The 111,778-nt window shown below is 72.2% G+C and carries 102 protein-coding genes and 2 tRNA genes (1 of these 104 cut by a window edge); 37 read left to right on the forward strand and 67 right to left on the reverse strand.

Annotated elements, in window-relative coordinates; genetic code table 11:
- From mycP (ACZ51D_RS06105) to ACZ51D_RS06120, 4 genes are all read right to left on the reverse strand, one after another.
- On the reverse strand, positions 1–874 hold the 5' portion of the coding sequence (gene mycP / locus ACZ51D_RS06105) for a type VII secretion-associated serine protease mycosin (RefSeq protein WP_465661323.1). The gene continues 428 nt to the left of window position 1, outside the view; the window shows 874 of its 1,302 coding nt (coding positions 1–874); it begins with the start codon at positions 872–874; its stop codon lies beyond the left edge, outside the window.
- Positions 875–920: 46 nt separating this feature from the next.
- Positions 921–2,303: a type VII secretion-associated serine protease mycosin gene (gene mycP / locus ACZ51D_RS06110; protein WP_465661325.1), complete on the reverse strand. Its 1,383-nt coding sequence runs from the start codon at positions 2,301–2,303 to the stop codon at positions 921–923.
- A gap of 99 nt (positions 2,304–2,402) precedes the next feature.
- On the reverse strand, positions 2,403–4,052 hold the full coding sequence (locus ACZ51D_RS06115; protein ID WP_465661326.1) for a WXG100 family type VII secretion target: 1,650 nt from the start codon (positions 4,050–4,052) through the stop codon (positions 2,403–2,405).
- Between the two features lie 43 nt (positions 4,053–4,095).
- Complete coding sequence (locus ACZ51D_RS06120) at positions 4,096–4,557, reverse strand: hypothetical protein (protein ID WP_465661327.1); 462 nt, start codon at positions 4,555–4,557, stop codon at positions 4,096–4,098.
- 419 nt (positions 4,558–4,976) lie between these two features.
- Between ACZ51D_RS06120 and ACZ51D_RS06125 the strand changes: the two genes are divergently transcribed.
- A complete protein-coding gene (locus ACZ51D_RS06125; protein ID WP_465661328.1) occupies positions 4,977–6,893 on the forward strand; it encodes an FUSC family protein in 1,917 nt (638 codons plus the stop codon).
- 64 nt (positions 6,894–6,957) lie between these two features.
- On the opposite strand, the gene ACZ51D_RS06130 is transcribed toward ACZ51D_RS06125, so the two are convergent.
- The 7 genes from ACZ51D_RS06130 to rsmI form a co-directional block, all read right to left on the reverse strand.
- Positions 6,958–8,790: an ABC-F family ATP-binding cassette domain-containing protein gene (locus ACZ51D_RS06130; RefSeq protein WP_465616891.1), complete on the reverse strand. Its 1,833-nt coding sequence runs from the start codon at positions 8,788–8,790 to the stop codon at positions 6,958–6,960.
- A gap of 222 nt (positions 8,791–9,012) precedes the next feature.
- A complete protein-coding gene (locus tag ACZ51D_RS06135; RefSeq protein ID WP_465661330.1) occupies positions 9,013–9,930 on the reverse strand; it encodes a 4-(cytidine 5'-diphospho)-2-C-methyl-D-erythritol kinase in 918 nt (305 codons plus the stop codon).
- Entirely contained in the window at positions 9,927–10,829 is a 903-nt protein-coding gene (gene rsmA / locus ACZ51D_RS06140; protein WP_465616682.1) for a 16S rRNA (adenine(1518)-N(6)/adenine(1519)-N(6))-dimethyltransferase RsmA, read from the reverse strand. Before rsmA ends, ACZ51D_RS06135 begins: the two co-directional genes overlap by 4 nt.
- Positions 10,830–10,962: 133 nt before the next feature.
- Complete coding sequence (locus ACZ51D_RS06145) at positions 10,963–11,841, reverse strand: TatD family hydrolase (RefSeq protein WP_465616680.1); 879 nt, start codon at positions 11,839–11,841, stop codon at positions 10,963–10,965.
- A gap of 1 nt (position 11,842) precedes the next feature.
- Complete coding sequence (gene metG / locus ACZ51D_RS06150; RefSeq protein WP_465616678.1) at positions 11,843–13,465, reverse strand: methionine--tRNA ligase; 1,623 nt, start codon at positions 13,463–13,465, stop codon at positions 11,843–11,845.
- Between the two features lie 148 nt (positions 13,466–13,613).
- A complete protein-coding gene (locus tag ACZ51D_RS06155; protein WP_360494266.1) occupies positions 13,614–14,039 on the reverse strand; it encodes a hypothetical protein in 426 nt (141 codons plus the stop codon).
- A gap of 236 nt (positions 14,040–14,275) precedes the next feature.
- Entirely contained in the window at positions 14,276–15,145 is an 870-nt protein-coding gene (rsmI, locus tag ACZ51D_RS06160) for a 16S rRNA (cytidine(1402)-2'-O)-methyltransferase (RefSeq protein WP_465616676.1), read from the reverse strand.
- Positions 15,146–15,241: 96 nt separating this feature from the next.
- On the opposite strand from rsmI, the gene ACZ51D_RS06165 reads away from it, so the two are divergent.
- Complete coding sequence (locus tag ACZ51D_RS06165; protein ID WP_465616674.1) at positions 15,242–17,032, forward strand: dolichyl-phosphate-mannose--protein mannosyltransferase; 1,791 nt, start codon at positions 15,242–15,244, stop codon at positions 17,030–17,032.
- Between the two features lie 229 nt (positions 17,033–17,261).
- Entirely contained in the window at positions 17,262–19,025 is a 1,764-nt protein-coding gene (locus ACZ51D_RS06170; RefSeq protein WP_465616672.1) for a penicillin-binding transpeptidase domain-containing protein, read from the forward strand.
- Positions 19,026–19,057: 32 nt separating this feature from the next.
- Here ACZ51D_RS06170 and ACZ51D_RS06175 read toward each other — a convergent pair whose 3' ends face one another.
- The 4 genes from ACZ51D_RS06175 to ACZ51D_RS06190 all read right to left on the reverse strand — a co-directional run bounded on the left by ACZ51D_RS06175 (position 19,058) and on the right by ACZ51D_RS06190 (position 25,246).
- Positions 19,058–20,272 (reverse strand): glycosyltransferase family 87 protein, encoded by a 1,215-nt coding sequence (locus ACZ51D_RS06175; protein ID WP_465661332.1) that lies wholly within the window; start codon positions 20,270–20,272, stop codon positions 19,058–19,060.
- Between the two features lie 338 nt (positions 20,273–20,610).
- Positions 20,611–22,170 (reverse strand): amino acid permease, encoded by a 1,560-nt coding sequence (locus ACZ51D_RS06180; protein WP_465616668.1) that lies wholly within the window; start codon positions 22,168–22,170, stop codon positions 20,611–20,613.
- A gap of 179 nt (positions 22,171–22,349) precedes the next feature.
- The gene (locus ACZ51D_RS06185) at positions 22,350–23,858 is read right to left on the reverse strand and encodes a penicillin-binding transpeptidase domain-containing protein (RefSeq protein ID WP_465616666.1); all 1,509 of its coding nucleotides are present in this window, start codon (positions 23,856–23,858) and stop codon (positions 22,350–22,352) included.
- Complete coding sequence (locus tag ACZ51D_RS06190) at positions 23,858–25,246, reverse strand: FtsW/RodA/SpoVE family cell cycle protein (RefSeq protein WP_465661334.1); 1,389 nt, start codon at positions 25,244–25,246, stop codon at positions 23,858–23,860. Before ACZ51D_RS06190 ends, ACZ51D_RS06185 begins: the two co-directional genes overlap by 1 nt.
- 389 nt (positions 25,247–25,635) lie before the next feature.
- On the opposite strand from ACZ51D_RS06190, the gene ACZ51D_RS06195 reads away from it, so the two are divergent.
- Positions 25,636–26,967, forward strand: a complete 1,332-nt coding sequence (locus tag ACZ51D_RS06195; protein WP_465661335.1) for a VWA domain-containing protein — start codon at positions 25,636–25,638, stop codon at positions 26,965–26,967.
- Between the two features lie 2 nt (positions 26,968–26,969).
- Positions 26,970–27,833, forward strand: coding sequence for a peptidase (locus tag ACZ51D_RS06200; RefSeq protein ID WP_465661336.1), 864 nt, complete (start codon positions 26,970–26,972; stop codon positions 27,831–27,833).
- Positions 27,834–27,929: 96 nt separating this feature from the next.
- On the opposite strand, the gene ACZ51D_RS06205 is transcribed toward ACZ51D_RS06200, so the two are convergent.
- From ACZ51D_RS06205 to ACZ51D_RS06250, 10 genes are all read right to left on the reverse strand, one after another.
- Positions 27,930–29,549, reverse strand: a complete 1,620-nt coding sequence (locus ACZ51D_RS06205) for a DUF2079 domain-containing protein (protein WP_465661338.1) — start codon at positions 29,547–29,549, stop codon at positions 27,930–27,932.
- Positions 29,550–29,606: 57 nt separating this feature from the next.
- Positions 29,607–30,809 (reverse strand): glycosyltransferase 87 family protein, encoded by a 1,203-nt coding sequence (locus ACZ51D_RS06210; RefSeq protein ID WP_465661340.1) that lies wholly within the window; start codon positions 30,807–30,809, stop codon positions 29,607–29,609.
- Positions 30,810–31,161: 352 nt separating this feature from the next.
- A tRNA-Ala gene (locus ACZ51D_RS06215) sits at positions 31,162–31,235 on the reverse strand.
- A 79-nt stretch (positions 31,236–31,314) separates the two neighbouring features.
- Positions 31,315–32,307 carry a divisome protein SepX/GlpR gene (sepX, locus tag ACZ51D_RS06220; protein WP_465661341.1) on the reverse strand — a complete coding sequence of 331 codons (993 nt, stop codon included), beginning with the start codon at positions 32,305–32,307 and terminating at the stop codon, positions 31,315–31,317.
- Positions 32,308–32,457: 150 nt separating this feature from the next.
- Entirely contained in the window at positions 32,458–33,084 is a 627-nt protein-coding gene (locus tag ACZ51D_RS06225; protein WP_360494809.1) for a GNAT family N-acetyltransferase, read from the reverse strand.
- Positions 33,081–33,614: a MogA/MoaB family molybdenum cofactor biosynthesis protein gene (locus ACZ51D_RS06230; RefSeq protein ID WP_360494304.1), complete on the reverse strand. Its 534-nt coding sequence runs from the start codon at positions 33,612–33,614 to the stop codon at positions 33,081–33,083. The genes ACZ51D_RS06225 and ACZ51D_RS06230 overlap by 4 nt, the downstream gene beginning before the upstream one ends.
- Positions 33,611–34,051 (reverse strand): cyclic pyranopterin monophosphate synthase MoaC, encoded by a 441-nt coding sequence (gene moaC, locus ACZ51D_RS06235; protein ID WP_360494812.1) that lies wholly within the window; start codon positions 34,049–34,051, stop codon positions 33,611–33,613. Before moaC ends, ACZ51D_RS06230 begins: the two co-directional genes overlap by 4 nt.
- A gap of 127 nt (positions 34,052–34,178) precedes the next feature.
- Positions 34,179–35,516 carry a molybdotransferase-like divisome protein Glp gene (gene glp, locus ACZ51D_RS06240; protein ID WP_465661343.1) on the reverse strand — a complete coding sequence of 446 codons (1,338 nt, stop codon included), beginning with the start codon at positions 35,514–35,516 and terminating at the stop codon, positions 34,179–34,181.
- A gap of 22 nt (positions 35,517–35,538) precedes the next feature.
- Positions 35,539–36,459, reverse strand: a complete 921-nt coding sequence (gene galU, locus ACZ51D_RS06245; RefSeq protein WP_360494310.1) for a UTP--glucose-1-phosphate uridylyltransferase GalU — start codon at positions 36,457–36,459, stop codon at positions 35,539–35,541.
- 51 nt (positions 36,460–36,510) lie between these two features.
- Complete coding sequence (locus tag ACZ51D_RS06250; RefSeq protein ID WP_465661345.1) at positions 36,511–37,422, reverse strand: GGDEF domain-containing protein; 912 nt, start codon at positions 37,420–37,422, stop codon at positions 36,511–36,513.
- A 61-nt stretch (positions 37,423–37,483) separates the two neighbouring features.
- On the opposite strand from ACZ51D_RS06250, the gene ACZ51D_RS06255 reads away from it, so the two are divergent.
- The gene (locus tag ACZ51D_RS06255; RefSeq protein WP_465661346.1) at positions 37,484–38,059 is read left to right on the forward strand and encodes a 5-formyltetrahydrofolate cyclo-ligase; all 576 of its coding nucleotides are present in this window, start codon (positions 37,484–37,486) and stop codon (positions 38,057–38,059) included.
- Between the two features lie 71 nt (positions 38,060–38,130).
- Here ACZ51D_RS06255 and ACZ51D_RS06260 read toward each other — a convergent pair whose 3' ends face one another.
- Entirely contained in the window at positions 38,131–40,848 is a 2,718-nt protein-coding gene (locus ACZ51D_RS06260; RefSeq protein ID WP_465616646.1) for a penicillin acylase family protein, read from the reverse strand.
- A gap of 242 nt (positions 40,849–41,090) precedes the next feature.
- Between ACZ51D_RS06260 and ACZ51D_RS06265 the strand changes: the two genes are divergently transcribed.
- From ACZ51D_RS06265 to mscL, 5 genes are all read left to right on the forward strand, one after another.
- Positions 41,091–42,575, forward strand: a complete 1,485-nt coding sequence (locus ACZ51D_RS06265; RefSeq protein WP_465616644.1) for a potassium/proton antiporter — start codon at positions 41,091–41,093, stop codon at positions 42,573–42,575.
- Between the two features lie 372 nt (positions 42,576–42,947).
- The gene (locus tag ACZ51D_RS06270) at positions 42,948–44,336 is read left to right on the forward strand and encodes an MFS transporter (protein ID WP_465616642.1); all 1,389 of its coding nucleotides are present in this window, start codon (positions 42,948–42,950) and stop codon (positions 44,334–44,336) included.
- 138 nt (positions 44,337–44,474) lie between these two features.
- Positions 44,475–44,771: an FmdB family zinc ribbon protein gene (locus ACZ51D_RS06275; RefSeq protein ID WP_465616640.1), complete on the forward strand. Its 297-nt coding sequence runs from the start codon at positions 44,475–44,477 to the stop codon at positions 44,769–44,771.
- 305 nt (positions 44,772–45,076) lie between these two features.
- Positions 45,077–45,349 (forward strand): hypothetical protein, encoded by a 273-nt coding sequence (locus tag ACZ51D_RS06280; RefSeq protein ID WP_465616638.1) that lies wholly within the window; start codon positions 45,077–45,079, stop codon positions 45,347–45,349.
- Between the two features lie 30 nt (positions 45,350–45,379).
- The gene (mscL, locus tag ACZ51D_RS06285; RefSeq protein ID WP_465661347.1) at positions 45,380–45,799 is read left to right on the forward strand and encodes a large conductance mechanosensitive channel protein MscL; all 420 of its coding nucleotides are present in this window, start codon (positions 45,380–45,382) and stop codon (positions 45,797–45,799) included.
- A gap of 16 nt (positions 45,800–45,815) precedes the next feature.
- Here mscL and ACZ51D_RS06290 read toward each other — a convergent pair whose 3' ends face one another.
- Positions 45,816–46,115, reverse strand: a complete 300-nt coding sequence (locus ACZ51D_RS06290; RefSeq protein ID WP_465661349.1) for a hypothetical protein — start codon at positions 46,113–46,115, stop codon at positions 45,816–45,818.
- A 123-nt stretch (positions 46,116–46,238) separates the two neighbouring features.
- On the reverse strand, positions 46,239–47,210 hold the full coding sequence (locus ACZ51D_RS06295; RefSeq protein ID WP_360494337.1) for a sigma-70 family RNA polymerase sigma factor: 972 nt from the start codon (positions 47,208–47,210) through the stop codon (positions 46,239–46,241).
- Between the two features lie 425 nt (positions 47,211–47,635).
- On the opposite strand from ACZ51D_RS06295, the gene ACZ51D_RS06300 reads away from it, so the two are divergent.
- Both ACZ51D_RS06300 and ACZ51D_RS06305 read left to right on the forward strand, forming a co-directional pair.
- Positions 47,636–48,571 carry a phosphatase PAP2 family protein gene (locus ACZ51D_RS06300; protein ID WP_465616632.1) on the forward strand — a complete coding sequence of 312 codons (936 nt, stop codon included), beginning with the start codon at positions 47,636–47,638 and terminating at the stop codon, positions 48,569–48,571.
- A gap of 42 nt (positions 48,572–48,613) precedes the next feature.
- Complete coding sequence (locus ACZ51D_RS06305; protein WP_360494342.1) at positions 48,614–49,495, forward strand: carbon-nitrogen hydrolase family protein; 882 nt, start codon at positions 48,614–48,616, stop codon at positions 49,493–49,495.
- A 128-nt stretch (positions 49,496–49,623) separates the two neighbouring features.
- On the opposite strand, the gene ACZ51D_RS06310 is transcribed toward ACZ51D_RS06305, so the two are convergent.
- Positions 49,624–49,696, reverse strand: a tRNA-Arg gene (locus tag ACZ51D_RS06310).
- A 177-nt stretch (positions 49,697–49,873) separates the two neighbouring features.
- Between ACZ51D_RS06310 and ACZ51D_RS06315 the strand changes: the two genes are divergently transcribed.
- On the forward strand, positions 49,874–51,409 hold the full coding sequence (locus ACZ51D_RS06315; protein WP_465616629.1) for a glycosyltransferase family 39 protein: 1,536 nt from the start codon (positions 49,874–49,876) through the stop codon (positions 51,407–51,409).
- 143 nt (positions 51,410–51,552) lie between these two features.
- On the opposite strand, the gene ACZ51D_RS06320 is transcribed toward ACZ51D_RS06315, so the two are convergent.
- The gene (locus ACZ51D_RS06320; protein WP_465616627.1) at positions 51,553–53,994 is read right to left on the reverse strand and encodes a D-alanyl-D-alanine carboxypeptidase family protein; all 2,442 of its coding nucleotides are present in this window, start codon (positions 53,992–53,994) and stop codon (positions 51,553–51,555) included.
- Between the two features lie 298 nt (positions 53,995–54,292).
- Here ACZ51D_RS06320 and ACZ51D_RS06325 point away from each other — a divergent pair, with 298 nt between their 5' ends.
- From ACZ51D_RS06325 to ACZ51D_RS06335, 3 genes are all read left to right on the forward strand, one after another.
- A complete protein-coding gene (locus ACZ51D_RS06325; protein WP_360494350.1) occupies positions 54,293–55,057 on the forward strand; it encodes a GOLPH3/VPS74 family protein in 765 nt (254 codons plus the stop codon).
- Between the two features lie 549 nt (positions 55,058–55,606).
- Positions 55,607–56,470: a helix-turn-helix domain-containing protein gene (locus ACZ51D_RS06330; RefSeq protein WP_465616625.1), complete on the forward strand. Its 864-nt coding sequence runs from the start codon at positions 55,607–55,609 to the stop codon at positions 56,468–56,470.
- On the forward strand, positions 56,467–56,682 hold the full coding sequence (locus ACZ51D_RS06335) for a DUF397 domain-containing protein (RefSeq protein WP_465616623.1): 216 nt from the start codon (positions 56,467–56,469) through the stop codon (positions 56,680–56,682). Before ACZ51D_RS06330 ends, ACZ51D_RS06335 begins: the two co-directional genes overlap by 4 nt.
- Positions 56,683–56,715: 33 nt before the next feature.
- Here ACZ51D_RS06335 and ACZ51D_RS06340 read toward each other — a convergent pair whose 3' ends face one another.
- Positions 56,716–57,831, reverse strand: a complete 1,116-nt coding sequence (locus ACZ51D_RS06340; RefSeq protein WP_465616621.1) for an ADP-ribosylglycohydrolase family protein — start codon at positions 57,829–57,831, stop codon at positions 56,716–56,718.
- 139 nt (positions 57,832–57,970) lie between these two features.
- Positions 57,971–60,577, reverse strand: a complete 2,607-nt coding sequence (locus ACZ51D_RS06345; protein ID WP_465661351.1) for a bifunctional FO biosynthesis protein CofGH — start codon at positions 60,575–60,577, stop codon at positions 57,971–57,973.
- Positions 60,578–60,758: 181 nt separating this feature from the next.
- Here ACZ51D_RS06345 and ACZ51D_RS06350 point away from each other — a divergent pair, with 181 nt between their 5' ends.
- From ACZ51D_RS06350 to ACZ51D_RS06360, 3 genes are read left to right on the forward strand one after another with little or no spacing between them, the layout of a single operon-like run.
- Positions 60,759–62,012, forward strand: a complete 1,254-nt coding sequence (locus ACZ51D_RS06350) for a LolA family protein (RefSeq protein WP_465616617.1) — start codon at positions 60,759–60,761, stop codon at positions 62,010–62,012.
- A gap of 3 nt (positions 62,013–62,015) precedes the next feature.
- A complete protein-coding gene (locus ACZ51D_RS06355; protein WP_465661353.1) occupies positions 62,016–63,092 on the forward strand; it encodes an ABC transporter ATP-binding protein in 1,077 nt (358 codons plus the stop codon).
- Positions 63,079–63,987, forward strand: a complete 909-nt coding sequence (locus ACZ51D_RS06360; protein WP_465661355.1) for an ABC transporter permease — start codon at positions 63,079–63,081, stop codon at positions 63,985–63,987. Before ACZ51D_RS06355 ends, ACZ51D_RS06360 begins: the two co-directional genes overlap by 14 nt.
- 54 nt (positions 63,988–64,041) lie before the next feature.
- On the opposite strand, the gene rarD is transcribed toward ACZ51D_RS06360, so the two are convergent.
- Together rarD and ACZ51D_RS06370 are read right to left on the reverse strand one after the other, a co-directional pair.
- The gene (rarD, locus tag ACZ51D_RS06365) at positions 64,042–65,019 is read right to left on the reverse strand and encodes an EamA family transporter RarD (protein ID WP_360494374.1); all 978 of its coding nucleotides are present in this window, start codon (positions 65,017–65,019) and stop codon (positions 64,042–64,044) included.
- A gap of 138 nt (positions 65,020–65,157) precedes the next feature.
- Positions 65,158–66,012, reverse strand: a complete 855-nt coding sequence (locus ACZ51D_RS06370; protein WP_465661357.1) for an SDR family oxidoreductase — start codon at positions 66,010–66,012, stop codon at positions 65,158–65,160.
- A gap of 101 nt (positions 66,013–66,113) precedes the next feature.
- On the opposite strand from ACZ51D_RS06370, the gene ACZ51D_RS06375 reads away from it, so the two are divergent.
- Positions 66,114–66,509: a winged helix-turn-helix transcriptional regulator gene (locus ACZ51D_RS06375; RefSeq protein WP_465616607.1), complete on the forward strand. Its 396-nt coding sequence runs from the start codon at positions 66,114–66,116 to the stop codon at positions 66,507–66,509.
- 42 nt (positions 66,510–66,551) lie between these two features.
- Here ACZ51D_RS06375 and ACZ51D_RS06380 read toward each other — a convergent pair whose 3' ends face one another.
- A complete protein-coding gene (locus tag ACZ51D_RS06380; RefSeq protein WP_465616605.1) occupies positions 66,552–67,319 on the reverse strand; it encodes a TetR/AcrR family transcriptional regulator in 768 nt (255 codons plus the stop codon).
- A 182-nt stretch (positions 67,320–67,501) separates the two neighbouring features.
- Between ACZ51D_RS06380 and ACZ51D_RS06385 the strand changes: the two genes are divergently transcribed.
- Positions 67,502–67,696, forward strand: coding sequence for a DUF6011 domain-containing protein (locus ACZ51D_RS06385; protein ID WP_360494385.1), 195 nt, complete (start codon positions 67,502–67,504; stop codon positions 67,694–67,696).
- Here the strand turns inward: ACZ51D_RS06385 and ACZ51D_RS06390 are convergent.
- Entirely contained in the window at positions 67,693–69,663 is a 1,971-nt protein-coding gene (locus ACZ51D_RS06390) for a tetratricopeptide repeat protein (RefSeq protein WP_465661359.1), read from the reverse strand. The two genes, ACZ51D_RS06385 and ACZ51D_RS06390, sit on opposite strands and share 4 nt — an antisense overlap.
- Here ACZ51D_RS06390 and ACZ51D_RS06395 point away from each other — a divergent pair.
- The 4 genes from ACZ51D_RS06395 to ACZ51D_RS06410 all read left to right on the forward strand — a co-directional run bounded on the left by ACZ51D_RS06395 (position 69,652) and on the right by ACZ51D_RS06410 (position 72,148).
- Complete coding sequence (locus ACZ51D_RS06395; RefSeq protein ID WP_465616601.1) at positions 69,652–69,804, forward strand: hypothetical protein; 153 nt, start codon at positions 69,652–69,654, stop codon at positions 69,802–69,804. The two genes, ACZ51D_RS06390 and ACZ51D_RS06395, sit on opposite strands and share 12 nt — an antisense overlap.
- A 116-nt stretch (positions 69,805–69,920) precedes the next feature.
- On the forward strand, positions 69,921–70,433 hold the full coding sequence (locus ACZ51D_RS06400) for a hypothetical protein (protein ID WP_465661361.1): 513 nt from the start codon (positions 69,921–69,923) through the stop codon (positions 70,431–70,433).
- Positions 70,434–70,619: 186 nt separating this feature from the next.
- Positions 70,620–71,351, forward strand: a complete 732-nt coding sequence (locus ACZ51D_RS06405) for a DUF6215 domain-containing protein (RefSeq protein WP_465661363.1) — start codon at positions 70,620–70,622, stop codon at positions 71,349–71,351.
- Between the two features lie 125 nt (positions 71,352–71,476).
- Complete coding sequence (locus ACZ51D_RS06410; protein ID WP_465616595.1) at positions 71,477–72,148, forward strand: DsbA family oxidoreductase; 672 nt, start codon at positions 71,477–71,479, stop codon at positions 72,146–72,148.
- Between the two features lie 40 nt (positions 72,149–72,188).
- Here ACZ51D_RS06410 and ACZ51D_RS06415 read toward each other — a convergent pair whose 3' ends face one another.
- The 6 genes from ACZ51D_RS06415 to ACZ51D_RS06440 form a co-directional block, all read right to left on the reverse strand.
- Positions 72,189–72,854: a hypothetical protein gene (locus tag ACZ51D_RS06415; RefSeq protein ID WP_465661364.1), complete on the reverse strand. Its 666-nt coding sequence runs from the start codon at positions 72,852–72,854 to the stop codon at positions 72,189–72,191.
- Positions 72,851–73,219 (reverse strand): hypothetical protein, encoded by a 369-nt coding sequence (locus ACZ51D_RS06420; protein WP_465661366.1) that lies wholly within the window; start codon positions 73,217–73,219, stop codon positions 72,851–72,853. The genes ACZ51D_RS06415 and ACZ51D_RS06420 overlap by 4 nt, the downstream gene beginning before the upstream one ends.
- A 23-nt stretch (positions 73,220–73,242) precedes the next feature.
- The gene (locus ACZ51D_RS06425; protein WP_465661368.1) at positions 73,243–73,692 is read right to left on the reverse strand and encodes a hypothetical protein; all 450 of its coding nucleotides are present in this window, start codon (positions 73,690–73,692) and stop codon (positions 73,243–73,245) included.
- A 17-nt stretch (positions 73,693–73,709) separates the two neighbouring features.
- Positions 73,710–73,991, reverse strand: a complete 282-nt coding sequence (locus ACZ51D_RS06430; protein ID WP_360494411.1) for a hypothetical protein — start codon at positions 73,989–73,991, stop codon at positions 73,710–73,712.
- A gap of 105 nt (positions 73,992–74,096) precedes the next feature.
- Positions 74,097–74,342: a hypothetical protein gene (locus ACZ51D_RS06435; RefSeq protein WP_396287945.1), complete on the reverse strand. Its 246-nt coding sequence runs from the start codon at positions 74,340–74,342 to the stop codon at positions 74,097–74,099.
- Positions 74,343–74,353: 11 nt separating this feature from the next.
- A complete protein-coding gene (locus ACZ51D_RS06440; RefSeq protein ID WP_465616590.1) occupies positions 74,354–74,722 on the reverse strand; it encodes an ATP-binding protein in 369 nt (122 codons plus the stop codon).
- Between the two features lie 113 nt (positions 74,723–74,835).
- Between ACZ51D_RS06440 and ACZ51D_RS06445 the strand changes: the two genes are divergently transcribed.
- From ACZ51D_RS06445 to ACZ51D_RS06460, 4 genes are all read left to right on the forward strand, one after another.
- A complete protein-coding gene (locus ACZ51D_RS06445; protein WP_465661370.1) occupies positions 74,836–75,789 on the forward strand; it encodes a helix-turn-helix domain-containing protein in 954 nt (317 codons plus the stop codon).
- Positions 75,790–75,799: 10 nt separating this feature from the next.
- On the forward strand, positions 75,800–76,000 hold the full coding sequence (locus ACZ51D_RS06450) for a DUF397 domain-containing protein (protein ID WP_465661372.1): 201 nt from the start codon (positions 75,800–75,802) through the stop codon (positions 75,998–76,000).
- A gap of 26 nt (positions 76,001–76,026) precedes the next feature.
- A complete protein-coding gene (locus ACZ51D_RS06455; RefSeq protein WP_465661374.1) occupies positions 76,027–76,227 on the forward strand; it encodes a DUF397 domain-containing protein in 201 nt (66 codons plus the stop codon).
- A gap of 154 nt (positions 76,228–76,381) precedes the next feature.
- A complete protein-coding gene (locus ACZ51D_RS06460; RefSeq protein WP_465661376.1) occupies positions 76,382–76,861 on the forward strand; it encodes a hypothetical protein in 480 nt (159 codons plus the stop codon).
- Positions 76,862–76,868: 7 nt separating this feature from the next.
- Here the strand turns inward: ACZ51D_RS06460 and ACZ51D_RS06465 are convergent, their stop codons facing one another.
- Complete coding sequence (locus tag ACZ51D_RS06465) at positions 76,869–78,293, reverse strand: AfsR/SARP family transcriptional regulator (protein WP_465661378.1); 1,425 nt, start codon at positions 78,291–78,293, stop codon at positions 76,869–76,871.
- A 128-nt stretch (positions 78,294–78,421) separates the two neighbouring features.
- Between ACZ51D_RS06465 and ACZ51D_RS06470 the strand changes: the two genes are divergently transcribed.
- The gene (locus tag ACZ51D_RS06470; RefSeq protein WP_465661380.1) at positions 78,422–81,349 is read left to right on the forward strand and encodes an AfsR/SARP family transcriptional regulator; all 2,928 of its coding nucleotides are present in this window, start codon (positions 78,422–78,424) and stop codon (positions 81,347–81,349) included.
- 140 nt (positions 81,350–81,489) lie between these two features.
- Entirely contained in the window at positions 81,490–82,374 is an 885-nt protein-coding gene (locus ACZ51D_RS06475; RefSeq protein ID WP_465661382.1) for a CAP domain-containing protein, read from the forward strand.
- 74 nt (positions 82,375–82,448) lie between these two features.
- Here ACZ51D_RS06475 and ACZ51D_RS06480 read toward each other — a convergent pair whose 3' ends face one another.
- Entirely contained in the window at positions 82,449–82,661 is a 213-nt protein-coding gene (locus ACZ51D_RS06480) for a nucleotidyltransferase domain-containing protein (RefSeq protein ID WP_465616578.1), read from the reverse strand.
- 91 nt (positions 82,662–82,752) lie between these two features.
- Here ACZ51D_RS06480 and ACZ51D_RS06485 point away from each other — a divergent pair, with 91 nt between their 5' ends.
- On the forward strand, positions 82,753–83,283 hold the full coding sequence (locus ACZ51D_RS06485) for a GNAT family N-acetyltransferase (RefSeq protein WP_360494441.1): 531 nt from the start codon (positions 82,753–82,755) through the stop codon (positions 83,281–83,283).
- A 240-nt stretch (positions 83,284–83,523) separates the two neighbouring features.
- On the forward strand, positions 83,524–84,246 hold the full coding sequence (locus ACZ51D_RS06490; protein ID WP_360494444.1) for a hypothetical protein: 723 nt from the start codon (positions 83,524–83,526) through the stop codon (positions 84,244–84,246).
- A gap of 67 nt (positions 84,247–84,313) precedes the next feature.
- Here ACZ51D_RS06490 and ACZ51D_RS06495 read toward each other — a convergent pair whose 3' ends face one another.
- Positions 84,314–84,958, reverse strand: a complete 645-nt coding sequence (locus ACZ51D_RS06495; RefSeq protein WP_465661384.1) for a TetR/AcrR family transcriptional regulator — start codon at positions 84,956–84,958, stop codon at positions 84,314–84,316.
- Between the two features lie 528 nt (positions 84,959–85,486).
- On the opposite strand from ACZ51D_RS06495, the gene ACZ51D_RS06500 reads away from it, so the two are divergent.
- Both ACZ51D_RS06500 and ACZ51D_RS06505 read left to right on the forward strand, forming a co-directional pair.
- Positions 85,487–85,837: a DUF6542 domain-containing protein gene (locus ACZ51D_RS06500; protein ID WP_360494450.1), complete on the forward strand. Its 351-nt coding sequence runs from the start codon at positions 85,487–85,489 to the stop codon at positions 85,835–85,837.
- On the forward strand, positions 85,830–87,479 hold the full coding sequence (locus ACZ51D_RS06505) for an LCP family protein (RefSeq protein WP_465616573.1): 1,650 nt from the start codon (positions 85,830–85,832) through the stop codon (positions 87,477–87,479). The genes ACZ51D_RS06500 and ACZ51D_RS06505 overlap by 8 nt, the downstream gene beginning before the upstream one ends.
- 49 nt (positions 87,480–87,528) lie before the next feature.
- Here the strand turns inward: ACZ51D_RS06505 and ACZ51D_RS06510 are convergent, their stop codons facing one another.
- Genes ACZ51D_RS06510 through ACZ51D_RS06525 form a run of 4 tightly spaced genes read right to left on the reverse strand, consistent with a single transcriptional unit; the run spans position 87,529 to position 89,286 of the window.
- On the reverse strand, positions 87,529–88,011 hold the full coding sequence (locus ACZ51D_RS06510; protein WP_465616571.1) for a hypothetical protein: 483 nt from the start codon (positions 88,009–88,011) through the stop codon (positions 87,529–87,531).
- 13 nt (positions 88,012–88,024) lie between these two features.
- The gene (locus ACZ51D_RS06515) at positions 88,025–88,651 is read right to left on the reverse strand and encodes a hypothetical protein (RefSeq protein WP_465616569.1); all 627 of its coding nucleotides are present in this window, start codon (positions 88,649–88,651) and stop codon (positions 88,025–88,027) included.
- Positions 88,648–88,965, reverse strand: coding sequence for a hypothetical protein (locus ACZ51D_RS06520; protein WP_465661385.1), 318 nt, complete (start codon positions 88,963–88,965; stop codon positions 88,648–88,650). The genes ACZ51D_RS06515 and ACZ51D_RS06520 overlap by 4 nt, the downstream gene beginning before the upstream one ends.
- Before the next feature lie 24 nt (positions 88,966–88,989).
- Complete coding sequence (locus tag ACZ51D_RS06525) at positions 88,990–89,286, reverse strand: type VII secretion target (protein ID WP_360494465.1); 297 nt, start codon at positions 89,284–89,286, stop codon at positions 88,990–88,992.
- A 190-nt stretch (positions 89,287–89,476) separates the two neighbouring features.
- On the opposite strand from ACZ51D_RS06525, the gene ACZ51D_RS06530 reads away from it, so the two are divergent.
- Entirely contained in the window at positions 89,477–89,857 is a 381-nt protein-coding gene (locus tag ACZ51D_RS06530; RefSeq protein WP_465616564.1) for a VOC family protein, read from the forward strand.
- 83 nt (positions 89,858–89,940) lie between these two features.
- Here ACZ51D_RS06530 and ACZ51D_RS06535 read toward each other — a convergent pair whose 3' ends face one another.
- The 18 genes from ACZ51D_RS06535 to ACZ51D_RS06620 form a co-directional block, all read right to left on the reverse strand.
- Positions 89,941–91,005, reverse strand: coding sequence for a 2-oxoacid:ferredoxin oxidoreductase subunit beta (locus ACZ51D_RS06535; RefSeq protein ID WP_465661387.1), 1,065 nt, complete (start codon positions 91,003–91,005; stop codon positions 89,941–89,943).
- Complete coding sequence (locus ACZ51D_RS06540) at positions 91,002–92,999, reverse strand: 2-oxoacid:acceptor oxidoreductase subunit alpha (protein ID WP_465661389.1); 1,998 nt, start codon at positions 92,997–92,999, stop codon at positions 91,002–91,004. Before ACZ51D_RS06540 ends, ACZ51D_RS06535 begins: the two co-directional genes overlap by 4 nt.
- A 233-nt stretch (positions 93,000–93,232) precedes the next feature.
- Positions 93,233–93,895, reverse strand: coding sequence for a response regulator transcription factor (locus ACZ51D_RS06545; protein WP_360494474.1), 663 nt, complete (start codon positions 93,893–93,895; stop codon positions 93,233–93,235).
- 203 nt (positions 93,896–94,098) lie between these two features.
- Entirely contained in the window at positions 94,099–95,109 is a 1,011-nt protein-coding gene (locus ACZ51D_RS06550) for a polyprenyl synthetase family protein (protein ID WP_360494477.1), read from the reverse strand.
- 311 nt (positions 95,110–95,420) lie between these two features.
- Positions 95,421–97,058 carry an NADH-quinone oxidoreductase subunit NuoN gene (gene nuoN, locus ACZ51D_RS06555; protein WP_360494480.1) on the reverse strand — a complete coding sequence of 546 codons (1,638 nt, stop codon included), beginning with the start codon at positions 97,056–97,058 and terminating at the stop codon, positions 95,421–95,423.
- Positions 97,055–98,674, reverse strand: coding sequence for an NADH-quinone oxidoreductase subunit M (locus ACZ51D_RS06560; protein WP_360494483.1), 1,620 nt, complete (start codon positions 98,672–98,674; stop codon positions 97,055–97,057). The genes nuoN and ACZ51D_RS06560 overlap by 4 nt, the downstream gene beginning before the upstream one ends.
- A gap of 34 nt (positions 98,675–98,708) precedes the next feature.
- Complete coding sequence (nuoL, locus tag ACZ51D_RS06565) at positions 98,709–100,622, reverse strand: NADH-quinone oxidoreductase subunit L (RefSeq protein ID WP_360494486.1); 1,914 nt, start codon at positions 100,620–100,622, stop codon at positions 98,709–98,711.
- A gap of 14 nt (positions 100,623–100,636) precedes the next feature.
- Positions 100,637–100,936, reverse strand: a complete 300-nt coding sequence (gene nuoK / locus ACZ51D_RS06570) for an NADH-quinone oxidoreductase subunit NuoK (protein WP_030235394.1) — start codon at positions 100,934–100,936, stop codon at positions 100,637–100,639.
- Positions 100,933–101,865, reverse strand: a complete 933-nt coding sequence (locus ACZ51D_RS06575) for an NADH-quinone oxidoreductase subunit J (RefSeq protein ID WP_465661392.1) — start codon at positions 101,863–101,865, stop codon at positions 100,933–100,935. Before ACZ51D_RS06575 ends, nuoK begins: the two co-directional genes overlap by 4 nt.
- Positions 101,862–102,491 (reverse strand): NADH-quinone oxidoreductase subunit NuoI, encoded by a 630-nt coding sequence (nuoI, locus tag ACZ51D_RS06580; protein ID WP_360494492.1) that lies wholly within the window; start codon positions 102,489–102,491, stop codon positions 101,862–101,864. Before nuoI ends, ACZ51D_RS06575 begins: the two co-directional genes overlap by 4 nt.
- Positions 102,492–102,497: 6 nt before the next feature.
- Entirely contained in the window at positions 102,498–103,826 is a 1,329-nt protein-coding gene (gene nuoH, locus ACZ51D_RS06585; protein ID WP_360494495.1) for an NADH-quinone oxidoreductase subunit NuoH, read from the reverse strand.
- Complete coding sequence (locus ACZ51D_RS06590) at positions 103,823–106,408, reverse strand: NADH-quinone oxidoreductase subunit G (RefSeq protein WP_465661394.1); 2,586 nt, start codon at positions 106,406–106,408, stop codon at positions 103,823–103,825. Before ACZ51D_RS06590 ends, nuoH begins: the two co-directional genes overlap by 4 nt.
- Positions 106,405–107,766, reverse strand: a complete 1,362-nt coding sequence (gene nuoF / locus ACZ51D_RS06595) for an NADH-quinone oxidoreductase subunit NuoF (protein ID WP_360494498.1) — start codon at positions 107,764–107,766, stop codon at positions 106,405–106,407. The genes ACZ51D_RS06590 and nuoF overlap by 4 nt, the downstream gene beginning before the upstream one ends.
- Positions 107,766–108,626 (reverse strand): NADH-quinone oxidoreductase subunit NuoE, encoded by an 861-nt coding sequence (gene nuoE, locus ACZ51D_RS06600; RefSeq protein WP_465661396.1) that lies wholly within the window; start codon positions 108,624–108,626, stop codon positions 107,766–107,768. The genes nuoF and nuoE overlap by 1 nt, the downstream gene beginning before the upstream one ends.
- Positions 108,623–109,954 carry an NADH-quinone oxidoreductase subunit D gene (locus ACZ51D_RS06605; protein WP_465616551.1) on the reverse strand — a complete coding sequence of 444 codons (1,332 nt, stop codon included), beginning with the start codon at positions 109,952–109,954 and terminating at the stop codon, positions 108,623–108,625. Before ACZ51D_RS06605 ends, nuoE begins: the two co-directional genes overlap by 4 nt.
- A complete protein-coding gene (locus ACZ51D_RS06610) occupies positions 109,954–110,667 on the reverse strand; it encodes an NADH-quinone oxidoreductase subunit C (protein ID WP_465616549.1) in 714 nt (237 codons plus the stop codon). The genes ACZ51D_RS06605 and ACZ51D_RS06610 overlap by 1 nt, the downstream gene beginning before the upstream one ends.
- Positions 110,664–111,218, reverse strand: coding sequence for a NuoB/complex I 20 kDa subunit family protein (locus ACZ51D_RS06615; protein WP_360494507.1), 555 nt, complete (start codon positions 111,216–111,218; stop codon positions 110,664–110,666). Before ACZ51D_RS06615 ends, ACZ51D_RS06610 begins: the two co-directional genes overlap by 4 nt.
- 89 nt (positions 111,219–111,307) lie before the next feature.
- The gene (locus ACZ51D_RS06620; protein ID WP_030060100.1) at positions 111,308–111,667 is read right to left on the reverse strand and encodes an NADH-quinone oxidoreductase subunit A; all 360 of its coding nucleotides are present in this window, start codon (positions 111,665–111,667) and stop codon (positions 111,308–111,310) included.
- Between the last annotated feature and the right edge of the window lie 111 nt (positions 111,668–111,778).

Genomic DNA, 111,778 nt, shown 5'->3' on the forward strand with positions numbered 1-111,778 from the left:
CCCGCAAAATCTGATTCGCCGTCCAGTCCGGGTGCACCGACCACACCAGCGCCGCCGAGGCCGAAACCATGGCCGTCGCATCGGACGTGCCGTGCCCCTTGCAGTAGCCGGTCGCACCGGTACAGGACGCGATCATGTCCATACCGGGCGCGATGAGAGTGACCTGCGGGCCGTGCTCCGACTCGGCGGTAACTGTCCCGTTCCGATCGGCCGCACCTACTCCAACCACGTTGGGCAGCGCTCCCGGGTAGTCAATTGGATTCCCGGACTGCGCCTCGTTTCCGACGCTGGCGACCACAAGGGCGCCCTTGGCCCTCGCCCAGGCCAAGACCTTGTTCAGCTTCTCGACATCTTCAGGGGACACCAGAACCGCATTCGTCCCCTGCGAGATATTGATGACCTTGGCCCCCTGCTCGACCGCATAGGTGACAGCCTGTCCGATCTGCGCCATGAAGTCGGCCTCGAGTACCGATCCCTCGTCGCCATTCGCAATCTTAAGCGGCAAGATCTTGGCACCAGGGGCCAGGCCGTAGGCACCCTTCCCGCCGTTGGCTTTACCAGTCCCGGCAATGAGGCCGGCCATCTGCGTGCCATGCCCCTTTATGTAGGATCCGACTCCCCCTGAACTTCCACTGAAGTCCTTGCCCGGCAGAAACTTCCCCGCCAGATCCGGGTGATCCAGTTTGAAACCGCTGTCGATCACCGCAACGGTGACATTCTGCCCCGTTGTAACTTTCCACATCTCCGGGGCGTGCATGGCATCCAGATGCCATTGATCGGCTCGGATCGAGCCATCCGCAACGGCCGGCACCACCGCAACCCCCGCCACGCAGAAGCTCGCAATCCCAGCGGCCACAAGCCGCCGCACCCACATCCAGCGGCTCTCCACCCGGTCCCCCCACCACACAAGACGGCCTGAACTACTTCGCGTACGGGTTGTCCCCCGGAGGCACCGGCGGCTGATACGACGGCGGAACCGGCGGCATCGGCTGCTGCGCCGGCACCGTCGGCACCTGAACCCCGGGCTCCCCAGCCGACTTCCGCCGCCGCACCACCACGAACACCACCCCGGCCACCAACACCAACCCGGCCACCACAGCAGCCACGACCGGAAGCGCGCTGCCCGACCCGGACGACCCATCAGCCTTCGGCTGCGCCGACGGAGCGCCAACGGCCACGTCCGTCGGACTCGCAGCCGGGCTCGGCGCCGACGACACAGGAGCGGACACACTCGCCGAAGCCGACGGGGCGGCCGGAGGCACGGCCGTCGCAACGGGAATCGGCGACACATCCGCCGGACCGGGATCGCCCGGATCCGTCAACGCAATGCGCGGCCGCACCGCGCCGTATCCCGCACTGTCGGTACGATCCGCGCCGTTGGCCGGCTTACCGGCTGTCTTGATTAGGACCCGCAGGACCTGGTTCGCCGTCCAGGTCGGATGCACCGACCACACCAGCGCCGCCGAGGCGGAGACCAGGGCTGTCGAGTCCGACGTGCCGTGGCTTTTACAGTACCCAGTGGGGCCTGTGCAGGCCTCGATCATGTCCATACCGGGGGCCACAAGTGCAACCTGCGGTCCGCGTTCGGACTCGGAAGTCACCGTGCCGTTCCGGTCAGAGGCCCCCACTCCAACCACATTGGGAAGGGCACCCGGGTATTCGACGATATTCCCCTGCTCGGCAGAGTTTCCGACGCTGGCGACCACCAGCGATCCCTTCGCCCGAGCTCCCGCCAGGATTTTGTTGAGCTTCTCCACATCCGCCGAGGAAGTCGTGACGGCAGCGGTCCCTTGCGAAATGTTGATGACCTTGGCGCCCTGCTCGACCGCATACGTCACGGCCTGCCCGATCTGGTCCAGGAAGTCAGCCGAAATCACCGACCGCTCGGATCCGTTGGCGATCTTCAGAGGAAGGATCTTGGCGCCAGGGGCAAGGCCGTAGGCCCCTTTGCCACCATCCGATTTCCCGGTGCCCGCAATGAGGCTGGCCATCTGCGTGCCGTGGCCCTCGGCATAGGATCCGACACCACCCTGGCTTCCGCTGAAGTCCTTCCCCGGAAGGAACTGTCCGGCCAGATCCGGGTGGTCCAGCTTGAATCCGCTGTCGATCACCGCAACGGTGACGTTTTCCCCTTTTGAGACCTTCCACATCTCCGGGGCGTGCATGGCATCCAGATGCCATTGGTCATCACGGATCGGGCCATCGGCAACCGCCGGTGCTGCGACCGGGCCGACCACGACTCCCGCCGCCAGAAGCGCCGCAGCTGCCGCTCGCCAACGCATGCGCGTGTCCGTCCGCCCCATCACCACTCCTCGTCACTTTCTCCACCGACCGGGAAGCGTGCCCCGAACAAGCCTGCCCGGCCACTGGGAGAGCCCAGTGGCCGGGCAGTCGTTGCCGTCCTACTCAACCACGTCCGGGTTGCTGTGCGGCGTACCGCTCGTCCAGGTCTCTTCGTCCTCGTGAAGGTAGTCCGCGCGGTTGCGGCGGTCCCGTTCCTTCCGGCTACCGTGGCCCGCCGCGCCCGGGGCCATCATGCCGTTCTGCCCGGGCCGGGCACCGCCCTCGGCGGCTCCCGCTGCGGCGGCGCGGTTGCGCAGGCCCGTGCCGCCGGGGGTGAACTCTCCACCGGCGGTCGGTCCCTTGCGGCCGCCGACCGCGCCACCGGTGGTCGAGGCCAGGCCCCGGCCACGCGAGCTGCCGCCCGCACCGACGGCGCCGCCGTGGCCGCCTCCCATGCCGGGGTGCATGCCCATGCCGTTCGCACTGTTCTGTCCGCCGACCCGGCCGCCGCCCGGCCCCGCTTCGCGGGGGCCGAAGACCGTCCCGGAGGGAAGCCCCGGAGTCCCACTCTTGCCCGGAGTCTGGCCGGCCAACGGCGTGCGAGGGCTGACGCTGCCACCCTTGCCAGGGAGGTAGCCGGGGCCACCGCCCTTGGCCTGAACCGAACCGCCACCAGGCCCGACCGGGAAGCCGGGCATCGGACCCCCACCGGGGCCGTTGGGCCCGCCACCGGGGCCGTTGGGGCCGCTCGGGTAGGTCGGGGTGGTGGTCGGTCCGCCAGTCGGCAGGGGGCCACCGCCGGGGCCGGACGGGCCGGTCTGAGTCGGCGCGGTCGGCAGGCTGTCCAGGCCGGTGCCCGGACGGTTGACCGGGTCCGACGGGTGGGACGGCGGGATCGAGGAGCCCGGGTCCTGCGGCGCGGGCGGAACCTGGCCGCCACCATGCGGAGGGGTCGGGGGGGTGTGACCCGGGCCGGACGGACCAGTGGATCCCGATCCCGGGTTGTACGGGGTGACCGAGCCACTGCCATAACCACCGCCGGACGACCCATTGCCGCCGCCGACGCTTCCACCACTCGAACGGGGCATGCGACGCGATCCCCCGGAGCCGCCGGTACCACCGGAGCCTCCACCCACGGGGTAGTTCGAGGTGTCGTCCCGACTGTTCGAACCAGGCGTCCCCGGCAGCACCACGTCGGAGGGAATCCCGTTCAGGGTCGTCGTCGCCGCGGTGTACGCCTGTGCCAGCTTCTCCATCTGGAGAACGGCTTCCTGGTGCTCCTTGGCGATCGTCGCCTGGGCCTGCGCGGCCTGGGTCGCAGTGACCCAGTTCTTGTTGACGGAGTACATGTAGTCGTCAACGGACTGGCCGACGGCGAGTTGCACGCTCGACGGCATGTAGACCGTCTGCGAGTTGCGCTTGGCGACCGCGTCGATCTGCGTCTGCGGCGGCTCCGGCACGGCGACCTTGGCGGTGCTGAGCGCCTCACCGGCCTGGTGCATCGCGTCGCCGGCGGTCGCGGCGTGGTCGCCGATGATCTGTGCCGACTGTTGCAGGTTGCTTGCCCAGGTCTTGAAGTGCTCGGCGGCCGGGCCTTCCCAGGTGACCCCGCCGACATGCGCCTTGAGCGCCGCACTCAGCTCCTTCAGCACCCGTCCGGCCGCCTGCAGTTGGGTGCCGCGGCTCAGGACCGTCGTCGGGTCGGTGCTGTCCACCATCTTCCGCAGGTGGGCGTGATCGATGCTCTCGAAGTTCGTTCCGGCTGACACTACTTGCTCCCCGTCTCCCCGTAGGACTCTCCCCAGGCCGCCATCAGTACTTGATGTCGTTCGACCCCGACGTCGGCGCGGCGACATCCGTCTTCTTGGCGACCGCGTTCTGCGCGGCCGTCGTGTCGTCCTCGTTGGCCGCGTAGTTGCTTGCCGTCTTCGAAACCGCCGTCTGCATCGCTTGGATCTGGGCCGCAAAATCCTTGTGCAGCTGGACGAGCTGGGCGTGCACCTTCTCGTAGGCGGAGGTCAGCGCCGTGGCCTCCGCGAACTGCTCGCTGGCGAAGCTCTGTCCGGTGAGCTTCTGCTCTTGAAGCTTGTACGGAGCCGCCGCCGAGCCCTCCATGACCTGCAGCAGCGCATCGACCTTCTTCGCGAACTCGGTGAGCGTACCCAGCTCGACCTTGACGTTCTGCTTGCCGAAGGCGGCAACCAGGTCGTTGGCGTCGCCGTACGTCTGCGACTCACTGATGGTCGGGCCGTACATCTTCGGGTTGGCGGGCAATGTGTACGTTCCACCAGCGGCCGGCGGGCTGGTCCCGGCAGGGTTCGTCCCTGCGGGGTTCGTGCCCGTCCCCTGTCCGTCACCCTCTGCCACAGCAGTTCACCTCTCCCCCGTACGGCCGGCTGCCCGGGGCGTCCCGGGTGGTCCGTGCCGCAACACACCGTCAACTTCTGGGTCGTGCCGTCGTCGTACCGTTCTGGTCGGCGAACCGACCGCCCTGTGGGCGGTTTTCGCCTCCGTCATCGTAGCCACCACCCCTGTCGGACTGGCAGGGACCTTGGCCGGCCCGTACGCGATCGGTACGAACTTGACACGTACAGCCTGCCGTCCCGGCCGCTGGGTAGACTGAACCGGTACGCCCCATCTGCCGCGCAATGTCGCACAGCAGCGACTCAAGGCCGCAGGACGGACGTGTTCGCATGGGTTCTCCGAAGGCCGTTCCCTGGTGGGCTCGTGCCGCGCGGCCGGTGTGGTCGCCGTTGCCGTGGGTGTTGATGTCCCGGGCGGCGGTGGGTGTGGCGGTGCCGTTGGTGGTGGGCTTGTCGGTGCATCGGCTGGATCTGGGGGTGTTCGCGGCGCTCGGTGCGATGCACGCGACGATGAACGATCGGGTTGAGCCGTCGTGGCTGCGGGCGGGGCGGATCGGGGTCGCGGTGTCGGCTTCCGCGCTGGGCATGCTGGTCGGTACGGGTCTTCAGCGGGCCGATGCGGACGGCCTCGTTCTGGGGGCCGCGCTGACGTTGACCGGTTTCGTTTCCGGGGTTGTGAGTGCGACGGGTCCGCGTGGGTCGGCGGCGGGGTTGTTGCTGTTGGTGTCGGCCGCGTTGGGGAGCGGGATGCCGCTGCCGGGGCCGTGGTGGGCGGCGGCGCCGATGGTGTTGGTCGGTGCGGGGTTGGTGGTGTTGCTGGGGTTGCCGGTGGGGGTGCCGGGCCGGCCGGGGGCTGATCCGCGCAGTCGGGCGCTGGCTGCCGTGTACGAGGCGCTGGGCCGCACCTTGGCCGACGTGGGCACGTCGCGGGCGGCTGCCTCGCGCCAGGCGTTGACGGCCTGTCTGAACCAGCTGCAGGATCTCCTCCCTGGCGGGAGCCCTTCTGTCGCTCGCGGGTACGAGGCCGCTCTGGCGGTCACCGAGGCGGCGACTGGCCTGTTGTGGGCGCGGCGCCCGGTGCCGCCGGAGGTCGCCGGGGTGCCGGGTCGTCTGGCGGCTGCCGTGCGGCGGGGTGGCGGTGAGGTCGCGGTTCCCGGGTGGCGGCCGGATACGCCGGCCCGGCAGGCCTTGGACGTGGCTCTGCGGGCCGCTGCCGATTGGGTGGCCGGCCGTGACGCGCGGCTCGATGTCGCGCCCGCGCCCGTGCGCCGACAACTGCAGGTGCTGCGGGTGCGGCTGTTGTCGGGGGCGTCGGTCCGGTACGGGCTGCGTGTCGCGCTGTGTATCGCGGTCGGCTCGGCGGTGACGGCCAACTATCCGCTCAGCAAGGGCTACTGGGTGCCGATGACGATCGCTTTCGTCCTGAAGCCGGATCTCGGTTCGGTGTTTCTGCGGGCGGTGAGCCGTTCGGTGGGCACGGTGCTGGGGGTGGCGGTGGCGGCGGCGCTGCTGGTGTTGACCACCGAGGAGTGGGCGCTGACCGCTGTGGCCGTGCTGTGCGTGGCCCTGTTGCCGTATGCCACGGCGGCGCACTACGGGCTGAACACCGTGGTGATGACGCCGATGGCGCTGGTCCTGCTGCAACTCGGCGGCGGGAGCGGTGCGGCGGAGTTCTGGCCTCGCGTCCTGGACTCGGTCGTGGCCAGTGCGATCGTCCTGCTCTTCGGGTACCTGTTGTGGCCGGAGCGCCCGCGCCATCGGATCGAGCCCCGGCTGGTGGAGGCGACGACGGCGTTGCGGGCCTATCTCGACGCGGTGGCTGCCGGTCGCGCCGATCGGGCCCAGGTGTGGCTGCGCCGGACGGCTTACCGGGCGTTGGCGGATGCCCGGCAGGAGGTGCGGCAGGGGCTGGTCGAGCCGCCGCCGTTGGGTCGGCCGGCCGAGCGGTGGCTGCCGGCGACGGCGGCGCTGGAGCGGCTGGGTGGTGCGGTGGCGGCGTTCGCGGCGCAGATCCGGTTCGGCGGCCGGGTGCCGGATCCGGCTGAGGTCGATCGGGTCCGCCGGGCGCTGGACGAATTGACCGCCGCTGCCCGCGCGCACCGTCCGCCGGCCGCACCGTCGGACGACCCGACCGCGCCGAGCGGACCAACCGCACCGACGGATCGCCCGACCACGCCGCACGACCCCACGCTCAGCGCGCTGGGCCGTGCGGCGGACGAACTCGAAACGCTTCTGGCGAGCGACTAGCCGAACCCCGACCGGCACCGAACCCCGACCGGCGCCGAACCGCGACCGGCGCCGAACCGCGAGGTCAGACGTGCTCGGCCAGCTCCAGCCAGCTCAGCTCCAGCTCCTCCTTCTCCTCCCGGACCGCGCGCAGCTGCGTGTCCAGTTCGGCGACCTTGGAGAAGTCGGCGGCGTGCTCGGCGAGTTGGGCGTGCAGCTTGGATTCCTTCTGGTCCAGCTTGGCGATCTGCCGCTCCAGCTTCTGCATCTCCTTCTTGGCGGCGCGCAGGTCGCCGCCGGACAGCCCGGAAGCGGCGTCGGCCCCGGCGGCCGACGAGGCCGCGGCAGGAGCGGCCTGGGCGGCGACGGCGGCGGCCTGGGCGGCCATCCGTGCCCGCCGCTCCAGGTACTCGTCCACGCCGTTCGGCAGCATCCGCATCTTCTTGTCGCCGAGCAGCGCGTGGACGACGTCCGTGGTGCGCTCGATGAAGAAGCGGTCGTGGCTGATGACGATCATCGAGCCGGGCCAGCCGTCGAGCAGGTCTTCGAGCTGGTTGAGCGTCTCGATGTCCAGGTCGTTGGTCGGCTCGTCCAGGAACAGCACGTTGGGCTCGTCCATCAGGAGCCGCAGCAGCTGGAGGCGGCGGCGCTCGCCGCCGGACAGGTCGCCCACCGGCGTCCACTGCTTGTCCTTGCCGAAGCCGAACTGTTCGCACAGCTGGCCGGCGCTCATCTCCCGGCCCTTGCCGAGGTCGACGCGCGAGCGGACCTGTTCGACGGCCTGCAGCACCCGGGTCGTCGGGTCGAGCTCGACGACTTCCTGGGACAGGTAGGCGAGCCGCACGGTCTTGCCGACCTTGATGAGGCCGGACGCGGGCTGCACGTCGCCCTCGCTCGCGTACGCGTCGCGCATGGCGCGCAGCAGCGAGGTCTTGCCGGCGCCGTTGACGCCGAGCAGGCCGATCCGGTCGCCGGGGCCGAGCTGCCAGGTGAGGTTCTCCAGCAGGAGCTTCGGGCCGGCCTTGACGGTGACGTCTTCCAGCTCGAAGACGGTCTTGCCGAGGCGCGCGTTGGCGAACTTCATCAGCTCGGACTTGTCACGCGGGTCCGGCACGTCGGCGATCAGCGCGTTGGCCGCCTCGATGCGGTAGCGCGGCTTGGAGGTGCGGGCGGGGGCGCCGCGGCGCAGCCAGGCGAGTTCCTTGCGGGCCAGGTTCTGGCGCTTCTGCTCTTCGACGGCCTCGATCCGGGAGCGTTCGGCGCGGGCGAAGACGTAGTCGGAGTAGCCGCCTTCGTACTCGTGCACCTCGCCCTGCTGGACGTCCCACATGCGGGTGCTGACCTGGTCGAGGAACCAGCGGTCGTGGGTGACGCAGACCAGCGCGGAGCGGCGCTTCTGCAGGTGTTCGGCGAGCCAGTTGATGCCCTCGACGTCGAGGTGGTTGGTGGGCTCGTCCAGGATGATCAGCTCGGGTGAGCCGAGCAGCAGCTTGGCGAGGGCGATCCGGCGGCGTTCGCCACCGGAGAGCGGGCCGATGACGGTGTCGAGGCCGTCGGCGAAGCCGGGCAGGTCGAGGCCGCCGAAGAGGCCTTCGATGATGTCGCGGATCCGGGCGTCGCCGAGCCACTCGTGGTCGGCCCGGTCGGCGATCACCTCGTGCCGGATGGTGGCCTTCGGGTCGAGCGAGTCGTGCTGGGTGAGGACGGCCGGCTCGAGGCCGCCGTTCCAGGTGATGCGGCCGCTGTCGGGTTCCTCCAGCTTGGCGAGCATCCGGATGAGGGTGGTCTTGCCGTCGCCGTTGCGGCCGACGACGCCGATCCGGTCGCCCTCGCTGACGCCGAGGCTGACCGCGTCCAGCAGGGTGCGGGTGCCGTAGACCTTCGTGACGGACTCGATGGTGGCGAGGTTGACGGCCACGTGTGCTGCGCTCCAGGGTTCGGCGGTCGCGGGGGCGGCCCGCCGCCCCTGTCTCGGGGACACCCCGATCTCCCCAGCCTAATGCGCCAGCGGCGACACCCTCACCGCACTGCTCCCGCGGCACCGTCCCACGGCGCAGCACCGCACTGCTCCCGCAGCGCCGCGCCACGGCGCAGCACCGCGCCGGGCAACGCGGCACGGCACCACCACAACGGCAGCGCCTTACGCCTGGACCGCGGCCCCCGGCACCGGCCCGTACGTCGCGTGCGCCGTCCGGCAGGTGCCGGAGGCCCGCAGGGCCTGGGCGACGGCGGCGGCCGCGTCGGCGTCCTTGGTGAGGAAGGCGCAGGTCGGCCCGGAGCCGGAGACCAGCGCGCCGAGGGCGCCCGCCTCGGTACCGGCCCGCAGGGTGTCAGCGAGTGCGGGGCGCAGCGAGAGCGCGGCGGGCTGGAGGTCGTTGGCGAGCGCGTCGGCCAGGGCGACGGCGTCGCCTTCGGCGAGTGCGGCGAGCAGGGCCTGGTCGGCGTCGGGGGTGGGGACGTCGGTGTCGCTGGAGCCGGTGCCGGCCTCGTCGCGCAGCCGGTCGCACTCGCGGAAGACGGCGGGGGTGGACAGGCCGCCGTCGGCGACCGCGAAGACCCAGTGGAAGGTGCCTTCGACGGCCAGCGGTTCGAGGATCTCGCCCCGGCCGCGGCCGAGCGCGACGCCGCCGAGCAGGGCGAACGGCACGTCCGATCCCAGCTCCGCGGCCAGCTCCAGCAGGGTGCCGAGCGGGGTGTCCAGCTGCCACAGCGCGTCGCAGGCGACCAGTGCCGCGGCGCCGTCGGCGCTGCCGCCGGCCATGCCGCCGGCGACCGGGATGGCCTTGGCGATGTGCAGGTGTACGCCCGGGTCGGCGATGCCGTGGTGGGCGGCGAGGAGGCGGGCGGCGCGGGCGGCGAGGTTGCCGTCGTCGAGCGGGACGGCGGCGGCGTCCGGTCCGGAGCAGGTCAGGGTGACGCCCTGCCCCGGGGTGGCGGTGACCTCGTCGCCGAGGGCGACGGCGAAGAAGACGTTGGCCAGGTCGTGGAAGCCGTCGGCGCGCAGCCCGCCGACCCCCAGCTGGACGTTGACCTTGGCCGGCACCCGTACGGTGATCACTCGTCGCCTGCCTTCGGCTTGTCCTCGCCCGCCTTCGGCTTGTGCTCGGCGATCGCGGCGAACTGCTCGACCGTCAGCATCTCGCCGCGCAGCTTGTGGTCGATCCCGGCGGCGGCGAGCGCCTGCTCGGCCCCGGCGGCGGAGCCGGCCCAGCCGGCCAGGGCGGCGCGCAGGGTCTTGCGCCGCTGGGCGAACGCGGCGTCGACGACCGCGAACACCTCGGTGCGGCTGGCGGTGGTCTTCGGCGGCTCGTGGCGGACCAGGGAGACGAGCCCGGAGTCGACGTTGGGGGCGGGCCAGAACACGTTCCGTCCGATGGCGCCGGCCCGCTTCACGTCGGCGTACCAGTTGGCCTTGACCGACGGGACGCCGTACACCTTGTTGCCCGGCTTGGCGGCGAGCCGGTCGGCGACCTCGCTCTGCACCATCACCAGGGTCCGCTCGATGCTGGGGAAGGTCGCCAGCATGTGCAGCAGGACGGGCACGGCCACGTTGTACGGGAGGTTGGCGACCAGCGCGGTGGGCGCCGGCCCGGGCAGCTCGGTGACCTCCATGGCGTCGCTGAAGACCAGGTCGAAGGCGTCGGCCTTGCCCGGCATCCGGGCCGCGACGGTGTCCGGCAGGTGCTGCGCCAGCACCGGGTCGATCTCGACCGCCGTCACGTGCCGCGCCACCTCGAGCAGCGCGAGCGTCAGCGAGCCGAGCCCCGGCCCGACCTCCACCACCGCGTCCTGCTCCGTCACCCCGGCGGCCCGGACGATCCGCCGCACGGTGTTGCCGTCGATGACGAAGTTCTGCCCGCGCTGCTTGGTCGGCTTCACGCCGAACGCGGCCGCCAGCTCCCGGATGTCGGCGGCGCCCAGCAGGTGGCTGTCAGGGGTGGGGTCGGTGGTGCTCACGCGCCAAGGATACGGGCGCGCGGGCGCCGGCCCCGACGCGCCGGACCCGACCGGGCGCTCCGACCGGCCCGCCGACCGCCCCGCCGACCGCCCCGCCGACCGGCGACTCCGACCGGCGACTCCGACCGAACGCTCAGTACCCGAAGGCCCGCGCCGTGTTCTCCGCGATGGCCGCCGACAGCTCGTCCTCGTGCAGCCCCAGGGTGGCGGCCATCGAGCGCACCGTGACCGGGATCAGGTACGGGGCGTTGGGCCGGCCGCGGTAGGGGTGCGGGGTGAGGAAGGGGGCGTCGGTCTCGACCAGGATCCGGTCGAGCGGGGTGGCGAGCAGCGCGTCCCGCAGCGGCTGGTTGGCCTTGAAGGTGACCGGGCCGGCGAAGGAGAGGTACCAGCCGTGCCGGGCGCAGGTCTTGGCCATGTCGGCGTCGCCGGAGTAGCAGTGGAAGACGGTCCGTTCCGGGGCGCCTTCCGCCAGCAGGACGGCGATGACGTCCTCGTGGGCGTCGCGGTCGTGGATGACCAGGGCCTTGCCGTGCCGCTTGGCCATCTCGATGTGGCGGCGGAACGACTCCTTCTGGATCTCGACGCCTTCCGGCCCGGTGCGGAAGTAGTCCAGCCCGGTCTCGCCGACCGCCCGTACCTGCGGCAGGGCGGCGAGCCGGTCGATCTCGGCGAGTGCCTCGTCCAGGGCGGCGGCGCCGCCGGCCTTGCGCTGCTGACCGGACCAGCCGTCCGCGTCGCCGAGGAAGATCCGCGGCGCCTCGTTCGGGTGCAGGGCGACGGCCGCGTGCACCTGCTCGTACTGGGCCGCCAGCTCGGCGGCCCAGCGCGAACCGGGCACGTCGCAGCCCACCTGGACCACCGTGGCGACACCGACGGAGGCGGCTCGGGCCAGGCCTTCGGCCGGGGTGCCGGACTGCATGTCGAGGTGGGTGTGCGAGTCGGCCACCGCCACTGCCAGGGGTTGCGGCAGCGGCGGCGGGGTCGACCGGTCGTCGTCCTTGGCGGCCATGTCAGGCGGCCGGCTTCTCTTCGAGGCGCGGGAAGAGGATCTCGCCCTTGGTGACGGTGGCACCGGCGGGCAGCCGGCCCCAGTCGGCCACGGTGGCGATGGTCTGCGCGGGCAGCGCGCCCAGCCCGGCGGCTTCGGCGCCCAGCGAGTCCCACAGCTTCTCGGCGGTGGTCGGCATCACCGGGTTGAGGAGGACGGCGGTGGCGCGCAGCGACTCGGCGGCGGTGTAGAGGATGGTCGCGAGGCGCGCCCGGCCCTCCGCCGATTCGTCCTTGGCGACCTTCCAGGGCTCCTGCTCGGTGATGTAGCCGTTGACCTGCTTGACGAACTCGAAGATCGCCGCGAGGCCGCCGGCGAAGTCCAGCTCCTCGCCGATCTTCCGGTCGGCCGTCGCGACGGCCTTGGTCAGCCCGTCGGCGACGGCCTGCTCGGCGTCGCCGGGCGCGGTGGCCGCGGGCAGCACCCCGTCGAAGTACTTGCCGACCATCGCGGCGACCCGGGAGGCCAGGTTGCCGAAGTCGTTGGCGAGTTCGGAGGTGTAGCGGGCGGTGAAGTCCTCCCAGGAGAACGAGCCGTCCGTGCCGAACGGGATCGCCCGCAGGAAGTAGTAGCGGTACGCGTCCACGCCGAAGTGCGAGGTCAGGTCGGTGGGCGCGATGCCGGTCAGGTTGGACTTGGACATCTTCTCGCCGCCGACCATCAGCCAGCCGTTGGCCACGACCCGCTTGGGCAGCGGCAGGCCGGCGGCCATCAGCATGGCGGGCCAGATGACCGCGTGGAAGCGGAGGATGTCCTTGCCGACCAGGTGGACGGAGGCCGGCCACAGCTCGGCGAAGCGCTCCGGGTCGCTGCCGTAGCCGGCTGCGGTGATGTAGTTCTGCAGCGCGTCGACCCACACGTAGAGGACGTGCTTCTCGTCCCAGGGAAGCGGCACGCCCCAGTTGAAGGTGGAGCGGGAGATCGAGAGGTCCTGCAGGCCCTGCTCGACGAAGCGCAGCACCTCGTTGCGGGCGGTTTCGGGGGCGATGAAGCCGGGGTTCTCGGCGTAGAACTCCAGCAGCTTCTCGCCGTAGGCCGACAGGCGGAAGAAGTAGTTCTCCTCCTCCAGCCACTCCACCGGCTTCTTGTGGATCGGGCAGAGCTTCTCGTCCTCGCTCGCGCCGTCGAGCAGCTCGTTGGGGAGCTTGTACTCCTCACAGCCGACGCAGTACGGGCCGGAGTAGCCGCCCTTGTAGATCTCGCCCTTGTCGTACAGGTCCTGGACGAACTCCTGCACGCGGTCGGTGTGCCGCTGCTGGGTGGTGCGGATGAAGTCGTCGTTGGCGATCTCCAGGTGCTCCCAGAGCGGCTTCCAGGCTTCCTCGACCAGCTTGTCGCACCACTCCTGCGGGCTGACGCCGTTCGCCTCGGCGGTCCGCAGGATCTTCTGACCGTGTTCGTCGGTGCCGGTCAGGTACCACACCTTCTCACCGCGCTGGCGGTGCCAGCGGGTGAGGACGTCGCCCGCCACGGTGGTGTACGCGTGGCCCAGGTGGGGGCGATCGTTGACGTAGTAGATCGGGGTGGAAACGTAGTACGCCGGGGCGTTCGTCCCGGTGGTGCTGTGGTCTGCAGTGGCCGCCATGGTCGGAAAGCTTAGTCGGGGACGCGGGCCGTCCTCGACCGAGTTGTGTCCCGGCCGGGGGCGGCCCTTCCCGCGTCCTCCGGTGTCAGCCCCGCGCCCTCCGGTATCAGCGCGGCAGCCTCCGGGGTCGGCCCGCCGGCCTCCGGGGTCAGCCCAGCAGCCGCGACCAGAACCGGGCCCAGCGTCCGCGCGGCTTGGCGGGCGCGGGCACCGGGGGCGGCCCGGCCGGCTCGGCGTGCGCCGGGTAGCCGGGGGCGTGGTGCGAGGGCCGGTCGGCGGAGGCTACCCGGCCCTCGCGCATGATCCGGACGGTGTGGCCACCGCACCCGGGGCAGGTCGGCTTGAGCAGCGGGGACGGCACCCGGACACCGTTGGCGTGGTACTCGAACACGACGTGCCCGTCCTTGGACACGTGGTGCTCGATGTCGTACGCCTGCTCCCAGCCGTACCCGCAGCGCAGGCACGCGAAGGAGTAGGCCTCCCGGACGGTCTCGACGGGAGTGTGCGCCCGCCCGGCCAGTCCGGCCGTGCTCAGCGCGTTGCCACCGCGGGGGTTACCGACAATGTCGCTCATAGCCGTCTCCCAGCGCCCGCCGGGCGCTCGCCCGGCTGGGTCTTTCCATTCCAGGAAATGCCCGGACCGCCCCGGCCGATGCCCCACTTGTGAAGACTTGGATGCGGATTGGGAAGCCCTATACGAAGGGCCTCCCCCGGACCGAAAACCGCGACCGAAACTTCAGCTCAGCGGGTGTTTACCGGGGCCTTCCCTCCAAGGTACGACTACCCGTGCGCAACGCAACCCCCGGGAATTCACCCCTTTTTCAGGCCCTCGGCCGAGCCTTCCCTCTTGGCCGCCACGACCGCGTCGAAGACCTCCCGCTTGGGCAGCGAGAGCTCCGCCGCGACCGCCGCGATGGCCTCCTTGCGCCGCTCCCCCGCCTCCTCGCGCACGGCCACCAGCCGGGCCAGCTCGGCCGGGGTCAGTTCCTGCGGCGCGGCCGGCGGGGCGCCTGCGACGACGACGGTGATCTCGCCCCTGACGCCCTCCGCGGCCCAGGCCGCCAGCTCGCCGATCGGCCCGCGCTTGACCTCCTCGTAGGTCTTGGTCAGCTCGCGGCAGACGGCGGCGGGGCGCTCCGGCCCGAACGCCTCGGCCATCGCGGTCAGCGCCTCGGCGATCCGGTGCGGCGCCTCGAAGAAGACCATGGTGCGCGGCTCGGCGGCGATCGAGGCGAGCTGTCGGGCCCGGTCGCCGGTCTTGCGCGGCAGGAAGCCCTCGAAGGTGAAGCGGTCGACCGGCAGGCCGGACAGCGCGAGCGCGGTGAGCACCGCGGACGGCCCGGGCACCGCGGTGACCTTGAGGTCCGCCGCGACGGCCGCGGCGACCAGCCGGTAGCCGGGGTCGGAGACCGAGGGCATGCCGGCGTCGGTGACCAGCAGCACCCGGGCGCCGCCGAGCAGCGCCTCGACCAGTTCGGGGGTGCGGCCGACCTCGTTGCCCTCGAAGTACGAGACGACCCGGCCCGCCGGGGTCACCCCGAGTGCCTGGGTGAGCCGGCGCAGCCGCCGGGTGTCCTCGGCGGCGATGACGTCCGCCGTCGCCAGTTCGTGGACCAGTCGGGGCGGGGCGTCCGAGACGTCGCCGATGGGGGTGCCTGCGAGAACGAGTACTCCTGTCACGGGCCCCATCCTTCCAGCTGCGGCCGCCGGGGGCTTTTGGTGACGATTCGGGCAGCTTCCGAGGGAGCGGACACGCGTACGAAGGGCGCCCCTACGATGTGGCGGATGAACGGCGACACGGCGGCGCAGACGCCCACTGGTACGGACCACTCCGCGCGGGGCGGCGTCGTTCTGCCGTCTCCCCGCTCACCCCGGACCGCACCCCCGGCCTGGCGCGAGCGCCTGGCCGCGCACGGCTACCGCGCCCGCCCGACCGCGCCGCTGGCCGAGCGCCTGGTGCCGCCGATGCCGGACGGCCCCCGGGTGACCCCGCGCGACGTGCCGCAGTCGCCGCTGCTGCTGCGCCTGGGCGTCTCGCTGCCGCAGGGCCTGTGGTACTTCCTGTGCCGCTGGTCCGGCTGGCTGGGCCCGGTCGCGGTCGCGGTGTTCGCCGGGATCCTGCGGTTCACCAACCTCGGCCAGCCGCACGCGATCATCTTCGACGAGACGTACTACGCCAAGGACGCCTACGCGCTCTGGCACGGCGGCTACGAGATCAGCTGGCCGGAGGAGGCCAACGCGACGATCATGACGCCCGGCGCGGCCGTCCCGTACCGGTCGGCCGCCTCGTACGTGGTCCATCCGCCGGTGGGCAAGTGGATCATCGGTGCGGGCGAGCAGCTGTTCGGCATGAACCCCTTCGGCTGGCGCTTCGCGGTGGCCCTGCTCGGCACGCTGTCGGTGCTGATGCTGGCCCGGATCGCCCGCCGGATGTTCCGCTCGACCCTGCTGGGCTGCGTGGCCGGCCTGCTGCTCTCGGTGGACGGCCTGCACCTGGTCCTCAGTCGGGCCGCCCTGCTCGACCTGGTGGTGATGTTCTGGATCGTCGCCGCCTTCGGCTTCCTGTTGCTGGACCGCGACCGCACCCGGGCGCTGCTGGCCGAGAAGCTGGGCGGGGTCGAGAACCCGGAGCTCGCCCAGCGGCTGGGCCTGGGCTGGCGCCCGTACCGGATCGCGGCCGGCGTCTGCATCGGCCTGACCTGCGCCACCAAGTGGAGCGGCCTGTACGTGATGGCGGCGTTCGGCCTGATGACCGCGCTCTGGGACGTCGGCGCCCGCCGCCTGGCCGGCGCCCCGCGCCCGTACCGCGCGGTGCTGGCCCGGGACGTGGCGCCGGCCTTCGTGTCGGTCGTCGTGGTCCCGCTGGCGGTCTACGTCGCGTCCTGGTGGGGCTGGTTCGCCAGCAGCAACGCCCCGGGGAAGGGCGGCTGGGGCCGGGACTGGGCGGTCGGCCGTTCCACCGACTACCCGTGGATACCCGAGGGCCTGCGCGCCCTGTGGCACTACCACTCGACGGTCTACGAGTTCCACACCCACCTGAGCGACCCGCACACCTACCAGTCGAACCCGTGGTCCTGGCTGGTGCTGGGCCGACCGGTCTCCTTCTACTACGAGTCCCCCAAGCTGGGACAGGCCGGCTGCACCGCCGCCGACTGCGCCCGCGAGGTGCTGGGCATCGGCACCCCGCTGCTGTGGTGGACGGCCGTGGTGGCCCTGGTCTACTGCCTGTGGCGCTGGGCGTTCCGGCGGGACTGGCGGGCCGGCGCGCTGCTGTGCGGCCTGGCCGCGGGCTACCTGCCGTGGTTCGCCTACCAGCAGCGGACGATCTTCCTCTTCTACGCGGTGGTCTTCGTCCCGTTCCTGGTGCTCGCGGTGACGATGCTGGTCGGCGCCCTGATCGGCCCGCCCGGCGCCTCCCGGGACCGCCGGATCATCGGCTCCGCGGCGGCCGGCCTGCTGGTGCTGCTGATCGTCTGGAACTTCCTGTTCTTCTTCCCGCTCTTCACCGGCCAGACCATCCCGCTGGAGGACTGGCGCCGCCGGATGTGGTTCAACAGCTGGATCTGACGGCGGGGCCCGACAGCCGGGCCCGACGGCCGGTCCACCCGGCCCGCGGTCCGGCACACACCGTGTCCCCCCGAATCATCCGTATGCGGTGCACGACACGTACCAGATCCGTCACAAGTCCCGGGCGTTTCGTCGGCGCACCGATTCCGCCTGCCTAGGGTGGGGGCGTACCGCGTTTCCGGCCCCGGCCGGTTGCGCCCGGCCGCGAGACCCCTGGGGGACCTGCACCATGCGCAGTGGCGCGAAGATCGGCATCATCACCGGCGTGTCCATCGCCGTCCTCGCGGGCGGCGGCTACGGCGCGTACAGCCTGATGGGCTCGGACTCCGACTCCGGGGGCAAGAAGGCCCGTACGGTGGTCGCCGAACCGCCGTCGGCCGACCAGGCGGCGTCGGGCGCGAAGGACTTCCTGGCGGCCTGGGCGGCCGGCGACATCGCCAAGGCGGCCTCGCTGACCGACGACCCGGCCGCGGCCACCACCGCGCTGACCGCCTTCCGGGACCAGGTGAAGCCGAGCGCGCTGACGCTCGCCCCGACCGGTCCGACCACCCAGCAGGTCTTCGCCGCCGCCACCGGCACCCCCGCTCCGGCCAAGCCTTCCGCCGGGGCCTCCGCGACGCCGTCCGCGGCCGGCACCCCGGGCGCCGGCGACTCGCCGTCCGCCTCGGCCACGCCCGGGCCCACCGGCACGCTGATGAGCTTCAAGGCCCGTGCCGAGTTCGAGGGCACCAACCGGGCCTGGGACTACCAGGGCTTCCTGGGCGTCGTGAAGATGAGCGACAACACCCCGGCCGTGCACTGGGCGCCGTCGGTGATCCACCCCCACCTGTCCGGCAACGAGACCATCGCCGTCCAGCAGGTCTTCGCCCCGCCGTCCACCGTGGTGGACCGCAACGGCAAGCCGCTGCAGGGCGCCTCGCTCACCCCGGCGCTGATGAACAGCATCCAGGAGAACGCCCAGAAGCTGCTCCCGCCGGACCCGGCCAAGGACCAGGACTCGGGCAAGGCCGTGGTGATCAGCGACCCGGCCGGCAAGGGCGCCACCGACAAGCTGTTCACCATCGTCGAGCCGAAGCCCGGCAAGCCGTTCAAGGTGACCCTCGACAACACCGTCCAGGCCGCCGCCGAGAAGGCGATGACCGACCTGGGCGGCAAGCCCGCCTCCATCGTGGCGATCGAGCCGAGCACCGGTCAGGTGCTGGCCTTCGCCAACTCGCCCGCCAACGGCCAGAACCGGGCCTTCGCCGGGCTGCTCGCGCCGGGCTCGACGATGAAGATCGTCACCTCGGCGGCGTTGCTGGAGGCCGGGGTCAACCCGGACACCGTGGTGCCCTGCCCGGAGAAGAGCAGCAACTCGGTGGCGATCCCGAACGACTTCCCCGGCGCCTTCCCGAACAACACGCTCCAGCAGGACTTCATGGTGTCCTGCAACACGGCCTTCATCAACCAGGGCCTGACCAGCCTCAAGCCGGAGACGCTGTCCTCCACCGCCAAGGACGTGTTCGGCATCGGCCTGGAGTGGAAGACCGGCCTGCCGAACACCGACGGCAAGGTGCCGGCGACGCCGGGCAGCAAGGACGAGCAGGCCATGAACTACATCGGCCAGGGCAAGGTCCAGATGAACCCGCTGGCGATCGCCTCGATCACCGCGACCGTCCAGAGCGGGGCGTTCAAGCAGCCCATCCTGGTCGCCGGCCTGCCGCAGCAGGCGGCGGCCCGCCAGATCTCGCCGGACGTCGCCGCCAAGCTGCGCGCGATGATGAACGCCACCGCCATCGGCGGCACGGCCAAGGACGTGATGGCCGGGATCACCGACAACGCGGGCGCCAAGACCGGCTCCGCCGAGGTCCAGGGCGCGTCCACCACCAACAGCTGGTTCACCGCCTTCCGCGGCAACATCGCGGTGGCCGCCGAGGTCCAGGGCGGCGGCCACGGCGTCGACGCGGCGGGCCCGGCGGTGGCCTCCCTCCTGAAGGCCGCCGCCGGCCACTGACCCACGGCTGGTCCCCCGTACGGAGCCCGCTCTCAGCCTCGCGGCAGGGCGGGCTCCGGCACGTCCGGCACCCGGCCGGGTGGCGCCGGGCGCCGGCTGCTCCAGCGCCGGGCCGCCAGCCGGGGCCAGATCACCAGCACCACCGGCAGCGCCAGGTACCCGAACCGCCCGGCCGGGGCGAGCATGAAGGCGATCGCGAGCCCGGCGGCCAGCAGGTCGGCGGCGGCGATCGCGGAGACCGGCGGCCGGGCCAGCAGCCAGATCGCCACCGCGATCAGGGCCACGGTCATCAGGGCCAGCGAGATGGCGTGCCCGGTCGGCCCGAAGCCGGCCAGCACCTTGCCGGGCAGCGGGCTGCCCGCCGGGGTGCGGATCGCGGTCATCCCGAGCGGGAAGCGCACCACCTGCTCGCGCAGCGCGTCCGACTGGGTCAGGACGGACGGCAGGATCACGGCCACGCTCACCCCGACCCCGATCAGCGCGGTCCGGGCGGCGGGCCGGCGCCCGTACAGCCGCCAGAGCAGCAGGACGGCGACCGGCAGGGCGGGCCAGGCCGTCCACTTCAGGGTGCAGGCGAGGGCGAGCACCAGTCCGGCGCCGACGGTGCGGTCCCGCTCGGCGAGCGCCATGGCCAGGCAGCAGACGCCGATCAGCGGCAGGTCCACCCCGCCGACCGCCAGGGCGAGCGCTATCAGCGGCGAGGCGGTGAGGACGGCCAGCGGCAGCAGGGGCGCGCGCGGGGCGCCGCCGACGGGGCGGGCGGGCCGCAGCAGCCGCCAGGCGGCCAGCAGGCAGACGAAGAAGGTCAGCGCGAACCAGATCCGGGCGTCCCCGGCGACCTTGGCGAAGGCGGTGGAGTCGCCGAGCAGCTGGCGCGGAAGCCCGAACAGGGCCATCGCCGGCAGGTACGGGTTGTAGTCGGTGACCACCACCGGGTGGGGCAGGTAGGCGTCGCCGGTGGTGAGCAGCAGGTGGGCCGAGCGTTCGACCACCATGACCTCGGACTGGTGGCGGCCGTGCAGGGCGAGCAGTCCGAGCGGTACGAGGACGGCGCCGACGAGGGCGACGGCGGCGCCGGCGTGGGCCGCGAAGCGGCGCGGCAGGGTCAGGCAGAGCAGACCGGCCAGGAGGTAGGCGGGGGCCGCGATCAGGCCCCACAGCCGCTGGTTGGCCAGGTCGGAGACGAGCGGGAAGGCTCCGGCCCAGCCGGCCGCGATGAGGCAGCCGAGCAGTTGGACGGTCCGCATCGAGGCGAGCTTGGCGGGATTCAGTCGATCGGGCGTGGGCGGAAAGGTGCTCTCGCCACGCTGTCGGGGGAACGGCCGGACGGAGAAGCCTCTCGGTGGTCGTCCGGGTCTGGACGACGTCTCGGTCGCGATGGACTGGGCCGGCGTTCTGCGGCGGCCGGTGAAGCGGCCGCGCGGGCGGGAGAAGCCGGGCGTGCGGGTGCTCACCATGGTGGAAGGTTATGGGTGCGGGCCCGGCCCTGTCGCCATGGCGTCGGGCACTGGGCGGGTGATGGCACGAAAAGGGCCGCCGGATGTCGTACCGGTCGGCGGCCCTTCACGTCTGGTTCGTCTGCCGGTCAGCCGGCGGTGCGGTCCGCCGGGACGGCCTCCCGCTCTGCCTGCTCCAGCCGCGAGTGCTTGATGCTGTAGCCGAAGTAGACGACCACGGCGACGGCGAGGGCGATCCCCCCGGCCCGGAAGGTGTCGGCGTGCAGACCGGTGATCAGGTAGACGCAGAAGCCGACGCTGACCAGCGGGACGACCGGGTAGCCGGGCACCTTGAAGCCGCGCGGCAGGTCGGGCTGGGTGCGACGCAGCACGATCACGCCGATCGAGACCACCGAGAAGGCGATGAGCGTCCCGAGGCTGGTGATGTCGGCCAGGACGTTCAGCGGGACGAAGGCGGCCAGCGCGCCCACGCCGAGGCCCACCACGAGGGTGTTCCAGACCGGGGTGCCGGTGCGCGGGGAGAGCTCGGCGAAGCGCTTGGGCAGCATGCCGTCGCGGCCCATCGAGTACAGGATGCGGGTCTGGCCGTAGATCACCACGAGGGTGATGCTGAAGATCGAGAGGATCGCACCGACCGCGAAGACCATCGCGGGCCAGCTCTGGCCGGTGATGTCCTGGAGGATCTGGGCGAGGCCGGCCTCCTGGCCGTCGAACTTCTGCCAGGGCTGGGCGCCGATGCCGGCCAGGGCGACCAGGATGTAGAGCAGGGTCACCACCACCAGCGAGATGATGATCGCCATCGGCAGGGTGCGGCGCGGGTTCTTGACCTCCTCGCCGGCGGTGGACACGGCGTCCAGGCCGATGAAGGAGAAGAAGATGCTGGACGCGGCGACCTGCACGCCGCCGATGCCGAGCGGCATGAACGGGCTCAGGTTGCCGGAGTGGAAGCCAGTGAGCGCGATGCCGATGAACAGCAGCAGGATGAGGATCTTGATCCCGACCATGGCCGCGTTGACCTTCACCGACTCGCTGACGCCGCGGATCAGCAGGACGCAGACCATCGCGACCAGCAGCAGCGCGGGCAGGTTGAACCAGTGGGTGCCGTCCGGCGCACCGGACAGCTGCTCCGGGATCTTGAACCCGAAGGCCAGGTCGAGGAACTTGTTCAGGTACTCGGCCCAGCTGACCGCGATCGCGGAGGCCGAGACGCCGTACTCCATCAGCAGGCAGATGCCGACGCCGAAGGCCACGCCCTCGCCGAGGGTGGCGTAGGCGTAGGAGTACGAGGAGCCGGAGACCGGGATCGCGGAGGCCATCTCGGCGTAGCAGAGCGCGGTGAGTCCGGCGGTGACCGCGGCGATCACGAAGGACAGGATGACGGCCGGGCCGGCCGAGGGCACCGCGGTGTTCAGCACGAAGAAGATGCCGGTGCCGATGGTGGCGCCGATGCCGATCGCGGACAGCTGCCAGAGGCCGATCGAGCGGCGCAGGTGGATGCCGGAGCGTCCACCCTCCTCGGGCGCGCCGGCCGGAAGGGCGTCGCGCCCTTCGCTCTCCGCGATCAGTGACGAGACGGGCTTGCGTCGCAGCAGACGCGCACCAATGGTGTTGCTGGCCAAAACCGCGGTCCTTCTGGGCAGGGGAGGGTGTCCTGGCGGCCGGCCACCCGGGACACCCGGGGGTGTCATCAGGGACCAACCGAACAAAGATGGGACAGTACCCGGCGAAAGCACCAGTGTCGCAAACGAACAGTCCGGATCAGCGCATTGTACGAAACGGAGCATATCGCTGTACAAACCGGACACTTCGCAAACGGCGCATCTGCCATCGGGCCGCTAAAGCAGCAGCTCAGCGGCACCGAGGGGGGTCAGCCGCCGAGCACCGCCCGCATCACCGAGCGGGCGATCGGCGCGGCCAGGGCGCCACCCGTGACATCCGTGGCGTCACTGTCCGCGACCACCACGGCCACCGCCACCGGCGGCACCGCGTCCGAGCCGGCCGGCTCGGCCCAGGAGATGAACCAGGCGTACGGCGTCTCGCTGTTGTCCACCCCGTGCTGGGCCGTCCCGGTCTTGCCGCCGACCACCGCCCCGCCGATCCGGGCGTTGCCCCCGGTCCCGTTCTCCACCACGTCGGTCATCAGCCTGCGCACCTGCGCGGCCACCGCCGGCGTCATCGCCTGCCGGTACGTCGCGGGCTTCATCAGCTGCACCGCGGTGCCGTCGCTCTTCGTCAGCTTGTCCACAAGCTGTGGACGCATGACCGTCCCGTCGTTGGCGACCCCGGCCGCGACCATCGCCATCACCAGCGGGGTGGCCGCCGTGTCGAACTGGCCGATCGAGGAGAGCGCCAGCTGCGACTCGTCCATCCTGGTGTCGACGTTCGACCGGGCCGCACGCACCGGGATGTCCAGCCTCGCGTCGTTGAAGCCGAAGTTCCCGGCCATCGCCACCATCCGGTCCAGGCCGGTGCGCACCCCGAGGTAGCCGAGCACGCTGTTGCAGCTGGCGGTCATCGCGGCGTCCAGCGACAGTCCGGGCCGGTCGCAGGCCGGGGTGTCGTTGACCAGCGGCGTGGTCGTCCCGGGCAGCACGTACGGGAAGGGCGCCCCGGTCGGCGCGTCGATGTCGGTGACCACGCCGTTCGCGAGCGCGGCCGCGGCGGTGACCACCTTGAAGGTCGAGCCCGGTGGGTAGGTCTGGCGCAGCGCCCGGTTGAGCATCGGCTGGTCGGTGTCGGCCTGCAGCCGGTTCCAGGCCTCCTGGTCGGCGGCGGCGGAGCCGGCGAAGGCGCCGGGGTCGTAGGAGGGCGTGCTGGCGAGCGCCAGGATCCGCCCGGTCGCGGGCTCGATCGCGGCGACCGCGCCCTTCTGCGCGCCGAGCCCGCGCACCGCAGCTTCCTGGGCCGCCCGGTTCAGCGTGGTGTACACGTCCCCGCCGGGGTTCTGCCTGCGGGCGACGGCGTCCCAGATCGCCCAGCCGGCCAGCCGGCCGTCGGTGCCGGTCAGCAGGTCGTCCTCGGTCCCCTCCAGCTGGGTGTTGCCGTACGCCTGCGAGGCGAAGCCGGTGACGGCCGCGTAGGTCGGGCCGTCGGTGTAGCTGCGCTTGTACGCGTACCGGCCGCCGGTGGGCTCGGAGCCGGTCACCCGCTCCGAGCCGACGAGGATGTCGCCGCGCGGCTGGGCGTACCGCTCGACGGTGAGCCGCTGGTTGGCGCTGTTGTGGTCGAGGTCGTCGGCCTGGAACACCTGCACCCGGGTGGCCTGGACGCACAGCGCCGCGACCAGCAGCAGGCAGAAGGTGCCCGCGCGGCGCCCGGTGACCGAGATGCCGGGCAGTCCCTGCGGTCCGTTGCCCCTCGGCCGTCGGCGCGCCATCAGACCTCCTCATGGGGCGCGGGGCCCTGAGTGGTGTCACTCATGAGGGACCGATGAGCGACATCGCTCATGCGGGACCGCCGAGCGGTGTCACTCATGCGCACCAGCAGCGCGACGATGATCCAGTTGGTGACCACCGAGGAGCCGCCCTGGGCGATGAACGGCATGGTCATCCCGGTCAGCGGGATCAGCGCCAGCACCCCGCCCGCGACCACGAACACCTGCAGCCCGACGATCGAGGCCAGGCCGATCGCCAGCAGCCGCCCGAACGGGTCGCGCAGCGCGATGCCGGTCCGGAAGCCCCGGGAGATCAGCACCGCGTACAGCAGGAACACCGCGATCAGCCCGGTCAGGCCGAGTTCCTCGCCGATGGTGGCGAGGATGAAGTCCGACTTGGCGGCGAAGCCGATCAGCACCGAGTGCCCGTTGCCCAGCCCGGTGCCGAGCTCGCCGCCCCAGGCGAAGGCGAACAGCGACTGGGCGATCTGGTTGGCGCCCCGGCCCGCCGCGATCGAGCCCAGCGGGTCCAGCCAGTCCGCGACCCGGCTGTGCACGTGCGGCGAGAGCCGGCCCACCGTCACCGCCCCGACCGCGGCCAGGCCGAGCCCGATCGCGATCCAGCCGGTGCGCGCGGTGGCCACGTAGAGCATCACCACGAACAGGCCGAAGAACAGCAGTGAGGTCCCGAGGTCGGTCTCCAGAACCAGCACGCCGACGAAGGCCGCCCAGATCAGCAGGACCGGCCCGATCACCCGCCCGCGCGGCAGCTGCCGGCGCCGGACCCGGCGGCCGGTCAGCGCCAGCGCGTCCCGGTGCACGGCCAGGTAGGCGGCGAAGAAGACCGCCAGCAGGATCTTGGCGAACTCCCCCGGCTGGAAGGAGAGCGGCCCGATCACGATCCAGATCCGGGAGCCGTACACCGGCGGGAAGAAGATCGGCAGCACCAGCAGGACCAACGCCCCCAGGGCCCCGATGTACGCGTAGCGCTGCAGCCGCCGGTGGTCGCGCACCAGCAGCACCACCGCGATGAACAGCGCCACCCCCAGGGCGGACCAGAGCAGCTGGGTGGAGGCGGCGGCGCGGCCCGGGGCGGCCCGGTCGAGCCGGTAGATCACCACCAGGCCGATCCCGTTCAGCAGCACCGCGATCGGCAGCAGCAGCGGGTCCGCGTACCGGGCCCGCCACCGGACGACGGCGTGCGCCGCGAGCGCGAGCACGCCGAGCGCGGCGCCGTACTCGGCCGCGTCGGCCGGCGCCGTGCCGTCCAGGTTGACGCCGACCTCGACGTAGCCGAACACGGCGGTCAGGACGGCGGCGAGCACCAGGACGAGCTCGGTGGTGCGCCTGGTCGGCACCGGCCGGCTCGGCCGGGCGGCGGATCTCGTCACGGCGGAGGGTGTCGCCACGGACCGTCCTGGGGGTCGCGGGGTGCCCGGTGCCGCCGTCCGGGGGATGCCGATCGGGGCGGCTGTCAGGCGGGGAGGGTCAGCCGGCGGCGGCGTTGCGAGGCGACGGCGCCGGCACCCTGGTTCGTCACCCTAACGAGCACTATCCATGTGGATGGACTGTTACCTGCGGTGTGTCCGTTTTTGCCGGACCCGCCGGGGTGCCCACCCCAGCCGCCGCCCGGCCGCCGCCCGGCCGCCGCCCGGCCGGTTCCGGGCCGCGCCGGCGTGCGGATTCCTCGTCCGCGCGCCGGAGTTCACGCCGGATCGGACCGACGTACGGTCCGGACTCGTTTCGCCATGGCGAACTGATGATCCCTAGGATCGGCCGGGTGACTACCGGACGACGACCACAGACCAGGCTCGGCAGCCTGTTGGCCGCCCTGGCGATAACGGGCGCCTCGCTGCTCCTCGGCCTGCCCGCCCACGCCGACGAACCATCAGCCGGCGCCGCTCCCGCATCGAAGGAGGCCCCCCGGGTCGACCTCGTCCTGGACGTCAGCGGCTCCATGACCGCCACCGACATCCAGGGCAAGAGCCGCATCTCGGTGGCCCAGCAGTCGCTGAACGAGGTGATCGACGCGCTGCCCGCGGAGACCGAGTTCGGCATCCGCACGCTGGGCGCCAACTACCCCGGCAACGACAAGAACCTCGGCTGCCAGGACACCAAGCAGCTGTTCCCGGTCGGCAAGACCGACAAGGTCGAGGCCAAGACCGCGGTCGCCACCCTGCGGCCCACCGGTTTCACCCCGATCGGGCTGGCCCTGCGCGGCGCCGCCCAGGACCTCGGCAAGGGCGAGACCACCCGCCGCGTGGTGCTGATCACCGACGGCGAGGACACCTGCACCCCGCCCGACCCCTGCGACGTCGCCCGTGAACTCGCCGCCCAGGGCATCCACCTGGTGGTCGACACCCTCGGCCTGGCCCACGACGACAAGACCCGCCAGCAGCTGCTCTGCATCGCCAACGCGACCGGCGGCTCCTACACCGACGTCCGCACCCCGCAGCAGCTCACCGACAAGGTGAAGCAGCTGGTCGACCGCTCCAACGACACCTACACGGTGGCCCCGGTCAAGACCTCCGGCACCGACAAGTGCGAGAGCGCCCCGGTGCTCGCCCCGGGTGTCTACACCGACCGCGAGAAGTTCTCCGAGCACCGCGTCTACAAGGTCCCGGTCAAGGCCGGCCAGGAGCTGCGCGCCTCCGTCAGCGTCGCACTGGACCGCCCGGTGGCCCGGGACTACGGCGTCCTGCTGCAGGCCACCAGCGCGACCGGCCAGGAACTGGTCCGCGGCACCGACGCCGGCAGCAGCCGCACCGACGTGATCTCCACCGGCCTGCGCTGGTCCACCGACGACTCCAAGGGCTACGTCACCGCGAGCCCGACCTCCTCGTCGAAGGAGTCGAAGGAGAAGCCGGCGACCAGCGTCTGCCTGGTCGTCAGCAACTCGCTGGCCGCGCAGGCCGGCGTACAGGCCGACCCCGGCCTGCCGCTGGAGCTGACCGTCGACCTGGCCTCCTCCTCGCCCGCCCCCGAGGGCGCCGCGATGGGCCTCGGCCGCGGCTGGATCCTGCTGCTCACCCTCACCCTGGCGGGCCTGGTCTTCGGTCTGCTGTTCGGCTGGATCGCACGGTGGCGGATCGCCGTCTGGCGGGAGAACTGACCATGCGTACGACGACTCGCGGCGCCCTCGCCGCCCTCGCCCTGCTGCCCGCCCTCGCCATGGGCGCGCCGGCCGCCACGGCCGCGCCGTCCCCCTCGGCCAGCGCGAGCGGCACCCCGGCCCCGGCCACCAAGGCCGGCACCTCCTTCCTGACCGCGGTCAACCTCTCCCCCGGCCAGGACGCCAACGTCGCCGCCTCCACCGGCGACTACCTGTACTGGGCGTTCGGCGCCTCCGAGGGTCAGACCCCGACGGTCAAGCTGTCCGTCAATCTGGCCCCCGCGACCGACCGGCACGGCCCGCAGACCTGGTCCGTCGAGGTCTTCGACGGCCTGCGCCGCCGCCAGGCCTGCACCGCGGGCACCCAGAACGCCACCGCCGACCAGGCCGCCACCACGGTGGCCCTCGACTGCGCCCTGCGCGAGGTCCGCACCTGGGCCGAGCCGTGGTCCGGCGACCCGCTGCCCGGCACCTACTACGTGCGGCTGTCGGTCACCGACGTCCCGCAGCCGGACCTCGGCCTGGCCGCCTCCGTGCAGCTGCACGTCGCCGCCAAGGGCGACTCCGACAACGCCCAGCCGGAGGGCGGGGAGCTGAAGGCCCCGCTGGTCCCGCCGGTCGGCGGCGGCGCGAGCACCGCCAGGGCGGCCGCCCCGGTGGCGGAGGAGGAGCACTGGTACACCGGCTGGTTCTCCGGTTGGAACAGCCGCTGGTACTGGACGATCGGCGGCGGCTTCCTGGCCGCGCTGGCGGGCGTCCTCGGCTACAACCTGACCCGGCACCCGCACGGCCGACGGCCCGGCCGCTACGGCGCCGTCCCGCCCCAGGGCTCGCATCAGAGCGGTTCCTACGCCGACCGCCCCTGACCCGCGCCCCAACACGACCCGAGGGCCGGCCGGAGAGTTCTCCGACCGGCCCTCGGCCGTGTCCGGTGTCAGCCCGGAGGCCGGCCCGGGAAGAGGTCAGCCCCGGAAGAGGTCGTGCCCCACGTCGGACGGGACCACGTCCTGGACCGGCTTGCTGCCCGGGCCGGGCACGTGCTCGCCGGGCACGGGCTCGCCGCCCTCCCGGTGCAGCAGCACCACGCCGTCCTCGGCCCAGAGCTGCCGGTACCCGTGCTCCAGCAGCAGCCGGATCCGCTGGGCCTGCTCGGTGTCCGTGGCGAACGGGAAGGAGCGCTTGTTCGACCGGGTGAGCACGTACTCGCGCCCGCGCGGCGTGCCGTCCACCAGCACCACGTCCGTCCGGGCGGTCAGCCGCGGCGCGATCTGGTTGTCCGCCTCCACCGAGGCCCCGTCCGGGATCAGCGCGGCCGCCCGCACCAGCGCCGCCTCGCTCGGCTTGGCCTCCCAGGATGCCGGTACGGCCAGCTGCAGCAGCCCGATCGGTACGGCGGCCACCAGCGCGATGCCGGCCGTGCCGAGGCCGAGCAGCCGCGCCCGCCGGACGGTCCGCGCGGGCTGCTCGGCGCTGCTCAGCCGGCCGAGCACCTCGACGGCGGCGGTGAGCAGGATCGGCCAGAGCAGCGAGTCGTAGTGCCGGGCGATCGACCAGTGGTTGGGGTTGCTGGACAGGATCCGCTCGGCCAGCAACGGCACCGCGCACAGCACGGTGGCCGAGCGCAGCGGCAGCAGGAGCGTCGTCCCGAACAGCCAGAGCAGCAGCAGCGGCTTGAGCGGCTGGTCGAAGGCCGTCTGCACCAGCAGGAACGGGTTGTGCAGCAGGTGGCGCAGCGCGTCCCCGCCGTCCGCGCCGAGCGCCGTGTAGTTCCAGTAGTAGCCGGGCTCCCCGCCCATCGCCGGGATCAGCCACGTGATCGCGGCGGCCGAGGCGACCGGCCCGCCCAGCAGCAGCCCGAGGCCGGTGAAGCGGCCCGCCCGGTCCCCGGTACGGCGGGTGCGCAGCAGCAGCACCAGCCCGTACGCGCCGACCATCAGGCCGAGGTCCTCCTTGGTGCAGCACAGCAGTACGGCGGCGAGCACCACCGGGCCGTACCGGCGGGCCAGGCCGCGCTCCAGCATCAGCAGGGTCAGCGGCACGGCGAAGGCGACCTCGTGGAACCCGACCCGGGCGGCGACCAGCAGCGGCCAGCCGAGCGCGTAGGCCAGGCCGGCCAGGTCGGCGGCCCGCCGGGCGGTGCGCGGCTGGGCGGCGGCGAAGGCGTGCGCGGTGATCCGCCGGATCAGCGGCACCCCGGCGGCGAAGAGCAGCGACTGGCCGATGATCAGCGAGCGCGGGTCGTCCCAGATCCAGTAGAGCGGCGCGAGCAGTGCCAGGACCGGCGAGAAGTGGTCGCCCAGCAGCGAGAAGCCGGGCGGGAACTCGTGGTGGTAGCTCTTCAGCGAGGAGACGGGCAGCCCGAAGTGGGCGTAGCCGCGCACGCCCTGGTCGAAGATGCCGAGGTCGAAGCCGCCGAGCGACACCGACGTCCAGCCCTGCAGACCGATGGCGCACATCACCGCGAAGCAGAGCGCGGTGAGCAGCGCGGTGCGCCGGGCCGGGCCGAGCAGGAGGGCCGCGGCCGCGTTCCGGGCGGCCGGCGCGGCGGCGGGCGGCGACGGGGGTGCGGTCTGGGTGGTCACGTCAGGTCTGTCCGTCCGGTGTGGGGTCCGTCGGTCCGGTTCGTCGGGTCCGGTCCGTCAGGTCCGGTTCGTCAGCGCGGGATCGCGGTCCGGCTTGGCGGTCAGGAGCGCCCGGGCCCCGGCGCCGGTCCCGTCCACGGCCTGCCGCCGGGCGCGGTACACCCGCACGCCCAGGACGACCAGGACGGCGATCCCGATCGGCGGGTAGATCGCGCCGGGCAGCTGCCAGTACCAGTCGACTCCGCGGCCCCACCGGTGCGGCACCGTCCACATGACGTGGGAGAGGAACACCAGCAGGGTCACGCCGAGCAGGACCTGCCGCGCCCTGGTCCGGGCCTCGACCACCAGCAGGGCGATCAGCGGCACGCACCAGACCCAGTGGTGGGTCCAGCTGATCGGCGAGACCAGCAGCGCGGTGAACGCGGCGCAGACCCCGCCCCAGGCGTCGGCCCGGCGCAGCACCCGCGCCGAGCGCCCGGCCAGCACCGCCACCCCGAGCCCGAAGGCGCCGACCAGCGCGGAGGCGGCCAGCCCGACCAGGCCCGGGTCGTTGACGTCGAGCAGCCGGCAGACGGCGCCGCGCAGCGACTGGTTGTCCACCAGGACGGTCACGCCGACCCGGCTCGGGTCCCACAGGTACCTGGTCCAGAACCCGTACGAGGCGTCGGGCAGCAGGGCCCAGCCGATCAGGCCCGCCACCAGGAACGTGCCGGCCGAGACCAGCGCGGCCCGGACCCGGCCGGTCAGGAACAGGTAGACCGCGAACAGGCCCGGGGTGATCTTGATGGCGGTGGCCAGGCCGATGCCCACGCCCTTGAACCGGTTGCGGTCCGGGCGGGTCAGGTCCCACAGCACCAGGCAGAGGATGCCGAGGTTGACCTGGCCGTACTGGAAGGTGGTGAAGACCGGCTCCAGCCAGATGCCCAGGCCGGTCGCCAGGATCACCACGGCGGGGCGGTGCTGCTTAGGCCACCCGGCCAGCTTGAGCGACAGGTGTACGGCCACGGCGAGCAGCACGTAGTTGAGGAGCATCACCAGGATGCGCAGGGTGCTCACGTCGAACCAGGTGCTCGGCACGAAGAGCATCGCGGCGAACGGCGGGTAGGTGGCCGGCAGGTCCCAGCCGGGCAGCCGCATCGCGTAGAGGTCCTCGCCGCGGACGACGGCCTGGCCCTCGGCCCGGTAGACCAGCATGTCGACCATGGTGGCCGCGTGGGCGTGCCGGAAGAAGGTGAACACCGCCAGTGACACCGCTGCCACGCAGGTCGCCGCGAGGGTCCAGGAATTCGATCTTCCGGTTGCCGGGGTGCCGCCGGATTCGTCCGGGCCGGACCGTCGCACCCACCGTGTCAGACCGAACTCGCGCACCGCGATGGCACCCCGTTGAGATAGACCAGATCGTTCCGTCGTCAGCGTCTGGGCCCACCCACCATAACCGACCCCCCTGAGGCCCAAACCGCGTCAGAAACCGCCCCCGGAGGGCGTTGTGATCCCGACCACGGCGAGTCTCCGGGTCGGCTCGGACTCGGTTCGGCGCCACAAAACACGAAATCCCGCCGGGAGTTGCCTCCCGGCGGGATTTCGGTGGACCGGCCGGAGCCGATCCGTTGGGTGGAGCTGAGGGGATTCGAACCCCTGACCCCCTCGATGCGAACGAGGTGCGCTACCGGACTGCGCCACAGCCCCAACGAGAAGAAACTCTAGCACCTTTCGGAGGGGGTCCGTGACCACCCCCCGGAGCGGTGCCGATCGGGGGGCGGACCGGTCATTCGTTGGCCGCGCGGGGGCGGGCCTCGGGGGCCTGCGGCTCGGCGTACTGGTCGAAGAGCGGGGTGGTGCGGGATTCGGCGGGACGGCCCGCGGTCCAGGTGCCGGGCGCCGACAGGTCGAGGCCGCGGGAGACCCGGGGGGCGACCGGCGCGGTGACGTACGTCGGCAGCGGGACGGGCACCGGCTCCCAGGAGTCCGGGCCGGCCGCGCCGCGCTCACGCATGCCGTCGACCCACTCCTCGTGCTCGGTCGCCTCGGCCACCGCCGAGGCGGAGGGCACCACGACGGTGGCCTCCTCCGGGTCGGCGGCCAGCCGCAGGTGCGGGCGGCCGGCGGTCCGCGCCCGGGCGCGCGCGGGCGGAGCCGGCTCCGCCTCGGCCGGGGCCGCGTCGGCCGCCTCGGCCGAGGCGCGCTGCTGCTCGCGCTTGCGCAGCCGCTCGGCCGCCTGGGCGGCCCGGACGCGGTCGAGCTTCACCTCGTACCGCTGGCGCTCCAGCTTGCGCAGGTGGCCGATGTACAGGGTGAGGAGGGCCGCCGGGACGGCCGGGACCCAGAGGAAGGCCAGTCCGGCCACCGCCGCGACCACCGCGCCGAGCGCGAAGGAGAGGAAGAGGGCGGTGACCATCCGGCGCCGGCGGGCCAGCAGCCGCGCCCGGCCTTCGACCCCGACCTGCGGCGCCGGGGCGGGCCGTTCGGCCGGGCGCTGCGCCGGGGGTTCGGGCTCCCGCGCCGCGGGGTCGCCGGAGGCGGCCTCGTCCCGTTCGGGAGGGCCGTCGTTGCTGTGCTCGTCGTCACGCGGTTCGTCGCCCAGGGCCCGGGCTGCCCGCCGTTCCAGCGCCGAACGCCCGGCCAGCAGGCGGATGGCGGTGCTGAAGCGTTCCGTCGGGCGCGCCTCGTTGAGTTCGTCCTGCCTGCGGAGCCACATCGGCACCAGATAGGCGGCCCAGGCCCCTACGATGACGGCGTAGATAAGGCCGCTACTGCTCACGATTCACACCGTACGGGCGCCGGGGAAGGCCTGGCAGCAATTTGACGCGGCGTGTCGTGTGATCAAGCTGATTCTCCGACTATTTTGCCGGTATTTGTGACGGTCCGCCACCGGGCCGATGCCATATCGATATTTCTTTCGAACATATATTCAATTACTCGGTTCTCGCCCGGAACTGAGCGCCCGCCAGCGTTCGAGCATCCCCTCCGGAACCTCCTCGTCGGTCAGCGCGTAGACGAGGTGGTCGCGCCAATCGCCGTCGATGTGGAGATAGCGCGGGCGGATTCCCTCCGAGCGGAAGCCGAGCTTTTCCACCACGCGCCGGCTCGGGACGTTCTCCGGGCGGATGCAGACCTCGATCCGGTGCAGTCCGAGCGTGCGGAAGCAGTAGTTCACCGAAAGCGCCACGGCGGTCGGGATGATGCCCCGGCCGGCCACCGCCTCGTCGACCCAGTACCCGATGTTCGCCGAGCACATCGAGCCCCAGGTGATCCCGCCGACCGTCAACTGGCCCACCAGCTGGCCCTTGTAGAGCACGACGAAGGGCAGCATCCGGCCGGCCGAGGCCTCGCCGCGCAGGAAGCGGACCATCTGCCGGTACGTCGGGCGGGGCCCGGCGGCCTGGCCGGGCGGACCGGGCGGCACGGTGGCCTCCCACCGGCGCAGCCAGTCCCGGTTGCGGCGGCTCACTTCCTGCCAGTCGCGCTGGTCGCGGGCCCGGATCGGGCGCAGCGAGACCTCCCCCTCGTGGAGTTCTACCGGCCAGCCGGCGTTCAGTGCCCTCTCCTGGATGCTGGAGCCCCGGGTGCCGGGGCGTCGGGCCGGGGGTGGTCCCCGCCGCCGAGCTGGTCGACGGCGTGGGCGAGCAGCGGCCCCAGGACGGCGAGGCCGTCCTTGACGCCGCCGGTCGAGCCCGGCAGGTTGACGATCAGGGTACGTCCGGCGAGGCCGGCGAGCCCGCGGGAGAGCGCCGAGGTGGGCACCTTCTCCCGGCCGTACGCGCGGATGGCCTCGGCGATGCCGGGGACCTGCCGGTCGATCACCCGGGCGGTCATCTCGGGGGTGAGGTCCATCGGGGAGATGCCGGTGCCGCCGGTGGTCAGCACGACGTCGTAGCCGGCCGCGACGGCCTCGCGCAGCACGGCCTCCACCGGCTCGCCGTCCGGGACGACCCGGGGGCCGTCGGCGGTGAAGCCCATCGCGGTCAGGCCGGCCACCAGCAGCGGGCCGCCCTTGTCCTCGTAGACCCCGGCCGAGGCCCGGTTGGACACCGTGACGGCCAGCGCCTTCCCGGCGTGCGCCGTCACGCGTCCACCTCCGGGGCGAACCAGTCGCCGCTCTTGCCGCCGGTCTTGCTGAGCACCCGGACGGACTCGATGGCGGCGCCCTTGTCCACGGCCTTGACCATGTCGATCACGGTCAGCCCGGCCACCGCGACGGCGGTCAGCGCCTCCATCTCGACGCCGGTGCGGTCGGCGGTCCTCACGGTGGCGGTGATCTCCACCGCGTCGTCCGCGACGGCGAGGTCGACCTTGACGCCGGAGACCGCGATCGGGTGGCAGAGCGGGACCAGGTCCGGGGTCTTCTTGGCGCCCATGATCCCGGCGATCCGGGCCACCGCGAGGGCGTCGCCCTTGGGCACGCCCTCGCCGCGCAGCAGCTCGACCACCTTCGCGGAGACCCTCACCCGCCCGGCGGCGACGGCGGTGCGCGCGGTGGTGGCCTTCTCGGAGACGTCGACCATCCGGGCCGCGCCCTGGTCGTCGACGTGGGTGAGGCGGTCGCCGGGGGGAGGTGTCGTCACGGGTAACTCCAGGGGCGCGCAGGTCGAAGTACCGCGCTACCGTACAACTCCGCGGCCCCCCGGGCGTTCAGGAGTCCAGCAACACCACGTCCACCTCGCTGCCGACGGGCAGTTCGGTGACGTCCTCGGGGACGGTGATCAGGCAGTCGGCCCGGGCCAGCGCGCCGACCAGGTGGGACTCGGCGCCGCCGACCGGCTCGACCGTGCCGTCGGCCGCCGAGTAGCGGCCGCGCAGGAACTGCCGGCGACCGGCCGGGGAGCGCAGCGCCGCCGGGCAGAGCGCGCGGACCACCGGGCGGTGCACGTCGGGGGCGCCGAGCATGGTGCGGATGACCGGGCGGACGAAGAGCTCGAAGGAGATGTAGGCGCTCACCGGGTTGCCGGGCAGGGCGAGCAGCGGCACTCCGGCCGCGCCGCCGATCCGGCCGAAACCCTGCGGCTTGCCGGGCTGCATCCGCAGCTTGCGGAAGTCGACGCCCCCGTAGGACTCGAAGACCTCCTTGACCACGTCGTACGCGCCGACGCTGACGCCGCCGCTGGTGACGATCAGGTCGGCGCGGCCGAGCTGGTCCTCCAGGACGGCGCGCAGCCGGTCGGCGTCGTCCGGGACGGCGCCGACCCGGTAGGCGATGGCGCCGGCCTCCTGGGCGGCGGCGGTGAGGGTGAAGCTGTTGGAGTCGGAGATCTGGCCGGGCCCGACGGGCTCGCCGGGCTGGACCAGCTCGCTGCCGGTGGAGAGCACCACGACCCGGGGGCGCGGGCGGACCGTGACGGTGGCCCGGCCGATCGCGGCGAGCAGGCCGAGCTGGGTGGGTCCGAGCCGGGTGCCGGCCTCCAGGACCGTGGAGCCGGCCGCGACGTCGCTGCCGCGGCGGCGGATGTGCGCGCCCTCGGCGACCGGGCGCAGGACGCGGACCTCCTCGTCCGGGACCGGAGCGGTCATCGCGGCGGCGGCCACTCCGGTGCCGGTGCCGCCGTCGGTCCACTCGACCGGGGCGACGGCCCGGGCGCCGGGCGGGAGGGGGGCGCCGGTCATGATCCGGGCGGCCTGGCCGGGGCCGACCTTGGGCAGCTCGCCCGCGCCGGCGGCGATGTCGCCGACCACCGAGAGCACCGACGGATAGGTGCCGGTGGCGCCCTCGGTGTCGGCGGTGCGGACCGCGTAGCCGTCCATCGAGCTGTTGTCGAAGGGCGGCAGGTCGCCGTCGGAGGTCACGTCCTCGTCGAGCCGGCAGCCCTGGGCGTCGAGCAGCTGGAGCTCGATCGCGGGCAGCGGGCCGACGGCGGACAGCACGTCGGCGAGGTGCTCGTCCACCGTCCAGAGGCGGGGGGCCGCCGGTGCCGGGTCCGATCCGCCGTCGCAGCAGGCTGCGGGCGTGGTGCTGTGCTCGGTGGACCCGGTCATCGGCGGCTCGCTCTCTGTCGTGTCAGTCCTGCATCTCGGAGCCGACGAACTCCCGCAGCCAGGAGCGGAACTCCGGGCCCAGGTCATCGCGCTCGGCGGCCAGACGGACGATAGCGCGCAGGTAGTCGGCGCGGTCGCCGGTGTCGTAGCGGCGGCCCTTGAAGAGCACGCCGTGCACCTGGCCGCCGGTCTCCGGCTCGCGGGTGGTCAGCTCGCGCAGGGCGTCGGTGAGCTGGATCTCGCCACCGCGGCCGGGCGGGGTCTCGCGCAGGACGTCGAAGACCAGCGGGTCGAGGACGTAGCGGCCGATGACGGCGTAGTTCGAGGGGGCCTCGCCGGGCTCGGGCTTCTCGACCAGGTCGGTGACCTGGAAGACGTCCTCGCCGAAGCCGTTGGCCTTGACGGCGGCGCAGCCGTAGAGGTGGATCTGGGAGGGGTCGACCTCCATGAGGGCGACGACCGAGCCGCCGAGCTCCTGCTGCACCTCGATCATGCGGGAGAGCAGCGGGTCTCGGGGGTCGATCAGGTCGTCGCCGAGCAGGACGGCGAAGGGCTGGCCGGCGACGTGCTGCTCGGCGACCGAGACGGCGTGGCCGAGGCCCTTGGGGTCGCCCTGGCGGACGTAGTGCATGTTCGCCAGCTCGACGGACTCGCGGACGCGGGCCAGGCGCTGCTTGTCGCCCTTGCGCGCGAGGAGCTCCTCCAGCTCGTAGGCGCGGTCGAAGTGGTCCTCCAGGGCGCGCTTGTTACGGCCCGTGACCATCAGTATGTCGGACAGGCCCGCGGCGGAGGCCTCCTCGACGACGTACTGGATGGCCGGCTTGTCGACGACCGGAAGCATCTCCTTCGGGGTGGCCTTGGTCGCCGGGAGGAAGCGGGTGCCCAGTCCGGCCGCGGGTACCACGGCCTTGGTTACCGGAACTCGGGAGTTGGTCGTCGTCATGCGTTTACCTTACTCAGGCACGTTTTCGCCCGGCCGAGCGCGCTCGGACGGCTAGGACAGCACGTCTCGGGGCACGGCCACAGCGGCAGGCGTATGGGAAGGGACCGGCTGGGCGAGGGGGTCCCCTCCGGCACAGGGCGACAGACTACCCGGCTTTTCCGAACGGTCACGTTCGGCAGTCGGACCGTACTCCGCACCGGAAGTGACCGGTTCGCGAAGCCCGGTGGCGGGCCGGTCGCGGTGGCGCGGCGAGATCCGCCAGCAGTCGCCGCCGGCCGCCCTCGCCTCGGCGAGCGCCGTGTCGGCGGCGCGCAGCAGGACGGCGGCGTGGGTGCCGTCCTCGGGCAGGACGGCGACGCCGGCGGCGGCGGTGAGGCCGTTGCCGTGCGCCGGGCGGGCTTCGCGCGTCCCGGAGGACCAGTCGAGCAGCAGGTGGCGGCGGACCGACCAGACCAGCCGCTCGGCGACCTGCGCGGCGCCCTCGGCGCCGGTGTCGGGCAGCACCACCAGGAACTCCTCGCCGCTGTAGCGGCCGAGGGTGTCGGCCCGGCGGATCTCCATCGCGAGGCGCTGGGCGAGGTCGCGCAGTATCGCGTCGGCCCGGCCGCGGCCGTGCTCGGCGATGACCGCGTCGAAGCCGGTGATCGCCAGCATCAGCACGGCGAGCGGGCGGGGGCGGTCGGCCTGGTCGGCGTGCTCGGCGCGGCGGGTCCGTTCGATCTCCCGGTCCAGGGTGAGCTGCAGGTGGCGGTAGTTCCACACGCCGGTGAGCGGGTCGCAGGAGGCGGTGCGCTCCAGCTCGGCGCAGCGGTCCTCCAGTTCGGCGATCCGCGCCCGCAGCCGCTCCGCCCGGGCGGCGGCCCCGGCCCGGTCCCGTCGTACCCGCAGTCCGAGGACGGTGGCGCCGGCCAGCGCGGGCGTGCTCAGCAAGGCCAGGGCCTGGACCAGGAGCGGGGTGGACATCGGGGCGTCCTTTCGCGTGGCAGGCTCTGCGCGTCGACGGTCTGGAGACGTGGAGGATCCGGTGCACAACGAGAAGAACGATCTGAGGACACGGCTGTTGACGCGGCGGCGCGCGCTCTCGGCCGAGGAGCGCGCGGCGGCGGCGCTCGCGCTGGCCGGGCACGCCGGGGAGCTGGCCGGGCCGGGCGCCACGGTGGCCGCGTACGTCTCGGTGGGCGCCGAGCCCGGGACCAGACCGCTGCTGGACGCGCTGCGGGCGCGCGGGGTGCGGGTGCTGCTGCCGGTGCTGCTGGCGGACAACGACCTGGACTGGGCCGCGTACGTGGGGGCCAGGGAGCTGGCCCCGGCCGGGCGCGGGCTGCTGGAGCCGGTCGGTCCGCGGCTCGGGCCGGAGGCGGTGACGGAGGCCTCGGTGGTGCTGCTGCCGGGTCTGGCGGTGGACCGCGGCGGGCTGCGGCTGGGCCGGGGCGGCGGCAGCTACGACCGGGTGCTGGCCCGGCTGGGGCGGGCGGGCGTCCGGCCGGTGCTGGCCGTGCTGCTGTACGAGCACGAGCTGCTGGAGCGGGTGCCCGCCGAGCCGCACGACCGGCCGGTGGACCTGGCGGTCACGCCGTCGGGGGTGCGGCGGCTGGGGTGACGCGGGTGAACGGCGGCGGCCCCGCTCCCTTCGGGCGAAGGGGGCGGGGCCGCGGGGTGTCCGTACGGACGTCAGCCGGTGGTGAGCACCAGCTTGTGCTTGGTGGCCTTCTCGACCGCGTCCGGGGTGTAGGCCCAGGTGAGCTGCTTGCCCTTGAGCCAGAGGTCGGTCTGGTCGTTGTAGTTGTCGTTGAAGGCGTGGCCGGAGGCGCCGCCGACGTTGATCCAGCGCGAGGAGTCGAGGTCGTTCAGGTCGACCACCATCCGCATCGACGGGATCCAGTCCACCTGGTAGCCGGCCGCCGCGTTCCAGCCGGCCGCGTCGACCGCCGCCGAGCCGCCGGAGAGCCGGTACGGGCCGCGGTTGAGCAGCTTGTGGAGCACGCCGGAGGCGATCGAGGAGTCGTCGGTGCCGAGGGTCTGCTCCTTCAGCTCCAGCTTGTGCAGACGGCCCCAGCTCCAGGTGGAGATGTCCTTGCTGAGCAGCGAGGTCAGCTCCTGGCGGGCGTTCTTCATCGCTTCCTTGAGCAGGTTGTCCAGGCCCTTCTGGACGGTGTGCTGGGAGTCGATGTAGGTCCACCACGAGCTGTCGGGCTTCTCCAGCTGCTGGCGCACGACCTCGGTCCAGCGGTCGCCGCCGTCCGGCTGGGCCTTGCCCGGGTCGCGGGTGCCGCACTCGGTGACGATCTTGGTGGTGCTGTCGGGCTTGGTCGGGTCGTCCTGCTGGCGGACCAGCAGGCAGTTGTCCTTGGCCCGGAGGTCGGCCGGGAACTTCTGGCCGAAGGCGAGGGTGAGCAGCTGGCGCCAGACGCCGTTGTAGTAGGCGGCGGCGGCCGAGTCGGCGTCCTGGTGGTAGTTCCAGTCCTTCAGCAGGTCCTGGGCCTCGCGCACATACGGGTCGTCGATCTGCTGCTTGAGCAGCAGCGGGACCAGCGTCTTGGCCATGATGCTGGTGTTGTCCAGCTGCAGGGTCTGCATGTCGTCCGGCGAGATCTTGCCGTTGTTCTTGAGCAGGCCCTCGATCTGGTCGGTGATCTCCTTGGCGCGGGTGCCGTACTCCCAGTCCTTGGTCAGGCTGGGCTTGTAGGTCTGGTCCACCACGGCCTGGTTGGCGGTGACGATGTAGCCGGAGGAGGGGTTGAGGCTCCACGGCAGCGCGGTGAAGGGGATCGAGTCCTTCCACTGGTACGCGGAGTCCCAGCCCAGCGCGGGGTAGGTGCCGTCGCCCTTGCCGCGGACCGGGATGGTGCCCGGGGCCTGGTAGCCGATGTTCTTGGCGTCGGCGTAGATCAGGTTCTGCGCGGGGACGGCGAAGTCCTTGGCGGCGGCGCGGAACTCGTCCCAGTTCTTCGCCTTGTCCAGCCCGAAGACGGCGTCCATGGTCTTGCCGGGGCTGAGCGCCGTCCACTGCAGGGCGACGCCGTAGCCGCTGGTGCCGCGGTCGGGGGCGGAGGTGCCGTTGGGGGCGTACTTGCCGACGTTCTGCTGCTCGTCGCGCTGGTCGGAGATGAGCGGGGCGCCGGTCTGGGTGGTGCGGACGGTGATGGTGCGGTCCTCCCCGCCGGCGACCTTGATGGTCTCCTTGCGGAGGTCGAACTTCACGTCCTTGCCGTCGACCTGGTAGGTGTCCGGGCCGGTGACCTTCTCCAGGAAGAGGTCGGTCACGTCGGCACCGAGGTTGGTGAAGCCCCAGGCGATGTCCTTGTTGTGGCCGATCACCGCGCCGGGCATGCCCGCGAAGGTGAAGCCGGAGACGTCGAACTGGCAGGCCGGGGAGGCGGTCCGGCAGTGCAGGCCCATCTGGTACCAGACCGAGGGCAGGCCGGGGCCGAGGTGCGGGTCGTTGGCCAGCAGCGGCTTGCCGGTGGTGGTGTGCGAGCCGGCGACCGCCCAGGAGTTGGAGCCGATGCCCTGGCCGGGGCGGCCGAGCAGCTGCGGCATCCCGTCGATCCGGTCGGTGAGGCCCTGCAGCAGCGCCTTGGTGGTGGCCGCGCCCTGGGTGGTGGCGGTGCCGTTGCCGGTGCCCGGCTGCGGGGAGCCGTCGGCGGGGCGGTAGTTGTCGCCGCTCACGGTGCCGGTCTTCACGATGGTGCCGTTGCGGGCGTACGGGTAGTCCGGGTACAGCTCGGCGATCTTGTCCGGGCTGAAGTCCTGGGCCAGCAGCGAGCGGTCGACCTCCTCCTGGAGGTTCCCGGAGAGGTTCCAGGCCATCGCCTTGAGCCAGGCCACCGAGTCCACCGGACTCCACTGCTCGGGCGTGTAGCCGCTGTTGACGGCGCCGAGCAGGGCGTACTCCAGCGAGGCCTTCTCACCGCCGGGGTGCTCGGAGAGCCAGGCGTTCACGCCGTCCGAGTAGGCCTGCAGGTACTTCTTGGTCTCCGGCGCCAGCTTGGTGTCGAACTCCTTCTGCGCCACCTGCCGCCAGCCCATGGTGCGGATGAAGGTGTCGGTGTCGACCTGGCCGTCGCCGAACATCTCGGAGAGCCGGCCGGCGGTGATGTGCCGTCGGACGTCCATCTCCCAGAAACGGTCCTGCGCCTGGACGTAGCCCTGGGCGCGGAACAGGTCCTCGGGGGTGTCGGCGTACAGCTGCGGGATGCCGTTGGCGTCCCGCTTCACGTCGACCGGCGCGGTCAGGCCCGCCACCTTGACGCTGCCGTCCACCTCCGGGAAGGACGCGCGGACCGCGGAGACCCCGCGGTAGCCGCCGTAGCCGACGCCGGCCACCAGCAGCACGACCAGCACGATCACGATCAGACGGGCGCGCCGGAACTTCTTCGAGCGGGGCATCTGGGTCCTTGCGGTCCTGACTTCGGGGCGGGCGGGCGTGTCCAGGGCCTGCGGCCGTGACAGGGAACCACATTAGGCCGAGTCGGCCGGGCACCGTGAACGGGGGACCAAGCTAAAGATATGGCAAAATGTTAGACTGAGTAACGATCCGTAAGAGGAGCATTGACGCCCCCTTAACGCGGGTCGCCCTCACAGCACCACCAGACACCCCGTCCGCCCCTGCCTGCCCGAGGTGCCCCTGCGTGAACGTCTCCCACCTGAACCAGCTCCTCCTCGAAGCCTCCGTGATCCTGCTCTTCGCGGTGGTCGCCGTCCGGATCTCCACCCGGTCAGGGCTGCCCAGCCTGCTGATCTATCTCGGGATCGGCGTGGCGCTGGGCCAGAACGGGATCGGCGTCACCTTCAACAACGCCGCGATGACCCAGGTGATCGGCTACGCGGCGCTCGTGGTGATCCTGGCCGAGGGCGGCCTCAAGACCAGCTGGCGGGAGATCAAGCCGGTGATGCCGGCGGCCACCGTGCTCGCCACCGCCGGCGTCGCGGTCAGCGTGTTCGCCACCGCGGCCGGCGCGCACTGGCTGGTCGGCCTGGACTGGCGGACCTCGCTGCTGCTCGGCGCCATCGTCTCCTCGACCGACGCGGCCGCCGTCTTCTCGGTGCTGCGGATGGTCCCGCTGCCGCACCGGCTCACCGGTCTGCTGGAGGCCGAGTCCGGCTTCAACGACGCGCCCGTGGTCATCCTGGTCGTCGCCTTCGCCACCACCGGGGAACTGGACTCCTGGTACGTCCTGGTCGGCACGATCCTCGCCGAGCTGGCGATCGGCGCGGTGGTCGGCTTCGCCGTCGGCAAGCTCGGCGCCTACGGGATCAAGCACGTCGCGCTGCCCTCCTCGGGCCTCTACCCGATCGCCGTGATGGCGCTCACCGTGCTCGCCTACGCGGGCGGCGCCCTGCTGCACGGCTCCGGCTTCCTCGCCGTCTACATCAGTGCGGTGATCCTCGGGAACTCCAAGCTGCCGCACGGACCGGCCGTCCGCGGCTTCGCCGACGGGCTGGCCTGGATCGGGCAGATCGGCATGTTCGTCCTGCTCGGCCTGCTCTGCACGCCCGCGACCATGGGCTCCTCCGTGGTGCCCGCGCTCGTCATAGGCGCCGTGCTGGTCTTCCTGGCCCGGCCCCTGTCGGTGGTGGTGTCACTGACCCCGTTCAAGGTGCCGGCCCGCGAACAGGCGCTGCTGAGCTGGGCCGGGCTGCGCGGGGCGGTGCCCATCGTGCTGGCCACCATCCCGGTCGTGTCGGGCGCGCACAAGGCCGCGGACGTGTTCAACATCGTCTTCATCCTGGTCGTCGTCTTCACCCTGCTCCAGGGGCCGACCCTGCCGTGGGTGGCCAAGCGGCTGCGGATCGGCGAGGGCGCGATGGGCCAGGACCTCGGCATCGAGTCCGCCCCGCTGGAGAAGCTGCACGGGCACCTGCTGTCGGTCGCGCTCTCCCCCACCTCCCGGATGTCCGGCGTGGAGATCGGCGAGCTGCGGCTGCCCAAGGGCGCGGCGGTCACCCTCGTCGTGCGCGAGGGCAACTCCTTCGTGCCGGACAAGGCGACGGTGCTGCGCGGCGGGGACGAGCTGCTGGTGGTCACCACGGACGAGGTCGGCGAGGCGGCGGAGCGGCGGCTGCGGGCCGTGGACAGGGGCGGCAAGCTCGCGGGGTGGCTCAACGGGCGGTGAGCCCGGATGCCTCCGGGGCACTGGGGGCGGGTGGGGGTGCTCAGGGCGCTCGGGGCGCTCGGAGCGCTCGGAGCGGGTGGGGTGGTCGGGGTGCCCGGGGCGTTCCGGGGTCGCCGGGAAAGGGGTGGACTAGCGGGATCTACGCGCGTAACTGTATGCTGGTTCGACCACGCCGTATAACCACCGCTCAGAACACCCCAGCATCTGCCTGACGCAGAGTTGGCGCGACCGCTCGGCGGCCGCGGTCCACCCCCGGCAACCACACCGGGCCGACCCGGTATCACCCCGGTCGACGCGCGAGAGGACGACTCTCGGCGCCGTCGGGGCCACCCCATGCCCTGCCGCGCTACCAGGCAGCAGGAAGGACCGACCGTGACGGCCCGCCGAACGGTCGACCGCGCCGCGGACACCACCGCGGACACCACCGCAGCCCGGACCCCCACCCGAGTCGGGTACGGCGAGCTGCTGCGCACCCCCGGGGCCTGGACCTTCCTGGCCCCCGCCCTCGTCGCGCGACTGCCCTACGCGATGCTCAGCATGGGCATCCTGCTGCTCGTCACCCAGACCCACGGCTCGTACGGCACCGCCGGTACCGTCACCGCCGTCGCCGCCGTCGCCCAGGCCCTGATCGGGCCGCAGACCGGGCGGCTGGCCGACCGGTACGGGCAGTCCGCGGTACTGGTCCCGACCGTCCTCGTGCACGGGGCCTCGGTCGGCGCCCTGATCGCGCTGGCACTGGGGCACGCCCCGGCCTGGAGCCTGTTCCTGGCCGCCGTGCCGGCCGGTGCGAGCGTGCCGCAGATCGGCGCGATGGTCCGGGCCCGCTGGATCGCCCGGTTCACCGCCGACGGCCCCTCCGACGCCTCGGCGGCCCGGGTGAGCACCGCGTTCGCCTTCGAGTCCGTGACCGACGAGTTCACCTTCGTGATCGGCCCGATCCTGGCCTCCGGCATCGCCGCCCTCGCCAACCCGGCGGCCGCCCTGGTCGCCGAGGCCGCGCTGACCGTCGCCGGCGGCCTGGCCTTCGCCGCCCAGCGGCGCACCGCCCCCGCCCGGATCGTGCAGCAGCCCGGCACCAAGCGCGCCTCGGCACTCGCCTCCCCCGGCGTCCGGCTGCTCGCCGGGACCTTCCTCGGGGTCGGCGCGGTGTTCGGCGGCATGCAGGTCTCGGTCAACGCCTTCGCCGACTCCGTCGGACAGCACGCCGCGGGCGGCACCGTCTACGGGATCTTCGCGGGCGGCTCCATGCTGGCCGGCGTGCTGTACGGCGTGATCGCCTGGCGCCGGCCCGTCCAGCAGCGGATGCTGATCAGCTACGCGCTGCTGGTGCTGGGCTGCTCCACGCTGTGGGCGATGCCCAACCTGGTCGCTCTCACCGTGGCCGGGCTGGTCTGCGGTCTGGCCATCGCGCCGACCCTGATCAGCGGCTACACCCTAGTCGAGACGCTGGTCGCGGACGGCGCCAAGACGGAGGCCTTCACCTGGCTGACCGGTGCCATCGGGCTGGGCCTGGCGGTCGGCTCGATGGCGGCCGGGAAGCTGATCGACGGGCACGGGCCGTCCACCGGCTTCCTGGTGCCGTTGATCGGCGCCGGACTGGGGCTGGTCACGCTGTTCTCGCTGCGACACCTGCTGGTGGCGCCGAGCGCGGGGCGCGGCCGGATCGTCGCGACCTCCGGAGCGGCCTCCGCGTCGGCTTCCGAAGCGGCCTCCGGGGAGCGCGGGGGTGCTGCGCAGCTGGTGGGCACGGCCAAGGGCTGAGCGAGCGGTGGTCCGGCAGCCGAGACCAGGCCGAGGCCGGTCGCATCTCACACCGGAGTCGCTGGACTGATCCAGCGGAATGCCGCATCATTGACCATCGTTAGCACTCATAAGGCGAGAGTGCCAGGAGGAAGACAAGTGCCCACGTACCAGTACCAGTGCACCGAGTGCGGCAACGGCCTGGAGGCGGTGCAGAAGTTCACCGACGAGGCGCTGACCACGTGCCCCGACTGCCAGGGACGGCTTCGCAAGGTCTTCTCGGCGGTGGGTGTCGTGTTCAAGGGATCCGGCTTCTACCGGACCGACAGCCGCTCCTCCTCCAGCAGCTCGGTCGGCTCCGGGTCTTCGTCGACCTCGTCGACGTCGTCCACCCCGGCGCCCACTTCGAGCACGGGCTCCTCGGCGCCGTCCAGCCCGGCTCCGGCCGCGAGCTGATCCCCGGCCCCGGGACGGAACGACCCAGGCGCCCAGCAGTCCTCGGAAAGGCCCGTCGGCCCCGCATTCCTGCGGGGGCGGCGGGCCTTTTCGCGCCCTCCCCCGTCTCTCCGCGTCTTTTCACACCGCTTTTGTCACCGCGGAAGAGTCGGATCCACTCGCGCGAGTGTACGAACTTGTCCACAGGGGGCGGTTTGTCCACAGCCTGAGGGAAACCGCTTTCCGAGTCCGCCCCGACGGCGCATCGTGGGGGTCGTCAGCCGGTCCACCGGGGGTCGGCTGCCGGACCTTTCGGAGGTGCGTCGATGACGACCGTGAGCTTCTCCGTCCCGCTGCCCGCGCCCGCCGTGCCGCCCCGGCAGGAGGTGCCGAGCTTTCCGCCGATCCGGCGCGGGTGCGGCGGGTGGCACCGCTGGCGCAGCGCGGTGCGGCGGCGGGCCGGGGTGCCCGCGCTGGTGCTGCTCGCGGTGGCGGCCGCGCTCGCGCTCGGGCCCGCGCGGGCCGGTCTGCCGCCGCCCGGCGGGGGCGCGCTGGGCCGGACGGGTTGTCAATCCGGAGCTTCGGAAGATCACCCGTAACCCGGAAACGACTTCGTCGTTCGAGGCGGCATGAAGGGCTTCAAGGAATTCCTGCTGCGTGGAAATGTCGTCGAACTCGCCGTCGCCGTGGTCATCGGTGCCGCTTTCACCAATATCATCAACGCCTTCGTCAAAGGCGTGATCAATCCGATTGTCGGTGTGTTCGGAACGAAGGACCTGGGTTCCTACAGTTCCTGCCTCAAGGGGCCCTGCGAGGTGAGCGCGACCGGTGAGGTCACGTCCGGAATCCTCATCCTGTGGGGATCGGTGCTCAGCGCCGCCCTGCAGTTCCTGATCACCGCGGCCGTCGTCTACTTCGTTCTGATCGTGCCCATGAACAGGATGGCGGCCCGCCGCAAGTCCTTCACCGAGGCGGCGGCGGAGGCAGAGGCCAAGGAGGTCCAACTGCTGACCGAGATCCGCGACGCGCTGGTCACGCCGCTGCGCTGACCGCGCTCGCCCGTCCTCAGTCCCCGTGGTGGGGCGGGCGCTGGCTCAGGTACCAGTCCAGCCCCCGCCCGCCGCTCTCCCCCGCCCCGGAGCGCCCGCCCCAGCCGGCGTCGGTGTCGTCCCGGGACTGCTGGTCCAACGGGTCCCGGAAGACCAGCCGGGCCTTGGCCGCGGGCTTCTTCTGCGACTCCCCGCCCTGGCCCCGGCCCTGGCGGTCCTGCTCCTCGCGGTCCCGGTCCTGGGCCTGGTCGTCCTGGGCCTGCGCCTGGCGGTCCTGAGCCTGGTCCGTCGGCCGGTCCTGTTCCTGCTCGCTCACCCTGTCCACTCCGTTGCTCGCCTCGTCCTGCCCCTCCAGCCTAAGAGCCCCGTGGCACGCCTCGGGTCCTGGTGCGGAGCGCTCCGCACCAGGACCCGGTCGGGGGCTCGACAGGCCTTCCGGTCAGGCGGCTTCGAAGCCCGCGTGGTCGGCGATCTTCTTCAGCTCGGCCAGCGCGTGCTTCTCGATCTGGCGGATCCGCTCGCGGGTGAGGCCGTGCTGCTTGCCCACCTCGGTGAGGGTGCGCTCGCGACCGTCCTCCATCCCGTAGCGGGACCGGATGATCGAGGCCGTGCGGTCGTCCAACCGCCCGATCAGATCGTCCAGTTCCTCACGGCGGAGCATGACCATCACGGCGTCCTCCGGGGACGTCGCCCCGGTGTCCTCGACCAGGTCGCCGAACTGGGTCTCGCCCTCGTCGTCGACCGACATGTTGAGGCTGACCGGGTCGCGCGCCCAGTCCAGGACGTCCTTGATCCGAGCCTCGGTGGTGTCCAACTCGGCCGCGATCTCGGCCGGCTCGGGCTCCCGCCCCAGCTCCTTGGACTTCTCTCGCTGCACCCGCCGGATCCGCCCCAGCTCCTCCACCAGGTGCACGGGCAGCCGGATGGTGCGGGACTGGTCGGCGATGGACCGGGTGATCGCCTGCCGGATCCACCACGTCGCGTACGTGGAGAACTTGAAGCCCTTGGCGTAGTCGAACTTCTCGACGGCGCGCACCAGGCCCGCGTTGCCCTCCTGGATGAGGTCCAGCAGCGGGAGGCCGCTGCGCGGGTACCGGCGGGCGACCGCGACCACGAGCCGGAGGTTGGAGCGGATGAAGACGTCCTTGGCGCGCTCGGCGTCGGCGGCTATCGTCTCCAGCTCCTCGCGCGTGACGCCGTCGGGGAGTCCCTCCTCGTCCAGCAGGTGCTGGGCGTACACCCCGGCCTCGATCCGCAGCGAGAGCTCGACCTCCTCGGCGGCATCGAGCAGGGGCGTCCTGGCGATCTCGTCGAGGTACATGCCGACCAGGTCACGGTCGGCCTCAAGGTTGGTCGGGCGGGCCGCGCGAGTCCGGTCGGCCCTGTCGCGAACGACGGCACGGGTGGCCATGCTTGCTCCCTTTGCTGGTGTTGCCGAGGTCTGCCTGCCTGCCCCGAGGGCAAGAAGTGCGGGCCCCGCCCCGGGGCTCACACGTAACGATCCAACGAACAGATTCCGGACAACATTCCCAAGTCACTCAGATTCTTCCCCGTGATGCAGTATCCTGCCGGTTTTCACCCCGACTTTGGACGCTCGGTGACCACCCGGGTACATCCCGTGCCCTCGGGCGACCGTTCCGGGAGTGATTTCTTCACTCGACCCTCACGCGCCGGCCGCCTACCCGTTGAACAGGCGAACGGCCGCGCGCGTTCCCGCACACTCCCGGTTTCCGCCCGCGCCCACGCCCCGGCGCACGCAGGACCTCCTCACAAACGATGCCAAATCGCTATCGCTCCAGCTCCTGATCGGCGCAGGACACTGGGAAGGTGTCAGCCATGCACCTGACCAACAGCACGACCACCGTCACTGCGCGTAACCGCAGTCTCCTTCGGGACGCCGCGGTCGTGTTGGTTTGTGCCGCGCTCTTCGGCCTCCTGGCGGCCCTGGTGACGGGCCACTGGCGCCCGCTGATCCGCTTCGACCAGGAGTGGATCGGCGAACTGCACACCTACGCCCGGGAGCACCGGATCTGGACCGCCGCGGTGCAGACGCTCTCGGACATCGGCGGCACCGTCACCATGCGTACACTCCTCGGAATCGCCGCCGTCTGGCTCTGGTTGATCGGTGCGCGGGTCCTGGCCGGCTGGGTGGCCGCCCAGACCCTGGTCGGCTGGGGCGCCCAATGGGCACTGAAGCTGGCCTTCGACCGCAGGCGGCCCAGTTTCTCCGACCCGGTCTCGCACGCCGGCGGACCGGCTTTCCCCTCCGGGCACGCCATGGCCTCGGCGATCACCTGCGCCGTCCTGGTCGGCCTGGTCTGGTACCGGGTTCGCCGCCGGGGCCGGACCGCGGCCTGCGCGGTGGCAGCGGCGACGGTGCTGACCATCGGCTGGACCCGGGTCGCGCTCGGCGTGCACTGGCCCAGCGACGTACTGGGCGGCTGGCTGGCCGCCGGGATCGTGCTGGGCGCCGTGACCACCGTGATCGAGCTCTGGCGCCCCGGCGCGCTGGCCCGCGACGTACGGCGGGTCAACTGGCGTACCAGGCCCAGGGTTCAGCGGGTCATCGTGCCTTCCATCCGGTCGCCCCACCCCACCGACCCGCTGGACGACGGCGCACCGGGCGACGGCGTGCCACTGGACGACGACGTACCGCTGAACGACGGCTTTCCGGACCACGGTGTCCCGGACCACGCCGTCCCGGACCACCGCGTTCGGGACGACGACACCCTGAGCAACACTGCCGACCGGCCGCACAAGAGAGCCAGTTGAGACCACGTCACCGGTCCGAGGCCGTCCGCTAGCGTGACCGCCGTGACCACCGCCCCTGCCCCCGCCCCCGCCGTCCCCACCGTCACCGCCGGATACCCCGAGCGGCCGCTGCGGATCGCCACCGTCCAGACCCAGGCCGTGGCCGGCGACATATCCGCCAACGCCGCCCAGGCCGCCGAGCTGATCCGCGAGGCCGCCGGCGCCGGTGCCCGCCTGGTGCTGTTCACCGAGAAGTTCCTCTCCGGGTACGAGCCCGAGCTGATCCGCGCCGACCCGCTCAAGTACACCGTCCAGCCCGGCGATCCGCGCCTCGCTCCGATCGCCGAAGCGTGCCGCGAGACGGGGGCCGTCGCCGTCGTCGGTGCCGCCGTGCAGGACGGTGCCGACCTGCGGATCTCCGCCCTCGTCATCGGCGCCGACGGCGGCTTCGTCACCCGTTACGACAAGCAGTACCTGTTCAAGGCCGAACGCGACCTCTACCGCCCCGGGACGGCCGGCTGCACGCTGGAGCTGGACGGCTGGCGGCTCGGCCTCGGCATCTGCTACGACTCCGGCTTCCCCGAGCACGCCCGCGCCGCCGCGCTCGACGGCTGCCACGCCTACCTGGTCGGCGCGCTGTTCAGCAGGGGCCACGGCTACCACGAGTCCCGCACCTGGTTCCCCGCCCGCGCGCTCGACAACACCCTCTACACGGTGCTCGCCAACCACATCGGCCACACCGGCCCCTGGCACACCTGCGGCGGCAGCGCGGTCTGGGGCCCGGACGGCCGCCTGATCGCCGAGGCGAGCGAGGACCGGCGCGAGGTCGTCGTCGTCGACCTCGACCCCACGGTCCTGCGCACCGCCCGAGAGACCGAGACCCTGCTCGCCGACCTCGCCCTCGCCGCCGAAGCCGGGGAACGCGCCCACGTGAAGCTCGCCTGAGACCTGCTGCCGGCCCGGCTGACCCGGCGGGCGGGGAGGACGGCGGCGGCGAGGCCGGTCAGGGTCCGGGGAACGGGACAGGCCCCCGACCCGGAGTGGGCGGGGGCCTGTGACCCGTGTGCTCGTTGTGCCCCAGGCAGGATTCGAACCTGCGACACCGGCTTTAGGAGAGCCGTGCTCTATCCCCTGAGCTACTGAGGCGCGGCCCAGCTGTGGCGAGGCCGGTCACAGCGTACCGGATCGGGGGTGGGGAGGGGGGTGGTGGACGGGGTGCGGACGGGGGTGCGGGTGCCGACGGGGTGTCAGGACGGGTCAAGTAGCCTGCCAAGAAGTGCCTGATCCGCCCCGGCACACCGCGCGAAGGAGACGAAAGACCCGATGAGACCTGCGGTGCGCCCGGTCGTCCGACTGCTGGGGCAGGTGTGGCTGTGGCCCGCGGTGGTGATGCTGGCGGTGGGCGGGTACCGGCTGGGGACGCCGGACCTGTGGCGGGACGAGATCGCGACCTCGACGGTGGCCACCCGCTCACTGGGCGATCTGCTGCGACTGCTCCAGCACATAGACGCCAGCAACGGCGCGTACTACCTGCTGATGCACGGCTGGACCGCGGTCTTCGGCGACTCGACGGTGGCGCTGCGCATACCGTCCGTGCTCGCGATGGCGGGGGCCGCCGCGTTCGTGGCGCTCACCGCCCGGCGGCTGTTCGGCGGCCGGGTCGCGGCGATCGGCGCGGGCCTGCTGTTCACGGTGCCGCCGCTGGTCTCCCGGTACGCGCAGGAGGCTCGCTCGTACGCGCTGGTGACCTGCGCGATCGCCGCCGCCACCTACTTCCTGCTCCGGGCGCTGGAGCGGCCGACCTGGCGGCGCTGGGCGCCGTACTGCGCGGCCATGGCGCTGGCGGGCGCGGGGCACCTGATCTCGTTCAGCACGGTGGCCGGGCAGGTCGCCCTGGTCGCGCTGCACCTGTGGCGCACCCGGGAGGCCGCGGACCGACGGCTGCTGTGGCGGTACCCGCTGGCGGTCGCGGTGGCCGCGGTTCCGATACTGCCGGTGGTGCTGCTGGGCAGCCGCCAGTCGGACCGGCAGCTGGGCTGGATACTGACCCCCTCCCTCCGCCGGCTGGCCACCTTCGGCGAGTACCTGTTCGGCTCGAACATCGTGTTCTACGCCTTCGTGCTGCTGGCGATCCCGGCGCTGGCCCTGCCCGGCCGACGACTGCAGGCCTGGCAGGTGCTGCTGCTCGCCGAGCTGCCGGTGGTGAGCGTCTGGCTGGTGTCGCGCCTGGGCGACACCTCGTACTTCATCGACCGGTACCTGCTGTTCACGGTGCCCGCCTGGGCGGTGCTGGCCGGGGGCGGGGTCGGGGCGGTGTACGGCGCGGTGGCGGCCCTCGCACGGCGCGGCCCGGCACCCCGCAGGGCCGCCGCGGCGGCCGGGCTACTGGCGGTGGGGCTGCTCGCCGTACCGGCCGTGGCGGCGCTGCCCAAGCAGCCCGCCGTGCGGTACGCGGACTCGCACAACCACTCGGAGGAGCCGTTCAGGGCGGCCGCCCGGACGATCGCCGCCGGCTACCACTCCGGGGACGGGCTGGCGGCCCCGCTGGGCGACCAGTCCTGGGCGATGGTCTGGCCGGGCGTCAGCTACTACCTGCCGTCGGACGTCCACCCGTACCCGGTGTTCGTCGCGCGCAACGCCGACGACGCGGAGGACCTGTCACCGACGCCCTGCCCGAAGCCGGAGGCCTGCCTGGGCCCGGTGTCCCGGATCTGGCTGCTGGTCCTCGGCGACACCGCGGACCCGCTGGGCGCCATGCCGACCGACCAGGCACAGGTGCTCCGCACGCAGTACGGCGACCCGGACCAGGTGACGCCGCTCGGCGGGTTCACGCTCGCGCTGCTCGACCGCGACACGTAACCGGGCTGCGGCCGTAGCCCCGGGGCTACGGGGACCGGGGGAACGAACGCCGAAGGGGAGCCGGTACGGACCGGCTCCCCTTCGGCGTGGCTTCGGCGTTGCTTCAGCGGCTCAGTGCCTCGGCAACTCAGCGCCTCGGCGGCTCACAGCGTGCGCAGCAGGCGGGACTGGATGGACGCCGGGTTGAGGTCCGACTGGAGGGCCACCGGGACCTCCACCTTGTCCTCGCCGGCGCCCACCCGCAGCACGCCGACCTCCTTGCCCGCCTTCTCGGTGTGGCCGATCTTCGACGCGTCCAGGGTGACCGTGCCGGAGATGCCGGGGAAGCCCGCCACCACCAGGTCCTTGGTCGCCACGACCTGGACCTTGCCGCCGAGCCCGTCGTCCACCGAGCCGACGACGTCGCCCTGCTTCACCACGGTCTGGCCGGTCAGGCCGTTCTGGGCGGCCTGGATCTGCTTGCCGCTGACCTTCAGCACGGTCGACAGGATGTCTTCGCCCTTGTTGGGCCCCGTGGCCGGCTGGCCCAGGGTGACGCCGAGGATCAGCCGCTTCACGCCGCCGATCTCCTTGTAGGCGGCCCACATCAAGCAGCCGCCGGCCGGGGTGCTGGAGCCGGTCTTGACGCCGATGACGCCGGTCTTCGGGTTGATCAGGTTGTTGGTGTTGAGGATCTTCAGGTTGTTGAGGTTGGTCTCCGGGGTGGAGACGATCTGCCGGAAGATCTCGTCCTGCATGACCTGCTCGGCCAGCTTCAGCTGGTCCTTGGCGGTGGACTTGGTGTCCGTGTTGTAGCCCGCCGGGTCCGCGTAGATGGTGTTGGTCATCCCGAACTTGGCCGCGGTGTCGTTCATCAGCTTGACGAACGCGTCCTCGGAGCCGGAGTGGTAGCGGGCGAGCAGCCGGGCCACGTTGTTGGCCGAGGGCAGCATCAGCAGTTCCAGCGCCTGGTACTCGGTGAGCACCTGGCCCTCGGTGAGGGCCACCCGGGACTCGTCGAGGTTGCCGGACTCCTGCGCGGCCTGCTTGTCGACGGTGATCTTCGGGCCGCTCTCCCCCTTCTTCAGCGGGAACTTCTGCAGGATCAGGTAGGCGTTCATCACCTTGGTGACACTGGCGATCGAGGCCGGCGTCTCCTGGCCCGAACTGCCGAGGCTGCCGACGCCGACCACCTCGGCAACGGACTGGCCCTTGGCCGGCCAGGCGAGGTCGAGCTGGTCACCGTTGAAGGTGTAGCTGCCCGTGGCGGTCATCTTCACCGTGGCGTCCGGCAGCGGCCGCAGCAGCTGGGCCACCACGACCGCGCCGAGCACGACGGCGAGGAAGACCGTCCAGATGGTCACCCGCTTGACGGCGCGGCGCAGCGGCGAGACCGGGCGGGAGTTGAGGGAGGCCAGGACCTCCATCGCCTCCGCGGTGTTCTCGGGCGAGGGCAGCGGCTCCGGCGAAGGCAGCGGCTCGGGCCGGGGCAGCGGCGGGACCGGCGGCACCGGCCGCGGGTCGGGCTCGGGCAGCGGCTTCGGGGCCGGCCCGGGGCCGGGCGCGGGCTTGGGGGCCGGCTTCGGCAGCGGCTCCGGGCCGGGGGTCGGCTCGGGCTCCGGGACGGGGTCCGGCTCCGGCAGCGGGCGCGGCGCCGGCGGCTCGGGCACGGTGCCGGCCGAGGCGGCCGCGGGGGCGCGCGGCGGCTTGGGCTTCTCCGGCTTCTCGGCCTGCCCCGACTTCTGACCGGGCTGCCCGGTCTCGGTCAGCGTGACGGGGTCGGCGTCGGCGTCGGGAGAGTCCTCGGCGGAGGCGTCCTCGGTGCCCTCGGCGCTTTTGGTGGCTCCGGTGCTTTCGGCCTTCGCGGCCTTCTCAGGCTTGTCAGTCTTTTCGGGCCTGTCAGTCTTGTCAGTCTTGTCGGCCTTGTCGGCCTTCCCGGTCGGCGCGGCCTCGGACACGACGGCCTCGGGCTCGGCTGCGGCTTCGGCGGGCTCGACCGCTTCGTCCTTCGCCTTGTCCTTCGCCTTGCCGGCCGACTTCTCCGCCACCGCCGCACCCGTCCGCATGGCGAGACGCGGGTCGGAGCCGGACGGGCGCTCGGCGGGCTCCTTCTCCCCGGCGGGTGCCGAAGGGGTCTCCTTCTTCTCCCCCTCACCACCGGAACTCCCGTTACCGGCGGCCTTCACCAGCTCGTCGGGGAGCCGCAGCGCGGTGGTCCTGTTGTCCACCGGCAGTCGCAGCATCGTCGTCTTGCTGTCCACATCCCGGACGCGGAGCTGTACGGTCGAGCCGCCCTTGGCCCCCGCCGCCGGAGCGTCGTCGGACGCCTTCGCGGACGCCTTCGGAGACGGTTTCACGGACGGCTTCGGAGACGCCTTCGCGGGCGCCTCGCCGGAGGTCTCCGCAGAGCTGTCCGAGGAATCGTCCGAGGAGGCCTCGGCTGACGCCCCGGCAGCAGCCGGGCCGGAACCGCCCTCGGCGGACTCGGCCGTCGCGGCGGCGGCGGCGGCATCGGCCGTCGCACTGGCCGTCGCACCGGTCCGTTCGCGTTCCCGGCCCCCCTCCCGCTCGTCGTCCCTCAGCACCCTGTCGGGGGACTCGCCCACGTATCCCAGCCTCCTCAACGCCCGGCGGGGCACCTGCGAACCCGATTTCGGGAAGCCGACGCCCCGCCCCGTGTACCTGTACAGTCTCCGCCACCGACGGCCGTTCCCACCGCGCACACCCCGCCCGACCGGCGCTTATTGCCGGCGCTCGGGCGCACCACGGTCTGTTCACAGATCAGACGCCGGGCCTGCGACCACCGGTTCCGCGCCTTCACCGCAAGGTCACGATTCGGAGGCGTACTCGACAAGCCCGTGTGAGAGGCGTCACCCTGTCTCTCATCCACGCGGGGAGGCTTGGATGGGCAAGAGCCGCAGAACTGTTCCCGAGGAACTCTTGCTGCTCGCTTTGGACCCGACCACGGGTACCACGGCGCAGCCGCAGACCCTCGACCTCGGACTCGCCGGGGCGCAGCTCGTCGAGCTGTCCCTGGCCGGACGGATCGTACCGGAGGGAGACCGGATCGCTGTCGTGCTTGCACGGCCGACCGGCGACCCGACCCTTGACCACGCACTGGAACTGTTGCGCCGTCGCGGCAGTCCGGTACGCGCGGCGCACTGGATCGGCGGGCCCCGGTTGGGGTTGCGGCAGACCTATCTGGCGCACCTGGAGCGCTGCGGCATGGTGACGGCCGTGCCGGGCCAGGTGTGCGGGGTGCTGCCGACGATCCGGTACCAGGCGTCCGACGACTGCACCAACGCCGCGATCAAGCAGCGGCTGGACACCGCGATCCGCACCGGCGTGCCGCCGGACCCGCGGACCGCCGCGCTCGCGGCGCTCGCCCACTCCGTGGGTCTGGGCAAGCACCTGTACCCGGGCAACGAGGGCCGGTCCTCGCGGTCGCGGTTGCGGGACCTGATCCGGTACGACCCGCTCGGCGGGATGGTCGCGCACGCCGTGATGGACGTGCAGAACGGCCTGCCGACGCAGCAGAACCGTTCTTCCCAGGGCGCTGGGTCGGGCTCCGGGTCCGGGGCCGCTCCGGCCACCGGCCGCTCCGGTTCCCGTACGGCTGGCCGGGGTTCGGGCGGGCGGGTTCCCGCCTCCCGGGTCGGCGTCCGCTGACCGGGGAGGCACCGGTCGCCCACGGCACCGTCAGCGACACCGCCGAGGGCATGCCCGACAGCGTGCGCCGCGTCGCCCACGCCTCCCAGAGGCGCTGAGCGACCCGACGCACGACCGGCACCACCGGCACCTTGAGCACCACCCGCACCACCCGCGTCACAAGCACCACCAGAAGCACCGAGGGGCGGTCGCCCCGCGACGCAAGTCGCCTGGCGACCGCCCCTCTTGCCGTCCCCGGAAGCCCGTGGAAGCCCGCGGCGCCCCGCGGCGGCCCGCTCTCGCCCATGCCAGGGGCACGTGCGAGAGCGGTTCGGGGACATCTGTCGCACGATCTGTCCGAGTCGCCGAGCCGCATTACCACCTGGGGGCTTTCGCTGTCTCACAGAAGCGCTTTTCCGATGATCTGTTCTACCGCGCTGCTGTGATTCCCCGGCGCCGACCTGGCCCAAGGTGACATGCTGCTCCAAGTCAGGGGGGTTGGTCCCAATGTCCGAAGTGTTCCGAGGACTGCCGTTCCAACGATCACCAGAGGTTCGGCCGGAGGTCGAAGTGTCTGCCAACGTCAATCCCACCGTCCGCCGTCGACGCCTCGGCTCGGAGCTGCGCAAGCTCCGGGAAGGCCTCGGCATGACGGCGGAAGAGGTCGCCGGCCGGCTGATGGTCTCCCAGTCCAAGATCAGCCGGCTGGAGAACGGTCGCCGCAGCATCAGCCAGCGGGACGTGCGCGACCTCTGTGACGTGTACAAGGTGACCGACGAGCAGATGCGCTCCAGCCTCATGGAGATGGCCAAGGAGTCGCGTCAGCGCGGCTGGTGGCACGACTTCAACGACATGCCGACCCCGTACAGCGTCTACATCGGGCTGGAGGCCGAGGCCTCCTCGATCCGCGCGTACGAGTCCTCCTTCGTCCCGGGCCTGCTGCAGACCGAGCAGTACGCCCAGGCCGTGGTCGAGGGCACCCAGCCGGACACCGAGGCGACCGCCGTGCAGCGCCGGGTGCAGGTCCGGATGAAGCGCCAGGAGCGCGTCCACGGCGAGGACCAGCTGGGCAGCCTGTGGACCGTCATAGACGAGGCGGTGCTGCGCCGCGAGGTCGGCAGCAAGGAGGTGATGGCCCGGCAGCTGCAGCAGATGCTGGAGCTCAGCCTGCGCCCGAACATCACCATCCAGGTGATCCCGTTCTCGCACGGCGCGCATCCCGGCATGACCGGGACATTCTCCCTGCTGGAGTTCCCTGAGTCAGCCGATTCCACGGTTGTCTACTTCGAAGGTGTGACGAGCGATCTCTACCTGGAGAAGGAGGCTGATGTGCGCCGCTATACCGGTCTCTACGACTACCTGAGGGCGGCCGCACTCGGTGTCGCGGAGAGCCGGTCGCTGATAGCCGACATCGAAAAGGAATTCCACGAATGATCACCCCGTCCGAGCACGGAACCCGATGGCGCAAGAGCAGTCACAGCGGCGGCCAAGGCGCCTGCGTGGAGATCGCCGTCCCCGGCGCGGGGGAGGTGGCCGTCCGGGACTCGAAGGATCCCCGGGGCCCGCACCTGCGTTTCTCGACCGAGGCCTGGAACGCCTTCGCCGCGGCGACGGCGGCCGGCATCTTCGGCGAACTCCCGGGCTGACCCGCCCGCGTGGTTCCGGGCGGGGGCGGCGCTTCAGCCCGTCACCGGGTAGCGGACGGCCCAGGCGGCGCCCTCCGCCGTCCGCCGGTCGTGCAGTTCGGGGCCGTGCATCAGCTCCAGCACGAAGTCGTCGGCGAGTTCGAGGATCGCGGCGCGCCCCTCGACGGCTGCCACCAGGCCCGGCGGCAGCGCGGTGTCCCCGTGCAGTGCCCCGAGCAGGTTGCCGCAGATCGCGCCGGTGGAGTCGCTGTCCCCGGAGTGGTTGACGGCCAGCAGCAGGCCCGAGCGGACGTCGTGGGCGACCAGCGCGCAGTAGACCGCGATCGCCAGCGCCTCCTCGGCGACCCAGCCCTCCCCCAGCGCCTCGACCCGGTCGGCGGAGGGCTCGCCGGCCCGGACGGCGTCCAGCGCCGCCCGCAGCGCGGTGGTGGTCTCCTCGTGCGCCTGCCGCTCGGAGAGCAGGGCGAGCGCGAGGTGGACGCCCTCCTCCAGGGTGCCGCCGCGGGCCACCGACTGGATGATCACCGCGAACGCGCCCGCCGCGAGGTAGCCGGTGGGGTGGCCGTGGGTGAGCACCGAGCACTCCACCGCGAGCTGGAACACCAGGCTCGGCTCCCAGGTGGTGAGCAGCCCGAACGGCGCCGCCCGCACCACCGTGCCGCAGGCCTTGGAGTGCGGGTTCTTGGGCTGCTCCAGGGTGCCGAGCCGCTCGGCGTCGGCCCCGGTGAGGCCCGACAGGCAACCCTGGCCGGGGGCGCGCTGGGCGTACAGCCACTCCTCGCGGCCCAGCCAGCCCAGGTCCGGGCGGCGCTCGTCCGGGCCCCAGTCGCGCTGGGTGGCGACCCAGCGCAGGTAGGCCAGGTGCAGGTCGGTGGGCGGGTGCCAGCTACCGGTGTCGCGCCGGATGTGGGCGCGGATGAGTCCGTCGACGGTGAACAGGCTGAGCTGGGTGTCGTCGGTGACGGCGCCGGTGCGCCCGTAGGCGGGGACGTAGCCGGTGACGCCCTGCGGGCCGTGCTGGGCCCGGATCTTCTCCAGCGCCTCGAACTCGACGCCGGCGCCGAGCGCGTCGCCGATGGCCCCGCCGAGCAGGCAGCCCCGCACCCGGCTGCGGTAGTCCTGCTGCTGGGCGCGTGACCACAGTGGCATCACGACGGGGCGCCTTTCGTCGGGGCGGGGGGATGCGCGACGCACGGCCGGTCGCGCGCCCTCGCACTGTATTCGAAGGCCCGAGCGGATCAGCGGCTTCCCTCGAACTTCAGTGCCCCCGCCCCGGGGGTCCCGTCGTTCAGTCCAGCACCGGCAGCAGCTCCGGCAGGTGCCCGTCCGAGGCCAGTGCCGCGGCCTGCCGCTCGGCCGGCACCTCGCCGTAGGTGGTGGTGCGCTGGCGGTGCGGACGGCCCGCCGCCTCGGCGATCGCCTGGAGGTCGCGCACGGACTTGTAGCTCCCGTACGCCGAGCCGGCCATCCGCGAGATGGTCTCCTCCATCAGCGTGCCGCCCAGGTCGTTGGCGCCGGAGCGGAGCATCTCGGCCGCGCCCTCGGCGCCCAGCTTGACCCAGCTGGTCTGGATGTTGGGGATGTGCGGGTGCAGCAGCAGCCGGGCCATCGCGACCACCGCGCGGTTGTCCCGGGCGGTCGGGCCGGGCCGGGCGATGCCGGCCAGGTAGACCGGGGCGTTGGTGTGGATGAACGGCAGGGTCACGAACTCGGTGAAGCCGCCGGTGCCGTCGGACGCGAGCGAGCGCTGCTGGATGTCGGCGAGCAGCCGCAGGTGGCCGAGCCAGTGCTTCGGGGTGTCCACGTGCCCGTACATCATCGTGGACGAGGAGCGGATGCCCAGCTCGTGCGCGGTGGTGACCACCTCGACCCAGGTCGCGGCCGGCAGCTTGCCCTTGGTGAGCACCCAGCGGACCTCGTCGTCCAGGATCTCGGCGGCCGTGCCCGGGATGGTGTCCAGGCCGGACTCCTTGGCCCGCTGCAGCCAGTCCCGGATCGACAGGCCGGTGCGGGTCGCGCCGTTGACCACCTCCATCGGCGAGAAGGCGTGCACGTGGATGCCGGGCACCCGCTCCTTCACCGCGCGGGCGATGTCGAAGTAGGCGGTGCCGGGCAGGTCCGGGTGGATGCCGCCCTGCATGCAGACCTCGGTGGCGCCCACCTCCCAGGCCTGCGCGGCCCGGTCGGCGACCTGCTCCAGCGAGAGGGTGTAGGCGTCGGCGTCGGTGCGGCGCTGGGCGAAGGCGCAGAAGCGGCAGCCGGTGTAGCAGACGTTGGTGAAGTTGATGTTCCGGGTGACGCAGTAGGTGACGTCGTCCCCGACGGCGTCGCGGCGCACGTCGTCGGCGATCCGGCAGAGCGCGTCCAGGGCCGGGCCGTCCGCGTGGAAGAGGGCCAGCGCCTGGTCGTCGGTCAGCTTCACCGGGTCGTCGGCCGCCACCGCCAGGGCCTCCCGCAGGTCCCCGGCGAGGCGCTCGGGCGCGCCCTTCGCGAGCACCTGCTCGCGCAGCACCTCCCAGTCGCCGTACACGTCCTCGAAGTCGGCCCGGCGGTCGCCGGTGCGGCCCTCGGTGTCGATGGTGGCGTGCAGGTCGGTCCGCCCGTACGACTCCGGCAGGTCCTCGGGCTCCTGCCAGGGCAGGCCGCGGACCACCGCGTCCGGGTTCGCCAGGCCGGTCCGCGGGTCGGCCAGGGCGCGGACGTGCGGCAGCACCCGCGGGTCCAGCCAGGGCTCGCCGCCGCGCACGTAGTCGGGGTAGACGGCGAGGCGCTCGCGCAGCTCGAAGCCGACCGCCGCCGAGCGCTCGGCCAGGCGATCGATCTGCGGCCAGGGGCGCTCGGGGTTCACGTGGTCCGGGGTGAGCGGGGAGACCCCGCCCCAGTCGTCGATGCCGGCCTCGATCAGCCGCTCGTACTCGCCGTCGACCAGGTTCGGCGGGGCCTGGAGGCAGGCGGCCGGGCCCAGCAGGTGCCGGGCCACCGCCACGGTGGCGACCAGCTCGTCCAGTTCGGCGTCCGGCATGCCGCGCATCGCCGTGTCCGGCTTGGCGCGGAAGTTCTGCAGGATCAGCTCCTGGATGCCGTGGTAGGCGCGGGAGACCTTGCGCAGCGCGAACAGCGAGTCGGCGCGCTCCTCGTACGTCTCGCCGATGCCGATCAGCAGGCCGCTGGTGAACGGGACGGAGCTGCGCCCGGCGTCCTCCAGCACCCGCAGGCGCACGGCGGGCTCCTTGTCCGGGGAGCCGAAGTGCGGGCCGCCGGGCTCGCTCCACAGCCGGGTGGCGGTGGTCTCCAGCATCATGCCCATCGAGGCGGAGACCGGCTTGAGCCGCTGGAAGTCCGTCCAGCTCAGCACCCCGGGGTTGAGGTGCGGCAGCAGGCCGGTCTCCTCCAGGATGCGGATCGACATCGCCCGCACGTACGCGATGGTGTCGTCGTAGCCGTGCGCGTCCAGCCACTCGCGGGCCTCGGGCCAGCGGTCCTCGGGCTTGTCGCCGAGCGTGATCAGGGCTTCCTTGCAGCCGAGTTCGGCCCCGCGCCGGGCCACGTCCAGCACCTCGTCGGGGGACATGAACATCCCGTGACCGGCCCGGCGCAGCTTGCCGGGGACGGTGACGAAGGTGCAGTAGTGGCACTTGTCGCGGCACAGCCGGGTGAGCGGGATGAAGACGCTCTTGGAGTAGGTGATGACGCCGGGTCGGCCGGCCGCTTCGAGGCCCGCGTCGCGTACCCGGGCGGCGCTCGCGCAGAGGTCGCGCAGGTCCTCGCCTCTGGCCTGGAGCAGCACGGCGGCCTCGGTCACGTCGAGGGCGACGCCGTCCCGGGCGCGGCGCAGGGCGCGGCGCATCGCGTTCGCGGTCGGCGGGGTGCTTGCGTCCGTGGCGGTTCCGTCCATGTCGCGACCCTACGCCAGGGGTGGTACCCCGGGATGAGTAACCCTGAGGCCGTCTCAGGGTCGGCATACCCACGAAGGCCAACCCGATCTGGCCCTGCAGGGCGATGCCGGCGGCGGCGTGGCGGCCTCTAATGGAGGGGCAAGGTCAATCGAACGTGTTCGCAGAGGAGTTGAGTACGCCATGACCAATGAGACGGCGGCGGGGGACGAGCTGGACGGCGGCGTGCCGTACCGCTCGCGGCGGCGCGTGCTGGTGCGTGCCGGGGTGCCGGTGGCGGTGGCCGCGGTGATCGCCGCGGGGGTCGGGCTGGTGCCCGCGCTGGCCGCCGACTCCCCGCCCGACCTGCCGACGCTGACGGCGGAGCAGGTGGTCGCCAAGGCGCTCGGTTCCGAGACGCAGTCCCTGTCCGGGACGGTCTCGGTCACCACCGACCTCGGCCTGCCCAGCCAGCTGCTGGGCGCGGCCGGCGGCCTCGGCGCGGCGGCGTCCGGGCACGGCGGGGACGGGGCGGGCGCGTCGGCCGACCCGCAGGCCAAGCTGCTCGGCCTGCTCGGCGGCGACCGGACGCTGCGGGTCGCGGTGGACGGCCCGACCCACCAGCGGGTGGACATGATGGAGAGCATGGCCGGCTACACCGTGGTCCGCAACGGCGACCAGTCCTGGGCCTGGGACAGCTCGACCAACAGCGCGGTGCACCTGACCGGCCGGGCCGGCGACAGGCACCCGGAGGCCCCGCTGTCCCAGCTGCCGGCCACCCCGCAGGACGCCGCCCGGCAGTTCCTGACCGCGAGCGCCGGCACCACCTCGGTCACCGTCGCCGGGACGGCCAACGTGGCCGGGCAGAAGGCCTACCAGCTGAGCGTGAAGCCGACCCAGAGCGGCTCGACCGTCGCCGAGGTCCGGATCGCGGTGGCCGCCGACAACGGCGTGCCGCTCGCGGTGGCGGTGAAGTCCACCGACGGCACCACCGTCCTGGACGTCCACTTCACCGACGTCTCCTTCGCCAAGCCGGCCGCCAAGACCTTCGACTTCACCGTGCCCAAGGGCGCCAAGGTGACGGAGAAGAAGGCGGACGAGGCGGCGGCCGAGGGCAAGGCCGCGGCGGGCTCCGACGCCAAGGCGCACGAGGGCGTGAACGTGATCGGCGAGGGCTGGACGGCCGTGCTCACCGGGCAGCTGCCCAGCGGGCCGGGCGCGACGCCGAAGGGTGACGGGCAGGTCGCCGGAAAGGGCGCCGCAAAGGGCGACGGCAAGCACGGCGGCGGGCGCGGTTCGGTGAACCCGCAGGGGCTGATGAAGTCGCTCGGCAAGCAGGTCGACGGCGGCACCCTGATCGGCACCAAGGTGGTCAACGTCCTGCTCACCGACGACGGCCGGGTCTTCGCCGGCGCGGTGACCCTGCCGGTCCTGCAGCACGCCGCCGGGGTGAACTGACGGATGACCAAGACTCCCGTAACGGGGGACGTTACGGAGTCGGCCGGGGGTCCGGGCGCCGAGCCGCGCCCGGCCCCCGATCCCGTTCCGCCCGCCTCCGCATTCGCATCCGCATCCGCATCCCCCGCTGTTTCCGCCACCGACGATGTCATCAAAACCCGCGGCCTGACCAAGCGCTTCCGGGGCGGCCAGCTCGCCGTGGACGGCCTGGACCTGGCCGTGCCGCGCGGCTCCGTCTTCGGCTTCCTGGGCCCCAACGGCTCCGGCAAGACCACCACCATCCGGATGCTGATGGGCCTGATCGCCCCCACCTCGGGGGTGGCCAGCGTCCTCGGCGAGTCGATGCCGCAGTCCGTCGCCTCCGTGCTGCCCCGGGTGGGCGCGCTGATCGAGGGCCCCGCGCTGTACGGCTTCCTCTCCGGGCGGGACAACCTGATCCGGTTCGACGCCGCCGACCCGACCGCCGACCCCCGCACCCGGCCGCAGCGGGTCGACGCGGCGCTGGAGCGGGTCGGCCTGAGCGCGGCGGCGGGCAAGAAGGCCCGCGCGTACTCGCTCGGCATGAAGCAGCGCCTCGGCCTGGCCTCCGCGCTGCTGCAGCCGCGCGAGCTGCTGGTGCTGGACGAGCCGACCAACGGGCTGGACCCGCAGGGCATGCGGGAGATCCGGGCGCTGGTCCGGGAGGTCGCGGCGGAGGGCACCACGGTGTTCCTCTCCTCGCACCTGTTGGACGAGATCGAGCAGGTCTGCACGCACGCGGCGGTGATGTCCCGGGGCCGGCTGGTGGTGCAGGGCACCGTCGCCGAACTGGCCGCCCGTGCGCAGGGCCGGCTGGTGGTCCGCACCCCGGACGTGGCGCAGGCCGCCGAGGTGCTGGCCACCCACCAGGTCACCGGCCTGGTGCCCGGTGAGGGCCGGGTGGACGGCGAGTTGGGCGAGCGGGACGACGAGGCGCTGCCCAAGCTGTGCGCGGCGCTGGTCGAGGCCGGGGTGCGGGTGCACGGCTTCGGGCTGGAGCGGGGCACGTTGGAGGACGCCTTCGTGGCGCTGACCGGGGAGGGCTTCGATGTCGCGGGCTGATTCGACGGCGCCGGCCGAGGCAACGGTGCGGACCGGGGCAGCGGTGGTCAACGGCCGGCGGCCGCAGACGGCGGGCGGGTTCCTGGCGCTGTTCCGCAACGAGCTGCACCTGACCTTCCGCCGGCTGCGGACCAAGGTGCTGCTGGCGATCCTGGCGGTGCTGCCGGTCCTGATCGGGGTGGTCGTCAAGCTCAACACGGACAGTCCGCACGAGGGCGGCGGCGGTCCGAACTTCATCGCGCAGACCACCCAGAACGGGCTGTTCCTGGTCTTCACCGCGCTGGCGGTCGCGCTGCCGGTCTTCCTACCGATGACGGTCGGGGTGGTCGCCGGGGACTCGGTGGCGGGCGAGGCGGCCACCGGGACGCTGCGCTACCTGCTGGTCGCCCCGGCCGGGCGGACCAGGCTGCTGGCCGCCAAGTTCACCGCCGCGCTGGTGTTCTGCCTGGCCGCGACGGCGGCGGTCGCGGCGGCGGCCCTGGCCACCGGCGCCGCGCTCTTCCCGCTCGGCGAGGTCACGCTGATCTCCGGGGACACCATCGGCTTCGCCGACGCGCTGCTGCGCGCGGTGCTGGTGGCCGGCGTGGTCGCCGCCTCGCTGGCCGGGCTGGTGGCGATCGGGCTGTTCGTCTCCACGCTCACCGGCAGCGGCATCGCGGCGATGGCCGCCACCGTCGGACTGGTGATCACCGTCCAGATCCTGGACGCCTTCCCGCAGCTGGACGCGATCCGGCCGTTCCTGTTCACCCACTACTGGCTGAACTTCGCGGACCTGCTGCGGGCGCCGATGTACTGGGACGGCGTGCTGAAGGACCTCGGGCTGCAGGCCGCCTACGTCGCCGTGTTCGGCGCGGCGGCCTGGTCGCGCTTCAGCAGCCGGGACATCAGCGCCTGACGGCTCACCGCGGGTGAGGCTTGCGGCGGGTGAGGCTGCGGCGGGTGAGGGCGTTCAGGGCGTGACGGTCGCCTTGGCCATCTCCGCCGGTGCGGGCCGCAGGACCGCCGCGGCCCGCGCCGCGCGGTCGGCCCGCACCTGGCGCAGCGCGTCCCAGGTGAGCAGTGCGAGCGCGGCCCAGACCAGGGCGAAGCCGGCCCAGCGGGCGGGCGGCATCGACTCGTGGAAGACGGCGACGCCGATCAGGAACTGGAACACCGGCGCCAGGTACTGCAGCAGCCCGAGCACGGTCAGCGGCACCCGTACGGCGGCCGCGCCGAAGAACAGCAGCGGGATGGCGGTGATCACACCGCTGAGCATCAGCAGCCCGGAGTGCCCCCAGCCGTACGAGCCGGCCACCGTGTGTCCGAAGGTGCCGCGCCCGCTGATCTGCAGGTAGATCAGGTAGCCCAGGGCGAACGGGAACATGAAGGCGCTCTCCGCCGCGAGGCTCTCCAGCCCGCTCAGCCCGACCTTCTTCTTCAGCAGGCCGTAGGTGGCGAAGGAGAACGCGAGGGTCAGCGCGATCCACGGCAGCCGCCCGTACGCGACGCTCAGCACCGCGACGGCGAGCGCGCCGACGCCCACCGCCGTCCACTGCGCGACGCGCAGCCGCTCCTTGAGCACCAGGACGCCGAAGGCGATGGTGACCAGGGGGTTGATGAAGTAGCCGAGGCTGGTCTCGACGACGTGTCCGGCGTTGACGCCCCAGATGTAGACGCCCCAGTTGATCGAGATCACGGTGGCCGCGCCGGCCAGCATGGCGACCCGGCGGGGCTGGCGCAGCAGCGGGCGTATCCAGCTCCAGTGCCGCTGGACGACGAGCAGCAGGACCACCGCGACCAGGGACCAGACCATCCGGTTGGCCAGGATGTCGTCGGCGGCGCCCGGCTCCAGCAGCGGCCAGAACAGTGGGAAGAGCCCCCAGATGCCGTAGGCCGCGAAGCCGTACCAGAGGCCTCGGCCGTTGTCCTGCTGGTCTGTCTGTGGCATGGCCGAGTGCCCTCCCGCGCGCGTGTGGTCCTGGTGACGGTAGCGGGCGGAAGGGCAGAATGTCATCTCCGTTTCCGGATTTTGGTCATGACATTGTTTGCATGCTGGACGATTTCGGCGTTTCGGGTGGTCAGCCCGTCAGGCGCCGAGCGCCGCACGGACGGAATCGGCCATCGGGACGGTCGGGCGGCCGATCAGGCGGGCCAGGTCGCCCGGGGTGCCGGCCAGCTCGCCCCGGGCGATGCCGGCGTCCACGTCGACCAGGACCTCGGCGAAGCCCTCCGGCAGGCCCGCGCCGACCAGGGCCGCCAGGTGCTCGGCCGGGGCGACGTCCCGGTGCCCGACCGGCTTGCCGGAGGCCTTCGCCAGCTCGGCGGCCAGCTCGGGCAGGCTCCAGGCGGCGTCGCCGCTCAGCTCGTACACCGCGTTCTCGTGGCCGTCGCCCTCGCCGGTCAGGACCGCGACCGCCGCGTCCGCGTAGTCCCGGCGCGGGGCGGTGGCGATCCGGCCCTCGCCGGCGCTGCCGAGCACCACGCCCCGGGCCACCGTGCCGGCCGCGTCACCCAGGTAGTTCTCCGTGTACCAGCCGTTGCGCAGGAACGCGTACGGCAGGCCGGAGGCGAGGATCAGCTCCTCCGTCGCCCTGTGCTCGTCGGCCAGCCGGAAGGTGGCCACGCCCGGCGCGCTGGTGTAGGCGAGCAGCGCGACCCCGGCGGCCTTGGCGGCCTCCACGACGGCCCGGTGCTGCGGGATCCGGCGGCCGACCTCACTGCCCGAGATCAGCAGCACCCGGTCACCGGCGGCGAAGGCGCCGGCCAGGGTCTCCGGCTTGTCGTAGTCGACCACGCGGACGGCCACACCGCGCGCGGCCAGGTCGGCGGCCTTCTCGGCGGAGCGGACGGCGACCGCCACGTCGCTCGCGGGGACCGCAGCCAGCAGGCCCTCGACGACGAGACGGCCGAGCTGGCCGGTGGCACCGGTGACGACGTACATGGTGGCTCCTCAGGGGGTATTGGTGGGGTTCTGGCCTCGGAACTCACCTTAGGGACAGCACTAACCTTTCGAAAGTACGCACTTCAAAGTAGGGTACTGACATGAAGGTAAGTGAGCAGTTGAGGGAGCTCCCCCCGCCCGACGTGTTCGACCGGATGTGCCCGTCCCGGGGCGTGCTGGAGCACGTCACCAGCCGCTGGGGCGTCCTCGTCCTCGGCGCGCTGCACCAGCGCGGCTACCGGTTCAGCGAGCTGCGCCGTCAGGTCTCGGGAGTCAGCGAGAAGATGCTCGCCCAGACCCTGCAGACGCTGGAGCGGGACGGCTTCGTCCTGCGCGAGGCACACCCGGTGATCCCGCCGCGCGTCGACTACAGCCTCACCCCGCTCGGGCGGGAGGCGGCGGAGCTGGTCGCGGCGCTGGCCCACTGGTCGGAGCGGCGGGTGCCGGCCGTGGTCACGGCCCGCGAGGAGTACGACGCGCGGGCCACCGCCGGGTGAGCGCGTCACGGGGCCTACCGTCGGGTGAACGTGTGACGGGGCCTACCGCTGGGTGACGAGGGCTGCCAAACCGTCCAGGACGCGGGCCAGGCCGAAGGCGTAGGCGTGGTCCGGGCTGTACGCGCCGCCGTGCGCCTCGCCGGCGGCGGCACCGACCCGGGCCGCCACCGGGTAGCGCTCGGGGTCGAAGACCCTCGCGAGCAGCTCGGCGTTGGCGGCCCACCACTGCTCGTCGGTCATCGCACTGTCCTGCCGGGCGGCGCGCTCGTCGGCGGCCATCCGGGCACAGGTCTGGACGAAGCCGAGCAGGTGGGTCAGCGCGGCGTCCAGCTCGACGTCAGGCAGACCGGTGCCCTCGAAGGCGCGCAGCTCGTACTCGTACTTGGCCATCAGGCCGGGCCCGAGCGGCGGACGGCTGGTGGAGACGGCGGCGACCCAGGGGTGGGCGCGGTGCAGCGCGCGGTTGTCGTCCGCGACGGCGGTGACCCGGGCGCGCCAGCCGTCGTCGGCGGGGGTGCTGCGGGGCATCGTCGCGTAGACGGTGTCCAGCATCAGGTCGAGCAGCTCGGCCTTGCCGGGCACGTAGGTGTAGAGCGCCATCGGGGAGAGCCCGAGCTCCTGGGCGATCCGTCGCATGGTGACGGCGTCCACGCCCTCGGCGTCGGCCAGGGCGATCGCGGCGGCGGCGATCTCACCGGTCGAGCGCGCCTGCCGGGGCCCGCGCCGACCGGGCTTCTCCTCGGCGGTGAGCCCCCAGAGCAGGGCGAGGGTGCGCGCCGGGTCTCCTGCGCTGCTGCGGTCGGTGGCCATGAGGGCCATCGTTTCACGCATCGCTCCACGCATTGCTGCACGCATGGCTCCATACATGGCTCCACGCATCGCTCAACGCATTGCTGCACGCATCGCTCCGTGCATTGCTGCACGCATCGCTCCGTGCATCGCTTCGCGCATCGACGGGCGTCCTTCGTGGTGCCGGCCGTTACCGTCTCTCCATGACCAGCCCTGAGCCGCTCCCCGGTACGGACACCGCGCAGACCCTTCGCACCCGGGTGACCTGCCGCCGCTGCCACCGGCCGCTGCACGACCCGGAGTCGCGGATGCTGCGGCTGGGGCCGGAGTGCCGCGACCCGGCGGAGCGGGTCGCGCGGTTCGACGTCGACCAGGACCCGCTGCCCGGGGTGGGTTAGCCCCGGCCGAAGAGGCGGCGCAGGCGGCCGGGATTGGGCGCGTGTTCGGGTTCGGGCTCGGGTCGGGCCACGGGGGTGGGCTCGGGCTTCGGCTCGGGCTCGGGCGCCGACTCGAGGTCCGGCGCGGGGTTCGGCACGGGGTCCGGGGCGTCGGCGGCGTCCTCGGCACGGATGGCCGCCCGCGCGAGGTCGCGGTCGGCGGGCGACACCCAGGGGGCGGCGAGCACCAGGCGGCACACCGAGCGCAGGATCGTCACCACGCGCACCCGCCGGGCGTCGACGCAGTAGTGCAGCCGCCGTCGGAGTTGCGCGGCGATGTCGGCGCGGGCCTCCGGGTGCGTCCAGCCGATCGCGACCAGCGCGAAGCCGGCCGCCTCGGCGACCCAGTCCTCCGGCCCGAGCAGCAGGTCGAGCAGCACCCGGCGGCGGTCCGACTCCGGCCACGGCTGGTCGGCGCGGTGGTGGGCGATGCCGAGGCAGGCGGAGGCCTGGACGGCGCGCACCCACAGCTCGGGCTGGTGGGCGAGCAGGGCCCGGCCGAGTTCGTCCTCGCGCGGCAGCGGCGGGTGGGCGAGGACGCCGAGCAGGTCGTCGAGTGACAGCCCCGCGAGGCGGACGGCCTCGTCGTAGGCGGCGGGAACGCTCGGCCAGACGATCCCGGCGATGGCCCGGACGAGTTCGGCGCTCTCCGGCGCGGGCGGGTCGACGGCGGGCCGGGGGTCGGTGCCCTCCCAGGCCCAGATCCGGGTGGTGGTGGCGGTCGCGGTCAGCGGCCGCCGGAGGTCGGGCTCGTCGACGGACTGGTAGACGACGGTGCAGTGCGGCAGCGCGAGGTGGAGGGCCAGCTGCGAGCTGGGCGGTTCGAGGGTGGAGACCTCGCAGTCGATCGCGGTGTCGCGGTCGGTGTCGCGCGCCGCGAGGACCTGGTGCAGCAGGTTGATGGTGGCCTCGGACGTGCCGGGGACCATGCCGAGCCAGGGCTCCCGGTGGCTCAGCCGGGCCAGGAGGTCCTGGGCGTACTCGTGGTCGGGGTGGGCGCGGTGGTGGTCGGCCAGGCCGAGCAGGTGCACCGGGTCGCCGTCCAGGGCGTGGCGCAGCCCGTACCGGGCCGGGGCCGCCTTGGGGTGGTCGGGCTCGGTGGCGAGCACCCGGTCCAGCCAGGGCAGGCCCTCGGCGGGGCGGCCGAGGGTGCCGTACAGCTCGGCGACGTCGACGGCGAGGTAGCTGCTGGAGTTGTCCCGGTCCGGTGCGACCCGCTCCAGCTCGGCCTCCCAGACGGCGAGCGCCCGCTCCGGGCGGCCGTCGGCGCGCAGGGCGTTGCCGAGCATCACGGCGGGCAGGTAGCCGGGGGCCGCGCGGTGGGCCCGCGCGGCGAGGTCGACGGCGTGGGCGGTGGCGCCGAGGCGGCGGGTCAGGCCGGAGGCCATCGCCAGCAGCAGCGCGTGGTCGTCGTGGCGGGCCAGCACGGCCTGTACGAAGGCGTCGAAGGGCCGGACGGCTTCGGCCAGTTCGGTGGGGAGCGGGTCGGGCAGCGCGCCGGCCGCACGGGCCACCGCCTGGGCGACGGTGTCCGGGTCGACCAGGCCGGGCAGGTCCTCGCGGGCCAGCCAGGCGGTGTGCGCCCAGGGGCGGGCCGGCTCGTACTGGATGGCGGAGGCGAGCAGGCCGACGGCGGTGTCCCAGTCCCCGGCGGCGGCCTCCACGTGGGCCCGGCAGGCGACCGTGCCGAGGTACACCTCGCCGTCCAGCGGGAACAGCTCGCGCGCGGCCGCCGGGCCGCCGGCTGCGGCGCACAACTCGGCCAGCGCCTCGTGCAGTTCGGGCAGCTGCGGGTCGGCGAGGATGGCGTCGGAGAGGTGGTCGGCGGCGTGCGTGAGGTCGCCGGAGTCGATCGCCAGCCGGGCGACCGCGACCTCCCCCTCGGCTGCCAGTCGCTCGTCACTCTCGTCCTCGGTGTGACCGCCCATGCCCTGCCCCCCGGTTGCCTCGTCGCGCTCCGGACGAGGCTATCCGGTGCCCCGGGCCGGCGGGTCGATCGCATCGACCTCGAGAAGAAGTTCGTCGGCGTCCTGAAGACCGACGCCGGCAGCGGCAACATCTCCTGCTGACCTGCCACTTGGCGACAGCCCTGCAGGCAGAGGGCCCCGAACAGTGGCTCCTGTCTCGATGTCAGTGGCGTCTGCTTCAGTAGCGACAGGAGTATGACGACGAGAGGACGGCTGCGATGGGCGTGCTGACCGACTACTTCCGGGCCCCCGACGCGGCGACGGTCGTACGGGCACTGGAGCGCACGGGCGGCGGGCGGCCCGACTTCGACGACGGGTCCGGTGCCGGGTTCGGTGCCGGATTCGACGGGGTCGAGGCGAAGCGGATCGACCCGGATGTCGTGCTCGGCCAACTCGTCGCTGCCATCCGGCGGGAGCAGTGGCATCCCGACGCGGTGCCGGAGACGCCGGTCTGGCCGACCACGCCGTCGCCCGGCCCGAGCGGGCCCGACGGCGAGGACGACCCGTGGGCGAGCGGCCCGTGGGTGACCGAGCTGGGCAACGCCGCCCGGGACACGCTCGCCGGGGTGCCCGACGAGCGGGTACCGGAGGTCGTCGCGCAGTGGGCGCTGGCGGAGGAGTGGGACGGCGCCGATCCGTCCGATCTCCACCCCCTGGCCGAGGAGTTGATAGGCCTCGCCCGCCGGGCGCGCGCGGCGGGCGAGCAGCTGTACTGCTGGATCTGCCTGTAGCGGCCGCCTACCGTTCGCCGCAGGCGTGCCTGACTGGCCCCCTCCGAGCCCCGACGCGGAACGGCGCGTCTTCGCAGGTCACAGAGCTGACCGCCGGCATCTCCCCGCCGGGCCGGCGCTACGATCACCCCGGCTCATGGGGTCCTCGGGTGGTCGGGGGCGAGCTTCTCGAACGGGGATCCAGGGATGGAATCCGACACGCCAGGCATCGTCGATGAGGCCGGCAACGCCGACGCCGACAACGCGGACAACGCGGATGAGGCCGGCAGCACGGACAACGCCGAGAAGGGCAACAGCACCGAGACGGGCAACGACCGGACCGGCCTCAAGCTGGCGGGCGTGGTCGTGCTGGTCGCCGGTGTCATGGCCGGCCTGTGGGGGCTGGGGTTCCTCGACACCCCGCCGAAGCCGGAGGACAAGCCGGTCGAGTGCGTCGCCCCCAGGCCCACGGATCCGCCGGGGCACCCGGCGCTGTGCGCCGCGATCAACCGCCGCGACCTCCCGGCCCTGCTGGGCACGCCCGAGGACCGCATCACCACCGCGCACCCGGCGCCCCTCGCCCTCGGGAAGGACCCCATGGTGGAGGTGCGCCTCCTGCACACCGCCCTGGCCATCACGGACAGCTCGACCACGGTCGAGGACATGATCGGCATGCCGCAGTTCCTCGCCAAGCCGGCCGCCGTGCTCGGCCACCCCGCCGTGACCTACTCGTCCAACGCACTGGTCCTCGTGCCCGGCGGGAAGACCGGCCCCGTCACGCGGAGCCTCGTCGTCGCGCAGGACCCCAAGGCCCCCGGCGGCCGCGCCTTCGAGCTCAGCATCTTCCGCGAGGACGGCCAGGCCCCCGACGACGCGACCCTGAACCGGGTCGCCGAAACGGTGATGCCCACCCTCCCGGGCTGGGTCGCCGCCCCGTAGTCCTGCGGCACAGGTCCGAGCCTGAATATTTCAGCACGAGAAATATTCAGGCTCGGGAGTTGCGTTCCCCCTGGTAGTCGCTGCAGCCCTGCGCGACGGGACCTCTGTGGAAGGAGAGCAGCGCCGTGCGCGTCGAGATCTGGAGTGACATCAACTGCCCGTGGTGCTACATCGGCAAGGCGCGGTTCGAGCAGGCGCTGGAGCGGTTCGAGCACCGCGAGGAGATCGAGGTCGTCCACCGCTCCTTCGAGCTGGACCCGCGCGCGCCGCACGAGGCCCGTCCGGTCGTGCCGCTGCTCGCCGCCAAGTACGGGATGAGCCTGGAACAGGCCGAGGCGGCCGAGGCCCGGATCGCCGAGAACGCGCGCGCCGAGGGGCTGCCGTACCTGAGCGAGGGGCGCGACGCGGCGAACTCCTTCGACATGCACCGCCTGCTGCACTTCGCCAAGGAGCACGGCCGGCAGGCTCAGCTGCTGGACGCCCTCTACCGGGCGAACTTCGCCGAGGAGCGCTCGGCGTTCGAGGAGGAGCGGCTGGTCGAGCTGGCCGTCGAGGCGGGGCTGGACGGTGGGGCGGCGGCCGCCGTGCTGGCCGATCCGGAGGCGTACGCGGAGGCGGTCCGCGAGGACGAGACGACGGCGAGCGCGATGGGGGCGACGGGCGTGCCGTTCTTCGTCCTGGACCGGCGGCTGGGCGTCTCGGGCGCGCAGCCTGCGGAAACGTTCACCCGCGCCCTGGAGCAGGCCTGGGAGAGCCGGGTCACCGTGCCACTGATGCCGCTCCCCTCGAAGGGGTGAGGTGCGAGTGAGCAGGAAGTCAGACGGGCCGACTTCCTGCTCACTCGGCGTTCCAGTCGTGGGCGTAGGAGATGTGCAGACTGCCCGGAACGCCCCTGGCCGCACGGCCAGGGCCCCAGCCCCCGTGGGTGAGCGTGAGGCAGTGGTGCCCATCGGGCCGCCAACCGCGCGCCTCCCGACTGAGCGCGTGGAGCCTGGAGCCCGTCCAGCGGAAGGCGGTCGGGCTGCCGGTGACCACCAGCGTGTGGGCGGCACCGGCGAAGCGGAGTTCGTCGCGCCAGCCCGCGAAGTGGTGGCGGTCGTAGTCGATGGCCTCCTCGGGCGGGAAGTCGCCGGCCGGGAGGTCGACGGTGTGCGGGACCCCGGCGCCCAGGCGGGCGCGGACCTCCTTCCAGCGGGACGGCGGGAAGCCGAGGCTGTGGTGGACGAGCAGGAGGTCCAGTCGGTCCTCGGACGGGACGGGCCACAGGTCGCCCGGCCCGGTGTTGGCCCGCAGCGGCAGGTGGATCAGCGAGCGCCGGGAGCGGGCGGCCAGAGCCCAGAGGGTGGCGAGGTCCTCGGCCCCCTGCCGGTCGAGGTGCAGTTCCGTGGACCAGGCGTACGGGTCCGCGTAGAGGAAAGCGCCGGTGGCCTGCCGCTCCGGGGTGATCACCCGGTACTCGTCCCGGCCGAGGCGGACCCGGTGGATCTTCGTTCTCAGTTTCACGGGCTTGTCGTACCGGAGGGCGGGGTGGGCCGTCCTGCGGTGATCGGGGCGGCGTGGAGCAGGAAGTCGGGCGGGCCGACTTCCTGTGCAAGGGGGGTTGCAAGGGGGGTGGGGCGGTCGAGGGACACGAGGAACCCCGGCCGCAGCCGCCAGGGGCTGCCGTCCTCGGTCCGGACGTAGTAGACGAACCCGACACGGCCGCCGTCGCGGTCGTCGGCCTCGATGACGCATTCGTGGACCACACCCCGGGTGCCCACGATCTCCGCGCCCAGATGGCCGAGTTCGGCGCGGGGCGGGTCCGGAGTGGTCAGTTCGACCCGCTCGCCGCAGGCGAACGTGGCTTCGTCGGGCCAGGGATTCGTCACACCGGAAGGCTACGGGGCGGGTTTCAGTCGTAGAAGAACTGGCGGAGGTCCTCGACCGAGCCCGGGCCGGTGACGAAGGCCTCGAACCCGACGACCGCGCGGAGCGGCGGCGGCCCGTCGACGGGGAGCCGCCGCAGCCAGACCTCGCCCTGCTCACCCACCGCGTAGACAGCGGACAGCAGTTCGGCCATCCCCGCCGGTCGCGGCGGGGTCACTCCGACGACCGGCACGAGTTCCCAGCCGCCCGCCCGGGCGGCGAGCCGGAGCGCGCCCGCCCAGCAAGCGATGCGGCCGAGCCGGGTGTGCCAGGCGTCCGCGTCGGACGGGTACGGGTGTCCGACGGTCGCGGCGGCGAGATCGTCCATCACCCGCCGTTCGACGGCGGTACGGACCCAACGGCCCTCCTGGGCGTCCTCGATGGCGGCGTCCCACCACTCCCAGGCGCCGTGCAGGCGGGTCGCGAACTCGTCCATCCGGCCAGGCTACGGGCCTACGGGCCGCGCGGGTTGAGGCGGGTCGCGAGCCAGGGGGAGTTACGGCCGGCCGCCTCGCGGTAGGCAATGCGCTGCACGGCGAAGAGCAGCCGGTAGAGGTTGAGGGCGGCGTCGGAGTCGTCGGCGGCGAAGCCCAGGTTGAAGACGAACGATTCGAGGTCGGGCCAGTCGAAGTCGTCGGGCACGGGCGGGGTGACGGGATCGGTGGCGAGCGCGTTGAACGCGGCGGCGACGGCGTACTGCGTCGCGGCGAGGGCGTTCGCGAGCGGGTCGGGCATGTCAGGGCTCCTCTTCGTCGGGCCTTGCAACGTTGAGTGCGGTGATGACGCCCAGGGCGACGGTGGCCATCGCCAGGGCGAGGAGGGTGAGGAGAGCGGCGGCGATCAGGAACCGCACGAGCGCTCGCGGTTGCGGTCGCGGTCGGCGTCGAGGAGGAGGGTCAGGAGGTTGAGGAGGGTGGAGGCCGGGGCGGTGTTGAAGCAGACCAGGACCCGGCCGTCGAGATTGCGGTCGATCGTGGCGGAGGGGAAGACCAGGCCGAACTTCTTCCCACGCTCGTGGAGTTCGGCGAGGAGCGTGCGGACGTGGGCGTCGGTGTAGGCCCGGATCCGGGGATCGGCGGGCTGCATCGGTCGACGGTTCACGCGGCGGCCTCCAGTTCGAACCAGACGACCTTGCCCAGCTTCCGGGGGTCGGCGCCGAATCGGTGGGTGAGAGCGCGGACGAGGAACAGACCGCGACCGGAGAGGGCGAGCGGGTCGGCGGGGACACAGGGCTCGCCGGGGAGGACGGGGCTGTCGTCGCAGACCGAGACCCGGAGGCAGCGGCTGGAGAGGACGAGGGTGACGAGGGGAGCCGGGCTGCCGGCATGCCGCCAGGCGTTCACGAAGAGCTCGTGAAGGGCGAGTTCGGCATCGCCGATGAGGGAGGGCGACCACCCGGCGGTGGTGAGGAGGTCGGAGAGCTCGGCCCGAGCGGTGGACCAGTCGGGAGGATTGCAGGCACGCATGAGAGACCCCAGGGGAGAGGAGGGGAATCGACGAAGGCGACGCTTCACCGTGTGATCGATGCAACACTGACGGTAGGGGACGGGATGCCATCTGTGCAATCGAACTAGCAACCATGCATCAGATCGCGGTGGCAAACCGCTCGCCCCATGCGAAACACTGCACCGACGAGGAGGGACCGCCAGTGGCATACAAGGGGCCGATCAGCCAACGGCAACGGCGCTTCGGCGAGGAGCTGCAACGCCTGCGCGCTGCAGCAGGGTTGTCTGCACCGGAAGCCGGCGCGCTTGTGGGGATGAAGGGTCCGGCGGTGAGCCACACCGAGGCCGGTCGGATCACCCTCAACCCCGAACGCCTCGAGATCTGGCTCGACGCGTACGGCTGCGGCGACCCGGTCTTCCGCGCGAAGCTCGCCGATCTGGGGCGGAGCAACGGGAAAGGCTGGTGGAGCGACTTCGCGGACCGCGTTCCAACCCTGCTGCATGATCTGGCAGAGGCAGAGCATGGAGCAGCCCAGCTCGACAACTTCGAGACGTTCTATATTCCGGGGCTTCTCCAGGTACCCGCCTACGTCGAGGCGATCTACGAAGATGCGGACCAGCATCGCAAGTTGGATGTCGAAGCCGAAACCGCGTTCCGGAAGCAACGGCAGCACATTCTCACAGACTTGCCACGCCGCGAGTTCCGATTCGTCATCCATGAGACAGCGTTGCGCATGCGATTCCCCGGCGATACCGCCATGAGGGAACAGCTTGTGCACCTGCTGGAGATTTCAGAGCTACCGAACGTCAGCATTCAGGTCTTGCCCTTCACCGCCGTGAAGAAGCCGCCCTACACCAGCCAGTTCGTGCTGGTGGACCCTGGATCGCCAGAGCTCTCCACAGTCATCGTGGATCACCCAAGCCACACCGAGTATCTTGGCGACCAGCATTCGATCGAGACCTACCGAAGGACCTTCAACCAGCTGAGCGAGCTGGCCTTGCCGCCTGTCGACCAGTCCTCGACCACGCTTTCCTCGCGCGACTCGTGGGGACTCATTCGACATCTTCTCTACTTGTTGCAAGCTTGAAAGGCATCCGATGTCCGAACTCCGTTGGCAAAAGTCATCGTTCAGCGGCTCGAACGAGGGCGGTAGCTGCGTTGAACTCGCAGCCGGCGCCGACGACCTTCGCCACCTCCGCGAGTCGGATGACCCTTCCGTCATCATCTCCACCTCGACCGCCACGCTCCGCGCCCTCATCCTCGGAGCCAAGGCCGGCGAGTTCGACCACCTCACCTGAGTCCAACCGCCCTTGAGAGGCCCGAGATGACCGACCTCGACTGGCAGAAGTCGTCGTTCAGCGGCGGAGATACCGGCAGCAACTGCATTGAGCTGGCCGCTGGCGCCGACGAACTTCGCCACCTCCGCGAGTCCGACGACCCTTCCGTCATCATCTCCACCTCGACCGCCACGCTCCGCGCCCTCATCCTCGGAGCCAAGGCCGGCGAGTTCGACCACCTCATCTGACCCGCACTCCCCCCGCCCGCTCGCCGCTTCGGCGGGCGGGCGGGGCGCTCCAACGATCTGTTTATCGTTTGTCTACCGCCATCGCCCATGATCGTCTCCACAGGGCGCCCGACGCGATCGCGGGCGCCGACGCTGGAGAGAGGTAGTACGGGGCATGAAGGCGACGAAGACGTTGCGGCGCGCAGCAATCGGCATGGCGGCCGGGGTGATGGCGCTGGTCGGGACGATGGTGTCGGCAGGAACCGCGCAGGCCGCCACCGGGTACGGCCCGTCGATTTCCGAGCCTGGGATCCTCTACCAGGCCGACTATCTCAGCAACGGCGACACCCGGCTGATCATGCAGGGCGACGGCAACCTCGTCCTGTACCGGGGCTACCCGTCGGCCCCGTACCCGGTGTGGTCCGCTCCGGGGTCCTTGGGGTGCGGCCAGAAGACGATCATGCAGGGCGACGGGAACGTCGTCGTCTACGGCGCCAACAACCGGGTCTGCTGGGCCAGCAACACGTTCAAGGACAACCCGAACGAGCTCGCCACCCTGGGGGTCGCCGACAGGGGCGGGCTCGTGGTCACCTTCGTCCAGCCCCCTCTGTCAGGCATCATCACGGCCACGCTCCGCAGCTCCGACCCGTACTAGGCCGCCCTCAGCCGCGCTCGGTGTACCACCTGACCAGGTCGGCGACCGACCACCGCGGTCGGGCCGCGAGCCGTTCCGCGGCCGCCCTCAGCAGGACCGGCAGGTTTCCGCAGAGGGCGGCCAGCTCGGCGACCGCGTCCGCCTCCTGCCGGATCCGCTCGGTGCCGGCGATCCGGGCCAGCAGCTCGTAGGCGTCGTGCGGCTCCAGCGGTCCCACCGCCAGCCGTACGACGTCGTTCCCGGGCAGTGCGCCCGGTTCCGCGCCTGCCACGACCGCCGCGCAGCCCGGCACTTCGGGCAGCAGCGGCGCGGGGTCGGGCACCCCGTCGAGCAGCACCAGCACCCGGCGTCCGGCGAGCGCCCCGCGGTAGCGCGCGGTCAGTTCGTCGAGGCCGGACGAGGAGCCGGGCCGTTCGCCCAATGCGCGCAGGAACCCGGCGAGCACCACGTCCGCCTCGCCGCCGCTCGCGTACAGCTGCCCGTCCGGGAAGGCGTCCTGAACGACGTGCGCGATGTGCACCGCCAGGGCCGACGCCCCGCTGCCCGCGGGGCCCGCCAGCCCGAGCACCGGTGCCCCGCCTGCCCGCAGCGCCTGCTCTCCCGCCCGGACCAGCGCCGCCCGGCCGACCAGGTCCGGGATGTCCGAGGGCAGTTGGCACGGGCGTGGCAGCCGTCGCAGCAGCACGGGGGCCTCCCCGCGCCGGATCTTCTCGGCCAGTTCCACGACGGCCGGGGCCGGTTCGAGTCCCAGTTCCCAGTCCAGCCGTTCCCGCAGGGCCTCGTACCCGGCCAGTGCCTCGGCCGTCCGGCCGCAGCGGTGCAGCGCCAGCAGGTGCAGCCGGTGCACCTCCTCGTCCTGCGGGTGGGCGGCCGCGAGTTCGGCCAGCGACTCCACCGCGCCGGCGTGCCGCCCGAGTGCCAGGTCCAGGTCGAGCAGGGCCTTCACGGCCGCGAAGCGACCGGCCGCCAGCCGTTCCCGGGTCCGTTCGGCGAAGGCGCCCGGCGCGCCGTCCAGCGCGCGGTCGCCTTCCCACGACCCGAGGGCCGCCACCAGCAACTCCCTCGCCCGGACCGGGTCCTGGTGACGCAGCGCGACGGCTTCGGCCACCGCACCCTCGTAGCGGAAGAGGTCCACGGCCTCGCGGGGCACCGCCAGCCGGTAGCCGCCGGCCGCCGCGACGAGCAGCCCGGACTCGCCGAGGGCACGGCGCAGCCGGTGCACATGGGTGCCGATCTGCCCGGCCGGATCCTTCGGCCAGCGGGTGTCGTCCTCCCCCCACAGGCCTTCGACCAGCCGCTCCGTCGGAACCAGCTGCCCCGGGGCGAGCAGCAGCGCGGCGAGCACGGCCCGCTGCTGCGGTCGGCCGAGGTCGATCTCACGGCCGTCGCACCGGGCGCGCAGCGGCCCCAGCACGTGGAATTCGAGCCGCACAGCCCACCTCTCGAATCCCAGAATCCGGTGCACAATCTGTGACAGAGCATAGGCCGCCAGGGATGGGGGCGCCGCTGTCCGGACGGAAGTGGCGAAATCCCGGCGCGGAACGACATTCGGGACGGGACATGGATGACACACGGGGATCCGGGCTTCGGTTCGGAATGCTGGGGCCGCTGCGGGCCTGGTACGGGGAGCAGGAGCTGGAGTTGGGCCGGCCGCAGCAGCGGGCGGTGCTCGCCGTGCTGCTGGCCGCCGCCGGGCGGACGGTGGCCGTTCCGGTCCTGGTCGAGGGGGTGTGGGGCGGGGCCGAGCCCGCCGAACCGCGCAAGGCCGTCCAGCTCGCCGTCTCCCGGCTGCGCAGCGCGTTCCGGCCGTACACCGGGGACGATCCGGAGCGGCTGCCGCTGGTGCGGGTCGGCGACGGCTACGCGCTCAGGGTGCCCGGGGCCGAGGCGGACGCGGCCGCCTGGGAGGCGCTGCTGGCCGAGGCCGAACGGCTGCGCGACCGGCAGGCCCCGCCCCGGGAGGTCCGGGAGGTGGTGCGGAGCGCCCAGCGGCTGTGGGTCGGCGAGCCGCTCGCCGGGCTGCCCGGGCCGCACGCCGAAGCCGTCCGGGCCCGCCTCACCGAGCAGCGGATCTCGGCCAAGGAGACCCAGCTGGAGCTGGACGCCGAACTCGGCGACCGCACCGACCTGACGGCGGAGGCCGAGGCGCTCGCCCTGGAGCACACCGGGCGGCCCCGGCTCACCGCCGTCCTGATGCGCGCCCTCTACCAGTCGGGCCGCAAGGCCGAAGCGCTCGCCGTGTTCGAGGACTCCCGTCCGTCGCTGCCGCCGGACGGACGGGGCCCGGCCGAGATCCAGCTGCGCATCCTGCGCGAGGACGCCACCCTGCTGCCGGCCGGAGCCGTCCCCGAGCCCGCCGCCGGCGCCGGCCCCGACGCCTGGCAGGCGCCCGACCAACTCCCCTCCGGCCTGCCCGACTTCACCGGACGCGTCGAAGAGGTGGAAACCCTCGCGGACCGCCTCTCCGGCGCCGGCGGGCGCGCCGTCGCGGTCTCCGCCCTGGACGGCATGGGCGGCGTCGGCAAGACCACCCTCGCCGTGCACGTCGCCCGGCAGATGCGCGTGCACTTCCCCGACGGGCAGCTCTTCGCCGACCTGCGCGGCGCCGACCGCACCCCGCCCGACCCGGGCACCGTGCTCGCCGGATTCCTGCGCGCTCTCGGCGTCGACCCCGCCGACATCCCGCCGGACAGCGGCGAACGCAGCGCCCTCTACCGTTCGGCGCTGGCCGGGCGGCGCGTCCTGGTCGTCCTCGACAACGCCGCCGAGTCAGGCCACGTCGAACCGCTGCTGCCCGGCTCGGCCGGCTGCGCCGTCCTCATCACCAGCCGCCACCGGCTGGCCGGTCTCGCCGGGGCCCACCAGATGCGCCTGGACACCCTGTCGCCCGAACAGGCGCTGGAACTGCTCGTCCGCATCGTCGGCGCCGAACGCGTCGCCGCCGAACCCGAAGCCGCCGAGGACGTCGTCCAGGCCTGCGGGCTGCTGCCACTCGCCGTCCGCATCGTCGCCTCCCGGCTCGCCGCCGACCCCTCGCTCACCCTCGCGGCACTCGCCGACGGGCTGCGCCACGAGCACCGGCTGGCCGAACTCAGCGACGGTGAACGGACGGTGGAAGCCACCTTCGCGCTCTCCTACCACCGCCTGGACCCGGAACTCGCGCGCGCCTTCCGCCTGCTGTCCCTGCCCGACGCCCCCGACCTGCCGCTGCCCTGCGCCGCCGCCCTGCTCGGCCGCACCGAGGACGAGGCCGACCGGCTCCTCGAAGAACTCGTCGACCTCAACCTGCTGCACTCCCCCCGGTTCGGCCGCTACGGCTACCACGACCTCGTCCGCGCCTACGCCCGCGACCGCCTCGCCGACGAGGACACCCCCGCCGACCGCACCGCCGCCACCGACCGGCTGCTCGACTTCTGCCTCGCCACCGCCCGCAACGCCGACCTCGCCGCCCGCAAGGCCGAACCGGCCGAACTCAGCCTGCTCGGCGCGGCCGTGGCCTCCCCCGGCCGCGCCATCGCCGACGGCGCGGAAGCCGTGCGCTGGATGCGCGACCAGGCCGAGGTGCACGCCGCCGCCATCGCGCTCGGCTGCGACGACCCGGCCCTGCCGCTCGACCGCGCCGCCGAACTCGCCGACCGGATGGGCGCCGTGCTCCCCGAACGCACCCAGACCGGCGTCATCGTCGACCTCGCCGAACGCATCGCCCGACAGGCCGCCGACCGAGGCGAGCACGGACCGCTCGCCCTCGCCCGCTACCTGCGCGGCAGCATGCTCTGGCACATCAACCGCTACGCCGAATCCCAGGAGGAGATCCGCCGGGCCGTCGCCCTGTCCGGGCGGGAGGAGAGAACCGAACGCGTCCTCGCCAAGGCCCTGATCACCCTCGGCAGCAACGCCCGCATGCACGGCCGCTACGCCGAGGCCGCCGAGCACGCCGGACGCGCCGCCGACCTGTTCCACCGCCTCGGCGCCCAGCGCGCCGAGGGCAGCGCGCTCGGCGAGTTCGCGTTCAGCGCCGCCCAGACCGGGCGCCTCGACGAGGCCCGGGACGCCGCCGAACGCAGCGCCAGCCTGATGAGCGCCTCCGGCCCGGTCTCCGCCGCGATCGGCCGTTACTACCTCGCCCGGGTGCTGCGCCTGTGCGGCGACCCGGAGGCGGCCCTCGACCACGCCGTCGGCGCCCGCGAGGAGTTCACCGCCCTCCAGGTCACCGTCTTCGCCGCCGCGGCCGGCGACCTCGCCGCCCGCATCCACGCCGAGGCCGGCCGCTGGCTGCTCGCCGTCGACGCCGCCGAAGCCGTCCTCCCCCTCGCCCGCCGCACCAGCGCCGCCCTGGAAGCCGCCCTGCTGCGCACCCTCGGCACCGCGCTCACCGGCCTCGGCCGCCCGCGCCAGGCCCGGGCCTGCCTGACGGACTCCCTGGAGGTGTACGAGCGGCTGGGGCTGGAGGAGGAGGCAGCGCAGGTCAGGGGGCTACTGACGGAGTAGGTACGGCATCGGCACGACCATCGGCTACGCGCGTTGACCGGCCGTCTACCGCGTTCCCGGAACATCTCTCCCGTCAGGCCCCGGGCCGCCGCCGCAACGGTCGCGGCCCGGGGCGACACCACCGACGAGAGGCACGACACATGCCCACGCTCGTACGGAACGGCCAGGTGTGGACGCTCCGGTCGGCGAACGGAACGGTCGCCGACCTGCACTCCGGCCGCACCGACCCGGGCGCTCCGATCCAGTCCCGGGAGCGCAACGGCACCACCGCCCAGGGCTGGGTCTTCTGGTCCATGGACGGCAACTGGGTGGTGGAGACCCAGCTGACCCAGGGACGGTACGCCCCCGGCCAGGCCATGGTCATGCACTACGACCACACCACCCGCCGGACCTCACTGGCCGACCTGGACGGTCAGCCCGACCAGCGCTGGTGCCTGGAAGTCGTCGGCGACGACTGGCTCCGCATCCGCACGCTGAACTCCGACGAGGGCGACCTCTTCCTCACCGCGTCCACCCCCGGCTCCCCGCTCACCCTGGCCCGGCAGAACCACACCGACCCGGCCCAGCGCTGGCAGCTCATCCCCGCCGGCCGGACCGCCGGCGGCCGGTGGCGGACGGCGCGGCGTCCGCAGCCCGCCGACGGTGACGTCCACACCGAGATGCTGACCGCCGTCAACACCGAACGCGCCCGCGCCGGCGCCCAGCCGCTCTGCCTGGACGCGCGGTTGAACGCCGCCGCCCAACGCCACGCCGACGACATGACGGCACACGACCTCACCCAGGACCACGGCACCGACGGCAGCACACCGTGGCGCCGGGTGCGCGCCGCCGGCTTCGCCTTCCGCTTCTCCGCGGAGAACGTCGCCGCGGCCGACAACGTCCCGGAGGCGATGCGGATGTGGATGAACAGCCCCCACCACCGCGACACCATCCTCGACCCGCGCTTCAACCACATCGGTGTCGGCTCCGCGGTTCGCCAGCACGGCACCCGAGGGCGCTACGTCCAGACCTTCGGCCAGGTCTGACCCGCCCACCGGGCCCGGTCCCCGTCGGGAGGGCCGGGCCCGGAACCCCTGGGGAGGCACCGACCACCTGGGCCTCAACGTCCGCACCGACAACGCCCCGGCGATCCGGCACTACGAGCGGCTCGGCTTCGCCACCGTCGCCCGTCCGCGACCAGGACCGCGAGGTCGAGGTCGCTGGTGGCGGTGGCGGTCCCGGCCGCCGCGGACCCGGCCAGCAGCGCGGCGAGCGCGTCCGGGAATCGGTCGGCCACCAGCCGACGGGCCTGATCGATCATCCGTTCACTCATGCGGGCAAGAATCGCAGGTCACCGGCCCCGGCTCCGGATCCGAACGGAAAACCGAAGGCGCCCACCGCCCGCCCCTGGTAGACAATGTGACATGCTACAAGGCTCCCGTGTCACCCTCCGCGCCCGGCTGCAGAGCGACATACCCGTTCTCCAGGCCGAGTTGTACGACGACGTCGCCACCCGCACCCGAGCCGACAACCGCCCCTGGCGGCCTCTCCCGCCCGACTCCCCGCACTCCCCCTACCTCGTCGGCGCGCCCGCCGACGACGCCGCCTGCTTCTCCGTCGTCGAGCGGGACACCGGCGAACTCGCGGGCGAGGCCCTGGTCTGGGGCATCGACTCCCACAACCGCAGCGGCCACCTCGGCATCGCCCTGCGCCCCGGACACCGCGGCCGGGGGCTCGCCACCGACACCCTGCGCACGCTCTGCCGCTACGGCTTCCGCACGCTCGGCCTCCAGCGGCTGCAGATGGAGACGCTCGCCGACAACGAGCCGATGCTGGGCGCCGCCCGACGCGCCGGATTCACCGTCGAGGGCACCCTGCGCGCCGGCCACTGGGCCGACGGGGCGTTCGTCGACCAGACCGTCCTCGGCCTGCTCGCCGGCGAATGGACACCGTGATCCGACGGCCCACTGCGGCTCCCCGCCCGCCGCTCCCCGACGGCCTGCCCTGCCCCGCCCGACCCCGCCCGACCCCGCCCGGCCGATCACGACTCGATATCCCTTGTCACGGACCCGCGAGAGACTCGTCACAGACCGGTCAAAGGGAGGCCAAAGTCATGGCACCCGACCTCCGGACTGCGCTATGAACATCCCTCAGGAGGACCGCCGACGGCGGTCCGCAATGACGGGGGACGTCACATGAAGCCCATCCGCAGCAGTCGCCGCGCCCTCGCCCTGGCCGCGCTGACCGCGGTCGGCGCGCTGACCATGACCGCCTGCAACGACGACGCGTCGTCGTCCGACACCGCGACGACCCCGCCGGCCGCGCCGTCCGCACCGGCCGCGTCGTCCGCGCCGGGCACCGTCGCCCCGTCGCCGGGTGGCGGCGCCATCACCCCGGCCGCCCCGACCTCCGCCCCGGCGGGCGGCGCGGCCTCCGCTTCGGCTGCCGCGCCCGCACCGGCGGGCGGCACCCCGGCCGGCGGCACCACGGTCAAGGTCGGCAACGCCGTCACGATCCCGTTCAGCTCGGGCAGCACCAAGGGCACCATCGCGCTCGCGGTCACCTCGATCGAGAAGGGCGATCCGGCCGACCTCACCTCGCTCAACCTGGGCGACAAGGCCAAGGGCCTGGTGCCGTACTACATCCACTACAGCGTCACCAACGCCGGCAGCACCGACCTGTCCTTCACCAGCGTCGACCACATGAAGGGCCTGCTGGCGGACGGCACCGAGGCGCAGGACCTGATGATCATCGGGGCCTTCGCCAAGTGCAAGAGCGAGTCGCTGCCCAAGGGCTTCACCAACGGCCAGTCGGCCACCTCCTGCGCGGTGGCGTTGTCCCCGGAGGCCTCCAAGGTCGCGGGCGCCGAGTACTGGGGCGACCCGTACACCCTCGGCAAGGGCGTCAACTGGAAGTGATCTGTACGGACTCCGGGCGGGGGCGGCACTGTGCCGCCCCCGCCCGGGGTTCGGCCCCGCCCGGGATTCAGCCCCGGGCCGCCGGGCCGCCGTGGATCCGCAGGAAGGCGTCGACGCCGACCGCCGCGATCCGCTCGACCTCTTCGTCCGCCACCGGGACGGCGCCCCAGAAGGAGCGCTCGGCGATGCCGTGGAAGGTCAGCAGCGTGTACTGCTCGGCGGCCAGCGCGGCGTCCTCGACGGCCAGCAGTCCGCGTTCCGAGAGCGCCTCGAAGTGCGTCGCGAGGTCGCGCAGCGAGGCGATCGGGCCGGCCTCCAGCCAGGCCTCCAGAACGTCCGCCGGGATGTTGGCCACCTCGGCGCGGATCGCCCGGCCGAGCGCCCCGTGCTCCCCGGCGGACAGCACCGCGCGTGCCCGCTCGACCGCGAAGTCGACCAGGTCCTGGCGCAGGTCCACCACCCGGTCGAGGTACTTCGCCATCAAGTCCCGGATCTTCTCGGTCAGTTCCGCGGAGTTCTGCAGCGCCACCGACAGGAAGAGGGTCTCCTTGTCGGCGAAGTGGTTGTAGACCGTGCGCTTGGACACCCCGGCCTCGGCCGCGATCGCGTCCATGCTGGCCCGCATGTAGCCCTCGCGCCCGAACACCACCGTCGCGGCCTGCGTGATCGCCCTGCGCTTCTCCGGTCGTCCCGCTCCACCCGTCGTCGCCACGGTCCGCTCCTCCACTGCTCCGCCCGCGTTGATAAACTACTCGGTGCAGTATATTCGCCTCGCACCGAGCCGGGCTCGCCATCGAACACGCGCGCGCCACGCCGAGTAAGATCTACACCCGTGTAGACGCATTGCGTAAGTACCCGGCCCCGATCACGGGCTCCGCGGCCACGCACGGGAACCGGCCGACCGGCTCCAGCGTCCAGAAATGGCAGCGCCACGAACGAACGTACGGGCAGGCAACCGGCGCGGGCGCCGACGTGGCGCACGGAACACGGGAACACCGGGGGTGGGTGCGTGGCGGGGCAGCGAGGACGGTCGCCGGACCGGGGGCGGGCAGCCGACCAGGGGCGGGCAGCCGACCGGGGACGGTCGCCCGACGGGGGACGGACAGCCGATCAGGGTGCACGGCGACGGGCGGCGGACAGGCCGGCGGACGGGTCGACCGTCAGACCGACTGACCGACAGACCGACAGGCCCGCGGCCCGCCCGAAGCGCCCCTTCTCCGGCGGGCCCACCCTGCCGGCGGTGGCCGCGGTCGGGCTGCCGGTGGTGGGCGCGGCGATCAGCGAACTCTCCGGCCCGGGCATGGGACTGGCGTTCTCGCTGACCGCGGTGCTGGGCACCGGCCTGGCCGCCGCACTGAGCACCCGCAACGGCTGGTGGTGGGTGCTCGCGGCCTCCCCGCCGGTCATCCTGGGCGTGACGGCCGCCGCCGAGCTGGCCGCCAACCGCGAGCTCTACCAGGGCAGGGGGCTGGCCACCGGCGCCGCGAAATGGGTGGTGCACGGCTTTCCCGTGATGGCTGAGGCCGCGGCAGCGGCTCTCCTGGTGATCGTGGTCCGGGTGGTCCGGGACCGGAGGAGGCACCGTGGCTGAGAACAGCGAGCAGCAGGAGGGCGGCCGCGCCGCCGCCCGCCGGGCCGCCGGAGCCCCGGCCCGCACCCGGTCCCCGCTGCTGATCGCGGGCCGGGTGGTGGCCTGCACCGTCGGACTGGCGGTGTTCGCCGCCAGCGGGGTGGTCTGGTACGAGTACAAGCAGCTCACCGACGGGATGACCACCTCCAACGTCATCGCCGAGACGAAGAAGGACGCCCCCAAGCACCTCGACAACTCGGTCAACCTGCTGCTGATCGGCCTGGACAGCCGCAAGAACATGGACGGCTCGGACCTGCCCCCGCAGTTCGTCCAGGACGAGCTGCACGCCGGCCACAGCTCCGACATCGGCGGCTACAACACCAACTCGCTGATCCTGCTGCACATCCCCGCGAACGGCGGCAAGGTGCAGGCCGTCTCCATACCGCGCGACGACTACGTCATGACCTACAACGCCGACGGCTCCCAGCTGGGCATGGCCAAGATCAAGGAGGCCTACGGCGCGGCCAAGGACAAGGCCGATCCGGGCCTGCGGGCCAAGGGCCTCAAGGGCGCCGACCTGGAGAAGGCGGGCCGCGACATCGGCCGCGCGGCCACCATCCGCACCGTGCAGAAGTTCCTCGACCAGCCCATCGACCACATCGCCGAGGTCAACCTGATGGGCTTCTACGACATCGCCAAGGCGGTCGAGCCGATCCAGGTCTGTCTCACCCACGACACCAAGGACCCGGCCATGGAGGGCCAGGGCTCCGGCGCCGACTTCAAGAAGGGCATCAACACCCTCAACGCCTCCCAGGCGCTCTCCTTCGTCCGCCAGCGCCACAACCTCGACGGCCCCGACGGCAACTCCGGCGACTTCGCCCGAACCCACCGCCAGCAGGCCTTCATCTCCGCCGTCGTGCACAACCTGAAGCAGAAGGGCATCGTCGGCGACCTCGGCAAGATGCAGGAGCTGATGGGCGTCATACAGAAGGACCTCGTCATCGACAACCAGTGGAACATCCTCGACTTCGCCCAGCAGGCCCCGGCCCTGACCGGCGGCAACGTCGAGTTCAACACCCTGACCTTCGACGGCTTCGGCACCCGGAACGGCCAGGACGTCAACCTGGTGACCCCGGCGAAGGTCCAGAAGGTGGTCAAGCAGCTGTTCGGCTACGCCGACGCCGCTGCCGCCCCCGTCGCCCCGGCCGACCCGACCGGCGCCACCCCCGCGCCCACGGCCACCCAGCCGAGCGCGAGCCCGACGTCGACCGCCGCCAAGGCCGTCACCGTGGACGTCTTCAACGCCTCCTCGGCCACCGGAGTCTCCTCCACCGCCGAATCCAAGGCCCTGGTCGCGATGGGCTTCAAGGAGGGCCGGACCGGCCCGGCGGGCACCAAGCCGAAGACCACCACCGTCACCTACGGCAAGGGCGCCAAGGACGCCGCCGACCAGATCGCCGCCCGCTACGGCGTGACCGCCACCGAGTCCGCCTCCGCCGGCGCGGACCACGTCGTGGTCACCCTCGGCACCGGCTTCACCGGCGTCGACGCCGACAAGCCCGCCGCCCCGACCGGCTCCGCGTCCGACCCGGCCGCCAACCTGCCGATGCAGGGCCCCGGCGTCGACGCCCAGTCCGACGGCGGCATCCCCTGCGTCTACTGACCCGCCCCGCCAATCGTCCGGTGCCCCGCCGACCCCGGCGGGGCACCGCTCAGGACCACTCGAAGTACAGCGCGGGCCGCACCGGCCGCGGGCCGCGGGGTGCGAAGACGAACACCAGGTTCACCGTCGGCCCGGACGGCTCCTCCAGCCGCGGACCGCGGATGCTCAACCCGAACTCGTTGATCGGCCGCCCGGCCGCCAGCCCCGCCCGCACCTCGCGGTACCAGCCCTCCAGCGGCGCGACCGGCAGCTCCCAGTACAGTGCCAGCTCGCCCGACAGCCGGTAGGCGTCATCCACCGTGGCGGCCGGAAAGGTCACGCTGACCAGGTCGAGCACCTCGCTCTCCGCGGTGGCCAACAGCTCGACCCTGCCGGTGAACCAGCGCCCGCCCGGCAGCGCGATGGTCGCGGCCACGGTGGGGATGCGCCAGCGGCGCCGCACGTTCTCGGGCCAGCCGACATCGCTGCGGCCATGGCTGCTGCGGAGGTTCCAGGTGACGGCCGTCGGCTGAACGGGCTGCTCGTACGACAACAGGGCCTCCGGGTCAGGGCGCGGTCGGGGTGGCGGACTGGGTGGCCTGGTCCTGGAGCGTGAGTCTCAGGTTCTCACCCCAGGCGATGTTGACCTCCAGGGTCACGGGCTGTCCGTTGTTGACGGTCTCGTACTTGAGGCCGACCCCGAAGAGCGGTCCGGCCGGAGTCAGCAACGGGAAGTCGGAGTCTCCGTGTTGCCCGTCGAGACCTACCCGGTCGCCCCTTGCCAGGCCGTCGAGGACCTTCTGACGGAACTCGGTGATCCCGTCGGACTTCAAGCCGAACTGCCGGGCGATGTCCATGGCCCTCTTGTACGCCTCGTCCAGCGAGAGGTCGGAGTCCCAACAGACGAGCTCGTCGATGTTCTCCGCGTCATCGTGGGTAGCTGCCACGATGAGGCTCATCGTGGCAGCGTGGAAGCGCTGACCGCCAGGCAGGTCGATGTCCACCGGGCCCAGGTTCTCGAAGTCGTGGCCGCTGTGCGGATTGAGTTTGACCCCGAGATCGGCACCCCGGTGCGAGTTCCGGAGGTCCCAGTGGACGGCACGCGTCCTCCCGCCCACCAAGTAGCACCCGGCCGCCAGCAGAACCAGGCAGAGCAGCACCGCCAGGATCCGGATCCGCCACGCCCCCGTCACGGCACGATCTCGTACTCGTCGGCCCGGTCGAGCAACGGAGTGTCGATGAGCGTCTTCGCCTGCACCGGATTCGCCAGCAGCTGCTGGTACTTGGGCAGCATGTCCTTGCGGATCCAGTCCATCCGGTCGTTCGTGTCGGTCACGTACCGGGCGCCGGTCGCGGCGGGGCCGGTCCAGGTCCCGAGCGGCTTGAGCACCGACTCCTCGATGTGCTGCCACGCTTGGTCGAACGCCTTGGCGACAGCCTGCCAGTCCTTGCCGGTCTCCGTCACCGACTCCAGTTTCACGTCGCGCAGGCGCGTGAAATCCACCACGGGAGCCCCCCTCCCCCTGTTGTGCTACTGGAGCGCCCCGGCGTTCCCGTTGTCGGTCTTGCCGTAGTTGTCGGCCGCTTGGCGGAGCGACTCCTCGTCCGTGCCGAGCGCGCTGCGGATCTTCTCCACGCCCTGGGTCCACGCGGTCACCACGGCGGCCAGCTGCCCTGCCACCTGCCAGCCGCCCAAGGCTGTCTCGGCAGCCCCCGAGGCGGTTCCAGCGGTCTGGACCGGTGTGGCCAGACCGGCGGCGATGGACGAAGCGTTGGCCGCCGAGGACCTCAACTGCTCCGGCGAGACCTCGAATCCGGCTCCCGACATCGGATCGACCCCCCAATGCTCGATGCGATGTCCCGACCCTAACGGGACCGGGCGGTTCGCCGCCGGACTTTCTCGAACATGGACGCGATCAGTCGGCACGCCCCTGGCGCGATTCTCCGTACTATGTATAGTGTACTGCGTACGGGGTAATCGTACGGATGCCTCAGAAGTCGACGAGAGGGTTCCCGCCTTGCAGATCACCGCCACCACCGTCGCCCTGACCGTCGAGGACGTCACCGCCTCCGCCGCGTTCCTCCGGGAGCACTTCGGCTACGGCGAGGAGATGTCGGCCGACGGCTTCGTCTCGCTCAATCACCCGGGCGGCGGGGTCAACGTCGTCTACCTGCGGCGCGGCCTGGAGGTCCTGCCGGAGGACCAGCGCCACCGGGTCGCGGACGGCGTGATCCTGGCGTTCGTCGTCGAGGACATCGCCGCCGAGGAGCGGCGGCTGCGCGAGGAGGGGGTCGCGATCACCCTGCCGCTGCGTGAGGAGCCGTGGGGCGAGAAGCTGTTCCAGGTCGCCGACCCGAACGGGGTCGTGATCGAACTGGTCGAGTGGGCCAAGCAGTAACCGCGAAACCAAGCAGTAACCGGGAACAACGGGCGCCCCTCGTCCCGGCCGGGACGAGGGGCGCCGACGCGTACCGGGGACGGTCAGTCCACCGTCCAGGTGTCGTTGCCCGCCAGCAGCGCGGCCAGGTCGCCCGGGCCGCGGTGGGCGGCGGCGGTGGCCAGCTGGCTCGCCATCAACTCGTCGTAGACGGGCCGCTCGACGCTGCGCAGCACACCGATCGGCGTGTGGTGCAGGGTGTCCGCGTCGGCGATCCGGGAGAGCGCGAAGGCGGTGGCCGGGCCGGCCGCGTGCGCGTCGTGGACCAGCACGTCCGTCTCGTTCGCCGCCGTGACCGGCGCGGTGAACAGTTCGCCGTCCGGGCCCCGGAACACGCCGTTGGCGCCCTCTGCGCCGAAGCGGATCGGCTGCCCGTGCTCCAGCCGGATCAGCGCCTCGTCCCGGGTGCCGGGCTCCTTCAGCACCTCGAAGGCGCCGTCGTTGAAGATGTTGCAGTTCTGGTAGATCTCGACCAGCGCCGTGCCCTCGTGCTCGGCCGCCGCCCGCAGCACCGACTGCAGGTGCCGGCGGTCGGAGTCGATGGTGCGCGCGACGAAGGTGGCCTCGGCGCCGAGCGCCAGCGACAGCGGGTTGAACGGTGCGTCCAGCGAGCCCATCGGCGTGGACTTGGTGATCTTGCCGAGTTCGCTGGTCGGCGAGTACTGGCCCTTGGTGAGGCCGTAGATCCGGTTGTTGAACAGCAGGATCTTCAGATTGACGTTCCGCCGCAGGGCGTGGATCAGGTGGTTGCCGCCGATCGACAGCGCGTCACCGTCACCCGTCACCACCCACACGCTGAGGTCCTGGCGCGCGGTGGCCAGCCCGGTCGCGATGGCCGGCGCCCGCCCGTGGATCGAGTGCACCCCGTAAGTGTTCATGTAGTACGGGAAACGCGAGGAGCAGCCGATGCCCGAGACGAAGACCGTGTTCTCCCGTCTGATGCCGAGCTCCGGCATGAAGGCCTGCACCGCCGCCAGGATCGCGTAGTCCCCGCAGCCGGGGCACCAGCGCACCTCCTGGTCGGTCTTGAAGTCCCGTGCGCTCTGCGGCGCTTCGTCCTTGGGCACCAGCCGCAGGGACGGGAAGCCTCGCTCGCTCCGCTCGCTCATCGGTGGTCCTCCTCGTCCAGGGTGCCGATCGCGGCCCACAGCACGTCCGCCAACTGGGCCGCCTTGAAGGGCAGTCCGCGCACCTGGTTGTAGGACTCGGCGTCCACCAGGTACTTCGCCCGCAGCAGCAGGGCGAGCTGCCCGAGGTTCATCTCGGGCACGATGACCTTCTCGTAACTCCTCAGCACCGCGCCCAGGTTGGCCGGGAAGGGGTTGAGGTTGCGCAGGTGCGCCTGGGCGACCTCGCCGCCGTCCGCTCGCACCCGGCGCACCGCCGCGGTGATCGGCCCGTACGTCGAGCCCCAGCCGAGGACCAGCACCCGGGCGTCGCCGGTCGGGTCGTCCACCTCGACCGGCTTGACGGTGATGCCGTCGACCTTGGCCTGCCGGGTGCGGACCATGAAGTCGTGGTTGGCCGGGTCGTAGGAGATGTTCCCGGTGCCGTCCTGCTTCTCGATGCCGCCGATCCGGTGCTCCAGGCCGGGCGTGCCGGGCTGGGCCCAGGGCCGGGCCAGCGTCCGCGGGTCCCGCAGGTACGGCCAGAAGGCGCCGTCCTCGCGGTTCGGGCCGGTCGCGAACTGCGGGTCGATCTCGGGCAGTTCGTCGACGTCGGGGATCCGCCAGGGCTCCGAGCCGTTGGCCAGGTAGCCGTCGGACAGCAGGAAGACCGGGGTGCGGTAGGTGACCGCGATCCGGGCCGCCTCCAGCGCCGCGTCGAAGCACTCCGCGGGCGTGGCCGGGGCCACGATCGGCACCGGCGCCTCGCCGTTGCGGCCGAACATGGCCTGCAGCAGGTCCGCCTGCTCGGTCTTGGTCGGCAGACCGGTGGACGGGCCGCCGCGCTGGATGTCCACGACCAGCAGCGGCAGTTCGAGCGAGACCGCCAGGCCGATCGTCTCGCTCTTGAGCGCCACGCCGGGCCCGGAGGTGGTGGTCACGCCGAGCGCCCCGCCGAAGGCGGCGCCGAGCGCGGCACCGATCCCGGCGATCTCGTCCTCCGCCTGGAAGGTGCGCACCCCGAAGTTCTTGTGCTTGCTCAGCTCGTGCAGGATGTCCGAGGCCGGGGTGATCGGGTACGAGCCCAGGTACAGCGGCAGGCCCGAGCGCTGTCCGGCGGCGATCAGCCCGTAGGACAGGGCGAGGTTGCCGGAGATGTTGCGGTAGCGCCCGGCCGGGAGCTTGGCCGGCGACACCTCGTAGGAGACCGCGAAGGTCTCGGTGGTCTCGCCGAAGTTCCAGCCGGCCCGGAAGGCGTGGATGTTCGCCTCGGCGATCTGCGGCTTCTTCGCGAACTTGCTGCGCAGGAACGACTCGGTGCCGTGCGTGGGCCGGTGGTACATCCAGGACAGCAGGCCCAGGGCGAACATGTTCTTCGCCCGCTCCGCGTCCTTGCGCGCCAGACCGCTGTCCTTGAGCGCCTCCACGGTCAGCGTGGTCAGCGGCACCTTGTGCAGGTGGAAGCCGTCCAGCGACCCGTCGGTGAGCGGGTCGGCCGGGTAACCGACCTTCGCCAGCGCGCGCTTGGTGAACTCGTCGGTGTTGACGATGATCTCCGCGCCGCGCGGCAGGTCCGGCAGGTTCGCCTTCAGCGCGGCCGGGTTCATCGCGACCAGCACGTTCGGGGCGTCGCCCGGGGTCAGGATGTCGTGGTCGGCGAAGTGCAGCTGGAAGGACGACACGCCCGGGAGGGTGCCGGCGGGGGCACGGATCTCGGCGGGGAAGTTCGGCAGCGTGGACAGGTCGTTGCCGAAGGACGCCGTCTCCGAGGTGAACCGGTCACCGGTGAGCTGCATGCCGTCCCCGGAGTCGCCGGCGAAACGGATGATCACCCGGTCGAGTCTGCGGATCGGCTTGGCTCGGCCGGGTGCCGGGCCGCCCGAGGCGGGTGGGCCGGCGGGCACGCTCGGACCGGGGCGCGCCTCGCCGCTCCCGGCACGGGCCTCGTCGCCGTCCGAGCCGTCCACTGCCTCTGACTGATCGACCTGACTGGTCACTGCCGCGGACCTCCTAGGGCACACCACCTGCGGGCGCGGCCCCGTGCCCCGTCCGCCTGGTGCACCTCCCGCATCCTATGCGGGTGGAGTCGGCCAAGGACGGAACTCCCGCGTGCGGCGGGAAATCACCGACCCGCGTCCGTACCGCACACGAGCAAGAACGTCCGACCGCCGGAGATCATTCCGAATCCGGCGGCCGTACCCGGCGCTCCGGCGGCAGTCGGGGCTCCCGGCTAGGAGTTGAGGTACGTCAGTACGGCCAGTACCCGGCGGTGGTCCTCCGGGCTCTGGGCCAGGCCCAACTTGAGGAAGATGTTGCTGACGTGCTTCTCGACGGCTCCGTCGGAGACCACCAGCTGCTTGGCCACCGCGGCGTTGGTGCGGCCCTCGGCCATCAGTCCGAGCACCTCGCGCTCGCGCGGCGTGAGGTTGGCCAGCACATCGCCCTTGCGGCTGCGGCTGAGCAGTTGCTGCACCACCTCGGGGTCCAGCGCGGTGCCGCCCTCGGCGACCCGGACCACGGCGTCCGCGAACTCGCGCACCTCGGCGACCCGGTCCTTCAGCAGGTAGCCGACACCCCGGGTGGATCCGGCCAGCAGCTCCGAGGCGTAACGTTCCTCCACGAACTGCGACAGCACGAGCACGTTCAGCTGCGGGTAGCGGCCGCGCAGCTCGACACAGGCGCGCAGGCCCTCGTCGGTGTGGCTCGGAGGCATCCGCACGTCGGAGACCACGACGTCGGGCAGCGCGTCGGCAGCGGCCAGGTCGTGGATGGTCTTCACCAGGGCCTCGCCGTCCCCGACACCCGCGACCACCTCCAGACCGCGATCGGTGAGCAGCCGGGTCAGTCCCTCCCGCAGCAGTACGGAGTCCTCGGCGATGACGACGCGACGCATGGCGACCTTCCGGCTGGGTGAGCTGACACAGGCCAGTCTCCCCCATCCCGGGGGCCGGTCGTGCCCGGCCCGGAAAGCCGGTCGCGCCCCTCCCGGAAGCCGGTCGTGCCCGGCCCGGAAAGCCGGTCGCGCGGCCCGGAAACCCGATCGGCCCGGCCCGCGGCTTCCGCCGAGGACCGGGCCGATGATGCCGGGAAGCCGCGTCACATGGTGCGGATGGCCACCGCGTCGCAGAGCCCTTCCAGGGCCGCCTTCGCCGGGCAGTCCGGCAGCGGGGCGAGCAGCGCCCGGGCCTCCTCGGCCCGGCGCAGCGTCTCGGCGCGGGCGCGCTCCAGCGCGGGGTGGGCCCGCATCAGGCGCAGCGCCTCGGCGTGCGGCTCGTCGTCCGAGAGGTCCTGGGTGAGCAGTTCGCGCAGCCGGGTGTCGTCCGGGTCCGCCGGGTCGGCCGGCATCTGCTGCAGCAGCAGGGTCGGCAGGGTCGGCACGCCCTCGCGCAGGTCGATGCCGGGGGTCTTGCCGGACTCGTGGCCGTCGCTGGAGATGTCGAGCACGTCGTCGGCCAGCTGGAAGGCGATGCCGATCCGCTCGCCGAACTCGCCGAGGGTGTCCACCAGCGCGGGCTCGGCGCCGGCCATCAGCGCTCCTATCCGGCAGGAGACGGCGATCAGTGAGCCGGTCTTGCCCTCCAGCACGTCCAGGTAGTGCAGCAGGGGGTCCATCTCCGGGCCGGGGCCGCGGGTCTCCAGGATCTGGCCGGTGACCAGCCGCTCGAAGGCCTCGGCCTGCATCCGCACGGCCTCCGGGCCGAGGTCGGCCAGCACCTGGGAGGCGCGGGAGAACAGGAAGTCTCCGGTGAGGATGGCGACCGAGTTGTCCCAGCGGGAGTTGGCGCTGGGGGCGCCTCGGCGCACCGGGGCCTCGTCCATGACGTCGTCGTGGTACAGCGTGGCCAGGTGGGTCAGCTCGACGACGACGGCGGCCGGCACCACGCCGGGTGCGCCCGGGTCGCCGAACTGGGCGGCCAGCAGGAGGAGCAGCGGACGGAAGCGCTTGCCGCCGGCCTCGAGGAGGTGACTGGCGGTGACGGTGATGAAGGGGACGTCGCTCTTGACGGCCTCGCCGAGCGCCGCCTCCACCGCGTCCAGGCCGACCTGGATGTCCCGGGTCAGGTCGCGGTCCTGCACGCTGAGCCCGAAGGGTTCCACGACGGTCACGAAGACCACTCCTCTGTCCCTGGTCGATCTAGCGGCCTGGTCCCTGAGTGCCGCCGCTGGCCATACAGGCAGGGTATCCGGTCGCGAGTGGATCACTGCACGGGCGTGCGGATCCTGTCAGGATCGGGCCGGATGCCCTGGTCAGGGCGGCTGTGCGGGCCGTGCGGCGGTGGGGGTGAATTCGGGTGGAAATAAAGGCGGGAGAGTCGCCGGGGCCGCTCCGGCGCCGGCGGGCGACAAAGACCCGTCCGGGCCGCGCGGGCGGGGCGCGGCCCGGACGGGCCCTGGTCGGGAGCGGTGGGCTCGGAGGGTCAGCGCACGAACAGTGAGGCCTTCGACGCGAGGTCGAGGAAGTACTGCGGCAGCAGACCGAGGCCCAGCGTGACCACGACCCCCATCCCGATCGCGGTCGCCGTGAAGGCGCTCGGGATCGCCACCGTGGGCCCGCCGGGCTGCGGGTCCGAGAAGAACATCAGCACGATGACCCGGATGTAGAAGAACGCGGCCACCGCCGAGCTCAGCACACCGACGATCACCAGCGGTGTCGCCCCGCCGCTCGCCGCGGCCTGGAAGACCGCGAACTTCCCGGTGAAGCCGGAGGTCAGCGGGATCCCGGCGAAGGCCAGCAGGAACAGCGCGAACACCGCGGCCACCAGCGGCGAGCGCCGCCCCAGCCCGGCCCAGCTGGACAGGTGGGTCGCCTCGCCCTTGGAGTCGCGCACCAGGGTGACCACCGCGAACGCGCCGAGCGTCACGAAGGAGTACGCCAGCAGGTAGAACAACACCGAGGAGATGCCCTGCTTGTTGACGGCGATCACACCGGTCAGGATGAAGCCGGCGTGCGCGATCGAGGAGTACGCCAGCAGCCGCTTCACGTCCTGCTGGGTCACCGCCAGCACCGCGCCCACCACCATGGTGAGGATGGCCACGCCCCACATCACCGGCCGCCAGTCCAGCCGCAGGCCCGGGAAGGCCACGTAGAACAGCCGCAGGAAGGCCCCGAAGGCCGCGACCTTGGTGGCCGCCGCCATGAAGCCGGTCACCGGGGTCGGCGCGCCCTGGTAGACGTCCGGGGTCCAGGAGTGGAAGGGCACCGCGGCGACCTTGAACAGCAGGCCGACCGCCAGCATCGCCAGGCCGGTCAGTACCAGCACGTCGCTCTGGGTGCTGCTCAGCTGCGCGGGGGTGGTCATCGCCTTGCCGGAGATGACGTCCCCGATGTCGCCGAGCTTCACGCTGCCGGCGTAGCCGTACAGCAGCGCGGTGCCGAACAGGAAGAACGCCGAGGCGAAGGAGCCGAGCAGGAAGTACTTGACCGCCGCCTCCTGGGAGAGCAGCCGACGGCGCCGGGCCAGGGCGCACAGCAGGTACAGCGGCAGGGAGAAGACCTCCAGCGCCACGAACATGGTCAGCAGGTCGTTCGCGGCGGGGAACAGCAGCATGCCGCCGACCGCGAACATGGTGAGCGGGAAGACCTCACTGGTGGCGAAGCCGGCCCGGACCGCCGCCCGCTCCTGCTCGCCGCCGGGGGTGGCGGCGGCCTGGGCGGCGAAGGCGTCGGCGGGCAGGCCGCCGGCCTTGGGCTCCAGCTTCCGCTCGGCGTAGGTGAGCACCGCGACCACCGAGGCCAGCAGGATCACGCCCTGGAGGAACAGTGCCGGGCCGTCCAGCGCGACCGACTCCATGGCCAGCAGGTCGATCCGGGTGAAGCCGTGGCTCTGCACGGCCAGCACCACCACGGCGACGAAGGCGCCGACCAGCCCGGCCAGGGCGAGCGTCACCTGCGTCCAGTGCCGGTACCGGCGGGGCACGAAGGCCTCCACCAGGATGCCGGCCACGGCGGCGCCGAACACCACGAGCATCGGGGAGAGTTGACCGTACTCGATGTGCGGCGCCGGGATGCTGGGGGTGTTGCCGCCGGCGGCGGCGAGCACTGCGGTGGCGTTCACTTCTGCTCACCTCCTGGGGTGGCGGCGACCGGGTGGGCCGGTGCCGGGTCGGTCTCGTGGACCTGCGAGAGCGTCGCGTTCACCGAGGGGTTGACCAGGTCGGTGAGCGGCTTGGGGTAGACGCCGAACAGGACGGTCAGCGCCACCAGCGGGGCGACCACGGCGAGTTCGCGGGCCTTGAGGTCGGGGATCGCCCGCACGCCCTCCTTCACCGGGCCGGTCATGGTGCGCTGGTACAGCAGCAGGGCGTACAGCGCGGCCAGCACGATGCCGAAGGTCGCGATGATCCCGATCACCGGGTAGCGGGTGAAGGTGCCCACCAGCACCAGGAACTCGCTGACGAACGGGGCCAGGCCGGGCAGCGACAGGGTGGCCAGGCTGCCGATCAGGAAGGTCCCGGCGAGCACCGGGGCGACCTTCTGCACACCGCCGTAGTCGGCGATCAGCCGCGAGCCGCGGCGGGAGATCAGGAAACCGGCCACCAGCATCCACGCCGCCGTGGAGAGGCCGTGGTTGACCATGTAGAGGGTCGCGCCGCTCTGACCCTGGCTGGTCAGGGCGAAGATGCCCATGATGATGAAGCCGAAGTGCGAGATCGAGGCGTAGGCGACCAGCCGCTTGATGTCCTTCTGGCCGACCGCCAGCAGCGCGCCGTAGACGATCCCGATCAGCGCGAGGACCAGGATCGCCGGAGCGAAGGTCTTCGAGGCGTGCGGGAACAGCCCGAGGCAGAAGCGCAGCATCGCGAAGGTGCCGACCTTGTCCACCACCGCGGTGATCAGCACCGCGGTGCCGGCGGTGCTCTCGCCCATCGCGTTCGGCAGCCAGGTGTGCAGCGGCCACAGCGGGGCCTTCACCGCGAAGGCGAAGAAGAAGCCCAGGAACAGCCCCTTCTCGGCGGTGCCGGACAGCTGCAGCCTCCCGTCGGCGATCGCCGAGGTGAGGGTCTGCAGGTCGAAGGTGCCGAAGCCCTGGTCCTGCGCGATCACGTACAGGCCGATCACGGCGGCCAGCATCACCAGGCCGCCGAGCAGGTTGTAGAGCAGGAACTTCACGGCCGCGTACGAGCGCTGACGCGACGAATCGGGGCCGCCGGCCCGGTCGCCGAAGCCGCCGATCAGGAAGTACATCGGGATCAGCATGGCTTCGAAGAACACGTAGAACACGAAGACGTCGGTGGCGTAGAAGGAGACGATCACCATCGCCTCCACCGCCAGGATCAGGGCGAAGAAGGCCTGGGTGCGGCGCCTGTTCTCGAAGGTGCCGTCGGGCTTGGCCGGTCCCGGGTCGGCGTCGTGCCAGGAGGCGAGCATCACCATCGGCACCAGGACCGCGGTGAGCAGGGCGAGGACGGCGCCGATGCCGTCCACGCCGAGCGAGAAGGTGATGCCGAAGGAACGGATCCAGCTGTACGACTCGGTCAGCTGGTAGCGGTCGCCGTGCGGGTCGAACCGGGTCGCCGCCACGGCGGCCAGCACCAGGGTGACGGCCGAGACGCCCAGGGCGACGGCCTTGGTGGTCTTGCGCCGGGCCTCGGTCGACCCGGCGGGCAGGGCCGCGGTCAGCACCGCCCCGGCTGCCGGGACGGCACAGGTGGCACTCAACAACACGCTCATGACGGGACCCCCCAACGAGTATCAGGACGAGTCATTACACGGACCTCATCAGGAGAGTCATGGCGACCAGCACCAGCGTGCCGCCGAACATGGAGAGCGCGTACGAGCGGACGTAGCCGTTCTGGACCCGCCGCAGCCGGCCGGACAGGCCGCCGATCGTGGCGGCCAGGCCGTTGACGAGGCCGTCCAGGCCGCGGCTGTCGAAGAAGACCAGGGTCGCGGCGAGGGCCGAGCCCGGCCGTACCAGCACGGCGTGGTTGAAGTCGTCCTGCAGCAGGTCGCGGCGGGCGGCCCGGGTGAGCGGGGAGCCGACCGGCGGCACCACCGGGACCGGCGCGCGCCCGTACATCAGGTACGCGAGGGCGACGCCGGCCAGCATGCAGGCCGTGGTCAGCAGGGTGACGGTCAGCGGGGTGAGCGGCGAGTTGCCCTCCGCGTACCCGGTGACCGGCTCCAGCCACTTCAGGAACGAGTCGTTGTAGGCGAACAGCCCGCCCGCGAAGACCGAGCCGAAGGCCAGCAGGATCATCGGGATCGTCATGGTCTTCGGCGACTCGTGCGGGTGCGGGGCGTTGCCGTCCTCGTCCGGCTGCCAGCGCTTCTCGCCGAAGAAGGTCAGCACCATCACCCGGGTCATGTAGAACGCGGTGACGGCGGCGCCGACCAGGGTGCACAGGCCGAGGATCCAGCCCTCGGTGCCGCCCTTGGCGAAGGCCGCCTCGATGATCTTGTCCTTGGAGAAGAACCCGGACAGGCCCGGGAAGCCGATGATCGCCAGGTAGCCGAGGCCGAAGGTGACGAAGGTGACCGGCATGTACTTGCGCAGGCCACCGTAGTGACGCATGTTCACCTCGTCGTTCATGCCGTGCATGACCGACCCGGCGCCGAGGAACAGCCCGGCCTTGAAGAAGCCGTGGGTCACCAGGTGCATGATCGCGAAGGCGTAGCCGATCGGGCCGAGCCCGGCCGCCAGCACCATGTAGCCGATCTGCGACATGGTCGAGCCGGCCAGCGCCTTCTTGATGTCGTCCTTGGCGCAACCGACGATCGCACCGAACAGCAGCGTGACCGCACCGACCACCACCACGGCGGTCTGGGCGTCCGGCGCCAGGTCGAAGATCGCCGAGGAGCGGGTGATCAGGTAGACGCCGGCGGTCACCATGGTGGCCGCGTGGATCAGCGCCGACACCGGGGTCGGGCCCTCCATGGCGTCGCCGAGCCAGGACTGCAGCGGCACCTGGGCCGACTTGCCGCAGGCTGCCAGCAGCAGCATCAGGCCGATCGCCGTCAGCTTGCCCTCGCTCGCCTGGTGCGCGCCGCCGACTGCGCCTTCCGAACCGAGGATCGGGCCGAAGGCGAAGGAGCCGAACTCGGCGAACATCAGCATGATCGCGATGGACAGGCCCATGTCGCCGACCCGGTTGACGATGAACGCCTTCTTGGCCGCCGTCGCCGCGCTCGGCTTGTGCTGCCAGAAGCCGATCAGCAGGTACGAGGCCAGGCCCACGCCCTCCCAACCGAAGTACAGCACCAGGTAGTTGTCGGCGACCACCAGCAGCAGCATGGCGGCCAGGAACAGGTTCAGGTACGCGAAGAAGCGGCGCCGGCGCTCGTCGTGCGCCATGTAGCCGACCGAGTAGAGGTGGATCAGCGTGCCGACGCCGGTGATCAGCAGGACGAAGGTCATCGACAACTGGTCGAGCTGGAAGGTCATGTCGGCCTGGAAGCCGTTCACCGAGATCCAGCTGAACAGGTGCTTGGTGACCGCCCGGTGCTCGGCGTCACGGCCGAGCATGTCGGAGAAGAGCGCCAGGCCGAAGCCGAACGAGAGCGCCGCGAGCGCGGTGGCCAGCCAGTGGCCGAACCGGTCCAGCGCCCGGCCGCCGAGCAGCAGCAGGGCGGCGCCGGCCAGCGGAGCCGCCACCAGCAGCGGAATGAGAGAGTTCACCGAGGGCCCTCCGCCTACAGCTTCATCAGGTTGCTGTCGTCGACCGAAGCGGAGTGCCTGGTCCGGAAGATGGAGACGATGATGGCGAGGCCGACCACGACCTCGGCCGCCGCGACCACCATCGTGAAGAACGCGATGATCTGACCGTCCAGGGTCCCGTGCATCCGGGAGAAGGTCACCAGCGCCAGGTTCGAGGCGTTCAGCATCAGCTCCACGCACATGAACAGCACGATCGCATTGCGCCGGATCAGCACCCCGGACGCGCCGATGGTGAACAACAGGGCCGACAGGTACAGATAGTTGACCGGGTTCACTCCGCGCCCTCCTGGTCCGTCCGGCCGTTCTCGCCGTTCGCCGCCTCGTGGTTGGGCACCGGCTCCAGCGACTTGCGCGGACCGGTCACCACCGGCCGCTCGGAGGACGGACGGCCCAGCCAGTCCGCCGTGCTGTTCTCCAGCTCCGCCATCCGCTGCACCATCGCCTGGCTGACGTCCCGGATCTGGCCGCGCTCGCGCAGCGTCGCCATCACCGAGTCCTCCGCGATCGTGCCGTCCGGCAGCAGACCCGGCACGTTCACCGCGTTGTGCCGCGCGTACACGCCCGGCGCCGGCAGCGGCGGCAGCTGGATGTTGTCCATGACCCGCTGCGCCGCCAACTCGCGCTGCGTCTTCGGCGCCTTCACGTGCTCGCGGTGGGTCAGCACCATCGCGCCGATCGCCGCGGTGATCAGCAGCGCGCCGGTGACCTCGAAGGCCCACACGTAGCGGGTGAAGATCAGCCGGGCCAGGCCCGGCACGTTGCCCTCGGCGTTCGCCTCGGCCAGCCCGGTGAAGTGGTCCAGCTTGGCGTTGGCGATCCCGGCGATCAGCAGCACGCCGAAGCCCAGCCCGCACAGCACCGCGGCGAACCGCTGGCCCTTCAGCTGCTCCTTGAGGGAGTCCTCGCTGGTGACGCCGACCAGCATCACCACGAACAGGAACAGCATCATGATCGCGCCGGTGTAGACCACGATCTGCACCACGCCCAGGAACACCGCGCCCTGGGCCATGTAACAGACCGCCAGCGCCATCATGGTGGCCGCCAGGCACAGCGCGCTGTGCACGGCCTTCCTCATCAGCAGCATGCCGAGCGCGCCGCCGACCGCGATCACCGCGAGCACCCAGAACTGGACGGCCTCGCCGGTGGAGGTCGTCCCCGTCGCCGCCAGGGTCCTACCGGTTTCGAGGATCAGGGACCCGTTCACTGCTGCGCCTCCTTCTCCCGGTCGGTGCGCTCCTGCTGCACCGTCCCCGGCGCGGCCGCGGTGATCTCGCCCCGGTAGTACGCGCCCTCGTCGGTGCCCGGGAAGATCGCGTGCGGGGTGTCGACCATGCCCTCGGACAGGCCCACCAGCAGCTGCTCCTTGGTGAAGATCAGGTCCCGCCGGGAGGAGTCGGCCAGCTCGTACTCGTTGGTCATGGTGAGCGCGCGGGTCGGGCAGGCCTCGATGCACAGCCCGCACAGGATGCAGCGGGCGTAGTTGATCTGGTAGACCGCGCCGTAGCGCTCGCCCGGCGAGTAGCGCTCCTCGTCCCGGTTGTCCGCGCCCTCCACGTAGATCGCGTCGGCCGGGCACGCCCACGCGCACAGCTCGCAGCCGACGCACTTCTCCAGGCCGTCCGGGTGCCGGTTCAGCTGGTGGCGGCCGTGGAAGCGCGGAGCGGTGGGCTTCTTCTGCTCCGGGTACTGCTCGGTGAGCCGCTTCTTGAACATGGCCTTGAAGGTCACGCCGAAGCCGGCGGCCGGACCGAGGATCGACGGCCGGTCGGCCCGCTCGGGCCGGTCCGTACGGTCGGACTGGTCAGACTGGTCGGACTTGTCGGACGACATCGCGGTTCAGCTCCCTTCGGAATGGTCGGCCCCGTTGAGGGCGTCCTGGAGTTGCTTCGGGGCGCGGCTACGCCTGCGCGGTACCGGCGGGAGCACCTGGCCCGGCAGCGGCGGGACCGGGTAGCCGCCCTCCATCGGGTCGAACTCGCCCTTCGGCGGGGCCTCTTCGGGCTCCGGCTGCTTCCTCAGGAAGTCCCACAGCAGCGCCAGCAACAGGACCGCCCCGACCGGGGCGCCCACGTACAGCACCACCTCGCCGAAGCCGTAGCCCTCGTTGCGCAGCGCCCGCACGCTCGCGATCAGCACCAGCCACACCAGCGAGACCGGGATCAGCACCTTCCAGCCCAGCTTCATGAACTGGTCGTAGCGGAGCCGGGGCAGCGTGCCGCGCAGCCAGATGAAGAAGAACAGCAGCAGCTGGATCTTCAGCGTGATCCACAGCATCGGCCACCAGCCGTGGTTGGCGCCCTCCCAGAAGGTCGAGACCGGCCACGGGGCCCGCCAGCCGCCCAGGAAGAGGGTCGAGGCCACCGCCGAGACCGTCACCATGTTCACGTACTCGGCCAGCATGAACATCGCGAACTTCAGCGAGGAGTACTCGGTGTTGAAGCCGCCGACCAGCTCGCCCTCGGCCTCCGGGAGGTCGAACGGCGCCCGGTTGGTCTCCCCGACCATCGAGATGATGTAGACGATGAACGACACCGGCAGCAGCGCCGCGAACCAGGTCGTCTGCTGGTGCGCCACGATCTCCGAGGTCGACATCGAGCCCGAGTAGATGAACACCGCCGCGAAGGACAGGCCCATCGCGATCTCGTAGCTGATCATCTGCGCGGACGAGCGCAGCCCGCCCAGCAGCGGGTACGTCGAACCGGAGGACCAGCCGGCCAGCACGATGCCGTAGATGCCCACCGAGGCCGTCGCCAGGATGTACAGCAGGGCCACCGGGAGGTCGGTCAGCTGCAGCGGCGTCCGGGTGCCGAAGATCGACACCTCGTTGCCGGCCGGGCCGAACGGGATCACCGCGAAGGCCATGAAGGCCGGGATGGCACAGACGATCGGGGCCAGGATGTAGACCACCTTGTCCGAGCCCTTGACCACCAGGTCTTCCTTCAGCGCCAGCTTCACGCCGTCCGCCAGGGACTGCAGCAGGCCCCACGGCCCGTGCCGGTTCGGCCCGATGCGCAGCTGCATCCAGGCCACCACCTTGCGCTCCCAGACGATCGCGATCAGCACCGTCAGGACCAGGAAGGCGAAGCAGAACACCGCCTTCAGCAGGACCAGCCACCACGGGTCCTGGCCGAAGAAGTGGAGCGTCTCGTACGGCTGCGGAGTCATCGGTCCTCCCCTTCGCCCGCGGTCGTGTCAGCTTCGTCCGCGGCCGTGTCGGCCGGGGCCTGCGCCACCGAAGCCTGTGCCGCCTGAGCCTGTGCCGCCTGGGCCTGTGCCGCCGGCTCGGGTTCGACCTCGGCCGCGGCGATCGTGACCAGGTGGCCGACAGTGGTGCCGAGCGCGCGGTGGGCGCCGCCCGGCGTGGAGTCGAGCGGGATCCAGACCGTACGGTCCGGGATCGAGTCGGTGACCTCCAGCGGCAGGGTCAGCGAGCCGGCCGGGCCGGTCAGCCGCAGCCCGGCGGCCGCCTCGGCGCCGACCTCCTTCGCCGTCTCGGCGGAGATCCGGGCCACCGCCCGGTGCCGGGTGCCCGCCAGGTGCGGATCGCCCTGCTGCAGCACGCCGTTGTCCAGCAGGTAACGCCAACCCGCCAGCACCGCCTGGCCGGTGGCCGGACGGGGCAGCAGGCCCGGGTGCGCCGCCGGGTCCGCCGCGCGGTCGCCCTCCCAGGGGGTGAAACCGTCCAGCTCCAGCCGCGCCGCCCGAACGTCGGGCAGGCCCAGCCGGTGGCCCAGCGCGTCCGCCAGCATGCTCAGCACCCGCAGGTCCGACTCCAGGTGCCGGCCCATCTGCTGGTCCGGTTTGAGCGCCGCCTCGAACATCCGCACCCGGCCCTCCCAGTCCAGGAAGGTGCCGGCCTTCTCCGCCACCGCCGCCACCGGCAGCACCACGTCCGCCCGCGCCGTCACCGCGGAGGGCCGCAGCTCCAGCGACACCACGAACGGGACCGCCGCCAGCGCCTCGTCGGCCAGCGCCGGGTCCGGCAGGTCGTCCGGGTCCACGCCGCCGACCAGCAGCGCGTCCAACTCACCCTGCGCGGCCGCCGCCAGCATCTGGTCGGTGGACCGGCCCGGCTTGGAGGGCAGCTCCGCCACGCCCCACAGCGCGGCCGCCTCGGCCCGCGCCCCCGGAGCGGCCAGCGGACGGCCACCGGGCAGCAAGCCCGGCAGCGCACCCGCCTCCACGGCCCCGCGCTCACCCGCGCGGCGCGGCACCCACGCCAGCCGCGCGCCGGTCGCGTGCGCCAGCCGCAGCACCGCCGTCAACGCGCCCGGCACGGCGGCCAGCCGCTCGCCCACCATGATCACCGCGCCGGGCGTGCGCAGCAGTTCGGCCGCCCGGCCCGCGTCGTCGCTCAGCGGCTCGTCCGCCGCCAGCGCCGCGAGCCACTCCGGCTCGGTGCCCGGCGCGGCCGGCAGCAGCGCGCCGCGCAGCTTGGCCAGGCCCCGGGAGCCGAACGCGGCCACCGAGAACACCTTCTGGCCGCGGCCGCGGACCGCCTTGCGCAGCCGCAGGAAGACGATCGGCGACTCCTCCTCCGGCTCGAAGCCCGCCAGCAGCACCGCCGGCGCCTGCTCCAACAGCTCGTAGGTCAGGCCGTCGCCGTCCACGTCGATGCCCCGCCCGGCCACGGCCGCGGCCAGGAATTCCGCCTCCTCGCCACTGTGCGGGCGGACCCGGAAGTCCACGTCGTTGGTGCCCAGCACCACCCGCGCGAACTTGGCGTACGCGTACGCGTCCTCGACCGTGACCCGGCCGCCGGCCAGCACGCCCGTCCGGGCGCCGCGCAGGCCCTCGGCGGCCTTCGCCAGCGCCTCCGGCCAGGAGGCCGGCACCAGTTCGCCGTCCACCCGCACCAGCGGGGTGGTCAGCCGGTCCCGCTGCTGGGCGTACCGGAAGGCGAAACGGCCCTTGTCGCAGTTCCACTCCTCGTTCACCGCCGGGTCCTCGCCCGCCAGCCGGCGCAGCACCTTTCCGCGCCGGTGGTCGGTGCGCTGCGCGCAGCCCGCCGAGCAGTGCTCGCACACGCTCGGCGAGGACACCAGGTCGAAGGGGCGCGAGCGGAACCGGTAGGCCGCCGAGGTCAGCGCACCCACCGGGCAGATCTGGATGGTGTTCCCGGAGAAGTACGACTCGAAGTCGTCCCCCTCACCGGTGCCGACCTGCTGCAGCGCCCCGCGCTCCACCAGGTCGATGAACGGGTCCCCGGCGATCTGCTGCGAGAAACGGGTGCAACGCGCGCACAGCACGCAGCGCTCGCGGTCCAGCAGCACCTGGCTGCTGATCGGCACCGGCTTCTCGTAGGTGCGCTTCATGCCCTCGAAGCGGGAGTCGGCGGCGCCGCTGCTCATCGCCTGGTTCTGCAGCGGGCACTCGCCGCCCTTGTCGCAGACCGGGCAGTCCAGCGGGTGGTTGATCAGCAGCAGCTCCATCACGCCGCGCTGCGCCTTCTCCGCCACCGGCGAGCTGAGCTGGGTGCGCACCACCATGCCCTCGGCCACCGGGATCGTGCAGGAGGCGACCGGCTTGCGCTGGCCCTCGATCTCGACGATGCACTGGCGGCAGGCGCCGGCCGGGTCGAGCAGCGGGTGGTCGCAGAAGCGCGGGATCTGGGTGCCGACGGTCTCGGCCGCCCGGATCACCAACGTCCCCTTGGGGACCTGCACTTCGACGCCGTCGATGGTGAGCGTGACCAGTTCGACCGCGGGCTTGTCTCCCGTGGAGGCGGTTGGCTCTGTGATCGTCACGCGTGCACCTCCCTTTCGGTGGCGGACTGGTGGCCGGGGCGGGGGCCGTCGGCCCAGACGGTGGAGGCGGCCGGGTCGAACGGGCAGCGGCGCTCGGCCAGGTGCTGCTCGTACTCGGCCCGGAAGTGCTGCAGTGAGGAGACGATCGGACTCGCCGCACCGTCGCCCAGCGCGCAGAAGGACTTGCCGTTGATGTTGTCCGCGATGTCGAGGAGCTTCTCCAGGTCCCCCTCGACACCCTCGCCCGCCTCGACCCGCTTGAGCAGCTGGACCAGCCAGTAGGTGCCCTCCCGGCAGGGGGTGCACTTGCCGCAGGACTCGTGGGCGTAGAACTCCGTCCAGCGGGTGACCGCCCGCACCACGCAGGTGGTCTCGTCGAAGACCTGCAGCGCCTTGGTGCCGAGCATCGAGCCGGCCGCGCCGACGCCCTCGTAGTCCAGCGGGACGTCGAGGTGCTCGTCGGTGAACATCGGGGTGGACGAGCCGCCCGGGGTCCAGAACTTCAGCCGGTGCCCGGCGCGGATGCCACCGCTGAGGTCGAGCAGCTGGCGCAGCGTGACGCCCAGCGGGGCCTCGTACTGGCCGGGGTTGGTGACGTGCCCGGAGAGCGAGTAGAGCGTGAAGCCGGGGGACTTCTCGGTGCCCAGGCCCTTGAACCACTCCTTGCCGCGGGCCAGGATCGGCGGCACCGAGGCGATCGACTCGACGTTGTTGACCACCGTCGGGCAGGCGTACAGGCCGGCGATCGCCGGGAACGGGGGCCGCAGCCGGGGCTGGCCGCGGCGGCCCTCCAGCGAGTCCAGCAGCGCCGTCTCCTCGCCGCAGATGTACGCGCCGGCGCCGGCGTGCACGGTGATGTCGAGGTCGACGCCGGAGCCGAGGATGTTCCGGCCGAGCAGGCCCGCCCGGTACGCCTCGGCGACCGCCGCGTGCAGCCGGCGCAGCACCGGGACGACCTCGCCGCGCAGGTAGATGAACGCGTGGTCGCAGCGGATCGCGTAGGAGGCGATGATCATTCCCTCGATGAGGGAGTGCGGGTTCGCGAACAGCAGCGGGATGTCCTTGCAGGTGCCCGGCTCGGACTCGTCCGCGTTGACCACCAGGTAGTGCGGCTTGCCGTCGTTCTGCGGGATGAACTGCCACTTCATGCCGGTGGGGAAGCCGGCGCCGCCGCGGCCGCGCAGACCGGAGTCCTTGACCAGGGCGATCACGTCGTCCGGGGGCATGGCGAGGGCGGCCTTGAGGCCCTCGTAGCCGTGGTGGCGGCGGTAGGTGTCGAGCGTCCAGGGACGGCTGTCGTCCCAGGAGTCGGACAGGACGGGGGTGAGCAGCTTCTCGGCCGGCTCGGCGGAGGTCATCACGCCTCGCTCCCTTCCTGGCCGGTGCCCTCGGTGCGGGGCGCGTCGGTGTGCGGCAGCTCGTCGCGGGACTCGCCGGTGTGCGGCGGTTCCTCGCGGGACGCCTCGGTGTGCGGCGGTTCCTCGCGGGGCGGTTCGTGGCGGGGTGAGACGACCCTGGTGCCGGGGGTGCCGGGCAGGGCCTCGCCGCGGGCCAGCCGCAGACCGGCCAGGGAGGGTGCCCCGCCGGCGCCGGACTCGTCGTTGGCGCCCGGGCGCTCGTCCGGGAAACCGGCCAGGATCCGGGCGGTCTCCTTGAAACCGCACAGCCGGGCGCCGCGGGTGGGCCGGACCTCACGACCGGCGCGCAGGTCGTCGACCAGCTGCCGGGCGCTCTCCGGGGACTGGTTGTCGAAGAACTCCCAGTTGACCATCACCACGGGCGCGTAGTCGCAGGCCGCGTTGCACTCGATGTGCTCGATCGAGACCTCGCCGTCCTCGGTGGTCTCGTTGTTGCCGATGCCCAGGTGCTCCTGGAGCTCGGCGAAGATCTGGTCGCCGCCGAGCACCGCGCACAGGGTGTTGGTGCAGACCCCGACGTGGTACTTCCCGGCCGGGCGCCGCCGGTACATGGTGTAGAAGGTCGCGACGGCGGTGACCTCGGCGGTGGTGAGGTCCAACTGCTCGGCGCAGAACCGGATCCCGGTCCGGCTGACGAAGCCCTCCTCCGCCTGCACCAGGTGCAGCAGCGGCAGCAGCGCCGAGCGGGACTGCGGGTAGCGGGCGATCAGCTCGGCGGCGTCGGAGGCCAGCCGGGCGTGCACCTCCTCGGGGTACGGTGCGGCCGGCAGCGCCGGCAGTCCGAGTTCGACGTTGGTCACCGGTCCACGCCTCCCATCACCGGGTCGATCCCGGCCACCGCGACGATCACGTCGGCCACCTGGCCGCCCTCGCACATCGCCGCCATCGTCTGCAGATTGGTGAACGACGGGTCCCGGAAGTGGACCCGGTACGGGCGCGTCCCGCCGTCGCTGACCACGTGCACGCCCAGCTCGCCCTTGGGTGACTCGACCGCCGCGTACGCCTGGCCGACCGGGACCCGGAAGCCCTCGGTGACCAGCTTGAAGTGGTGGATCAGGGCCTCCATCGAGGTGCCCATGATCTTGCGGATGTGGTCGAGGGAGTTGCCCATCCCGTCCGGGCCGACGGCCAGTTGGGCGGGCCAGGCGATCTTCCTGTCGGCCACCATCACCGGCCCCGGGCGCAGCCGGTCCAGGCACTGCTCGACGATCCGCAGCGACTGCTTCATCTCCTCCAGGCGGATCAGGAAGCGCCCGTAGGAGTCCGCGCTGTCGGCGACCGCGACCTCGAAGTCGTAGTCCTCGTAGCCGCAGTACGGGTCGGTCTTGCGCAGGTCGTGCGGCAGGCCGGTGGCGCGCAGGATCGGGCCGGTGGCGCCGAGGGCCAGGCACCCGGGCAGGTCCAGGAAGCCGACGTCGACCAGCCGGGCCTTGAACACCGGGTTGCCGGTGGCGAGTTTGTCGTACTCGTGCATCCGGGAGCGGAAGACCTTGACCGCCTCGCGGATCTGGTCGACGGCGCCGGGCGGCAGGTCCTGGGCGAGGCCGCCGGGGCGCACGTACGCGTGGTTCATACGCAGGCCGGTGACCAGCTCGAAGACGTCCAGGATCAGCTCGCGGTCCCGGAAGCCGTAGATCATCAGAGTGGTGGAGCCGATCTCCATGCCGCCGGTGGCCAGGCAGACCAGGTGCGAGGCGATCCGGTTGAGCTCCATCATCATCACGCGGACGACGTTGGCCCGCTCCGGGACGTCGCCGGTGATGCCGAGCAGCTTCTCGACCGCCAGGCAGTAGGCGGTCTCGTTGAACAGCGGGGTCAGGTAGTCCATGCGGGTCACGAAGGTGGTGCCCTGGACCCAGTTGCGGAACTCCATGTTCTTCTCGATGCCGGTGTGGAGGTAGCCGATGCCGCAGCGGGCCTCCTTCACTGTCTCGCCGTCGATCTCCAGGATCAGCCGCAGCACGCCGTGGGTGGACGGGTGCTGGGGGCCCATGTTGACGATGATGCGTTCGTCGTCGGCCCGGCCGATCGCCTCGACCACCTCGCCCCAGTCGCCGCCGGTGACGGTGAAGACCCGGCCCTCGGTGGTCTCGCGGGCGTCTGCTTCCTCGTAGTGCTGAGTGTCCATCAGCTGTACGACCTCCGCTGGTCGGGAGCCGGGATCTGGGCGCCCTTGTACTCGACGGGGATGCCGCCGAGCGGGTAGTCCTTGCGCTGCGGGTGGCCCAGCCAGTCGTCCGGCATCATGATCCGGGTGAGCGCCGGGTGGCCGTCGAAGACCAGGCCGAAGAAGTCGTAGACCTCGCGCTCGTGCCAGTCGTTGGTCGGGTAGACGCTCACCACGGAGGGGACGCGCGGGTCGGCGTCGGGCGCGGTGACCTCCAGCCGGATCAGCCGACCGTGGGTGATCGACCGCAGGTGGTAGACCGCGTGCAGCTCGCGGCCCTTGTCCCCGGGGTAGTGCACGCCGCTCACGCCCAGGCACAGTTCGAAGCGCAGCGCCGGGTCGTCGCGCAGGACGCGGACGGTCTTCAGCAGGTGGGCGCGGTCCACGTGGAAGGTGAGTTCACCGCGGTCGACCACGGTCTTCTCGATCACCTCGGCCGGGTCCAGGCCCTGCTCCTCCAGGGCGCCCTCCAGCTCGTCGGCGACCTCGTCGAACCAGCCGCCGTACGGGCGTTCGCTCGGGCCGGGCAGCACGATCGGGGCCGCCAGACCGCCGAAGCCGGAGGTGTCGCCGCTGTCCTTGGCGCCGAACATGCCCTGACGGCGGCCGACCACCTCGACCGGGATCTCGCGGACCGGCTGGTCCCGGCGGGTCTCGGGTACCTGCTCGTTCATTGCAGCTGCCCCCGCATCTCGCTGATCGGGGTGGCCTGCAGGGCGAGCGCCTCGCCGAGCTCCTCGGCCCGGCGCCGGTTCACGCCCAGCGGCTCGTGCTGGATCTTGTCGTGCAGCTTCAGGATCGCGTCCATCAGCATCTCCGGACGGGGCGGACAGCCGGGCAGGTAGATGTCCACCGGGACGATGTGGTCGACGCCCTGCACGATCGCGTAGTTGTTGAACATCCCGCCGGAGGAGGCGCAGACGCCCATCGAGATCACCCACTTGGGGTTGGGCATCTGGTCGTACACCTGGCGCAGCACCGGTGCCATCTTCTGGCTCACCCGGCCCGCCACGATCATCAGATCGGCCTGCCGGGGGGAGCCCCGGAAGACCTCCATGCCGAACCGGGCCAGGTCGTAGCGGCCGGCACCGGTGGTCATCATCTCGATCGCGCAGCAGGCCAGACCGAAGGTGGCCGGGAAGAGTGACGCCTTGCGCACCCAGCCGGCGGCCGTCTCCACGGTCGTGAGCAGAAAGCCGCTCGGCAGCTTCTCCTCGATTCCCATCAGATCCCTCTCAATGCCCTCAAGTCCTCTGGTACGTCCGCCCGTTCGGGCTTGTCCGCTCGTTCACAAGGGCGGCGGCCACCCCGCGCTCAGTCCCACTCCAGACCGCCGCGGCGCCAGACGTAGGCGTACGCGACGAAGACGGTGGCGATGAAGAGCAGCATCTCGACCAACCCGAAGATCCCCAGGGCGTCGAAGGTCACGGCCCAGGGGTAGAGGAAGACGATCTCGATGTCGAAGACGATGAAGAGCATCGCCGTCAGGTAGTACTTGATCGGGAACCGACCACCGCCCACGGGCTGCGGGGTCGGCTCGATGCCGCACTCGTACGCCTCCAACTTGGCCCGGTTGTAGCGCTTGGGGCCGGTGAGTGAGGCCATCACGACGGAGCCGACCGCGAACGCCGCCGCGATGGCACCGAGTACGAGGATCGGCGCGTAGGCATTCATAGCCCCCGCTCCCTCCGTCCAGTCGTCCTTGACTGCAGATCGGAACCGGCGGGTCACGCTGCGGTGAACCCGCCTTCCGGTTCCCGGGATCCACCTCATGTGAGGCAGTTC

This window comes from Kitasatospora sp. NPDC033851, from assembly GCF_055576085.1.

Excerpts from the sequence above, each read along its gene's own strand:
- ACZ51D_RS06525 (WP_360494465.1), bottom strand. The coding sequence starts at position 89,286 with ATGTCGGGAGCCGGATTCGAGGTCTCGCCGGAGCAGTTGAGGTCCTCG.
- nuoF (WP_360494498.1), bottom strand. The coding sequence starts at position 107,766 with ATGACCTCCGCCGAGCCGGCCGAGAAGCTGCTCACCCCCGTCCTGTCC.
- ACZ51D_RS06425 (WP_465661368.1), bottom strand. The coding sequence starts at position 73,692 with ATGGACGAGTTCGCGACCCGCCTGCACGGCGCCTGGGAGTGGTGGGAC.
- ACZ51D_RS06480 (WP_465616578.1), bottom strand. The coding sequence starts at position 82,661 with ATGAGTGAACGGATGATCGATCAGGCCCGTCGGCTGGTGGCCGACCGA.
- mscL (WP_465661347.1), top strand. The coding sequence starts at position 45,380 with ATGAAGGGCTTCAAGGAATTCCTGCTGCGTGGAAATGTCGTCGAACTC.
- ACZ51D_RS06125 (WP_465661328.1), top strand. The coding sequence starts at position 4,977 with ATGGGTTCTCCGAAGGCCGTTCCCTGGTGGGCTCGTGCCGCGCGGCCG.
- ACZ51D_RS06300 (WP_465616632.1), top strand. The coding sequence starts at position 47,636 with ATGCACCTGACCAACAGCACGACCACCGTCACTGCGCGTAACCGCAGT.
- rarD (WP_360494374.1), bottom strand. The coding sequence starts at position 65,019 with ATGCCACAGACAGACCAGCAGGACAACGGCCGAGGCCTCTGGTACGGC.
- ACZ51D_RS06610 (WP_465616549.1), bottom strand. The coding sequence starts at position 110,667 with ATGAACGAGCAGGTACCCGAGACCCGCCGGGACCAGCCGGTCCGCGAG.
- ACZ51D_RS06455 (WP_465661374.1), top strand. The coding sequence starts at position 76,027 with ATGACCGACCTCGACTGGCAGAAGTCGTCGTTCAGCGGCGGAGATACC.
- ACZ51D_RS06605 (WP_465616551.1), bottom strand. The coding sequence starts at position 109,954 with ATGGACACTCAGCACTACGAGGAAGCAGACGCCCGCGAGACCACCGAG.
- ACZ51D_RS06315 (WP_465616629.1), top strand. The coding sequence starts at position 49,874 with ATGAGACCTGCGGTGCGCCCGGTCGTCCGACTGCTGGGGCAGGTGTGG.
- ACZ51D_RS06200 (WP_465661336.1), top strand. The coding sequence starts at position 26,970 with ATGCGTACGACGACTCGCGGCGCCCTCGCCGCCCTCGCCCTGCTGCCC.
- ACZ51D_RS06405 (WP_465661363.1), top strand. The coding sequence starts at position 70,620 with ATGGAATCCGACACGCCAGGCATCGTCGATGAGGCCGGCAACGCCGAC.
- ACZ51D_RS06560 (WP_360494483.1), bottom strand. The coding sequence starts at position 98,674 with ATGAGCGTGTTGTTGAGTGCCACCTGTGCCGTCCCGGCAGCCGGGGCG.
- ACZ51D_RS06185 (WP_465616666.1), bottom strand. The coding sequence starts at position 23,858 with ATGGCGCGCCGACGGCCGAGGGGCAACGGACCGCAGGGACTGCCCGGC.
- ACZ51D_RS06180 (WP_465616668.1), bottom strand. The coding sequence starts at position 22,170 with ATGACACCCCCGGGTGTCCCGGGTGGCCGGCCGCCAGGACACCCTCCC.
- ACZ51D_RS06260 (WP_465616646.1), bottom strand. The coding sequence starts at position 40,848 with ATGCCCCGCTCGAAGAAGTTCCGGCGCGCCCGTCTGATCGTGATCGTG.
- ACZ51D_RS06400 (WP_465661361.1), top strand. The coding sequence starts at position 69,921 with ATGGGCGTGCTGACCGACTACTTCCGGGCCCCCGACGCGGCGACGGTC.
- galU (WP_360494310.1), bottom strand. The coding sequence starts at position 36,459 with ATGACGACGACCAACTCCCGAGTTCCGGTAACCAAGGCCGTGGTACCC.
- ACZ51D_RS06545 (WP_360494474.1), bottom strand. The coding sequence starts at position 93,895 with ATGCGTCGCGTCGTCATCGCCGAGGACTCCGTACTGCTGCGGGAGGGA.
- ACZ51D_RS06340 (WP_465616621.1), bottom strand. The coding sequence starts at position 57,831 with ATGCCACTGTGGTCACGCGCCCAGCAGCAGGACTACCGCAGCCGGGTG.
- ACZ51D_RS06390 (WP_465661359.1), bottom strand. The coding sequence starts at position 69,663 with ATGGGCGGTCACACCGAGGACGAGAGTGACGAGCGACTGGCAGCCGAG.
- ACZ51D_RS06295 (WP_360494337.1), bottom strand. The coding sequence starts at position 47,210 with ATGGCCACCCGTGCCGTCGTTCGCGACAGGGCCGACCGGACTCGCGCG.
- ACZ51D_RS06280 (WP_465616638.1), top strand. The coding sequence starts at position 45,077 with ATGACGACCGTGAGCTTCTCCGTCCCGCTGCCCGCGCCCGCCGTGCCG.
- ACZ51D_RS06615 (WP_360494507.1), bottom strand. The coding sequence starts at position 111,218 with ATGGGAATCGAGGAGAAGCTGCCGAGCGGCTTTCTGCTCACGACCGTG.
- nuoH (WP_360494495.1), bottom strand. The coding sequence starts at position 103,826 with ATGACTCCGCAGCCGTACGAGACGCTCCACTTCTTCGGCCAGGACCCG.
- ACZ51D_RS06250 (WP_465661345.1), bottom strand. The coding sequence starts at position 37,422 with ATGTCCACCCCGCTCCTGGTCCAGGCCCTGGCCTTGCTGAGCACGCCC.
- ACZ51D_RS06485 (WP_360494441.1), top strand. The coding sequence starts at position 82,753 with ATGCTACAAGGCTCCCGTGTCACCCTCCGCGCCCGGCTGCAGAGCGAC.
- ACZ51D_RS06470 (WP_465661380.1), top strand. The coding sequence starts at position 78,422 with ATGGATGACACACGGGGATCCGGGCTTCGGTTCGGAATGCTGGGGCCG.
- ACZ51D_RS06375 (WP_465616607.1), top strand. The coding sequence starts at position 66,114 with ATGAAGGTAAGTGAGCAGTTGAGGGAGCTCCCCCCGCCCGACGTGTTC.
- ACZ51D_RS06535 (WP_465661387.1), bottom strand. The coding sequence starts at position 91,005 with ATGAGCGAGCGGAGCGAGCGAGGCTTCCCGTCCCTGCGGCTGGTGCCC.
- ACZ51D_RS06475 (WP_465661382.1), top strand. The coding sequence starts at position 81,490 with ATGCCCACGCTCGTACGGAACGGCCAGGTGTGGACGCTCCGGTCGGCG.
- ACZ51D_RS06325 (WP_360494350.1), top strand. The coding sequence starts at position 54,293 with ATGGGCAAGAGCCGCAGAACTGTTCCCGAGGAACTCTTGCTGCTCGCT.
- ACZ51D_RS06385 (WP_360494385.1), top strand. The coding sequence starts at position 67,502 with ATGACCAGCCCTGAGCCGCTCCCCGGTACGGACACCGCGCAGACCCTT.
- ACZ51D_RS06155 (WP_360494266.1), bottom strand. The coding sequence starts at position 14,039 with ATGAGCGACATTGTCGGTAACCCCCGCGGTGGCAACGCGCTGAGCACG.
- ACZ51D_RS06145 (WP_465616680.1), bottom strand. The coding sequence starts at position 11,841 with ATGGCCGCCAAGGACGACGACCGGTCGACCCCGCCGCCGCTGCCGCAA.
- ACZ51D_RS06450 (WP_465661372.1), top strand. The coding sequence starts at position 75,800 with ATGTCCGAACTCCGTTGGCAAAAGTCATCGTTCAGCGGCTCGAACGAG.
- ACZ51D_RS06165 (WP_465616674.1), top strand. The coding sequence starts at position 15,242 with ATGTGGCGGATGAACGGCGACACGGCGGCGCAGACGCCCACTGGTACG.
- metG (WP_465616678.1), bottom strand. The coding sequence starts at position 13,465 with ATGGCGGCCACTGCAGACCACAGCACCACCGGGACGAACGCCCCGGCG.
- ACZ51D_RS06370 (WP_465661357.1), bottom strand. The coding sequence starts at position 66,012 with ATGTACGTCGTCACCGGTGCCACCGGCCAGCTCGGCCGTCTCGTCGTC.
- ACZ51D_RS06430 (WP_360494411.1), bottom strand. The coding sequence starts at position 73,991 with ATGCCCGACCCGCTCGCGAACGCCCTCGCCGCGACGCAGTACGCCGTC.
- ACZ51D_RS06490 (WP_360494444.1), top strand. The coding sequence starts at position 83,524 with ATGAAGCCCATCCGCAGCAGTCGCCGCGCCCTCGCCCTGGCCGCGCTG.
- ACZ51D_RS06355 (WP_465661353.1), top strand. The coding sequence starts at position 62,016 with ATGACCAAGACTCCCGTAACGGGGGACGTTACGGAGTCGGCCGGGGGT.
- nuoI (WP_360494492.1), bottom strand. The coding sequence starts at position 102,491 with ATGTCGTCCGACAAGTCCGACCAGTCTGACCAGTCCGACCGTACGGAC.
- ACZ51D_RS06170 (WP_465616672.1), top strand. The coding sequence starts at position 17,262 with ATGCGCAGTGGCGCGAAGATCGGCATCATCACCGGCGTGTCCATCGCC.
- ACZ51D_RS06440 (WP_465616590.1), bottom strand. The coding sequence starts at position 74,722 with ATGCGTGCCTGCAATCCTCCCGACTGGTCCACCGCTCGGGCCGAGCTC.
- ACZ51D_RS06380 (WP_465616605.1), bottom strand. The coding sequence starts at position 67,319 with ATGGCCACCGACCGCAGCAGCGCAGGAGACCCGGCGCGCACCCTCGCC.
- ACZ51D_RS06335 (WP_465616623.1), top strand. The coding sequence starts at position 56,467 with ATGATCACCCCGTCCGAGCACGGAACCCGATGGCGCAAGAGCAGTCAC.
- ACZ51D_RS06360 (WP_465661355.1), top strand. The coding sequence starts at position 63,079 with ATGTCGCGGGCTGATTCGACGGCGCCGGCCGAGGCAACGGTGCGGACC.
- mycP (WP_465661325.1), bottom strand. The coding sequence starts at position 2,303 with ATGGGGCGGACGGACACGCGCATGCGTTGGCGAGCGGCAGCTGCGGCG.
- ACZ51D_RS06435 (WP_396287945.1), bottom strand. The coding sequence starts at position 74,342 with ATGCAGCCCGCCGATCCCCGGATCCGGGCCTACACCGACGCCCACGTC.
- glp (WP_465661343.1), bottom strand. The coding sequence starts at position 35,516 with ATGACCGGGTCCACCGAGCACAGCACCACGCCCGCAGCCTGCTGCGAC.
- ACZ51D_RS06460 (WP_465661376.1), top strand. The coding sequence starts at position 76,382 with ATGAAGGCGACGAAGACGTTGCGGCGCGCAGCAATCGGCATGGCGGCC.
- moaC (WP_360494812.1), bottom strand. The coding sequence starts at position 34,051 with ATGGTCGACGTCTCCGAGAAGGCCACCACCGCGCGCACCGCCGTCGCC.
- ACZ51D_RS06345 (WP_465661351.1), bottom strand. The coding sequence starts at position 60,577 with ATGGACGGAACCGCCACGGACGCAAGCACCCCGCCGACCGCGAACGCG.
- ACZ51D_RS06445 (WP_465661370.1), top strand. The coding sequence starts at position 74,836 with ATGCATCAGATCGCGGTGGCAAACCGCTCGCCCCATGCGAAACACTGC.
- ACZ51D_RS06350 (WP_465616617.1), top strand. The coding sequence starts at position 60,759 with ATGACCAATGAGACGGCGGCGGGGGACGAGCTGGACGGCGGCGTGCCG.
- ACZ51D_RS06175 (WP_465661332.1), bottom strand. The coding sequence starts at position 20,272 with ATGCGGACCGTCCAACTGCTCGGCTGCCTCATCGCGGCCGGCTGGGCC.
- ACZ51D_RS06620 (WP_030060100.1), bottom strand. The coding sequence starts at position 111,667 with ATGAATGCCTACGCGCCGATCCTCGTACTCGGTGCCATCGCGGCGGCG.